At 63.7% G+C, this 115,343-nt stretch carries 97 protein-coding genes, 1 tRNA gene, 1 other RNA gene and 1 pseudogene (1 of these 100 running past the window's edge); 57 read left to right on the top strand and 43 right to left on the bottom strand.

The window, feature by feature from the left end:
* Positions 1-435: the 5' portion of a 2,3-diphosphoglycerate-dependent phosphoglycerate mutase gene (locus VN634_15115; protein HXC52213.1), read on the bottom strand. 183 nt of this gene lie to the left of the window's left edge; the window shows 435 of its 618 coding nt (coding positions 1-435); it begins with the start codon at positions 433-435; its stop codon lies beyond the left edge, outside the window.
* 194 nt (positions 436-629) lie between these two features.
* Here VN634_15115 and VN634_15110 point away from each other — a divergent pair.
* A tRNA-Ala gene (locus tag VN634_15110) sits at positions 630-705 on the top strand.
* A 196-nt stretch (positions 706-901) separates the two neighbouring features.
* Here VN634_15110 and VN634_15105 read toward each other — a convergent pair.
* Entirely contained in the window at positions 902-1,342 is a 441-nt protein-coding gene (locus VN634_15105) for an SRPBCC family protein (GenBank protein HXC52212.1), read from the bottom strand.
* A 62-nt stretch (positions 1,343-1,404) separates the two neighbouring features.
* On the opposite strand from VN634_15105, the gene VN634_15100 reads away from it, so the two are divergent.
* Both VN634_15100 and mtnA read left to right on the top strand, forming a co-directional pair.
* Entirely contained in the window at positions 1,405-2,400 is a 996-nt protein-coding gene (locus tag VN634_15100; GenBank protein ID HXC52211.1) for a hypothetical protein, read from the top strand.
* Positions 2,401-2,419: 19 nt separating this feature from the next.
* On the top strand, positions 2,420-3,637 hold the full coding sequence (mtnA, locus tag VN634_15095; protein ID HXC52210.1) for an S-methyl-5-thioribose-1-phosphate isomerase: 1,218 nt from the start codon (positions 2,420-2,422) through the stop codon (positions 3,635-3,637).
* 19 nt (positions 3,638-3,656) lie between these two features.
* Here the strand turns inward: mtnA and VN634_15090 are convergent, their stop codons facing one another.
* Both VN634_15090 and nagZ read right to left on the bottom strand, forming a co-directional pair.
* Positions 3,657-4,205 (bottom strand): SPOR domain-containing protein, encoded by a 549-nt coding sequence (locus tag VN634_15090; protein HXC52209.1) that lies wholly within the window; start codon positions 4,203-4,205, stop codon positions 3,657-3,659.
* A gap of 130 nt (positions 4,206-4,335) precedes the next feature.
* Positions 4,336-5,418, bottom strand: coding sequence for a beta-N-acetylhexosaminidase (nagZ, locus tag VN634_15085; GenBank protein HXC52208.1), 1,083 nt, complete (start codon positions 5,416-5,418; stop codon positions 4,336-4,338).
* Between the two features lie 244 nt (positions 5,419-5,662).
* On the opposite strand from nagZ, the gene VN634_15080 reads away from it, so the two are divergent.
* The 5 genes from VN634_15080 to smpB all read left to right on the top strand — a co-directional run bounded on the left by VN634_15080 (position 5,663) and on the right by smpB (position 9,315).
* Positions 5,663-6,307: a deoxynucleoside kinase gene (locus VN634_15080; protein HXC52207.1), complete on the top strand. Its 645-nt coding sequence runs from the start codon at positions 5,663-5,665 to the stop codon at positions 6,305-6,307.
* A 190-nt stretch (positions 6,308-6,497) separates the two neighbouring features.
* Positions 6,498-7,358, top strand: a complete 861-nt coding sequence (gene panB, locus VN634_15075; protein HXC52206.1) for a 3-methyl-2-oxobutanoate hydroxymethyltransferase — start codon at positions 6,498-6,500, stop codon at positions 7,356-7,358.
* 14 nt (positions 7,359-7,372) lie between these two features.
* A complete protein-coding gene (gene panC, locus VN634_15070; GenBank protein HXC52205.1) occupies positions 7,373-8,296 on the top strand; it encodes a pantoate--beta-alanine ligase in 924 nt (307 codons plus the stop codon).
* Positions 8,297-8,314: 18 nt separating this feature from the next.
* A complete protein-coding gene (panD, locus tag VN634_15065) occupies positions 8,315-8,728 on the top strand; it encodes an aspartate 1-decarboxylase (protein ID HXC52204.1) in 414 nt (137 codons plus the stop codon).
* A gap of 104 nt (positions 8,729-8,832) precedes the next feature.
* Positions 8,833-9,315, top strand: coding sequence for an SsrA-binding protein SmpB (gene smpB, locus VN634_15060; protein ID HXC52203.1), 483 nt, complete (start codon positions 8,833-8,835; stop codon positions 9,313-9,315).
* Between the two features lie 5 nt (positions 9,316-9,320).
* On the opposite strand, the gene VN634_15055 is transcribed toward smpB, so the two are convergent.
* Both VN634_15055 and VN634_15050 read right to left on the bottom strand, forming a co-directional pair.
* Positions 9,321-11,204 carry a PAS domain S-box protein gene (locus VN634_15055; protein ID HXC52202.1) on the bottom strand — a complete coding sequence of 628 codons (1,884 nt, stop codon included), beginning with the start codon at positions 11,202-11,204 and terminating at the stop codon, positions 9,321-9,323.
* A gap of 113 nt (positions 11,205-11,317) precedes the next feature.
* On the bottom strand, positions 11,318-11,884 hold the full coding sequence (locus VN634_15050; protein HXC52201.1) for a tyrosine-protein phosphatase: 567 nt from the start codon (positions 11,882-11,884) through the stop codon (positions 11,318-11,320).
* A gap of 280 nt (positions 11,885-12,164) precedes the next feature.
* Between VN634_15050 and VN634_15045 the strand changes: the two genes are divergently transcribed.
* The gene (locus VN634_15045) at positions 12,165-13,670 is read left to right on the top strand and encodes an aldehyde dehydrogenase family protein (protein ID HXC52200.1); all 1,506 of its coding nucleotides are present in this window, start codon (positions 12,165-12,167) and stop codon (positions 13,668-13,670) included.
* A 54-nt stretch (positions 13,671-13,724) separates the two neighbouring features.
* Positions 13,725-14,084 (top strand): DUF779 domain-containing protein, encoded by a 360-nt coding sequence (locus tag VN634_15040; protein ID HXC52199.1) that lies wholly within the window; start codon positions 13,725-13,727, stop codon positions 14,082-14,084.
* A gap of 163 nt (positions 14,085-14,247) precedes the next feature.
* Here the strand turns inward: VN634_15040 and VN634_15035 are convergent, their stop codons facing one another.
* The 3 genes from VN634_15035 to VN634_15025 form a co-directional block, all read right to left on the bottom strand.
* Positions 14,248-15,468 carry an amidohydrolase family protein gene (locus VN634_15035; protein ID HXC52198.1) on the bottom strand — a complete coding sequence of 407 codons (1,221 nt, stop codon included), beginning with the start codon at positions 15,466-15,468 and terminating at the stop codon, positions 14,248-14,250.
* A gap of 167 nt (positions 15,469-15,635) precedes the next feature.
* The gene (locus VN634_15030; protein ID HXC52197.1) at positions 15,636-16,706 is read right to left on the bottom strand and encodes a hypothetical protein; all 1,071 of its coding nucleotides are present in this window, start codon (positions 16,704-16,706) and stop codon (positions 15,636-15,638) included.
* A gap of 88 nt (positions 16,707-16,794) precedes the next feature.
* The gene (locus tag VN634_15025; GenBank protein HXC52196.1) at positions 16,795-18,000 is read right to left on the bottom strand and encodes a lytic murein transglycosylase; all 1,206 of its coding nucleotides are present in this window, start codon (positions 17,998-18,000) and stop codon (positions 16,795-16,797) included.
* A gap of 147 nt (positions 18,001-18,147) precedes the next feature.
* On the opposite strand from VN634_15025, the gene ssrA reads away from it, so the two are divergent.
* Positions 18,148-18,505, top strand: a transfer-messenger RNA (tmRNA) gene (ssrA, locus tag VN634_15020).
* A 510-nt stretch (positions 18,506-19,015) separates the two neighbouring features.
* On the top strand, positions 19,016-19,582 hold the full coding sequence (locus tag VN634_15015; protein HXC52195.1) for a hypothetical protein: 567 nt from the start codon (positions 19,016-19,018) through the stop codon (positions 19,580-19,582).
* 36 nt (positions 19,583-19,618) lie between these two features.
* Here the strand turns inward: VN634_15015 and VN634_15010 are convergent, their stop codons facing one another.
* The 5 genes from VN634_15010 to VN634_14990 all read right to left on the bottom strand — a co-directional run bounded on the left by VN634_15010 (position 19,619) and on the right by VN634_14990 (position 25,374).
* Positions 19,619-21,268, bottom strand: a complete 1,650-nt coding sequence (locus VN634_15010) for a hypothetical protein (GenBank protein HXC52194.1) — start codon at positions 21,266-21,268, stop codon at positions 19,619-19,621.
* Positions 21,250-21,960 carry a hypothetical protein gene (locus VN634_15005; GenBank protein ID HXC52193.1) on the bottom strand — a complete coding sequence of 237 codons (711 nt, stop codon included), beginning with the start codon at positions 21,958-21,960 and terminating at the stop codon, positions 21,250-21,252. The genes VN634_15010 and VN634_15005 overlap by 19 nt, the downstream gene beginning before the upstream one ends.
* 377 nt (positions 21,961-22,337) lie before the next feature.
* Entirely contained in the window at positions 22,338-23,636 is a 1,299-nt protein-coding gene (locus tag VN634_15000; GenBank protein HXC52192.1) for a hypothetical protein, read from the bottom strand.
* Between the two features lie 41 nt (positions 23,637-23,677).
* The gene (locus VN634_14995) at positions 23,678-24,280 is read right to left on the bottom strand and encodes a hypothetical protein (GenBank protein ID HXC52191.1); all 603 of its coding nucleotides are present in this window, start codon (positions 24,278-24,280) and stop codon (positions 23,678-23,680) included.
* Positions 24,281-24,687: 407 nt separating this feature from the next.
* Positions 24,688-25,374: a recombinase family protein gene (locus VN634_14990; GenBank protein HXC52190.1), complete on the bottom strand. Its 687-nt coding sequence runs from the start codon at positions 25,372-25,374 to the stop codon at positions 24,688-24,690.
* Positions 25,375-25,529: 155 nt separating this feature from the next.
* Here VN634_14990 and VN634_14985 point away from each other — a divergent pair, with 155 nt between their 5' ends.
* The 11 genes and pseudogenes from VN634_14985 (at position 25,530) to VN634_14935 (ending at position 37,882) form a co-directional block, all read left to right on the top strand.
* On the top strand, positions 25,530-26,984 hold the full coding sequence (locus tag VN634_14985) for an N-6 DNA methylase (GenBank protein ID HXC52189.1): 1,455 nt from the start codon (positions 25,530-25,532) through the stop codon (positions 26,982-26,984).
* On the top strand, positions 26,981-28,138 hold the full coding sequence (locus tag VN634_14980; GenBank protein ID HXC52188.1) for a restriction endonuclease subunit S: 1,158 nt from the start codon (positions 26,981-26,983) through the stop codon (positions 28,136-28,138). Before VN634_14985 ends, VN634_14980 begins: the two co-directional genes overlap by 4 nt.
* Complete coding sequence (locus tag VN634_14975) at positions 28,139-28,765, top strand: hypothetical protein (GenBank protein ID HXC52187.1); 627 nt, start codon at positions 28,139-28,141, stop codon at positions 28,763-28,765.
* The gene (locus VN634_14970) at positions 28,762-31,086 is read left to right on the top strand and encodes a DEAD/DEAH box helicase family protein (GenBank protein ID HXC52186.1); all 2,325 of its coding nucleotides are present in this window, start codon (positions 28,762-28,764) and stop codon (positions 31,084-31,086) included. The genes VN634_14975 and VN634_14970 overlap by 4 nt, the downstream gene beginning before the upstream one ends.
* Positions 31,087-31,139: 53 nt before the next feature.
* On the top strand, positions 31,140-31,841 hold the full coding sequence (locus VN634_14965) for a GIY-YIG nuclease family protein (protein ID HXC52185.1): 702 nt from the start codon (positions 31,140-31,142) through the stop codon (positions 31,839-31,841).
* A 9-nt stretch (positions 31,842-31,850) separates the two neighbouring features.
* Positions 31,851-32,981: a PIN domain-containing protein gene (locus tag VN634_14960; GenBank protein ID HXC52184.1), complete on the top strand. Its 1,131-nt coding sequence runs from the start codon at positions 31,851-31,853 to the stop codon at positions 32,979-32,981.
* 12 nt (positions 32,982-32,993) lie between these two features.
* Positions 32,994-33,599, top strand: a complete 606-nt coding sequence (locus VN634_14955; GenBank protein HXC52183.1) for an RNA-binding domain-containing protein — start codon at positions 32,994-32,996, stop codon at positions 33,597-33,599.
* Complete coding sequence (locus VN634_14950) at positions 33,596-34,285, top strand: hypothetical protein (GenBank protein HXC52182.1); 690 nt, start codon at positions 33,596-33,598, stop codon at positions 34,283-34,285. Before VN634_14955 ends, VN634_14950 begins: the two co-directional genes overlap by 4 nt.
* A 596-nt stretch (positions 34,286-34,881) precedes the next feature.
* Positions 34,882-35,045: pseudogene (locus tag VN634_14945) on the top strand (TIGR00266 family protein).
* 178 nt (positions 35,046-35,223) lie between these two features.
* Positions 35,224-36,183: a hypothetical protein gene (locus VN634_14940; protein HXC52181.1), complete on the top strand. Its 960-nt coding sequence runs from the start codon at positions 35,224-35,226 to the stop codon at positions 36,181-36,183.
* A gap of 898 nt (positions 36,184-37,081) precedes the next feature.
* On the top strand, positions 37,082-37,882 hold the full coding sequence (locus VN634_14935; GenBank protein HXC52180.1) for a TIGR00266 family protein: 801 nt from the start codon (positions 37,082-37,084) through the stop codon (positions 37,880-37,882).
* A gap of 27 nt (positions 37,883-37,909) precedes the next feature.
* Here the strand turns inward: VN634_14935 and VN634_14930 are convergent, their stop codons facing one another.
* Complete coding sequence (locus VN634_14930; GenBank protein HXC52179.1) at positions 37,910-38,788, bottom strand: exodeoxyribonuclease III; 879 nt, start codon at positions 38,786-38,788, stop codon at positions 37,910-37,912.
* Between the two features lie 400 nt (positions 38,789-39,188).
* Here VN634_14930 and VN634_14925 point away from each other — a divergent pair, with 400 nt between their 5' ends.
* The 5 genes from VN634_14925 to VN634_14905 all read left to right on the top strand — a co-directional run bounded on the left by VN634_14925 (position 39,189) and on the right by VN634_14905 (position 46,569).
* Positions 39,189-41,366 carry an Ig-like domain-containing protein gene (locus VN634_14925; protein ID HXC52178.1) on the top strand — a complete coding sequence of 726 codons (2,178 nt, stop codon included), beginning with the start codon at positions 39,189-39,191 and terminating at the stop codon, positions 41,364-41,366.
* 245 nt (positions 41,367-41,611) lie between these two features.
* Positions 41,612-42,208 carry a DUF4142 domain-containing protein gene (locus VN634_14920; protein HXC52177.1) on the top strand — a complete coding sequence of 199 codons (597 nt, stop codon included), beginning with the start codon at positions 41,612-41,614 and terminating at the stop codon, positions 42,206-42,208.
* 131 nt (positions 42,209-42,339) lie between these two features.
* Entirely contained in the window at positions 42,340-42,771 is a 432-nt protein-coding gene (locus VN634_14915; GenBank protein ID HXC52176.1) for a nitroreductase family deazaflavin-dependent oxidoreductase, read from the top strand.
* 180 nt (positions 42,772-42,951) lie between these two features.
* The gene (locus VN634_14910) at positions 42,952-46,167 is read left to right on the top strand and encodes a hypothetical protein (protein ID HXC52175.1); all 3,216 of its coding nucleotides are present in this window, start codon (positions 42,952-42,954) and stop codon (positions 46,165-46,167) included.
* 93 nt (positions 46,168-46,260) lie between these two features.
* Positions 46,261-46,569, top strand: a complete 309-nt coding sequence (locus VN634_14905; GenBank protein ID HXC52174.1) for a hypothetical protein — start codon at positions 46,261-46,263, stop codon at positions 46,567-46,569.
* A 73-nt stretch (positions 46,570-46,642) separates the two neighbouring features.
* On the opposite strand, the gene VN634_14900 is transcribed toward VN634_14905, so the two are convergent.
* Positions 46,643-47,254 carry a glutathione S-transferase family protein gene (locus tag VN634_14900; protein HXC52173.1) on the bottom strand — a complete coding sequence of 204 codons (612 nt, stop codon included), beginning with the start codon at positions 47,252-47,254 and terminating at the stop codon, positions 46,643-46,645.
* Between the two features lie 208 nt (positions 47,255-47,462).
* On the opposite strand from VN634_14900, the gene VN634_14895 reads away from it, so the two are divergent.
* On the top strand, positions 47,463-48,311 hold the full coding sequence (locus tag VN634_14895) for a M24 family metallopeptidase (GenBank protein ID HXC52172.1): 849 nt from the start codon (positions 47,463-47,465) through the stop codon (positions 48,309-48,311).
* Here VN634_14895 and VN634_14890 read toward each other — a convergent pair.
* The gene (locus VN634_14890) at positions 48,308-49,408 is read right to left on the bottom strand and encodes an FAD-dependent oxidoreductase (GenBank protein ID HXC52171.1); all 1,101 of its coding nucleotides are present in this window, start codon (positions 49,406-49,408) and stop codon (positions 48,308-48,310) included. The genes VN634_14895 and VN634_14890 overlap by 4 nt on opposite strands.
* Positions 49,409-49,555: 147 nt before the next feature.
* Here VN634_14890 and VN634_14885 point away from each other — a divergent pair, with 147 nt between their 5' ends.
* Entirely contained in the window at positions 49,556-50,197 is a 642-nt protein-coding gene (locus VN634_14885) for a hemolysin III family protein (GenBank protein ID HXC52170.1), read from the top strand.
* A 57-nt stretch (positions 50,198-50,254) separates the two neighbouring features.
* On the opposite strand, the gene VN634_14880 is transcribed toward VN634_14885, so the two are convergent.
* From VN634_14880 to VN634_14870, 3 genes are all read right to left on the bottom strand, one after another.
* Positions 50,255-50,626 carry a cupin domain-containing protein gene (locus VN634_14880; GenBank protein HXC52169.1) on the bottom strand — a complete coding sequence of 124 codons (372 nt, stop codon included), beginning with the start codon at positions 50,624-50,626 and terminating at the stop codon, positions 50,255-50,257.
* A 143-nt stretch (positions 50,627-50,769) separates the two neighbouring features.
* On the bottom strand, positions 50,770-51,390 hold the full coding sequence (locus tag VN634_14875; GenBank protein ID HXC52168.1) for an alpha/beta fold hydrolase: 621 nt from the start codon (positions 51,388-51,390) through the stop codon (positions 50,770-50,772).
* Complete coding sequence (locus VN634_14870) at positions 51,387-51,551, bottom strand: hypothetical protein (protein ID HXC52167.1); 165 nt, start codon at positions 51,549-51,551, stop codon at positions 51,387-51,389. The genes VN634_14875 and VN634_14870 overlap by 4 nt, the downstream gene beginning before the upstream one ends.
* A gap of 66 nt (positions 51,552-51,617) precedes the next feature.
* On the opposite strand from VN634_14870, the gene VN634_14865 reads away from it, so the two are divergent.
* A complete protein-coding gene (locus tag VN634_14865; GenBank protein HXC52166.1) occupies positions 51,618-52,742 on the top strand; it encodes a hypothetical protein in 1,125 nt (374 codons plus the stop codon).
* A gap of 3 nt (positions 52,743-52,745) precedes the next feature.
* On the opposite strand, the gene VN634_14860 is transcribed toward VN634_14865, so the two are convergent.
* From VN634_14860 to VN634_14845, 4 genes are all read right to left on the bottom strand, one after another.
* Positions 52,746-54,479 carry an amidohydrolase family protein gene (locus VN634_14860; protein HXC52165.1) on the bottom strand — a complete coding sequence of 578 codons (1,734 nt, stop codon included), beginning with the start codon at positions 54,477-54,479 and terminating at the stop codon, positions 52,746-52,748.
* Between the two features lie 67 nt (positions 54,480-54,546).
* Entirely contained in the window at positions 54,547-56,019 is a 1,473-nt protein-coding gene (locus VN634_14855; protein HXC52164.1) for an amidase, read from the bottom strand.
* Positions 56,020-56,095: 76 nt separating this feature from the next.
* Complete coding sequence (locus tag VN634_14850) at positions 56,096-57,157, bottom strand: hypothetical protein (GenBank protein HXC52163.1); 1,062 nt, start codon at positions 57,155-57,157, stop codon at positions 56,096-56,098.
* A 77-nt stretch (positions 57,158-57,234) separates the two neighbouring features.
* Entirely contained in the window at positions 57,235-58,005 is a 771-nt protein-coding gene (locus VN634_14845) for a VOC family protein (protein HXC52162.1), read from the bottom strand.
* Positions 58,006-58,799: 794 nt separating this feature from the next.
* Here VN634_14845 and VN634_14840 point away from each other — a divergent pair.
* Positions 58,800-60,209: a hypothetical protein gene (locus VN634_14840; GenBank protein HXC52161.1), complete on the top strand. Its 1,410-nt coding sequence runs from the start codon at positions 58,800-58,802 to the stop codon at positions 60,207-60,209.
* Between the two features lie 69 nt (positions 60,210-60,278).
* Here the strand turns inward: VN634_14840 and VN634_14835 are convergent, their stop codons facing one another.
* The 10 genes from VN634_14835 to VN634_14790 form a co-directional block, all read right to left on the bottom strand.
* Positions 60,279-61,067 (bottom strand): enoyl-CoA hydratase-related protein, encoded by a 789-nt coding sequence (locus VN634_14835; protein HXC52160.1) that lies wholly within the window; start codon positions 61,065-61,067, stop codon positions 60,279-60,281.
* A 152-nt stretch (positions 61,068-61,219) separates the two neighbouring features.
* Complete coding sequence (locus VN634_14830; GenBank protein ID HXC52159.1) at positions 61,220-63,418, bottom strand: vanadium-dependent haloperoxidase; 2,199 nt, start codon at positions 63,416-63,418, stop codon at positions 61,220-61,222.
* A gap of 160 nt (positions 63,419-63,578) precedes the next feature.
* Positions 63,579-64,280, bottom strand: a complete 702-nt coding sequence (locus VN634_14825; protein HXC52158.1) for a queuosine precursor transporter — start codon at positions 64,278-64,280, stop codon at positions 63,579-63,581.
* A 36-nt stretch (positions 64,281-64,316) separates the two neighbouring features.
* Entirely contained in the window at positions 64,317-65,699 is a 1,383-nt protein-coding gene (locus VN634_14820) for an acetyl-CoA carboxylase biotin carboxylase subunit (GenBank protein HXC52157.1), read from the bottom strand.
* Between the two features lie 293 nt (positions 65,700-65,992).
* Positions 65,993-68,632: a glucans biosynthesis glucosyltransferase MdoH gene (gene mdoH, locus VN634_14815; protein ID HXC52156.1), complete on the bottom strand. Its 2,640-nt coding sequence runs from the start codon at positions 68,630-68,632 to the stop codon at positions 65,993-65,995.
* Positions 68,629-70,188, bottom strand: coding sequence for a glucan biosynthesis protein G (locus tag VN634_14810; GenBank protein HXC52155.1), 1,560 nt, complete (start codon positions 70,186-70,188; stop codon positions 68,629-68,631). The genes mdoH and VN634_14810 overlap by 4 nt, the downstream gene beginning before the upstream one ends.
* 132 nt (positions 70,189-70,320) lie before the next feature.
* Entirely contained in the window at positions 70,321-71,049 is a 729-nt protein-coding gene (locus VN634_14805) for a TerC family protein (protein ID HXC52154.1), read from the bottom strand.
* Positions 71,033-71,758, bottom strand: a complete 726-nt coding sequence (locus VN634_14800; GenBank protein ID HXC52153.1) for a hypothetical protein — start codon at positions 71,756-71,758, stop codon at positions 71,033-71,035. Before VN634_14800 ends, VN634_14805 begins: the two co-directional genes overlap by 17 nt.
* A complete protein-coding gene (locus VN634_14795; protein ID HXC52152.1) occupies positions 71,755-71,880 on the bottom strand; it encodes a hypothetical protein in 126 nt (41 codons plus the stop codon). The genes VN634_14800 and VN634_14795 overlap by 4 nt, the downstream gene beginning before the upstream one ends.
* A gap of 75 nt (positions 71,881-71,955) precedes the next feature.
* The gene (locus tag VN634_14790; GenBank protein HXC52151.1) at positions 71,956-74,283 is read right to left on the bottom strand and encodes a hypothetical protein; all 2,328 of its coding nucleotides are present in this window, start codon (positions 74,281-74,283) and stop codon (positions 71,956-71,958) included.
* Between the two features lie 16 nt (positions 74,284-74,299).
* On the opposite strand from VN634_14790, the gene VN634_14785 reads away from it, so the two are divergent.
* A complete protein-coding gene (locus VN634_14785; protein HXC52150.1) occupies positions 74,300-76,873 on the top strand; it encodes a PBP1A family penicillin-binding protein in 2,574 nt (857 codons plus the stop codon).
* 102 nt (positions 76,874-76,975) lie between these two features.
* On the opposite strand, the gene VN634_14780 is transcribed toward VN634_14785, so the two are convergent.
* The gene (locus VN634_14780) at positions 76,976-77,566 is read right to left on the bottom strand and encodes a cold shock and DUF1294 domain-containing protein (GenBank protein HXC52149.1); all 591 of its coding nucleotides are present in this window, start codon (positions 77,564-77,566) and stop codon (positions 76,976-76,978) included.
* 13 nt (positions 77,567-77,579) lie between these two features.
* Positions 77,580-78,596, bottom strand: coding sequence for a LysR family transcriptional regulator (locus VN634_14775; GenBank protein ID HXC52148.1), 1,017 nt, complete (start codon positions 78,594-78,596; stop codon positions 77,580-77,582).
* A 71-nt stretch (positions 78,597-78,667) separates the two neighbouring features.
* Between VN634_14775 and leuC the strand changes: the two genes are divergently transcribed.
* A complete protein-coding gene (gene leuC / locus VN634_14770; protein HXC52147.1) occupies positions 78,668-80,077 on the top strand; it encodes a 3-isopropylmalate dehydratase large subunit in 1,410 nt (469 codons plus the stop codon).
* Positions 80,078-80,088: 11 nt separating this feature from the next.
* The gene (gene leuD / locus VN634_14765) at positions 80,089-80,691 is read left to right on the top strand and encodes a 3-isopropylmalate dehydratase small subunit (GenBank protein ID HXC52146.1); all 603 of its coding nucleotides are present in this window, start codon (positions 80,089-80,091) and stop codon (positions 80,689-80,691) included.
* A 217-nt stretch (positions 80,692-80,908) separates the two neighbouring features.
* On the opposite strand, the gene VN634_14760 is transcribed toward leuD, so the two are convergent.
* Entirely contained in the window at positions 80,909-81,595 is a 687-nt protein-coding gene (locus tag VN634_14760) for a transposase (protein ID HXC52145.1), read from the bottom strand.
* A gap of 147 nt (positions 81,596-81,742) precedes the next feature.
* On the opposite strand from VN634_14760, the gene VN634_14755 reads away from it, so the two are divergent.
* The 4 genes from VN634_14755 to VN634_14740 all read left to right on the top strand — a co-directional run bounded on the left by VN634_14755 (position 81,743) and on the right by VN634_14740 (position 86,583).
* A complete protein-coding gene (locus VN634_14755) occupies positions 81,743-83,032 on the top strand; it encodes a hypothetical protein (protein HXC52144.1) in 1,290 nt (429 codons plus the stop codon).
* A 104-nt stretch (positions 83,033-83,136) separates the two neighbouring features.
* On the top strand, positions 83,137-83,802 hold the full coding sequence (locus VN634_14750; protein HXC52143.1) for a succinate dehydrogenase cytochrome b subunit: 666 nt from the start codon (positions 83,137-83,139) through the stop codon (positions 83,800-83,802).
* Complete coding sequence (locus tag VN634_14745) at positions 83,799-85,781, top strand: fumarate reductase/succinate dehydrogenase flavoprotein subunit (protein ID HXC52142.1); 1,983 nt, start codon at positions 83,799-83,801, stop codon at positions 85,779-85,781. Before VN634_14750 ends, VN634_14745 begins: the two co-directional genes overlap by 4 nt.
* Positions 85,782-85,839: 58 nt before the next feature.
* A complete protein-coding gene (locus tag VN634_14740) occupies positions 85,840-86,583 on the top strand; it encodes a succinate dehydrogenase/fumarate reductase iron-sulfur subunit (protein ID HXC52141.1) in 744 nt (247 codons plus the stop codon).
* A 60-nt stretch (positions 86,584-86,643) separates the two neighbouring features.
* Here VN634_14740 and VN634_14735 read toward each other — a convergent pair whose 3' ends face one another.
* On the bottom strand, positions 86,644-88,356 hold the full coding sequence (locus VN634_14735; protein ID HXC52140.1) for a hypothetical protein: 1,713 nt from the start codon (positions 88,354-88,356) through the stop codon (positions 86,644-86,646).
* A gap of 30 nt (positions 88,357-88,386) precedes the next feature.
* Entirely contained in the window at positions 88,387-89,157 is a 771-nt protein-coding gene (locus VN634_14730) for a glutathione S-transferase family protein (protein ID HXC52139.1), read from the bottom strand.
* A 248-nt stretch (positions 89,158-89,405) separates the two neighbouring features.
* On the opposite strand from VN634_14730, the gene efp reads away from it, so the two are divergent.
* A complete protein-coding gene (gene efp, locus VN634_14725; GenBank protein HXC52138.1) occupies positions 89,406-89,963 on the top strand; it encodes an elongation factor P in 558 nt (185 codons plus the stop codon).
* A 69-nt stretch (positions 89,964-90,032) separates the two neighbouring features.
* On the opposite strand, the gene VN634_14720 is transcribed toward efp, so the two are convergent.
* Positions 90,033-91,499, bottom strand: coding sequence for an NAD(P)/FAD-dependent oxidoreductase (locus tag VN634_14720; protein HXC52137.1), 1,467 nt, complete (start codon positions 91,497-91,499; stop codon positions 90,033-90,035).
* A gap of 51 nt (positions 91,500-91,550) precedes the next feature.
* On the opposite strand from VN634_14720, the gene VN634_14715 reads away from it, so the two are divergent.
* The 4 genes from VN634_14715 to VN634_14700 all read left to right on the top strand — a co-directional run bounded on the left by VN634_14715 (position 91,551) and on the right by VN634_14700 (position 95,490).
* Positions 91,551-92,588, top strand: coding sequence for a ChaN family lipoprotein (locus VN634_14715; protein ID HXC52136.1), 1,038 nt, complete (start codon positions 91,551-91,553; stop codon positions 92,586-92,588).
* A 118-nt stretch (positions 92,589-92,706) separates the two neighbouring features.
* On the top strand, positions 92,707-93,705 hold the full coding sequence (locus VN634_14710) for a DJ-1/PfpI family protein (protein ID HXC52135.1): 999 nt from the start codon (positions 92,707-92,709) through the stop codon (positions 93,703-93,705).
* Positions 93,680-94,336, top strand: coding sequence for a DJ-1/PfpI family protein (locus VN634_14705; protein ID HXC52134.1), 657 nt, complete (start codon positions 93,680-93,682; stop codon positions 94,334-94,336). The genes VN634_14710 and VN634_14705 overlap by 26 nt, the downstream gene beginning before the upstream one ends.
* Positions 94,337-94,455: 119 nt before the next feature.
* On the top strand, positions 94,456-95,490 hold the full coding sequence (locus VN634_14700) for a hypothetical protein (protein HXC52133.1): 1,035 nt from the start codon (positions 94,456-94,458) through the stop codon (positions 95,488-95,490).
* A 10-nt stretch (positions 95,491-95,500) separates the two neighbouring features.
* Here the strand turns inward: VN634_14700 and VN634_14695 are convergent, their stop codons facing one another.
* On the bottom strand, positions 95,501-96,961 hold the full coding sequence (locus VN634_14695; GenBank protein ID HXC52132.1) for a hypothetical protein: 1,461 nt from the start codon (positions 96,959-96,961) through the stop codon (positions 95,501-95,503).
* Between the two features lie 133 nt (positions 96,962-97,094).
* On the opposite strand from VN634_14695, the gene VN634_14690 reads away from it, so the two are divergent.
* The gene (locus VN634_14690; protein ID HXC52131.1) at positions 97,095-98,294 is read left to right on the top strand and encodes an acyltransferase; all 1,200 of its coding nucleotides are present in this window, start codon (positions 97,095-97,097) and stop codon (positions 98,292-98,294) included.
* A gap of 11 nt (positions 98,295-98,305) precedes the next feature.
* On the opposite strand, the gene pgm is transcribed toward VN634_14690, so the two are convergent.
* Entirely contained in the window at positions 98,306-99,946 is a 1,641-nt protein-coding gene (gene pgm, locus VN634_14685; protein HXC52130.1) for a phosphoglucomutase (alpha-D-glucose-1,6-bisphosphate-dependent), read from the bottom strand.
* A 219-nt stretch (positions 99,947-100,165) separates the two neighbouring features.
* Between pgm and VN634_14680 the strand changes: the two genes are divergently transcribed.
* Complete coding sequence (locus VN634_14680; GenBank protein ID HXC52129.1) at positions 100,166-100,573, top strand: hypothetical protein; 408 nt, start codon at positions 100,166-100,168, stop codon at positions 100,571-100,573.
* A gap of 45 nt (positions 100,574-100,618) precedes the next feature.
* Here the strand turns inward: VN634_14680 and VN634_14675 are convergent, their stop codons facing one another.
* Positions 100,619-102,832, bottom strand: coding sequence for a right-handed parallel beta-helix repeat-containing protein (locus VN634_14675; protein ID HXC52128.1), 2,214 nt, complete (start codon positions 102,830-102,832; stop codon positions 100,619-100,621).
* A 508-nt stretch (positions 102,833-103,340) separates the two neighbouring features.
* Here VN634_14675 and VN634_14670 point away from each other — a divergent pair.
* From VN634_14670 to VN634_14620, 11 genes are all read left to right on the top strand, one after another.
* On the top strand, positions 103,341-104,018 hold the full coding sequence (locus VN634_14670) for a cytochrome c3 family protein (protein HXC52127.1): 678 nt from the start codon (positions 103,341-103,343) through the stop codon (positions 104,016-104,018).
* Between the two features lie 37 nt (positions 104,019-104,055).
* A complete protein-coding gene (locus VN634_14665) occupies positions 104,056-107,073 on the top strand; it encodes a TAT-variant-translocated molybdopterin oxidoreductase (protein ID HXC52126.1) in 3,018 nt (1,005 codons plus the stop codon).
* Positions 107,073-108,467 (top strand): NrfD/PsrC family molybdoenzyme membrane anchor subunit, encoded by a 1,395-nt coding sequence (gene nrfD / locus VN634_14660; protein HXC52125.1) that lies wholly within the window; start codon positions 107,073-107,075, stop codon positions 108,465-108,467. The genes VN634_14665 and nrfD overlap by 1 nt, the downstream gene beginning before the upstream one ends.
* A gap of 1 nt (position 108,468) precedes the next feature.
* Positions 108,469-109,011 carry a DUF3341 domain-containing protein gene (locus tag VN634_14655; GenBank protein ID HXC52124.1) on the top strand — a complete coding sequence of 181 codons (543 nt, stop codon included), beginning with the start codon at positions 108,469-108,471 and terminating at the stop codon, positions 109,009-109,011.
* Positions 109,008-109,685 carry a cytochrome c gene (locus VN634_14650; GenBank protein HXC52123.1) on the top strand — a complete coding sequence of 226 codons (678 nt, stop codon included), beginning with the start codon at positions 109,008-109,010 and terminating at the stop codon, positions 109,683-109,685. The genes VN634_14655 and VN634_14650 overlap by 4 nt, the downstream gene beginning before the upstream one ends.
* Entirely contained in the window at positions 109,678-110,874 is a 1,197-nt protein-coding gene (locus VN634_14645; GenBank protein HXC52122.1) for a hypothetical protein, read from the top strand. Before VN634_14650 ends, VN634_14645 begins: the two co-directional genes overlap by 8 nt.
* The gene (locus tag VN634_14640; protein ID HXC52121.1) at positions 110,871-111,476 is read left to right on the top strand and encodes a hypothetical protein; all 606 of its coding nucleotides are present in this window, start codon (positions 110,871-110,873) and stop codon (positions 111,474-111,476) included. The genes VN634_14645 and VN634_14640 overlap by 4 nt, the downstream gene beginning before the upstream one ends.
* Positions 111,476-112,339 carry an SCO family protein gene (locus tag VN634_14635; protein HXC52120.1) on the top strand — a complete coding sequence of 288 codons (864 nt, stop codon included), beginning with the start codon at positions 111,476-111,478 and terminating at the stop codon, positions 112,337-112,339. The genes VN634_14640 and VN634_14635 overlap by 1 nt, the downstream gene beginning before the upstream one ends.
* Before the next feature lie 5 nt (positions 112,340-112,344).
* Positions 112,345-113,385, top strand: coding sequence for a cytochrome c oxidase subunit II (coxB, locus tag VN634_14630; protein ID HXC52119.1), 1,041 nt, complete (start codon positions 112,345-112,347; stop codon positions 113,383-113,385).
* A 23-nt stretch (positions 113,386-113,408) separates the two neighbouring features.
* Positions 113,409-115,040, top strand: a complete 1,632-nt coding sequence (locus tag VN634_14625; GenBank protein ID HXC52118.1) for a cbb3-type cytochrome c oxidase subunit I — start codon at positions 113,409-113,411, stop codon at positions 115,038-115,040.
* Positions 115,033-115,343, top strand: a 311-nt coding sequence (locus VN634_14620) for a cytochrome c oxidase subunit 3 (GenBank protein HXC52117.1), incomplete at its 3' end; no start/stop codon positions are given. The genes VN634_14625 and VN634_14620, both read left to right, overlap by 8 nt.

Raw genomic sequence — 115,343 nt, 5'->3', positions numbered from 1 at the left:
CTCGGCAAGGATCCGTTTTTCGAAATACGGGAGCGTGCGCGCGGCAGTGTCTTTGAGGCTTTCGCCTTCCGGCGGAGCGATGTCGTAGCTTCGCCGCCAGATGTGGACCTGCTCCTTGCCGTACTTCTCGGCGGTTTCCGCCTTGTTGAGTCCCTGCAGGGAGCCGTAGTGGCGCTCGTTGAGCGCCTTGTCGCGCTCGATCGGAATTCCGTTCGTGCCAAGCCTGTCGAGCACGATGCGAAGCGTTTCCTGCGCGCGCGCAAGATCGGACGTGAACGCGCAATCGAAATGGATGCCGGTTTCTTTCAGCAGCTCGCCGGCGCGGGCCGCTTCGGTGCGGCCGAGCTCGGTCAGTGGAACGTCGACCCACCCGGTGAACCGGTTCTCGAGGTTCCATTGCGATTGACCATGACGGACGAGAGCGAGAGTCGGCACCGGGTACTCCTTGAAAGCAGCTCGTCATCGCAGCAGGCAGCAACGGGCGCTGCATCCGCGATGGGGCGGCTGACTTTATGGCCGAACTGCGCGCCAGTCCACGCCCGGATGTGGGGCAGAGCGTTTAGCGCGAAGCGTCGGAGCGTGGTTGTCCCGTCACCGCGACCCGGCTAATGTCCCGCCGCCGCGCTCGAGGGGACGTAGCTCAGCTGGGAGAGCGCCTGAATGGCATTCAGGAGGTCGACGGTTCGATCCCGTTCGTCTCCACCAACTCTGACAAGCGGCAAAGCGCATGACCGACGCGGTTACGCGCGTTCATGAAAAGACGCCGGCTCCAGAAAGGAGCCGGCGTTTTTCGTTGCGTTCGTTGCTGCAGGTTTGACGCGCAGTCAGTGCGCAGGCTCACAACTTCCGGCACTCCGAGCCTCGGCACGAGTCGTTGCCGACGACCCATGATGGCGCGGTATCACACGCCCGCGCGCGCCTCCGCGGCCTGCTTGAATTCCCGCACCGAGTCGACGATCGCCGTCTGCTCGAAGGCGCGCCGGACCAGGCCGGGCACCCACAGTCCGACGTCGATCGACTGCGTGCAGGTTGCCTCGGTCAGGCCGGGCTCGAGCTCGACAAGCTGGTACTCGCCGTCGATCGCCTTGAGGTCGCCTTCCTTCATTTTCCACGTCAGGCGGCTTGGGCGCTCGCTGTCGTAATCGAGGGTGTACGTGATCGTCTTCAGGATCGCGTCGAGCTCGAAGCGGACGGTCCAGCGGCCGGCGGCATCGTCGGCATTTTCGATCGTGGCCTTGCGGATCACGCGGAACCAGCTCGGATACTCGGCAAAGTCGACGAGCGTCGCGAAACAAAGCTCGATCGGCGCGCGAACGACCTCGGTGTGCGTCTGCGATTCCACCGCGCGGGAAGCTAGGGGGCGGTGCTCGACTTGTCAAAATACGTGTGGCGCTATGCCGCGCCGTGGCCGCGCGCGAAACGATCGTGATCCTCGGCAGCGGCGCGCTCGCACACGACGTCGTCCGCACGCTCGTCGCCGAAGCCGCCGACCGCCGCATCGTCGTCGTCGAAATCAAAAAGGGGACAGGTACAGATTTTTTTCCTGTGAAAAATCAAGGCCTGCCGGCCGCGGTTCCATGTCTCGATCCGTCGTCGCCGGCGTGCGCACGCGAGCTCTGCGATCTTCTGCTCGAGCTGCGTCCCGCCGTGCTTGCACTGACCTGTCTGTCGGAGTCGCCGGTCACGCCGGCGGAGCCGTGGGTTTCGGACATCGCGATCACGACTTCCGTCACGTCTGCACTGACCCGGCTCGTCGAGCTTGGCGGCCAGCCGCCGCATGTCCTGCTTCTTTCGTCGACCGCCGTCTACGGCGTCGCGCCAGCTTCGCCGCTGGTCTTCGACGAGCAGAGCGCGCTGCCGCGCGAGACCGTATTCGCGTCGGCCTGCGCACGCTGGGCGCAGGAGCTCCGCAATTGCGAGCGCAGGATCGTGGCATGGGCAGTCGGAGCCGAGGCTGGCGTCGGAGTGCTTCGCACCGCGAGCGTATTCGGCGGCGCGCAGCGCGCAGGCGCTTCGGCCCGCGCCCCGCTGGCCGGTGCGATGGACAGTCCGCTTGCCGCCATGCTGCGCGCGCGGCTTCCGATCCGCGTGCTCGGCTATGATCCGCCGTGCCAGGTCGTGCACTACGAGGACCTTGTGCGCGCCGTCGCGCTCGCGATCGACCAGCGCTGCGGCGAGGTGCTGAACATCGTCGGACGCTCGGTGATTCCGCTCTCGCGCCTGTTCGCGATGGCCGGGATCGTGGCGCCGGCGGTGCCGGGCCCGATCGCCGACCGCATTGCGCCGTCGGCCACCGACGGCGCCCATCTTCGCTGGAGAACGCTGGCCGACGGGCGACGCGCAACCGCGCTGCTCGGATTCCAGCCGCAGAAAACCCTGGAGGAATGCTTTGGTGGCTAAGTCTCGCGGAGTCGAGCCGATGAGAAAGCCTCGCGGAGTCGAGCCGATCAGCTGGAAAGCCGGGCGCCTGCGCCTGCTCGATCAACGGAAACTTCCGCACAAGGAAACCTGGATCGGGCTTCGCGGCGCTGCCGACACCGCGCGTGCGATTCGCGACATGGTCGTTCGCGGCGCTCCGGCGATCGGAGTGACCGCAGCGTTCGGACTTGCCCTCGAAGCGCGCCGCTTCCGCGCAGGGCGGGTGCTCGAGGATTTCGAGAAGGCCGCGCGGATTCTCAAAGAAGCGCGACCGACGGCGGTCAATCTCGCGTGGGCGATCGAACGCCAGCGTCAGGCGCTCGTCGCGGCGTCCTCCGGCGGAGAAGAACCATCGCCGGCCGCGGCAGCGCGCACGCTGCGCACGACAGCGGAAGACATGTTTGCCGCGGATGTCGCGGCCAATCGCGCAATGGGCGCAGCGGGCGCGCCGCTGCTCAAAGGCGACGTGCTCACGCATTGCAACGCGGGCGCGCTCGCGACCGCCGGATACGGCACTGCCCTCGGCGTCATTCGCGCGTCGTGGGAGAAAGGCCGGCGATTCGGCGTCTACGCCACCGAAACCAGGCCTTTTCTGCAGGGCGCACGCCTTACCTCGTGGGAGCTCGTCAAGCTCGGAATTCCTGTAACGCTGGTGACCGACGGCATGGTCGGCGCGCTGCTCGCGAGCGGCCGCATCGGTGCCATCGTGGTCGGAACCGATCGCACCGCCGCCAACGGCGACGTCGCGAACAAGATCGGCACCTATACGATCGCCGTGCTGGCGAAGCGCCACGGGATTCCGTTCTACGTGGCCGCTCCGACGTCCTCGATCGATCTCGGCTGCGCGACCGGCGCCGACATTCCGATCGAGGAACGCAGCGAGCGCGAAGTGACGCACATCGGCGGCAAACGGATCGCTGCGCGCGGTGTGTCGGTGTTTCATCCGGCGTTCGACGTGACGCCGGCCGAGCTGGTTACGGCGATCTTTACGGAAAGCGGCGTCGTCGAGGGGGATTACAAGCGAGGGCTTGCGCGAGCAGTCGCCGAGGCGCGGGGAATGGCCAGCGCCGCAGGAAAAGCGCTACCGAAAAAAGCACGCGCGCTGAGAACAGCGAAGAGACCAGTGGCCAGCAAAGCCGCCGCGAACAAAGCAGCCGCAAACAAAGCCGTCGCGAAGAAAACAGAGAAGACTGCGTCCGGGAAGTCCGCCCGCCGCTGATGCGACCCGCGTACCCGAATCAGTGCGGCGCCGATTCGCCGACCGGCGCCAGCACCTCGAACGTCGGATAGCCCGCTGCAACCAGGCGCCGCTTGAGATCGTCGAGCGCCGGCCCTCGCGGCAGGCGGCCGACGTTGACGCGATAGATCGGTTCGCCGCCCGACTGGGCTTCGACGACCACGACATCCTGGAACGCCTCGACGAGCGTGTCGTGAAGTGAGACCGCGCTCTTCTGCTGGCGAAACGCTCCGACCTGAAGCGTGCGAAGCGGCCCAACGGGAAGTGCCGGCACTTCTGGCGCGACGGGCGCAACGGCCGCACTCGCATTCGCGGTGGCCGCCGTCGCGGTGCCTTGCTTCGCCGCTTCGCCGGCTGCGGCAGGAGCGGCAGCCGTCGGCGCGCCGGCACCGTCGTTTGCAGGTTCCACCGGAGCGGCAGCTGCGGGCTCGCTGCCCGGCCGCTTCGGCGGCGTGATCGTAACTTCGTAACGCTCCGCGCCGGCGCCGGTCTGTGCGGCGGCGAGCGCTGGAACGAATGCGCAGGCGAATACCGTTGCGGCGATCAACATCCGTGACAGGCAGCGATTTCCGAAAGCACAAGCCGGCTTTCCCGCCGGACGATCGAACGTTCGCACCGCGCGAGCCGGCGCGAAAATCGAGACAGACGGGAAATCGGTGTCCGTCCCCGTTTTCTGCATTTCAGGCAACGACGGCCTCTCCGCGAAGGCGCGACGAAAGCGCGGTATGTGCGGCGGCGCCGATTGCGCCGGCGGTGATCGGGATGCGCGCGAGCCGGCGGCTCTTCGCGAGCAGCTTCTCTCGCCGGCGTGCGGCGTTTGCCGCCGACGCGATCGTGATCTCGCCGCTTTCGAGCGCGTTCGTCAGTGCTTCGTGCGCTTCGTAGATTCGCGACGGAGTCGCGCAGACAAGGCAGCCGTCGCAGCCGGCGACGATCGACATCACCGCCGCGCGGCCGACGCTGTAGTGATCGACGATCGCCTTCATTTCCAGATCGTCGGAAACCACGTAGCCGTCGTAACCGAGCTCGGTGCGCAGCAGATCTTCGATCACGCGGCGGCTGAGCGTTGCCGGAGCTTTCGGGTCGAGCGCATCGCAGATCACGTGCGCGGTCATGATCATCGGCACGCCTTGCGCGATCGCACGCGCGAACGGCCGCAGCTCGAGCGTGCGCAGGCGCTCGAGCGGATGAGTCGCCGCCGGCAGCACCGGAAGCTCCAGGTGCGAGTCCACCGACGTGTCGCCATGGCCGGGAAAGTGCTTGCCGCACGCGAGAATGCCGCCCTCGGCGAGCCCCTGCATATACGGAAGCGCATTGTGGACGACTTCTTCGGGCGTGGTGCCGAACGCGCGGTCGCCGATGATCGGGTTGGCCGGGTTGGTGTGCACGTCGAGCACGGGCGAGAACGTCAGGTTGAAGCCCGCATCGCGAAGCTCGGCCGCGTGCGCATGGGCAACCTCGCGCATCAGGCCCGGGTCGCCGTTGCGGGCCATGACGAGCGACGGCGGAAAGTGCGTGAAGTCTGGCGGCATCCGGTGGACGCGACCACCCTCGTGATCGATCGCGATCAGCATGTCCGGGCGGAATTCCGCGAGGCGGCGGGTCAGGTCTTTCAGCTGGCCGACCGACTGGATGTTGCGCCGGAACAGCACGACGCCGAGCGGATCGACGTGATGGAGAAGAGCCTCGGCCTCCGGGTCGAGCTCCGGGCCGGTCAGGCCGATGATCAGCAGTCGCCCCGCGCCTTCTTCGTCAGTTCCCACAGCACCCTCTTCCACGTCTCCACCTATTGCTGGCCGCAGGCCGCTTTTGCCGGCTGCACGCCGCGTCTGCCGGCCGCACGCCGCGTCTGCCGGCCGCACGCCAGCATCCGGCTCCCTGACGCGACATCTGCGAGCTGCCCGATGCAGCAACCGGCCGAGAATAGCACAGCGACTTGTGCGAAGCCGATATTGCCTAGACTCGCTCTTTTCTGCGTGATACCCGGGCGCGACTGGAAACGAGAGGGTGCCGCAGGAAGCCCGTTACATTGCCGTCGAGGGCGCGATCGGCGTCGGAAAGTCCTCGCTGGCGAGGGCCCTCGCGAAGCATTACGGCGCAAGGCTCGTCGGCGAGCCGGTCGAGGAGAACCCGTTTCTCCCGCGGTTTTACGAGGAGCCCGAGCGCTACGCGCTGACCGCCCAGCTCTCGTTCCTGGTCGAGCGTTACCGCCAGCAGGAAGAGCTGGTCCAGATGGACCTGTTCGAGCACTCGGTGGTCACGGATTACCTGTTCGCGAAGGACCGGATCTTCGCGGGTCTGACGCTGGCGTCAGACGAGCTGTCTCTGTACGAGAGGATTTACGGGCTGCTGGATGCCCGGATCCGCCGGCCGGACCTCGTCGTCTTCCTCGACGCGGAGGTTGAGGTTCTGCTGAGAAGGCTTAAGAAGCGTGACCGGCCGTACGAACGCAAGATCGGCCGGGCTTACATAGAGAAAGTCGCGGAAGCCTACAGGAGGTTCTTCCACGGCTACAGGGAGACCCCGCTTCTCATCGTCAGTTGCTCGGACATCGACTTTGTCGAGAATGGCGGCCATCTGGTCGACCTGGTTCGGGAGATCGGATCGATGGGGCAGGGAACCCAGGTTTACGTACCGCTTGGATCCGTTTGATCGCCACCGGCAATAGCCGGGGCGACTTGCAGGCGAGCCGCTGATCTTCGTCACTGAAGGCCAGGGCAAGCTCAGGACCGAGACGGAGGTCGAAGGTGAAACGGCACGCAAGGCATGGCGCCCGAGCGCCAGTCCGCCCTGAAGCCGCAGCTACCGACACTCCTTCTCGTGAAGAACAGGAGGTCGCACCGTGGCTACGAGCTTCGAAGACTCCAAGGTAACCGTCCCTTCCATCCTGGCCGCCAAGGGCGAGCGCAAGCTCGCGATGGTGACCGCCTACGACTTCACGTTCGCGCGGCTGGCCGATCGCGCGGGCGCCGACCTGCTGCTGGTCGGTGACTCGCTCGCGATGGTCATGCAGGGCGGCGAGAACACGCTCGGCGTGTCGATGGACGAGATGGTCTATCACTCGCGCATGGTCGCGCGCGGCCGCCGCCGGGCGCTCGTCGTCGTCGACATGCCGTTCCTTTCGTACCAGGTCTCGGTGGCCGACGCGGTCGCCAACGCCGGACGGCTCATCAAGGAAGGCGGCGCCGAAGCCGTAAAGCTCGAAGGCGGCGTGCACGTGGCCGACGCGGTTCGCCGGCTTGCCGAGGTCGACATTCCCGTCATGGGACACGTCGGTCTTACGCCGCAATCGGTGCATCGCATGGGCGGACACAAGGTCCAGGGCCGGCGCAGCGGACACGGCGCCGGCGAAAGCGGCCGCCTTCTCGAAGATGCGCAGGCGCTCGAAGACGCGGGAGCTTTCGCGATCGTCGTCGAAGGGGTTCCGTCGGACCTTGCTGCAGAAATCACGGCGGCCGTTTCGATTCCGACCATCGGGATCGGCGCCGGCGCGGGCTGCGACGGCCAGGTTCTCGTGATGCACGACCTGCTCGGCCTCGAAGACCGCATCGCACCGAAGTTCGTCAAGCGCTTCGCCGAGCTCGGTACGCAGGCGACCGAGGCTTTCGCCGAATACGTCCGTGAAGTTCGCGCCGGTGCGTTCCCGACCGAGAAGCATTCGTTCTCGGCGCCGCGCGCCGTCGTGCTCGCAAAGGAAGCGTAGGCAGGAACGGCGCGATGAAGATCGTACGATCCGTTGCCAAGATGCAGGAGCTCAGCCGCCAGGCGCGTGCCGGCGGACTGACTGTCGGTTTCGTGCCGACGATGGGCTACCTGCACGACGGGCACCTTTCGCTGCTCAAGCGGGCACGCGAACTGTCGGATCTGGTCGTCGTATCGATCTTCGTCAATCCGACGCAGTTCAACAATCCGGAAGACTTCGAGAACTATCCGCGCGACGACAAGACCGACGCGGCGCTGCTCGAAGAAGAAGGCGTCGACGTGCTGTTCATGCCGCCGGCGAGCGAAGTCTATCCGGCCGGCGCCGCCACACGCATAAGCGTCGCCGGGCTTTCGGGCGAGCTTTGCGGAAAGTTCCGGCCCGGGCATTTCGAAGGCGTCGCGACCGTGGTCGCTGCGCTGTTCAACATGGTGCTGCCTGACTTCGCGGTGTTCGGCAAAAAGGATTTCCAGCAGCTGCAGGTCATCCGCCGCATGGTGCGCGACCTTCACTTTCCGCTGCGCATCGTCGAAGCGGAAACCGTGCGCGAGCGCGACGGGCTTGCGATGAGCTCGCGCAATGCGCGGCTTTCGGCTGCCGAGCGCGAAGAAGCGCCCGTCATCCATCGTGCGCTCGACGCGGCCTCCGCCCTGTTTGCTGCCGGTGAGCGCGATTCGTCGCGGCTGGTTGCCGAAGCGGCAGGTGTTCTCGCCGGCTGCGCGGCTCTTCGCACCGAATATCTCGAAGTCGTCGATCCGGATGCCATCGCTGCGACGGAAGTTGCCGACGAGCGCTCCGTGATGGCGATTGCCGCGTGGCTCGGCCCCGTGCGGCTCATCGACAACGTGACTCTGGCCGAAGCTCGATTCCCCGTTACCGAACGGTCGTCGACCGGCGCCGGTTCGCATACGCGTTTTGCGAACGGCGCGGCGGCAAACTGAATGGGAGAGGAAGGAACCATGCGCGACAACATGCGAAAGATGATGCGTGGCAAGATCCACCGGGCCACCATCACCGGTGCCGATCTGCATTACGAAGGCAGCGTGACGATCGACTCGGACCTCCTGCGAGGGGCCGGGATCATCGAGAACGAAGCCGTCTCGATCTGGAACGTGAACAACGGCGAGCGCTTCGAGACCTACGCGATCGAAGGCCAGCCGGGTTCCGGCGTCGTCTGCGTCAACGGCGCTGCGGCTCACAAGGTGAACGTCGGCGACCTGATCATCATCGCCGCGTTCGGCTGGATGCCCGAAGAGCAGGCGCTCGCGTGGAAGCCGAACGTTGTCTTCGTCGACGAGAAGAACCGCCCGGTCGACCTCGGCCGCAAGCACGAGATCGGCGGCCAGGCCCTCCTCAAAAAAGTCTGGGGCTGAACGCGCAAAATCGGGGACAGACACCGATTTCGCAAAATCGGTGTCTGTCCCCGATTTCCGTACGTCCCACTTTTCCGCGTGGCGTGCCGTGCTAGCTTCGGCCGATGGCCAAGTCTGCGTCGCGCACCAAGGAGACCGCCGGTCGCGTCGCGGACAACCGTAAGGCGTTCCATAACTATTACATCGAGGAGACGCTCGAGGCGGGCGTCCAGCTGTCGGGCACCGAGGTTCGTTCGGCGCGCGAGGGCGGCGTCAACCTCACCGACTCGTACGTCCGCATCGACAAGGGCGAGGCCTGGCTGATCGGCTCGCGCTTCTCGCCGTATCCGCCCGCCGGACAGAACAACCACGAGCCGGACCGCGAGCGAAAGCTGCTGCTGCACCGCCGGCAGATCGACCGCCTCGCGGGCCGCGTCAAGCTCGAAGGCTACTCGCTGGTGGTGACGAAGATCTACTTCGATGCGGGCGGGCGCCTCAAGGCCGAGGTCGGGCTCGCCAAAGGCAAGAAGCAGCACGACAAGCGCGCGACCGAGCGCGACAAGGATGCCAAACGCGAGATCGCGCGCGCGATGCGGCGCCGCGGGTAGAACCGCTACGAAAGCTTGGCGACGCGTCCGGCTTCGATGAGCTCGGCGGCCATCGTGTGAAGCCTCGCCTCGTCCCGCAGGCCTGGCGCGCCGAGCGTGAACCAGAACGTAGCACCCTTGCCGATCGAGCCTTCGGCCCACGCGTGTCCGCCGTGGTGACGCACGATGCGCGCGACGGTGGCGAGACCGATGCCGGTCCCTTCGAATTCGTCGGTGCGGTGCAGGCGCTCGAACGGACGGAAGAGTTTGGATTTTTGCGCGGCGTCGAATCCGACGCCGTTGTCGCGCACGAAGTAGTCGCCGCCGCCCGTGCGGCCGAATTCGATTCGCGCGTGCGCGCGCGAGCGCGTGAACTTCCACGCGTTGGCGAGAAGGTTCTGCAGCATCACCGACATCATGCCGGCGTCGCCGACCGTCTCCAGGTCGTCGGCGACGATGATTTCGACGTCGCGGCCGGGATCGGCCTCCTGCATCTCCGCGAGAATGGTCCGGGCGATCTCCGACAGATTGATGCGCACGTCGTTGCGCGTCGCGCGTGACAGTCTCGCCAGCGACAGCAGGCCGTCGATCAGGCCTCCCATGCGCACCGACGACGCACGGATGCGCTCGAGATGCTCGACCGACGCCGCACTGAGGCTGCTTCCTTCTTCCTCGAGCACGAGCTCGCTGTAGCCGGCCATCGCACGCAGCGGCGAGCGCAGGTCGTGCGAGACCGAGTAGCTGAACGCTTCGAGCTCGTCGACCGCGCGCTCGAGCTCGGCGGTGCGCGCGCGCACGCGCTCTTCGAGCGCGGTATTGAGGGTGCGGATCTCCTGCTCCGCGTGGCGGATCTCGGTGACGTCGACGGTCGCACCGACCAGCCCTGTGACGTGTCCGTGTTCGTCTTTCTGTGCGTGCGCGGTGGTTCGCACGGTTGCTTCGCGGCCGAGGCGCGCGTCGAACTGCCGGTATTCGACGACGATGCGTCCCTTTCCGCCTGTTCCCGCGGCCATTTCCTCGAGCACCCGCTCGCGGTCCTCGGGTACGATGTAGTTGAAGCCCTCCTCGAGCGACATGTGCAGGCGTCCGTCGGTCGAAGGGCTGGTCAGCCGCGGATCGCCGCTCGTCGAGATCGTGGCTTCACGCAGGTCGATCTCGAACGTGACGACGCCGGCCACGCGCTGCGCTTCCTCGAGACGCCGGTGGCTGCGCTTGAGCTCGGCTTCGATGCGTCGCCGCCGGGTCACGTCGTGGACGATCGTCAGCAGCAGCGGCCGGTCGCGGACGTCGATCGTGTAACTGATCACCTCGACCTGCCGCTGGGTGCCGTCCGGACGGTGGAACGTGTATTCGGCGGGGCCCGGGTCTTCGCCCCTCTGCATCATCGACAGGTTTCGCGCCGCCTGCGCGAGGCCCTCGTCGTCGAGAAAACCGAGCTCGAAGATGTAGCGCCCCTCGGCCGATTCGCGCGAGAGCCCGACGATCTCGGCTGCGGCCAGGTTCATCCGCGCCAGCCGGCCGTCCGACTCGAGCATCACGTAGCCGTCGGGCGCGAACTCGAACACGCGCTTCCAGATCTCTTCGCTCTCGCGGCGCGCGAGCTCGCTTTCCTTTGCTTCGTGAAGGGCGGCGTCGGCCTCTGCCCACAGAACCCGCATCCGCAGCACACCGGTCAGCAGCAAGGTCGAAATCCCGACCGCGATCAGCTCTTCGGTGGGCCTGGTCGGCGCGACGGCGCTTCCCGCGAGGATCCCGCCGAGCGCCACCAGGCGCCGCAGCGCCATCAGCATCAGCGCTGCGGCGAAGACCCACCACGCCGAACGCGTGCGCGCCGTGCGCGGTGCGCGAAGGGCGACGAGCGCGACGACGACCTGAAGGGCCGACGAAAAGACGAGCAGCGCGATGATCATGGACAGCCGCTCCCCCCGGGGCGACCGTTCTTCTTACTCTCCGGTCCGACGACAGGAAAGCGGCAGGTTTTGACGGACGGGTGAGGCCGGACAGGCGCCGGACGGCCGGCTTTTCAGCGCGACTCGCGCCAGCGCAGGACGAACTTTTCCTCGGTCATCGTCTTTGGCGACTTCTGTTTGGCAAACAGCGGGTCGACGGAGCGAAGCTCGCGGATTTTTTCGAGCGCGCTCTTGCCCGTCGCGAGGCCGTGGCGCGCGAGGTAGCAGCCGATGACGACGCCGGTACGCGCGTTGCCGTCCGAGCAGTGCACGAACGTCGGGCTGTCGCGGCCGTCGATTTCGGCGTCGATCGCGTCGAGCACCAGCTCCATGGCCTGCTCGGTCAGCGTGTTGGCGTCTTCGATCGCATAGCGCTCGATCTCGACGACGACTCCGCGCGACTCGCCGATTTTCTCGAGTGCGTCCTCGTACGGGTAGAAGTGTTCGCCCGGTGCGTGCTCGAAGGCTTCTTCCTCCGACATCAGGTTGATGACCGAGCGTACGCCCGCGTCGAGCAGCGCCGTCATGCGCTTCTCGGTCGCGTCGGCGTCCTTGCCGCCGGGATATGCTCCGGCGAGCAGACTACCGGGAATGACCCAGTAGGTACCGGGAAAAGGCGTGGAACTGTGATTGTCGCTCACGGGATTTTCGAGGACGCCCCCGCGTCCGAAAGGGATTGGAACGGGGCCTTTGTTACTTGGCCGCCGAAACCACGTCAAGCCGTCACCGCAGGGAATTGCGGCGCCATCCGGCCGTTTTTTCATACCCCTCCGGCCGGTGCAGGATGCGCGGGCGGGCGGATTTCCGGCCGCCACGGGTCTGTTGATTGCCGAAAAAGGGGAGCGTAAGGTCGCGCGTCCCGTCTGCCCGGCGCGACCACACAAGCGCGACCAGCGCGACCACACAGGAAGGAGGAACGCGATGAAGGAATACGGCCTGTTCATCAACGGTCAATGGGAGTCCGCCAAGGGCGGCAAGACCGCTCCCTCGATCAATCCGGCCACCGAAGAAGCGTGGTGCAACGTCGCGGTCGCCGACCGCGAGGACGCGCAGAAGGCCGTCGCCGCCGCGAAGGCCGCGCACGACAGCGGGGTCTGGCGAAACAAGTCTCCGCAGGAACGCGGCGAAATCATGCAACGCGTGGCCGCCGCGATGTTCGAGCGCCAGGACGAGCTGGCCGCGGCCGAAGTCCAGGACGGCGGCGGCACGATGCGCAAGGCCATGAGCATGGACGTGCCGGGCGCCGCGCAGACGTTCTTCCACTTCGGGTCGTACATCACGGGCGACGAGTACAAGTCGATGCTGCAGGAGGAGTACGACGAGGTCGTTCCGATCCCGAGCAGGAACCTCGTCGTGCGCGAGCCGATCGGAGTGACCGCCGGGATCACGCCGTGGAACTTCCCGATGATCATGGGCGCGTGGAAGATCGCGCCTTCGATCGCGGCCGGCAACTGCTGCGTGATCAAGCCGGCGTCGGTGACGCCCGTTTCGACGCTGCTGCTGGCCGAGATCTGCACGCAGGCCGGGGTTCCGGCCGGCGTCGTCAACGTGATCAGCGGCCCCGGCGGCACGGCGGGCGAAGAGCTCGCGACGCATCCGGATGTGGGCAAGGTCGCGTTCACCGGTTCGACCGAAGTCGGCCGCCGCATCATGCAGCTCGGCGCCGGGACGCTGAAGAAGGTGACGCTCGAGCTCGGCGGCAAGTCGCCGAACATCATCCTGCCCGACGCCAACATCGATACCGCGGCGCTCGGGTCGCTGTTCGCGACGTTCATGCACCAGGGACAGATCTGCGAGTCGGGCACGCGCATTCTCGTGCACGAGAGCGTGCACGACGAGTTCATGGAGAAGATGCTCGCCGGCATGGGCCGCATCAAGATCGGCGACACCATGGATCCGACGACCGGCATGGGACCGCTCGTCAGCAAGTCGCAGCGTGAGACGGTCGAGAAGTACGTGGCGCTCGGCAACGAGCAGGGCGCAAAATGCGTTGCCGGCGGCAAGCGGCCCGAGGCCATGGCCAAGGGCTACTACTACGAGCCGACCGTGTTCGACGACGTCGACAACAAGATGCGCATCGCGCAGGAAGAGATCTTCGGACCGGTCGTCTCGGTGATCCGCTTCAAGGACGAAGACGAAGCGGTGCGCATTGCGAACGACTCGGTCTACGGGCTCGGCGGCGCGGTGTGGTCGGAGAACACGGACCGTGCGATCGCGCTCGCGCGCCGGATCGAGACCGGCACGGTCTGGATCAACGACTATCACATGATCAACCTCCGGTTCCCGTTCGGCGGCTACAAGCAGAGCGGCGTCGGCCGCGAGCTCGGCAAGTGGGGCCTGGCCGAATACCATGAGATGAAGCACATCCACGTCGGCGAAAGCACCGGTCCGGAAGGAAAGTTCTACTTCCAGATGCTGCTGAACTGATTCTCTCGGGCGGGGTGCTGCTTTTTCGGCGGCGCCCCGCTTTTCTTACGGTCCATGACGACAATTCGCATTTCCGCGGCGGCCGCAGAGGTGGTCGCGCGCGTGCGTGCCGAGCGCAGCGGGCCGCTTACGTTCGTGATCGACGGCGGGTGCTGCGAGGGCGCGGCGCCGCATCTCTACGAGGATGCAGTCATCACGTCGGCTGCGCGTCAGGTCGGCGAAGTTTCCGGTGTTCCCGTTTACCTCCAGGCCGCGATGATCGGGCCGTATGCAGATGCCGATGTGGTCATCGACGTTGTCGACGAGCCGCTGTCCGAGGCGATGTCGCTGGAGACCGGGCTCGGCGTTCGATTCGTGCTGCGAGAAGCCGCGGCGGCCGAGGCGGAGGCGCGGGCGGCCGGGCGTTTGGCGTAGGTCGAGTTTGTGGCGGGATCGTTCGCCGCAGCCGATGCGCACGCATTTGCACTCGGCGCGGCGGCGGTGCGATAGACGCGCACGCATCTGGGACTCGCCACGTCGGTGGCACCACGGATGCGCACGCATCTGCCGCGTCAACTTACGCAACGGCGGTCAGTAGTCACATCCCGCGATCGACTGCGACACGTCCGCCCTGGATCACCGCCTGCATTCGATCCGGATTCTCGAGAACGGCGATGTCCTCGAGAGGATCACCGTCGATCACCAGCAGATCGGCGCGCGCGCGTTCCCGGATGACTCCGATCTCACCCGTCGCGCGCAGGATCTCGGCGTTGACGACGGTGGCGGAGCGAATGATGTCGGCGGCGCCGAGCGCGCGCCGGCGAATCGTGAACTCGCGGCTCTGCTGATCGTGCAGCTCTCCGAGAAGATCGGTGCCGAATCCCATCGGCACGCCCGCCGAGCGCGCAATCTCGATCGACTCCAGGCCCGCGGTAAGAACCTCTTTCAGCTTGCGGCTGCTCTCGGCCGGGAGACCAAACGCACTGCCCAGCTCATCGAGCGCGAAATACGTGATCAGCGTCGGCACCAGGTACGCGCTGCGCGACGCCATCAGCTCAGCCGTCGCGCGGTCGATGAGATTACCGTGCTCGATGGTCCGCACTCCGGCTTCGACTGCCCGTCGAATCGCTTCCGGCGTGTAGGCGTGCGCCATCGCATAGGTTCGCCACGACTCGGCCTCTTCGACGATCGCGGTCATCTCTTCACGCGAATACTGAAGGTTCCAGATCGGGTCCGTCGGCGACGCGACGCCGCCCGATGCCATGATCTTAAGCTGCGTGGCGCCGCGGCGAAGCTCTTCGCGCGCTGCCCGGCGCACGGCATCCACGCCATCGACCACGTGCGAGAACGCGCTCGAATGAATGGTGCACGCGCACATTGGCGCGAGGTCGCCGCGCGAGCGGAAATCGCCGTGTCCGCCGGTCTGGCTGAGCACGCGTCCGGAATAATAGATGCGCGGACCGGGAATCAGGCCTTCCGCGACTGCTTCGGCAAGTCCGCGGTCGGCGCCGCCGGCGTCGCGCACCGTCGTGAATCCGCGCGCCAGCATCCGTTCAAGAATGCCCGCCGCCTCCAGCGCCCGAAGCGTCGTCGGCTTGGCCTCGAGTGAAGCGAAATTGATCGTCGTGATGGCGACGTGGACGTGAGCGTCGATCAGGCCCGGCATCAGTACGCGTCCGCGGCCGTCGATCGTGCGAATAGCGTTTCCCGAAAGTGGGCGGTCCGAGATCTCGACGATGCGTTCCGCCTGGATGCGGACGGAACCGTCTCGGTACGCTCCGGTCTCGGTATCGAGGATACGAAAGTCGTTGAGGATCATGCCCGTCACGTGTCCGCTTCATGAAGGCGCGCGGAAGTTCTTGCAAGCGCTTGGGCGGCACGCGACAGAACGGCCTACTGACGGACCGCGGCGGCGCCGATCACGTCAACTGTTTCTCGAAGACGACCACCGCAGCGTGCGCGTACGTGCTCGAAGCGCGCCGCGCGTCAATCGGGAAACGGCTGCGCCGCAGCTGCGAGGCGGCTGCCTTCGAGCAGCGCCTCGAATTCTTCGCCGAGAACCCGGCACGCCGACAGCGCCTGGTTCCAGCGTTTCTGGCGCTCAGCCGTCTTGTGCGTGACGAAGTCGTCGCGATCGGGAACCTTCGCGCCGGGAAGCGTCGCGACGAACTCGGCGGACGGTGCAATGAACACGGTACGTTCGAGAAGCCGGCCGCGCGCCTTGCGCCACGACAGCGGCTTGTCGAACCACCCCGGCACGATGCGATCGAAGAAGTGCGGGTAAAGGATGAGGCCGGGCGGCGCGTCGAAATCCATTGCGAAATGATAGTCGGTGATTCCGCCGTCGAGATAAAAGCCCGGCGGCGCGCCCGGAATGTTTTCAATCGCCGCCATCACGAGCGGAATCGAGCCGCTCGCGAGAGTTGCTTCACGAAGATTGTTCTTGTCGAGCCGGACGTGGCGCGTCGCAACGTCGCGGAAGCCGAACTCGGGCGCATCGCACGAGTGAAAGATCACGCGCTCGAAGAACGCACCGAGAAGGCGCCGCGAGATCGCATTGGCCGTTGCCGCGGCGCCGAGGCCGAGCGCAAGCCGCGGCTTGCCATGCGTCGCCAGCGCACGCCGGCTGCGCACTGCGCCGACGTGCAGTCGCATCGTCGGATGGCGCAGGACTTCTTCGGTGCCGGTCTCGCCGATCATCACGTCGAAGATGCGGCGGCTTACGTCGGTAACTTCGGCAGGAGTCGGCTTGGTTTCGTACGCCTGGCCGACGTACGCCTGTTCGAAGCGCTCGAATGCGGCAAGCGGATTCGTCTGCGCATGACAGGTGTGGCGAAACGCGCCGATCGACGTGCCGAACGCATGAAGCGGCGCCGTGCGGCCGGCGACGAGGCGGCGCGCAATCACGCGATCGAGAGAGGCGAGCACGAGCCACTTCGGCCCTCCCGAAGCTCCGAGAAGCGTCGAGAAAGCGTCGGCGCGAAAACCGTCGCGCTCCAGCGTGGCGAGCGCTTCGCGGCCGGCGCGAACCGTAAGGGCAGGGCCTGTCGGCTTCATCCGGCTTCGAAAGCCTCAATCCGACGGCCAAAGCCAACGCGGTAACTGCGTGCGATGGCGCTGAGCGCCCGGACGAAGGATCCGGGTGTCAGCCCGCGCCCGCCCGAAGCCGCCGCAGCAGATCAGCCGTGGGGTACGCGTCTGCGGGCAGTCCGAGTTTCTTTTGCGCGTCGCGCACGGCGCTGCGCGTCTGAAGGCCGAGCACACCGTCGATCTTGCCGATCTCGTAGCCTCGCTTCGCAAGCTCCGTCTGCAGCGCCTTTGTCTCTTCGAGACTGAGCGACGGAATCTTGCCGGCGACATGCATCTTCGGCTGGCCGTCGATCCGGGTTGCGAGGTAGGCGGCCGTCGTCGCGTACACGAGCGACTGATTCCACTTGAGATAGACGCGCTGGAAGTTCGCGTAGGCAAGGAAGGCCGGTCCATGTCGGCCCATCGGCAGCAGAAGGGATGCCGGCAGATCGTCGCTCGCAAGCGCGCTTCCGTCGGCGCGCGAAACTCCCCAGCGCGCCCACTGCGAGCGCGGATGTTCGATGTCGAGCCCGCTTTCTTCCCACGGAAGCTCGGCCGGCACGCGCACTTCGTCGAGCCACGGCTCGCCGCGGCGCCAGCCGAGCTTGGCCGCATAGTTCGCAGCCGATGCCAGCGCATCGGGCGTGCTGCGGATGAGATTGCGATGACCGTCGCCGTCGTAGTCGACCGCGTAGTCGAAGTAGTGCGTCGGCAGGAATTGAAGCTGGCCGAGCTCGCCCGCGAACGGACCTTTCATCTGATCGAGCGTGAGGTCCCCGCCCTGCAGCAGGCGCAGCGCGGCCAGCAGCTGCTCGCGGAAAAGCGCGGGGCGGCGGCAATCGTGCGCGAGAGTGGTGAGTGCGCGAATCGTCGGGACGTCGCCCATGTTCGAGCCGAAGTCGGTCTCGAGCGCCCAGAACGCGACGATCACGGGCGCCGGCACGCCGAAATCGCGATCGATGCGCGAGAAGGTGGCAGCGTTCTTCTCGATGCGATCCTTGCCCTGTGCGATGCGGTAGCCTTCGGCCATGCGTCCGGCGAACTCGACGAAGCTCTGCGCGAAGACGTGCTGGCCGCGGTCGGCTCGCAGCACCGCGGGATCGATCTTCATCAGTGGAGCGGCGTGCGCGAGCGTCTGGCTGGTGATGCCTTGCGCGAGCGCTTCCTCGCGAAACGCTGCGAGCCAGGCATCGAACGGGCCGCCACATGGGGCAGGTTGGGCGAGCGCAGAGGATGCGAGTGCGCAGACGAGTAGGGCGCTGAGCGCGGAGAAGCGGAGCATTGACGGTGGTTGATGGAGGAGGAGATCGGATTCAACTGCGGGCCGGATCGGTGCGGTGTGCGATTGTGCGGACATTTCGGGTTGCCGCTCCGCCGTATCGGACCTATATTCGCGGCGCTTCGACGATTTCGACGACTTCATCGCCTTGGGGGCGATATGGGTTCGACGAGGGTCATGAAGCAGGAGCTGCACGCCGAGCGCTTTGCCGACTCGTTAATCCGGTAAAAAACAACGTAACTGCGGATAACACCGATTACGCTCTCGCTGCCTAATTAGGCGGCGAGCGTCCTGCCCGGGCACTCCCAATGCGCGGAACAGGGCGTAACAATTTGGGATAGGGATCCGGTGCTTCGCCTTCGGGCGCCGGCTCGAAACAGTAGACGGCTGGTTCGTCGGGAGCCTGTGTCGGGGCGCTCCGCCGAATGAGATAAAATCCGACACTAAGCGTGTAGAGGTTTTTGTGGATTGCTTTCGGACGGGGGTTCGATTCCCCCCGCCTCCACCAACTCCACTCTGTGACGGTTCGTGACAAGAACCGTCACAGTGGGAAAAACAAAGGACTTTTACGCCGTCCGCTGAAAAGCCTCTGTGACAGGGGAAAACGCCTCAAGCCCCTCTACGCCGCATTCTAGTGCAACATCCGGGTGCAACAGGATTCGAGCCCTCAGCCGGGTCGAATGCCCGGAATTCCGGGAGAGTCTCCATCGCCTCCGCCCCGGCCAGCATTCCTGCGTCCGTATACACATTCATCGTCAGTTGGAGGTCGGTGTGGCGGGCGAGCTTCTGGGCTACCCTCGGAGGTATCTTTACCACCGAAAGGATCGTCACGAAGGCCACCCTGAGAGCGTGCCGATCAATCGTTCGGCCTCGCTGGTCCGGTGAGTAATCGATCCCAGCACGCTCGCAATCCCTGCGAAACCTCTCACGGGTCGGGGTGCTCTTGAATACGCGGTCCGAGTCCTATGGCGCTACGTTCCTGAAGAGCACGAGTAACAAAGACGGAGCGGCAGCCCGCATGACGGATTTTGAAAGGTGGCTCTCAGGGCAGCGGCTTGGCGATGCGAAGATGTCTTCGGTCCTCAAAGCTCAGCTAGAGAAATTCCTTTTTGAAGGGCCGCTGAATCCGTTCCCAATACTGGAAGAGATTCGATTGCTAGAGGGAATCGATGAAGAGACGAGTCGGACAGGTCCATCCAGAGAGTTCGCCATCGGTCCTCTGGCGGGGCTCATGTACAAGCACTTCGTCAATGCGAGATTCATTGCGAAGAATGTGCAGAGCCATTGGACGGACAAGAAACTACTTAAGATGATGGGAGGGAAGGTGAGCCAAGCGGGTCCAGTTGACGATGATGCGGAGCGAGCTTGGAAGCTGGCTGGCGAGATAGCGAGGGAATACGTTTTGGGAGCTTACGGGAAACGTGAGAAGTCGCATTCTCTGACCGGTGAATGGCTTATCTACAAGCGCCTTGGATCTACGAACTACTATTTGACTTGCGCTGGGCATGACGAAGATCAGCAAGAGATCCATGGGCGCATTCTGAGGGGCGCAGCCGCTGATTTCCCGGAGCTTGAATTGTCCTGAGGGTCTCACGGTGTGAGACGTGCGAAGCTCCGAAAACTAGAGGAAAGAAGCCGCGTAGCTCTGGCTCAGATCGAGTTCCATGTTGCCAAAGGCTTCCGCCATTCCCCCGGACAATTCGAGATTCGTGGACTCCGAGAGATACTGGTCGAACAGATCGAGAAGTGGGATGGCGTGCTGCACGCTAGCTTCAATGAAGCGTTCGAATGTTTCGGCACCCATAACTGACCAGTTTTTGCTGACTCCATGAAGCGGGAAATCTGAGTCGCGGTCTGCAAGCGCGTTCGCAAGTTCGGCAAACATGAATGGCGCCTCTCCGGTAACTCCAAGCAGTCTGCGGGGATACTTGCGAGCTCTCTCAAGGTCAGAACGGTATTGAGAGTAATCTCCCCGACCCGCCAACACTTGGTCGAGCTTTCCGTCCAGTTTTGTGAGTGCTGACCAGAGGTCGCTATAGTTGCTCTTGATATCCTCGTCCCGCAGTTCGAAGCGGGTGTTTGGCAACATCCTACGAAATTTGATCTCAATGCCGAGAACCATTGGGTGCTCCCCATGGTCGATAATGGTGAGGTCTGGGCCAGCAATGTTCCCCTTGCCAGTCGCCCACTTCTTTTCGGGGATCACTAAAAGTGTTGGAGCGCGAGCCGAAAGCACCCTCCGAAAGTACAATTCAAGGCAGTGCCCTCGAACCCTCTCGTAGGACTCACGGCAGAGTTCATTCAAGGAGAAATGAACAACACTGCTCAGGGCTGCGCAGAACTTGCGTGCGTTCGGAATCACAAAAAAAGCGCCATCGTCCGCCAGCACCACTGGGAACCGATCCAAAGGGGAGAGGCGATGTCCTTCTGGGCCAAGATTGAAATGCGGCAACTCGTATAGCTTGCGTAGATCGTCAATTAGGCCGGAGAAGACTCTTAGAAAGGGTTCCGCTTTACAGGATAGCCCGGCGTTGGTGAGCATCCGTTCGAAGGCTGAGCGGTGAATGGCGAGGTCAGCGACTTGAGCGCCCGCTTGTCCAACGAGTTTGTATAACTGTTCTGCCTGCCATCGTTGCTTCTGGAATGATGGCGGCGTTGGTACATGGGTTAGGAAAGTTTCGCCCACTCTTGTCAGGTAGCTTAGGAGAAGAGTGGCCGCTCGAATCAAATTTGACGGAGACTCGCCCAGCGCCTGCTGAGCAGCCTGCGGGAAAGACTGGGCAACATTCTGGATTTCAGGCGGTAGCTCTTGCCAGTGGTCATGGGGAAGTCGTTCGGTCACGGCTAGAAGCTGGCCGAGTGCGATCCCTTGATTCTGCTGGGGTCGAATCTGAACATATGCGAGCCGAGAGAAATACTTTTGCAGGTCGTAGAGCATTTCCTGTCGTGGCCGATCCGATGAAATCTCGTCAAGCCGATGATCGTCTGAAGCGGTCAAGGCTCCATTGAGAAGTATGGGCAGATCCTTCGGGATGACTGGCTCGTCCTTGTACCATGCCGACCTGCTTCGAATCGCTGCCTCCGCTATCAGCCGAGTCTTCTCGTTGTTCAGGCTTGGGAAGAGTGGGCTGCTAGAGTGTCCCGCGTATTCGAGGGCAGAAAGAAAGGAAGCGGTAGTCAGGGCGCTGCGTAGACTCTTTCTGTTGAGGCGACGAATCGCATCATCGAAGGTCGTGTCAGCCCCTTCGGCAATCATTTGCTCGCCATCCATGTCGCCCACGCCTGAAGGAGACCAACGCCAATTAATGCTACGGTCAAGAGCAGCATCCGATTCGCACTGCGGGTGTTGTCTCCATGTCTTCGTTCGTCGTGTTCAAACTGGGCAAGGGTAATGAGCGCCTTGGGCGCAAGCGAGTAGTTGCCGCCATGGTCTCGGTGCAGATCGCCTCTCTCCACCAAAGCGTCTAGAAGCAAACGGTAGTGTTTCGTTGCTTCGATGTGATCAGGGTGCAGATACGTCCGCATTCCGCCTGAGACATGGGCGACAAGGGAATGCGGCGCGGTCTTGAAGGAAGGCTCAGCATTCGTCAGCTTAACGAACTGACGTAGCAGCGACATCAATTCGAGTCGGATAAGCGGCTTGCGATTGAAGAACGACTGCCGAAGCCTTCCGACCCCTAGCTTGAAAAAATCGTAGCCGGATAGACCTTCGAGTACGTACTGCCGGATGCTGTCGTAGTGGAAAGCATCCAGTCCGTACCAATGCTGAATTTCGACGTGCGAACCGTCAATTGAAGCGTAAGGGACGCAGACCTCGATTGAGTACGTTCCGTTGTCGAGACGTTTGCCAACGACACCCTGATCGCCCGCTTGGTGACACCAGACCTTCAGGTTTTCTTCAGCGACAGTAATCCAGACGGAAAATGAGTTTACGGCTTTCCCTTCCGGTCCGCTTCGCGGCACGGAATCCGTTGCGCACCTTCGAAGAGTGCGTTTGAGAACGAACCGTTTCCAGAAGTGAGACATACTTCAGATGGAACGCAGCAACTGAACAGCGTCGGTAACGTCCTTAGTCGTGTCGAATTGCGGCACTCGTTCTCCAGCGCCTATTCTCTAAGCAGGCCCTGAGCTAGAAAAGCGGGCCTGTGCAGCGGCTATCGAGTAGGCGCTGTAATCCCGGCTCTCTTCTCGAATCGCCCGAATAGCAGAAGGCTTGGATGTTCCCCGATGTGCTTCCGTCCGCAGGTACTACGTGATTAGGAGATAGGACGAGTTTGCGGCTTTCAGGGACGGAGGATGCGATCTCAGCGTCGTCCTTCGTTCTACTTCTGGCCTCATGTTCAGTTGGTAGTTGCAAACCTCTCTTGAAAGTCTGCAATAATGTTCGGTGGAATATCGAGCTTGGTGAGCAGGCGCGACAGTATCGTCAGTTCGAGTAAGCGAGATATTCGACTTAGATCAGGGACCCCAAGCTTTCCTAACAATATCTTCGGCTTCTTGACGTGGGCAATTTCGTCTCGGAGTTGTCCAACCGCTTTTCCGAGGTCCGAGAGTCCAGCGTTTGCGAAGAGCGCAGCGAGCGTATTGCGCATAGGCGCAGAAGCATACGTGACAAGTGCGTACTCGTACTTCTTTTCCTTGTTCCCGGCTTCGTAGCTGATCGATTCCAGCTGCGTGCAATATAGAATTAGTTCCCCGTGGAGATCGTGCAGCGTCCTAAATCCCGTCTTCTGCTGTAAGCTTGTGACGAGCGTCGTATTCGCCGCTGGTCCAGCTACCCACTTTGCAATGATCTGGTCCAACACGATCTTGGAGTTAGTAATCGGCATAGTGTGATTCATCAGGGGGCGTCGGCAAAGCTTCACGGTTCGGGTGTCGAGTCTGATGTAGGGATACACACGAAGGGAAGGGGCAGGTTCGTCTGCGCCGAGCCGTCTGACCTGTATCGTTTCTGGATGGACTGGTCGGTACGTCAGGACAGCAAACAGATCAGCCAAATTTGTCATTTCCCGATAGGCGTCGGCCAGCGACAAGCCCGTATGAAAATTCAGCCGTACACGGTAGGCGAACTCCTTTCGCACCATGGGATGAAAGTCTGGATACTTTTTCTTCAAGCTGCCGAATGCAGCTTTAAATTCCTCCAAGGCCGAATCGTTCTCGCTGTAGAACTCGGTTAGATCGGGAGAAAGGTAATTGAAGATCGCACTGTTGCGAACCTCAATCGAACCGAAGCTTGTATCGACCTTTAGAAGCGGCTCTTGGGAAAACTTCACATCTGACACGAGGCCGTAAGGGTAGAAAAATTCTTGAAGGTTTGTGAGCGTGAACGACAGTTGGTCGAACCGAGCGGTCGGTTCAACGCATTCATCAAGAACCATGAAACGACAACCAATCTTCCCATTGCCGAAAAAGCTGCTGATAGCGTCCCTTCTAAAGTCGGCAAAGAGAGTGCAGTGTTCTCCAGAAGCTAAGTAGCCATGCAGTATTTGCGTTTCGGGTGGTTGGATTTCTGCTCCAATTCCGTATGCGAGTTCCAATCCGCTGTCAGGTGCGTAGTTGAGTTCTCCAAAAAAACGCTTCTCGTAGGCACCGGGAGCAAAGAACTCTCCTAGCCACCGCTTCTCTTCGAAGAGATTCATTTCTGTGATCGGCATAACGCGCTGGGTAAAAGCGTGATGTCTCAGCTCGTGGGCGCGTGAAACCGAGCAGCAGGAGTGTCGCAGCGGAATAGCTCTGCGAGAAACCTGCTGGCTTGGTCGTGGATAAGCCGCGCAATGGCGTCTGTTGTCATAAGCCCGTCAAAGTAGGTGCCATATGCAGCGAATGTCATGTCTACCACGTCGTTGCGGAGTATTTTCGCCTTCGCGTTCTGACGCCCACCTGTTCTCTTTCGCTCGAGTTCGAGGAGAAAGGAGCAGAGCGTCCAGCGAAAGATGAAAGTATTGGGGAGTTCTTCGAAAGGCGGTTTCTGCGTAGTGGCCGGATGCTCCACGAACAGAACCTTTGATATCTGAATGACAACGGTGACCAGCCTATCCAAGAACTCCCACGGCAACGGGCCCCCCGCTCGCAGCTGTTGTAGCTCGGCATAGGAGAAGTCTTTCGAAAAACGTCTGAAGTATTCCTCAGAACTAACCGCAGGCGAGAGCATCGTAGCTAGATGAGCTGATGCGGCGGTGCCGTACTCGAAAATGCTGCGCTGAACTGTAGCGTCGCCATTGCGAGCCAGATCCAAGTAGCGAACAAAACGCTCAAAGCCTCCGCTCGTCTTCGTGTCGATCATGCGGTCAGTAAGACCTGACGGGTTCCCGCTGAGAGCGCACACTCTTGTGGTACCGATTAGAAATAGCACTTGACGGGGGAAGTGCCGTAGCACCTCCATTGAAGCAAGGAACGTTACTAGGGAGTCGCCATTGTGCGCTTCCATCCAAGCATAGTCGGTCAAAACAGCGAAGTTCGCTGGTGATTGCGCAAGAAATTCTCGAAGCTGAGGGCTTCGCAATCGGTTGCTGTCGATAACGAGTTTCACGGATCAGACGGCGAGCGCGAAGACGAAGAACGTTCGGCGCTCCGATACAAGATGCGCTTTGCGATGGTAGGAAGCGAAGCCTGACCACTGCATTGCCGACAACCCGTGCCGTAAGGTGGATGAATGGGGCCGATTGGCGAACGCGGACAATGCGAAAGGATTCAGCGTAGCCGGTCGAGCATCCTAGAGACCTGTACCGGTCCCCACTGCTTGCCAGTGCGAGTTCGGTGCCCGGTCTCATTCAGCCGCTGAGCGATAGCACGAAGAGTGAGACCATCTTTGGCCAGAAGCTGTGCGAGTGTGGCGGCGTAGCGACTTTCCTCAATAGCCTTTGCCTTCATCGCCGTGGCTCCCTTGATCTGAGCGTGACGAGTCAGGTTTCCGGGCGTTCCAAGGCGGACACCACGACGCTTGGCCGCGCCTAAAGCATCTTTGGTGCGAACCGAGATCAGGCGGGCCTCATGTTCCGCTAAAGCTGCGATTATGTGGACGGTCAGCTTGTTGGCATCCGGCATATCCACGGCGACAAAGTCCACCCCAGCCTCCATGAGTTCGGCCACGAAGCGGACGTTTCGAGCGAGACGGTCGATCTTGGCGATAAGAAGAACCGCCTTGCGAGCTTTTGCCTCCCGCAGGGCCTCAGCGAGCTTGGGGCGGGCTTTCTTGCCGGTTCCAGTCTCCGTCTCCACGTACTCCGCTATGACGCTCAGACTGGCTGCCTTGGCGTAAGTGGTGACTGTTGACTGCTGGGCGTCGAGTCCGAGTCCACTCGCCGCCTGCCTCTGCGTTGAGACCCGGAAGTATGCGACCGCTTCTTGGCGATGGGTGAAGGGTCGAGAACTCGTCATTCTCAGGCTTTGTAACAGATCTTAATCGGGCGGTCAAGGACTGTAACGGCCAGAAAGGCACCCAACTGCGGGCATCGACTGCTGGGCGCGTATAGTTTGCCCCGATCTGAGCTTGGCCATCAGCCGGAACGGTCAGCAGAAGTGAAGGGAACACAGTGTTCGAGCAAGCTTTCAAAAACATCGATGACGTTCTCCGAAAGGAGGCCGGATGCACCACGGAACTGGACTATTCGGAGCAGACCTCTTGGCTGCTGTTCCTGAAGTACCTCGATAATCTTGAGCAAGACCGGGCTGACGAAGCCGCTCTGGCCGGAAAGAAGTACAGCTACATTCTCGACAGGCAGTATCGCTGGGATTCTTGGGCTGCACCGAAAGGAAAGGACGGCAAGCTCGACCACAACAAGGCGACGACCGGTGACGACCTAAGAGATTTCGTCAACGGAAAGCTCTTCCCGTATCTCCATGGCTTCAAGCAGAAAGCCACGGGTCCGAATACCATCGAGTATAAGATCGGTGAGATATTCGGGGAGATCAAAAACAAGATCACCAGTGGCTACAACCTCCGGGAGATCATTGACCACATCGATGAGCTTCGCTTCCGTTCCCAAACCGAGAAGCACGAGCTTTCGCACCTCTATGAAGCGAAAATCAAGAATATGGGGAACGCCGGTCGAAACGGCGGCGAGTATTACACCCCACGTCCACTGATCCGGGCGATGGTGAAAGTTGTAGACCCGAAGATTGGGGAGACGATTTATGACGGTGCTGTTGGGTCAGCAGGATTTCTTTGCGAGTCCTTCGAATACCTGAAGCGCAAGGGGAAGCTCACGACCAAGGACGTTACGACCCTCCAGAAGAAGACCTTTTACGGCAAGGAAAAGAAGTCTCTCGCATACGTCATCGCCATCATGAACATGATTCTTCATGGGATTGAGGCACCGAACATCATCCACACGAACACGTTGACCGAGAACCTTGCCGACGTTCAGGAGAAGGATCGCTACGATATCGTACTGGCCAATCCCCCCTTTGGCGGCAATGAACGGAAAGAGGTCCAGCAAAACTTCACCATCAAGACCGGGGAGACAGCTTTCCTGTTCCTCCAACACTTCATCAAGATGATGCGGGCTGGTGGGAGAGGGGCGGTGGTCATCAAGAACACGTTTTTGTCCAACGGCGACAACGCTGCGGTGAGCCTTCGGAAGCTTCTTCTCGATAGCTGCAATCTTCACACTGTTTTGGACTGCCCGGAGAAGACGTTTCAAGGGGCCGGTGTGAAGACCGTGGTCCTATTTTTCGAGAAGGGCCGGTCGACACGGAAGATCTGGTTCTATCAGTTGGAGCCCGGTCGAAGCCTTGGAAAGACGAATCCGCTGAACGACGACGATCTGGCCGAGTTTGTAAAGCTACAGAAGAACTTTACCGATTCACTGAAATCCTGGACGGTTGAGGCCGCAACCATTAACCAGAAGACATTCGATTTGTCTGTGAAGAACCCGAACGGTGGTGAAGTGGTCACGCACCGAAGGCCGAAGGACATTCTTGACGAGATTGCGGCGTTGGATCGGCAGAGTGCGGAAGTGTTGGCGGGGATTAGGGCTCTATTGTGAAAACCGGATGGCCAACGGTTTCAGTCGGTGAAAGCTGCGCCATCAGCAGCGGTGGCACACCTTCACGTAGTAATGCTGCCTTTTGGAATGGCAGTGTCCCGTGGGTTTCAGCCAAAGATCTAAAATCGGACGAGATTCAAGACGCAGAACTTCATATCTCCGAGAAGGCGCTACGTGAGTCTGCGACGAAGATTGCCCCAGAGGGATCTCTTTTAATCCTCGTGCGAGGAATGGGACTGGCCAACGGAGTACCGATTGGCGAGGTCGTTGCACCCGTTGCTTTCAACCAAGACATTCGAGCCATCAAGCCACCGAAGGAGGTAGTTCCTCGGTTTCTACTGCTAGCCCTCCGACACACGCTAGGTAACGGTGGCCGAGAAAGCATCATCAGTTCTGCCGCACACGGTACATTGAAGATTGACGCCGATATGCTGGCAGGGATTCGCTTCCCGGTGCCTTCGCTTGCCGAACAGCAGCGCATCATCGGCATTCTCGACAAAGCTTTCGAGGCTATCGCCACCGCCAAGGCCAGCGCCGAGAAGAACCTTCAAAATGCTCGTGCGGTTTTCGAGAGCTATCGAGAGTCCATGTTCTCGCACGGTAAGCGAAATTGGACGGAAAAGACCCTCGATCACTTGGCAGAGAACCTAGACAGCAAGCGTGTCCCGATCACTAAGGCTGACCGTAAGAGCGGTGAGTATCCATACTACGGGGCGTCCGGCGTAGTCGATTACGTTGATGACTACATCTTCGATGACGACGTTCTACTAGTTTCGGAGGACGGTGCGAATTTGTTGGCAAGGTCGACGCCCATCGCCTTCTCTGTGACGGGCAAGTGTTGGGTAAACAATCACGCACACGTTCTGAAGTTCGATGAGCTTGGGACTCAACATTTTGTCGAGGCTTACCTAGAGAGCATTGTGCTCGATGAATACATCCGGGGTGCGGCCCAGCCCAAGCTAACGCAGGGCGCACTGAACAGTATTCCCATCCCTATGCCGAAGGACATTGAAGAACGGCGTAGAGTTGTTGACGAGTTGAAATCCGTCTCGCAGGAGACAGGCAAACTCGACGCTATCTATGAGCAGAAGATCACCGCTCTTAATAACCTGAAGAAATCTCTCCTTCACCAAGCGTTCTCAGGCCAATTGTAAATGATGCAACTCTCCACAAGTCAGATTGAGGCGCTGGACGAGGCAGAAACGCTCATGGTCTGCTGCGACTTCTGCCCGTACTTGGATCTAAAGGCGCTTCTTCATGATCGCTCTGAAAAGGCCTGCAGGAAGTTTAAGCAACTCTTTACCGGCTACTACGGATTGAATGTCGGTGGGCTTACTTCCGACTTCAAGGACCGCTACTTTCAGATTCTCTTCGATCCTCCTCTCGTTGAACCTACTGCCACACCAGACGTTGCGTCGATACTAGAAGAATTAAGCGAGTTGCCACGTCGCAAAGGAGACAAGGCTCTGCCGTTTTCGTTCGTCTCCAAGCTGGCAAACATCCACAGCGACACCAGTCCGATATTCGACAAGCACGTCCTAGCCTTCAGAAGCGGCAAGCGTCCTTCACGGGATTTGTCGAAGGCTGAACGAATAGGGGTTTTTCTTGACCTTCTGAAGACAATGGCGACGGATTACACGGCTTGGGCCGCACTACCGGAAGTCGCTGGCATACTCAGGCGGCTGAAGGAGCGTGATAGACGGTTGACGGATTGCAGCGAAATTCGTCTTCTCGACTTTCTCGTATGGAAGGCCGGAAAAGTCGCCACTATGAACCGGTGAACGAAGCCGAGACCAGAGCCGAACACGTCGATCCTGCCCTCAAGGAAGCAGGGTGGGGTGTTGTCGAGGGCAGCAGAATTCTCCGAGAATACTGCCTGACTCCCGGTCGAATCGAAGGGCATGGCCGTCGTGCAAAGCCCGGCATTGCCGACTACGTTCTGGTCTACCGCAACCACAAGCTCGCCGTCATCGAAGCCAAGGCATGGGAAAAGCCGCTCACGGAAGGAGTCGGACAGGCCAAAGACTACTCAGGGAAGCTGGCTGTTCGCTTTGCTTACTCAACTAACGGGCAAGGCATCTACGGAATCGACATGAAGAACGGGAAGGAAGGCGACATAACTTCTTACCCGACACCCGTTGAACTCTGGAATCTGACGTTCTCTGAAGCCAATGCATGGAGAGATCTTTTTGCTGCTGTTCCGTTCGAGGACAAAGGCGGATCTCATCCAAGTCGTTACTACCAAGATGTCGCTGTGGAACGAGTCATGGAGGCTATTGCAGAGGACAACCAACGCATCCTCCTGACCCTCGCTACTGGAACCGGGAAGACTTTCATCGCTTTCCAGATAGCTTGGAAGCTCTTCCACAGCCGCTGGAGTCTGACTAGAGAGCCTAGTCGTCGCCCTCGCATTCTGTTTCTGGCTGACCGGAATATCCTCGCCAACCAAGCCTACAACGCATTCTCAGCCTTTCCCGAAGATGCGTTGGTAAGGATTGATCCGGCTGATGTCCGCAAGAAAGGCAAGGTTCCCAAGAACGGCAGTCTGTTCTTCACGATCTTTCAGACGTTCATGAGCGGTCCACCCAAGGACGGCCATCCCTCACCCTACTTCGGAGAGTACCCACCTGACTTCTTCGACTTCATTGTCATTGACGAGTGTCATCGAGGCGGGGCCAACGATGAGAGCAACTGGCGAGACATCCTCGAATACTTCTCACCGGCTGTTCAGCTTGGACTCACGGCGACCCCGAAACGCAAGGATAACATCGATACGTACAAGTATTTCGGAGAGCCGGTCTACATCTACTCGCTGAAAGACGGCATCAACGACGGCTTCCTGACGCCGTTCAAGGTTAAGCAGATCGCTACGACCATCGATGAGTACGTTTTTACGCCTGATGACGACGTTATTGACGGCGATATCGAGGAAGGGAGGCGGTACGTCGAAAGCGACTTCAACAGATCCATCGAAATTCGAGAGCGTGAGGCGAAACGAGTCCAGATCTTCATGGAGCAGATCAATCAGAACGAGAAGACTCTGGTGTTCTGTGCAACTCAGGAACACGCACTGCTGGTCAGAGACCTCATCAATCAGATCAAGACGAGCAAAGATCCGAACTATTGCGTGCGAGTTACGGCGAACGATGGTGCTTTGGGGGACCAGCACCTGAGGGACTTCCAAGACAACGAGAAAACGATCCCGACTATCCTGACGACCTCTCAGAAGCTTTCGACTGGTGTGGATGCTCGGAACGTCAGGAACATCGTCCTGCTTCGACCGATAAACAGCATGATTGAGTTCAAGCAGATAATCGGACGAGGGACGAGGCTCTACGACGGGAAAGACTATTTTACCATTTGGGATTTCGTGAAGGCCCATCACCATTTCAATGACCCGGAGTGGGATGGGGAACCGCTTGAGCCCGAAGAGAAGACGCCGAGGGGCGAGCGGAAGCCACAGGAGCGAGACCCGGAAGTCGAGGAAGAAGGGGCGAAGTACGAGAAGCGGCAGCGAGTGAAGGTCAAGCTGGCTGACGGAAAGGCTCGCAGCATCCAGCACATGATGTGTACGACCTTCTGGCACCCCGATGGCACTCCAATGTCGGCCCACCAGTTCATCGAAATGCTCTTCGGCCAGCTACCAGAATTCTTCAAAGACGAAGACGAGCTTCGAAGGATTTGGAGCGACCCTGAGACCCGAAAGAAGCTGTTGCAGGGGTTGGCAGAAAAGGGGTTCGGGGCCGAGCAGCTTTCGGAGATGCAACGGATCATCGACGCGGAGAGGAGCGACATCTACGATGTTCTTGCCCACGTTGCTTATGCTGTAGCTCCCGTGACGCGTGAGGTCAGGGCCGAGAATGCCAAAGCGCAAATCGATGGGCACTTCACGGACAAGCAGAAGTCATTCCTCGACTTTGTTTTGTCTCACTACGTTTCGGTGGGAGTTGAGGAACTGGAACAGGAGAAGCTGACCCCTCTGCTACGACTGAAGTATGGGGCGATCCATGATGCCTTGACTCACCTTGGTCGCGCTGAAGACGTTGGCAAGATGTTCACTGGGTTTCAGAAATATCTCTACGAACGTCTAGAGGTGTCGTGAGAACTCCCAACACTGGACGGTGCAAGTCTTTTCTCTCAAGGTGCCGCTAAGAGATGAATATCCAATTCGAACCTACTAAGTCGTTTTGTTATCGCTTTGCGCGGTACGAACTGCTCGATGAAATCGCCAAAGAACCCGAAGCGGTCTCTGGCATGGTGTTCAGAATGCTGGATGTGTCGAAGCGGGTTATCGAGCGACATCTAACCCCTCAGCAACTGGCTATGGAGATTCCGGCCGCAAGAGCGGATCGAGTTGAGCCCGTGTATCGCGCTCTAAAGTTCTGGGTCGCATACGAAGCAAAGCACCTAGCCGGGTCGCCTTTTGTATGGTTGGGCAACAAGGGCACGTTTCGTCTCAAGTCTGACGCCGATTTTCAGCAGGAGATTGAGGAAGCCGAACTGGAGATTGAAGATGATGGTGACGATGACGACCAAGTTGTTGAATTCGATGGTTGGATCTACGCCTTCAGCTTTCCGGTTCTTGTGAAGGAAGGCGCAGCCTTTCCAATAAAAGTGGGCAAGACGATCAGCGACGTGGAAGGGCGCGTAAACTACCAATGCAGAAGTAGTGCAGTCTTCGACAATCCGAGGATCTTGGACCGATGGCAGGTCAAGCGAGTCAGTGCGGTGGAGTCGGCCATTCACGCAACGCTCAAGAGCCGTGGCAAGTGGCGAGAGAACGTTCCCGGCACAGAGTGGTTCGACACGACGATCAGCGAAATCGACACCATCGTGAAATTTGTAACCCAGTCATAGGAGCGTAGGTTGCAGGTTGCGCTAGACACTTCGATCCTACGCCAAGATCCGCACCGAAAGGGCGTCGAGTTCGTTACCTTCACGCGCTTGGCGAAAGAAGCTGCATTTGTCGTAACAATTCCGGCAGTGGTGCGAGTAGAGTTTTTGTCGCAGCAGCAGGTGCATTTCGCAGACAAGCTAACTCGTTTACATTCTGCTGCCGGATCGCTCGCAAAGCTGCCAGCGTCGTCACCAGTGGCCGTTCTATGCGCCGGAATAGTGGGAAAGAAGCAACACAACGCCGATGAAGTAGCGAAGGCCGTAACGGATGAGTTTGACGAGTGGCTTAAAGACATCAATGCCTCCGTGCCCTTCGTGCGAGATCACCATGGCGCGGCGGTGATCGAAGCCTACTTCAAGGGCAGTCCGCCATATAAGAAAGCGAAAGACCGAGAGGGATTCCCGGACGCTTTTATTGTCGAGAGTCTACGTGACGTTGCGTTAGCACATGGAGACCTGTCGCTAATCTCGCATGATAAGAAGATGCGGGAGTCATTTGCCGGTAATCCGAAAGTTACCTGCTATGCAACGTTGAAGGAGTTTCTGGGATCGCCCGTTGGCCAAGATCTGATCCAAGAGAGCAATGCACGAATTAACTTCGAGAGATTGGTTCCTTTGCTGGCCGCTAACTCGGGACGGCTCGAAAAATTCCTAGCGACGAAGGTAACAGGGGCACTTCTGGGCGTCGTCAGTTGGTCCAAGGTGGAGAACGAGGAAGCTAATCTGGAGTGGGACTTAGAGCCGGAACCGGGAGAAACGCAGTTCGACTACGATGGTGCGCAGTATTACGGCAACGGAGTCTTTGCGCTGCCTTTTGAGATCAATACTTCAGGTACACTTAGTTACCCGCTCTCTAAGTCCGACTATTATGCGATGCATGATGATGAGACGAAGTTTATCTCGGTCACCGACTTGAACGATCATTATTTTGAGGCCGAGGAAAGCGAGGTCCCGATCAACGTAGAAGGACTTTTGGTAGTAACCCTCGACAAGCAGAAGCTAGCGGTTGAGGATCTCGATGAGTCTGAACTCGTTGCTCTCTTAGAGGCGTCGAATATGTTCATCGATACTGTAATCAGAGCTTGGGTTTCAGAGGACTAGGTAAATTGCCCTATGGACGAGGCTGAGTTCCGGCAGCTTTTGGCGGTTGGTCACGAACTTTCCGGCATTGAGTTTAAGAGCGGTGGATCACGCTCTGAAGCTTCTCTTCTTCCCAAAGTTGCCAAGGCGGCAATGGCGATGGCGAATAGGAGAGGGGGTGGAAAGATCGTTGTGGGCGTTCGAGAACACGGGGAGCGACTGATCGCAGAAGGAATTGCTGCCGCTGATCTGGGATCTTGGCAGTACGACGCAGTTGTCGGAGCCATGGCGAGATATGTCGATCCTCATGTTGAAGTCCGAGTCGAGCGGCTCACAGTTGACACCCTCGATTTTATAGTAGTCCTCGTGGAAGAGTTCCAAGACGTGCCGGTATTATGCAAGCGAGACTATCCCGGTGAGCTTAGGGCCGGTGCTTGTTATGTGCGGCGACGGGGACGAACCGAGACAACCGAGATCCCGAATCACGCGGAAATGAGAGAGCTACTTGACCTCGCAGTGGAGAAGGGCGTGCGACGCTTTCTCCAGATGGCGAGTCGAGCCGGAATTAGCGGCTCCGCTGTTGCGTTACAGACGAACGAGTCTCAGTACGATGAGCAACTGGAAGACTTCGACGCATGAGTGTCGCTGAGAAGATTAGGACTCACGGCTACTGGAGAGTAGTCATTCGACCAAAGCTCTTTGTTCCTGACCGAATTGAGAGCATTTCAGACTTGTTCCCACTCGTTCAGCGGTCGTCAATTCAGATAAGAGGTTGGGATTTTCCGCACATAGATCAACGCCATCCTCCAAAGATAGGTGAGAACTGGGTTCAGCAGGACATCGAGTGGGAGCATCATCTTGAACGCTGGAGAATCTTCCAGAACGGCCAGTTTGCTTATCTGAAGGCTTTCAATCTGGACTGGGCAGAAGACACCGCCAATTGGAGTCCACGACCACCCAAGCCGCCTCGTGATGCGTTGATTGGTATTGGCGACACCATTTATCGTTTTACGGAGATATTTGAGTTCGCTTCAGCCATCTCACTGACAGCGGCAGGGGACGAGCAGATGTTCGTGCAGGTGGGGTGCCATGGAATAGAGGGTCGTGAGTTGTGGGTGGATGGCCATGGTCGAATGCCGCTTTTCCCAGCAAGGCGAACTGACTTGCGGCAGTACGTTAAGGAATCAAGCTTTGATCGCAGCTATCTCGTTGCGGAGAGTAGGCAGATTGGTCTGAAGTGGGCTAGGGAACTGTTTCGGAGATTCGACTGGGACCCCTCGTTGGATCTGCTAGAGGGCGTAATACCTGAGATTCGGCGCAGATAGGTTTTGAGCAGAATCCAGCCTCTTGGTGGTTACCGCAGTCTTGGGGATAGCTGCAAACGCCCCTGCCGCCTCTCCACAGCCATTAGAAAAGTCCGGTGCCTGTCAACCGGCTACTTCGCTTCCGGCAACTACTGCGTCCCCGACGCTAAGGCGCGATTCGCACTTCCGAAAGTCGGGTCGTGTCCATCCGGCTACTTTTCTAGCGGCAACTATTGCGTCGCCCAATCGGATGTCAGCAAGCAGGCGATTCCCCGGAACGGCCCTTGTCCGGGTGGCTATTTCCCAAGCGGCGACTATTGCGTTTCTGACAAATGAACGGCTTGGGAGTCCGCCAATGGACCTAATGAAGCTGGCACGGTTGGGCCGAGGGTGGACGATTCGGAGGGGCTAAGGTGGATAGTCGAGCGTTCACAATCAGTGACGTTCTGTGACAGCCCCAGACTTGCGAAGACGCATTCCAGTGCAACATAGAGTGCAACAACGTCTCCCGTGTGCTACGTAGTCCTTGGTTTCTAAAGGAAATTTGCGGGAGAAGTTGAAACTTGGATTCCCCCCGCCTCCACCATTCCCCGCGCATCGCGGCGTGATTCCACATTGAGGGCTTGTTCTTCGCGACGCTTCGCGGGCCGGGCCGGGTGTGGCTGCAATCGCCTCGGCTCAGCCGCCTGGCTGGGCGTCTCGTGTCGGCGGTGCCGAGGTTCGGCCGGGGTAGTGGCGAAAAAGCTCGGTGCTTGGCGCTCTGGGCCGGATGATCGACGGAGCGTGCTGGGCTGATCCGACGAGCGGCATGAAGCAGGAGCTGTTACGCCGACCGCGCTGTCTGCGCTCACACCGCCTTCGGTCGAGCTGTTCGATCTGCGCGCATCAGTCGTCCCTTCCAACGGCTCTGCCGCTGCGTTATTCCAAGTCGACTTTTTCGTCGGCCGCAGGAGGATCAGATGAACCGAGCGAGCCAGGCCCGCGCACGATCAGGACTGTTCGCGGTGCTGTGCGCGGCATCGATTGCCGCTCCGTCCGCCGCGCTCGCCGAACCGTGTGGCACAGTGGTTGCCGCCGGCGCGACCGTGACGCTCACGGCGAACGTGGGTCCATGTGACGGTACGTTTGGAGACTATGCGATCACCGTAGAGGACGGCGGCACGCTCGATCTTAACGGCAAGACAGTCACGTGCCAGGATCTCGATATGAATTCGGAGATTCCTTCGGCAGGAATCGTGCTTCACGGAAGCCATGATCACGTCATCAACGGCACCGTCGACGGATGCGCGGTCGGTGTGCTGTTTTCCGGAGACGGTTACCACACCGTCGAAACGGTGACTGCCACGAACGGCCATGTTCCCGGTGGCCATGGGTTTGCAGTCGAGTTTACCAGCCCGAAAAACAGAGTGACGTACTGTACTGCCACGAATAACGCAGGGGACGGATTCAACATCGGCAGCGACAGAAATTCCGTCACATCGTCGAGCTCCAACGGCAACGGTGCAGCCGGCTTCAACGTCATCGGCAACAAGAACAGGTTGCTTTTCGTAACGGCCGGCAGCAACGCGACGTCCGGCGTCGACCTCGGCGGCATCAAGAACAAACTGACCTGCAACGCCGCGTCCAACGGGGACGGCGTCGTTGTCAACGGAGAAGGCTGCGGGGTGCGGGATTCGACGATCGCGAACAACGCCGACGACGGTCTCGTGATTGCAGCCTCGGCCAAGGCCTTGGACAACACCGTCAGCTACAACGCCTACGGAATTCGTGTCCAGGCGTCTGCCGCAAAGGTCAAGATCGCGCGCAACGACTCGTCGCTCAACTCCGTACGCGACATGACCGACGAGGTGGCGGGTTGCGGCGATCACAGGTGGACCGAAAATACCTTCGCGACGTCGAACGACGCGTGCATTCATTAGCGCGCGAGTACGCTGTCGCTGCCTAATTACGCAATGAGCGTCCGCCGACACACTCCCGCTGTGTGGAACAGGGCGTAACGATCTAAGATAGAGACGCCTTCTGGCGCCGGCCCGAAACAAACATTCCCCGCGGAATGTCGGGGCAGCTCGGCCATCTGAAAGGGCGTGTCGCGGCGGCAACGCTCTCTCGCGAGGTGACTGTAGCGTGACCATTCGTTCAAGAGCTCCATATCTAGCGACCGCAACCCTGGTAGTTGCATGGATCTGTCAACTGATACTGGCGCAGACACGCGCCACGGTGGATATCAAAGTAAAAGACTACGGACGAAAGGCTGACTATCCGACCTCGCTCGTTCCACATAACGTCACGTTGCGATTTTTCGGACAGCAGAACGAATACCTCGCAACTGCTCGCACCGTTGAAGGTTTCGAGTACATCCAAGCCATCCATCCAAACGCGGAGGTTGGCACGTGCCGACATCTTGAGCGTGCCCCGGAGGCATATTACTCTTGCTTTCGACAGTACCTTCAGTGGTGCGCGCGCTGGGCCCCGCGAGCACGCACCGTCGACGTTGAGATCGGCTCGTGCGTCTTGCGTCAGGTACCGATAAACATCGAAACACAGACCAAGGATACGGGACCGCTGACTTGGCTCGCCACATTACTCCCCAGGTTTTTCCCGCACGCCGGATTCCTCGCCCATCGCGATTTCCGCTTTTCTCTCGAGATCAATAGCCGAACGTGTGCCGTTGAACCACCTCCTAACTGATCCCCACGGAATCCGCGCCCGTCCAATTGCATCCCGCCCGCCGAACGGGCATCTGCTGAGTTACGCGGCGAATCGCCGCCCCGAGCTCGACCTCACTACGGACGCTCACTCAAACAAAGGAAGCACCCCATGCAGAAATCCATGCACGAAATCGATTACAGAATCGTCGGCGACGACATGCAGTTCGTCGAGATCGAGCTCGACCCGATGGAAGCGGTCGTCGCCGAAGCCGGCGGCATGATGTTCATGGACGACGGCATCGAGATGGAGACGATCTTCGGGGACGGGTCGCAGCAGAAGAGCGGACTTCTCGGAGCGCTCGTCGGTGCGGGCAAACGCCTGGTCACCGGCGAGTCGATGTTCATGACGGTCTTCCAGAATCGCGGCGGCGGAAAGAAGAAGGTTGCGTTCGGTGCGCCGTCTCCCGGCAAGATCATTCCGATTCATCTTTCCGAAATCGGTGGAGAAATTTTCGCACAGAAAGATTCGTTCCTGTGCGCGGCGAAAGGCGTCTCGCTCGGCATCGCGTTCGCAAAGAAGCTCGGCACCGGTTTCTTCGGCGGCGAAGGGTTCATCCTCCAGCGCCTGCAGGGAGATGGATACGCATTCGTGCATGCGGGAGGCGCAATTCTCGAAAGAACGCTTGCGCCGGGTGAGCTGCTGCGCGTCGACACGGGCTGCATCGTCGCGTTTCAACCGAGCGTCAACTACGACATTCAGCTCGTTGGCGGGATCAAGACTGCCTTCTTCGGCGGCGAAGGCTTGTTCTTCGCCACGCTGCGCGGGCCGGGTCGCGTGTGGCTGCAATCTCTGCCGCTCAGTCGCATGGCGGGGCGTATCATGGCAGCGGCGCCGAGGATGGGCCGCGGTGGAATGGAGGAAGGCTCGGTGCTGGGCAGTCTCGGGCGGATGATCGACGGAGCATCCTGAGTTTCCGCACGCGCCGGTTCGCAGTCTTCAGCCCGTAGAACGCCGCTTCGCCGCCTTCTCGTCCACGCCGGCCCATCCGGTGTCGATCTTCTTTCCTGCCGCGTCGAGGTCCGCGAACAGCGGCGCGTGATCCGACGGAACCGGCTTTCCTTTGCGCGCCTCGCGATCGATGTCGGCGTCGATGAGCCGCGCGGCCGCCGGTTTGCTCATCATCAGGTGATCGATCCGCATGCCGTAGTTCTTGTGGAAACATCCGGCGCGGTAGTCCCACCACGTGTAGCGGCCGACCTCGCGGTGACGCATGCGGTACGCGTCGGCGAGGCCCCATGCGCAAAGACGTGCGACCGCCTCTCGTTCCGGCGGTGAGACGTGCGTGCCGCCGTTGCACTCCGCCGGATCCCAGACGTCTGTGTCTTCGGGCGCCACGTTGTAATCACCGCCGATGACGAGTGCGTCGGCAGGATTGCAGGATTCCGCGGTCCAGCGCGTGAGGCGGTCGAACCAGACGAGCTTCGCACCGTAGAACGGTGTGCCCACGGCGCGGCCGTTCGGCGCGTAGATGCTGACGACGCGTACGCCTCCACAGGTTGCGGCGATCATGCGCGCTTCGCACAGAGGCTCGTCATCTCCCACGTCGTCAGCCGTTCGCGGCCGGAACGGCTCGCCGAAATTCGTGACGACGTCCGAAAGGCCGACGCGGCTCGCGATCGCGACACCGTTCCAGCGACCTTCGCCGTGATGCGCGAGCTCGTAGCCCGCGGCACGGAACGCCAGCGCGGGCACGTCCGCATCGCCAAGCTTGGTCTCCTGAATGAGGACGACATCCGGCTCTGCGCGCGCAAGCCACCACGTGACCTTCTCGAGCCGCGCCTTCAGCGAATTGACGTTCCAGGTGGCAATGCGCATCGCCGCGCATCCTGCGCGGGTCCGCCTCGCGTTTCCAACCATCCGCCGGGCGAAAAACTCCTTGCTTGCGACGGTACCGGCGCGTGCAACGTGGCTCACCGCCGCCCCAATTTCGTGAGCAACTATCGAGATCCGCGCGAGCCGGCGCCGAGCATGCGGTCAGGCCAACGCGGTAGCCTTGACCGTCCCGCCGCCTTTCCACTAGTCTCGCGCCCAAGGGAGGGACGTCCGGCACGTCTGCTTCGAGGAGAAGCGATGGCGGGCGAGCACTTTCATTGCCGGAGGGCTCCATATGTTCACGCTCTCGTCCCGCCCGCTCGTTCGTCCTTTGTCATTCGGATTTCTGGCGGTTGCGCTGCTGGTCCTGCCTCGACCGGCACGCGCGCTGATGCTCCGGCCCGTGTCGGATCAGATCGGTCAGCAGACGACCGGCCTCGGCCAACCATTCCCATTCCCGCTGCAGGTCATCGCGACGAATGACTCGGGCCAGCCGGTTGCGGGAGCCAGCGTTCACTTCGCGCTCGCGCAGCCGACGAACCCCGCCGCCGCGACGCTGTCCTCGACCGATGTCGTAACCAACAGCAGCGGGGTCGCCTCCGTGACGGCGACCGCCAACAACACCGCAGGCTTGTTCGGCATCTTTGCAACCAATGCCGGTGCGCCCAATCCCGCGATCTTTGCGCTGATGAACCTGCCTGTCGGCTACCGGCCGGGTCAGCAGCTGGCCGATTTCACAGCAGTCGACCAGGCGGGCGTCTCGCGCTCCATCCGCTCCTTTCTCGACGGCGGCACGAGCTACCTGCTGATCGACGTTTGCGCGATGTGGTGTCTGCCGTGCCGCGACGTGCAACAGAATGCGGCGCCGGCCACGGCCGAGCTGGCCGCAAGCGCGCTCAAGCTGCACGTCGTTCCGCTGCTCTGGCAGAACACGCAGGGCGCTCCGACCAATCAAACCAATGCCGCGACGTGGAGAGACACATTCTCGCTGCAGGAGCCCGTGCTTCACGCGAGCGGGAGCAACGCGTCGGCAATGTACAAGTCCAGCCAGCTTTACGTCGGATCGGAGCCCGGCGCAGGCACTCCGACATCGCTCCTGGTGGCGCCGGACGGAACGATCATCGACCGCCTCGTGAGTATCGCGCATCTTACGCAGGACGAGATCGTGCGCCGGGTAGGCGACCATTTCTGGCTTCCGGCCACGCACACGATGGCGGCCTCGCAGGCCGGTTTCAGGGTGGTCGTCGGTACCGCGTCGATGACCGGTACACTTCTGCCCGGCGTCGAGATGTCCGCGGCGCTCGGACGCGCACTCTTCCGCGACGAGGTTCATGCGCGCAGCCTCGCCGACATCCGCGATTCGCTGTCGTTTGAATTCCGCGCTGCCGCGCCGTTGCCGAGCACGGGCGAGCTCTCCGTCACGATCACACCGACGTGGCCCGATGGTCACCCGAGACTGCTCGCCGCGACTGTTCTCGAGGACGCGCGTCCGATCAGCCAGAAGTTCGGCGCGGAGTTCATTCCGCCGCTGGACGGCCCGCTGCCGCCGACCATCGTGCCGCCGGTGCAGATCGGTTTCAGCGGAGGAATCCTAAAGGCCACGTTCGACCTGGCCGGCATGCAGAGCCGCTGGCGCGAGAACGTCCAGAATGCGTTCAACCTCGCGCAGATCACCGCGGAACAGCGCGACGAGCTGATCGCGAACCTGCGCGGATTCACATTCACCGTGCCGTTGACGATCGACGTCGTCGCACCGCCGCCGCCCGTTCTCAAGGCGCTTCCCGCTTCGCCTGCCAACAACAACAATCCGATCGTGCGCGGAGGTGCCGAGGCCGGCTCGAGGATCACGCTCTACAGGACGGCAAACTGCACGGGGACCACGGCCACGTTCACGGAAGCTGTGCTCGAATCGGGCTTCGGATTCGTCGTCGGCGACGACACTACGACGACGCTGAGCGCAACCGCGACCGATGCGTCCGGCAACGTGTCCAAGTGCACGAAGGCGTTGGTGTACATCGAAGACTCGACGCCGCCGGTCGTGGTGCGCCGCAGCGACGTGGTGGTCGAGACCAAGGCGGCGTCGGCTACGGTCGTCTACACCAATCCGGCAGCCGCAGATTCGCTCGACGGCGCGACTGCGGTGACGTGTACGCCGCCGAGCGGCAGCAGCTTTGCGAACGGCTCGAACACGCCCGTGACGTGCACCTCGCAGGATCGCGCGAAGAACACCGGGAGCAACTCGTTCAACATCATCGTCCAGCTGCCGACGACCACCGGTGCGGTGACCAATCCCGGCGACACGACGGTGCCTCTCGGCTCGGTCGCCCACAGCCGGCGGGTACGCGTGTCGGCTGGCGGTTTCGTGCCGGGATCGACGGTGGCGATCCGATTCTTCGACTCCGATGCCGACGAGTTTGCGATCGGGACTGCACCCGTCGGCGACGACGGACGCTTCGATGCGCGGGTGAAGATTCCGCATGAGGCGACCCCGGGGCCAGGAGAGGTGATCGCGCTTGGTCACAGCGCCGGCGACGGCTCCGAGATCGAAAGGATCTGGGCTGTGACCGTCCGCCCGGAGTAAGCAGCCGCCGATCGCCGACCTTTGACGCGAGATCCGTGGGCCGCTTCGAGAGGAAGTCGCTCGCGACCTCGGGCTCGTTCACTCACCCGGGCAGATGGCACGCGGCGGTGGACGCCGTCCGTACCTCGCCTGCGCATTCTTCACGGAATGCGTCCGCTTTCACTTCATCGATTGACCGCGTGGTGCCATCGTCTCGACAAGGCGGGCAGTCCCGCAGTACGTGCGCACTACAACTGGAGGAGATTATGAGAAACACCACCATCGCGGCCATCATCAGTTGCATCGTGTTCGTTGCGGCCGGCACGGCGCAAGCCGAAGGAACCGGACTCGGCCAGATCGGCAAGGATCTCGGGGCGGGCGTAGCGCAGGGACTCAAGGCGGGACTGATCCCGGCGGCCGACAAGGACTTCATGCTCAATGCGGCCAGCGGAGGAATCGCCGAAGTCCAGATGGCGCGCATTGCCCTCGAGAAGTCGATGTCGCCGTCGGTCAAGGAGTTCGCGCAGCACATGATCAACGATCACACCAAGGCCAACGACGAGCTGAGAAGCATCGCAACAGCCAAGGGCGTAACGCTGTCGGACGTGCCGAACGCGAACCACAAGGCGCTGGTCGACAAGATCAGCTCCACACCGGCTCATGACTTCGACAAGACTTACATTCAGGAGTCCGGCATCAACGCGCATCGGGAAATGCAGACGTTGTTCCGTAACGAGTCCACCAGCGGGCTCGATCCGGAAATCAAGGCATTTGCCACCAAGACGCTTCCCACCGTGGAAATGCATCTGAAGGAATCCGAGAGGATCCACGACGACCTCCGCACGGCTCCTGCGACGAAGTAAGACAGCACGAGGTCGTAGCGCTCGAGCACACAAGAAGGCCGCTCCGAGTCACCCCGGAGCGGCCTTCTCCTGTGCGCCGCCTTGCTACCCGCTCCAGTCTTCGCGAGGCTGGGGGAAGAGGAACCGGTCACATGCCGAACGCAAAAGACTACGTCGCCAAACTCATCACAGGCATCCACGAATCCCTCTACCGCCTGACCGGCGGCGGACTCGGCGGAAGAGTAGCCGGCATGCCGGTACTGCTGCTCACCACCACGGGCCGCAAAAGCGGCCAGCCCCGCACGACGCCGCTCACGTACTTCGAGCTCGATGGCAACGTCGTCATCATCGCTTCTTACGGCGGCGACGATCGTCATCCGCAGTGGTACCAGAACCTCGTCCACAATCCGTCGGTCACGATCGAGCGGGGCAGGGGCAAGGAACAGCTGATAGCGCGCACTGCTTCGGCCGAGGAAAAGAAGAAGTGGTGGCCGACGATCACGTCGACGTATTCCGGTTACGCCGGATACCAGCGCCGCACGCAGCGAGACATTCCGGTGGTCGCAATGACGCCGGCGAACTGACGCGTTGAACCACTGTTCAGGGCGTCAGGCCTGCGCGAGACCAGGCCGCCCGGCTCCGCTCTCGACCTGATTCTGCCCGCGCACCCGAATCTCCTCGCCAGACTGCTGCCCAACAGGCAACATCACACCTCCTGCCCGCGCTTCGCTTCGTTGATTCGCCCGTCTTCCGGAGGGAACGACATGTTCGACCAGGCCTTCTCCATCCGCTTCCCGCGGTTCGTCGTCATCATTGCGCTTGCAGGTGCTCTCGCCGCAGCGCCGGACGCGCAGGCCGTCGTCCTCAAGTCGCAACTGCCCTGCCAGAAAGCAGTTTCCAAAGCCGGACGCCTCTACGCGACCACAACGCTCAAGATCAAGGCGGCGTGCGATTTCGACGCCTTCGGCAACCCCGGCACGAACCCGTGCAGCGACCAGAAGGTAACGGATGCCCTGGCGGCGGCAGCAACGAAGCTCGATGAGACGATTACCAAGTCGTGCGGCACGATGACGAGCGAGCAGCTGTCGGAGCCTCGGCCCGCGGGCTTGTCGCTCGCGCCGCTTGCTGCGCTCTTTCCTGCACTTCGAAGCGAGATCGATCGGCTCGTGGACGATCTCATCGATTCGCTTCATACAGCTTCGAGCGCCGGCGGCGGAGCCGCGCCGAGTGACGCAGCCCTGCATTGCCAGTCCGCACTCGACGCGGCGCTGAGAAAAGGGCTGCTGATCTCCTTCAAGAAACTCGGGTCTTCCTGCCAGGACCGCGAAGATGCCGGGAAGACCGTAACCGGCGAAACTTCGCACATCGTCGAAGCCTGCATCGCGCTGACACAGCTCGAGCTCGACGCTGCGTCGACAAAGATCGTCGACAAGGTAGCCGGCTCCTGTGATGCGACCGCGATCGCCGAGCTCGGTGCGTGTCCATCGGTTGCGGCCGACCGTACGGCGGCGAGCGTGAGCGGCTGCCTGCTCCGCGAGGCCAGAGCGGCGGGAGCAGCCGTCGTGATCTCCCTGACGCACCTCGGCGTGTCAGGTCGCGTCATCGGCCGCATCGAGATCAACGTTCCCGGAAGCATGACGGCAAAGGTCGGCGCGTCGAGCGTCCACGCCGTTGTGCGAAACGAGCAGCACCAGATCATCGGGCAGATGGTTTCCGACGCCTACGGACGCATCGACGTCGGAGTGCGCCCGCTCCAGCGTGTGGAGATTTGCCTGAGCCGGGGCGGCGTCATTTCGTGCTCGCCGGAGCTCGTGGATGTCGGGCTGGGGCCGGTCTACTTCGGCGACCGCGCTCTCGATTTCCCGCTCGGCGCAAACGAACAGGTCGTCACCGGCCGCGTCCGGCGGGTAGACGCAAGCCCGTGCTTCGAGGCCTCGACCGTTGCCGACTTTGCGCTTCGCGGCGGCGTGGTCGTCTCTCCGACCGGACAGCCCGCAAGCGGTGAGCGAACGCCGGTGTCTCCTACCGGCGATTTCGTGGTTGCCGTCCCGCTCTCCGGCGCTCAGACGCTTCACGCAGACTGCGGAACCGAAAACGTCTCCGTCGATCTCGGCTCACCGCCGCTTTCGACGAGTCCTGTCATCATCGACACCACGAACGATTTGCCGAGCGGCGGGACCGTGGACATGACCGACGATCAGGGTCAGCCCGTGACGGATCCTTCCACCGTAGATGCCGGTGACGTCGTCACGCTGCACGCATCGTTCACCGACGACGATCCGCTCGAGTACCGCTGGGAGATCACGCGCGGCAACGGAAAGTTCGTGGGCGGTGCGCTCGCCGACGACCGGCGCGCGAGCGGCGCCCAGGTCGACTGGCAGATGGGCAGCGATTCGAACATGCAGCAGGTCAATCTGTGGGCAAGCGATGCGAAGGGCGGCATCGAAACCCTCGTCGCGACGATCGGCCCGATCAACATCGGCCCGATCACCAGTCCGTGCATCGGACCGGTGAAGCTGCAGAAATTCCTGTGCGGGCTCGGCTATACGGCAGGCGTTCCTACGCCGAGCGGCGGCCTGTCGGACTTCCTCAGCTACAAATACCGCAACCCGTCGCGCAACAGCGCCGGCGACGCGTGCCTGTACTACAACCTGGTCGATCCCGACTGCATCGACATGAACTGCGACGGCATCGTCGACGCGGGCACCGATCCGATGGGCAAGTGCAAGCGCATGACGCTCGGCGGCTGGTGGCAGAAGAACGGGTTCAGCACGACCGGTCTCGGGCCCGACGTCGTCAGCGCGTGGTATCTCAACAGCAACGATCTCGGCTTCGGCCGCGAGATGCACTGCCGCGTCACGTCGTGGAGCTCGATCATCGCGGAAAGGCCGATCGAGGCGAGAACCTCATCCCAGAGCCTGGTCGAAGCGCTTCGCTCGGACATCCTCGCATCGCCGCTGGTTGCCGAGTATTCGAAGCTCTTCAACCTCTATCCGTCCACGGTCGCGTGCTACGTCACCAACTACACGACCGACCACTGCTTCAACTATCCGACTAACGATCCGCAGAATGCCGACCTTGCCTACCAGGGGCAGATCAATTTCGTGGCCAATCCGCTCGTCAATCCGCCCAACGCGTACGGCACGGTCGCGATGGAGTTCGGCCCGGTCGAAGGCTTCGGCCAGCTCGGCGCGATCACCAAGTTCTTCGTCTACAACGGACGGACGGCGGCGGGCAAAAGGCTGACGGCGGCGAATCTGGACGGCTGCGGCAACAAGAGCGTTCCCGAGCTGTGCATGAACTGTCACGGCGGCGACTGGCCGGGCGATTCGGGTCAGTCGACGAACGTCGACAACATCGTCGACGGCCTGAACCAGCCAGGTCTCGTGCTTGCCGGCATCGACGCGACCGATACGTCGCCGACCGATGCAGGCTACCTGCTGCGCCAGGACCTCATTTCGAAGCTTACGCGCGAGGAGTCAGGCTTCTCGTCTTTCCTGCCGTTCGATACCGACACGTACAAGTTTCCGGCGGCCGCGTCGCTCGCGTCGCAGGCGGCCGACATCCGCAAGCTCAACCAGATCGTGTTGTATACCAAGCCGGTCGATCCGATCCGCGACCTGATCAAGGGCTGGTACGGCAACAATCTCGTCAGCGGAACATTCACGCCGTGGCGTCCGACCGCATGGGACGACGACATCGGCCAGCCGGGCGACGAATCCGACCTTCACGACGACGTCTACGCGCGCGCATGCCGCGGCTGCCATGCGGCGCACTATTCGTTCAGCTCGTGGAGCTCGTTTCCGTGGTCGGGCCGCCTCTGCGACAACGGTTCTGGTTTTGCCGGCGGATCGCCGACGATGCCGCACGCAAAGCTCACGTACCTGAACCTCTGGAAGGGCGACTTCCCGCAGACGACGACGTTCTCGACGCTCGAGGCGTGGTATCTGGCGACGGAGGCACTTCCGAGCTGCAACTGATCGCGAATGCGCGCGGTTGCTGGCATCGAACAGGCCTGTCGCAGGTCTGCGCGAGAGCGCGGCCATGAAGGCCTTGTGCCAAAGGAAGCCTGAATGCTCGAGTTGCAACCCGTGGTGGTAAGGGACGTCCGGATCCCTTTCATTTCGATGGTCATCCTGATGGTCAAGTGGGCGCTCGCGGCGATTCCCGCGTTGTTCCTGCTGATCCTCGTCGGGACCGCTGCGTCCGGATTGGTCGCCGGTCTGTTCCTGCGGATGCTACCGACGGGTACGGGGATCGTTTCGCCGCTGCCCCGGCGCAGCGTCGTCGATCAGGCGTCGTGCGAGCGCGACTGCAAAGATTCGGGCGGCGCAGCGGACTGCTATGCGGCGTGCGAACGCCTGTACGGCCACACGCCGTAAGACGCCGTGCCCGTGAAGGCACGGCATCCGCCAGGATCGAAATGGCGAAACAGCGCGGCGAGCGCGCAGGTCTTTACGCCGACGCGCTCGGCCTCTTCTGAAAATCCGCGTGCCAGCGCGCCAGGTTCTCGAGCTTCGGATCGAGCTCGACGCCCGCGAAGCCTGCGAATCCGCAGGCTGCGATCAGCGTGCAGTCGGCGATCGTCGGCCGCGAGCCCGCCACGAACGGCTGCGACCCGATGCGCGCGTCGACGACCGCCAGCACCTGCGCAAGCCTTCCGCGCGCGTTCTCGGCTGCATCGGCCGACTGCTTGATGCGCCCCGCAAAGAACGGGCTGGTGTTCTGGAAGATCGTTCCGATCGACGCCATCACGCCGAGCTCGCAGATGCGCTCCGCCTCGCGCGTGCGTGCGCGCTCGACGGGATTGGTGCCGATCATCGGCGGATCCGGGTGCAGCTCTTCGAGATATTCCATGATCGAGAGCGATTCGCTCAGATACGAGCCGTCGTCGAGCTCGAGAACCGGAAGACCCATCATCGGGTTCTTCTTCGCAAACTCGGGCTGGCGGTTCTCTCCGCTCATGAGGTCGACGACCTGGTGCGGAATGGAGATGCCTTTCTCGGCGCAGAACACGCGCAGCTTCCTCGGATTCGGGGCGCCGACGGCGTCGGTGTAGATTTTCATCGGAGATCTCCTCCAGTCGGATTTCGCGGACGTTCCTGCGCCCGGAGCGCAACAGGTCCGGCCACCTAAGACCTCGCACGTCGGACCGATGCAACCGGTGCATTTCGCTACGCTCCTTGACTCTAAGGAAACTCGAACGTAGCAGCCGCGGTGACGGCACGCGCGCAAAGAGGTGGCCGGCTGAGCGAGCCGGCGGAGACAAATCGACATGTGGGTTCAAACCACCGACTTCACGCACGAACAGCTCCAGAAGTTCCGCACGTTGCAGCGCCAGGTCTATGCGACGCTGGTCGAGGTCGCCGATGGCCTGCGCGCCGGCATCACCGAGAAGGAAGCCACGCGGGCTCTGCGCCGCGCGTTCAAGCGTCAGGGCGTCGAGAGCTACTTCCACGTGCCGGTCGCATTGTTCGGCGAGCGCAGCACGTACCCGGGCGATTTCGGCGAGCTCGGCGCGCTTCCGACCGACCGCGTGCTTGCGGACGAGGACGCAGTGATCGTGGACGCGGCGCCGATCTTCGACGGCTACATGATCGACTGTTCCTATGCGGTACCGCGCCCCGCTGCGGACCCTGCGACGTTCGGCGAGGCCGATCGCCTGCTCGAAGCTTGCCGCAAGCACATTCTCGAGCGTGCCACCGGGCGCGCGAACATGCGCGGCGTTGCGCGCGAGATCGACGCGATGATCACGTCGGCCGGATTCGAGAACTGCCACAAGAAGCACATCGGCCGCGTGCTCGCGCACCGCATCACGCGAAGCGCGGGCGGCTGGCTCGGCTCGCAGCGGATCTGGGGCCTTGCGCCGCTGCCGGTCAGTTACTTCTTTGCCTACGGCTTCGTTGCGGCCAATCTCGCGGCGGATTTCACTCCGAACTGGAACAACACGCGCCAGTCGGATTGCCCGCTGCAGCCGGGTCTCTGGGCGGTCGAGCCGCACGTCGCGCGTGGTGCGACCGGTTCGAAGTTCGAAGAGATCCTCGTCGTGACCGAAGAGACCGCCTACTATCTCGACGACAGCCTGCCGCATCATCAGCGGTGGGCGGCCGCGTCCGCGCGTTAGCGGAACTGACGCACGAATCCGCGATCGATCCTGTCCTTGAGACGCCACGCCATCCGTCCGGACACCGCAAGGCCCCACTTCGTCGCAATCGCGCGATCGTCTCCGAGATTCAGCAGCGACAGGAAACTGCGCTGCGGCACGTATTCTTCGAGCGCCGCACCGGCGATCGCCGCACGCAGATTCTTCTCGAGCAGCGGCGCTTCGCGCACCGCGTGCACGCCGGCTTTCGGAACCCACTCGGCTCCGTCGATCGTCGCGCAATCGCCGGCGGCAAACAGCGCTCGCGTTCCCGCAACCGCAAGCGTCGGTGCAACGCTCACGAAGCCATGGCTGTCGTGCGGAAGCGGAGATGCGGCGATCAGCGCGGGAGCGGCCGGCCCGGTCGCCCACACCACGAGATCCGCCTCCACGCGCCGGCCGAAGAGCAGCGCTCCGTCGCCGTCGACTCGCTCGACGTCTGCCGACCGATCGATTGTGATTCCCCGTTTCGACGCCTCGCGCATGACGAGCCGCTGCGCTCGCGAGCCGTAACCGGGAAGCAGCCCGTCTTTTCCGCAGACGAGCGTGATCGCGGCGGAGATGCGCTGCGCTGCGAGCCGCGCCCTCATGACGAACGATACTTCCACACCGGCAGCGCCTCCTCCGACCACGGCGATGCGGAGCCGCGCTTTGCCGAGACCATCGATGCGCCGCTGCACGCGCTCGTCGAAGTCGTCGATCGGCCGGGTCGCGATCGCGTGCTCACGAACGCCGGGAGTATCGAGCCCGCGCACGGCCGAACCGACATCGAGGCTTGCGACGTCGTAGGCAAGCTCGGCCCCAGTCGAAAGCTGGATGACGCGCCGTTCGGGATCGACGCGCTGGGCTGTTTCGATGATGACGGCGGCTCGCGCGCGGCCGGCGAGTGGTCGCACCGCGATGCGGGCATCCTCGATGCGGTAATTTCCGGCAATCACGCCCGGAACCATGCCGGAGTACGTCGAATCCTCGCGTGCGGTGACGATCGTGACGTCGGCGTCCACCGGCGTATCGATCCAGCGCCGAAGCACCAGGACGTGCGTGTGGCCCGCGCCGACCAGGACAAGGCGCTGCCTCATGCCGGCGTCATTCGCATGGGAATCCGGAAATCGGCGGACAGTCCCTTTACGGCGCGGTCCGAACCGGGGTAGATTCCGCGGCCGCCGGCGGTCCGTGCTTCGTCACGCGCGCCGCGAGGACGAGAACGGAAAGGGGATGGGGGAAAAGTGAGCCGGCTTCCCGAGCGCCACCGGCGCGAAGAAATCATCAACTGTGTGACCCACGGCGCGGGGCTCCTCGCGAGCATCGCCGGTGCGATCGCGCTCGTCGGCATGGCCTGGGCCAGCCAGAATCCGCTGCAGGTTCCGAGTGTCGTCATCTACTGCGCCTCGCTGATCCTCGTCTACCTGTCCTCGACGCTCTATCACGCCGCGTCGCATCCGCCGACCAAGAGCCGGCTCCAGGTCTTCGACCACTGCGCGATCTATGTGCTCATTGCGGGCACGTACACTCCGCTCGTGCTGCTGACCCTTGTCGGCAGCACCAGATGGATCATGTTCTCGGTGGTCTGGACGATGGCCATCGCCGGGGTCGTCTTCAAATACTTCTTCACCGGCCGGATGAAGTACCTGTCGATGGCGACCTACATGACGATGAGCTTCGTGGCGATCTTCGCTGCGAGGCCGCTATTGGCCTCGCTGCCGCCGACGACGACCACGCTCGTGCTCGCCGGAGGTGCTTCCTACGTACTCGGGGCCTGCGTGTTCCTGTCGCACCGCCCGTACGCGCATTCGGTCTGGCACCTGTTCGTGATGGGCGGCAGCACCTGCCACTTCTTCGCGATCGTGGCACGCATCGGGATGCCCTGACGTTCCTGGCAGGGAACGCCGGGATTGGCGGCGACAGGCGCCGCCCCGAAAATCCGACTAGTTGGTAGCCATCTCGAGGTCTTCTTCGTCCTCGCTGGCGTTGTCGTAGTGCAGGGCCAGCCAGACGGTCTCCTCTTCAGGAGTCGTCCAGTCGACCCGATGCCGGCAGTGCGCCGGAATCTTCAGCGCGTCGCCGGGCTTGAGCTCGACCACTTCGTCGCCGGTCTGGAAGCGAAGACGCGCCGAGCCCGAGAGCAGCACGACCCACTCGTCGCGGGGCTGGTCCATCCACATTCCTGCCGGCGTGGAGTGTCCGCACGACACGACGCGCTCGAACAGGAAATGGTCGGTCGCCGCAAAAGTCTCGAGCACTTCGGTTTCCGGTTTGGATTCGAAGGGGCGAAGAATGTTCGTAACGGGATGCACCATGCGGCGGCCTCCGCGAAACCTTTGCCAAGTATGCCGCTCATGCGCAAGACCCCTCGCCCCCGCTGTTGAGCGGCTTCTTGGCATCAATCGCAACCGTGCGCTGAACGCCAGTCGCACGTGAAGCCGCCGCGGCAATCGTCCGATCAGCTGTTCGAGAGGAAATCGCTGACAACCCGGGCGACTTCGCCCTCGCGGCCCGCGAAGAAATGATCTGCGCCCGTAAGAATGATCGTTTTCGCTCGATCGTCGCCAGCGGCGAACTGCGAGAGCTTGTGCACGGGGCAGTACGAGTCGCGGTCGCCGGCCACGAGCAGCATCGGCGCTGCAATGGACGCCGTCAGCTCGAAACCCGGCATCGCAATCGGGGGAGATACGGCGGCGACGGCGCATATGCGATCGTCGGTTGCGGCCAGGTTCATCGCGACAAAGCCGCCGAACGAATAGCCGGCAACCGCGATGCGCGAAAGGCCGGTCGCTGCGGCGAGCGCATCGACCGCGGCGCGCGCATCGTCGATCTCGGGAATGCCGCCGCCATGGACGCCGCCGCTCGCGCCGGCGCCGCGAAAATCGAAACGCAGCGTCGAGACGCCGGCGCCGGCAAGCGCTTGCGAGATCGCTACGACGACCGAGCTCTCCATGTCTCCGCCATAAAGAGGATGCGGATGGCAGACGACGCACCCGAGTGCGGCGTTCGGCACCGAGGCAAGCCGTCCGGCGAGATCGATCGCACCACTGCGAAAGCGGATCGAGGTTTCGGCAGTCATCGCCATACGTGCCCCGACGGCTCGCCGGCCGGAGCCTGCAAGTCGCGGATGCGGGCGCCGACGGCGTCGCCGGACAGGGCGTCTTTCGCTGCTGCGTCGTCGAGGCGGGCGACGGGACACATCGGGACGCACAGGCCGCAGTGGATGTCGCTCTCGATCATGCGAGCCGGGTACACTATTGCTGAGATTATCGATAGCGCCGAAAAGCTCTCTACGCAGGCGACCCGATGATCCCGTGCACGCACCGGCCGCCGTGTCCCGGCTGTCCTCGCTACGGCGAGCGCGGGATCGCCGACAGCGCGCTTGCGATCCTTCGCGAGATCGCTGCCGGATCCGGCGCCGCGCTCGATGCGGTCGTCGAAGGAGCGCCGACCGCGTTCCGGGTTCGGGCACGCCTTGCCGTCCGCGGCCGCGCGTCGTCTCCGAAGCTCGGTATCTTCCAGGAAGGATCTCACCGCATCGCCGACATCCCGTCGTGTACAATCCATCATCCGGCGATCAACGACGCGGCACGCGCGATTCGCGCGGCTATTCGCGCCAGCGGCGCGGCTCCGTATGCGGACCGGCCTCATGTCGGCCTTCTGCGGTACGTGCAGATCGTCGTCGAGCGAAGCTCGGGCATGCTCCAGATCGTTCTGGTCGCCAACGATCGCGACGAACAATCGATGCGGCCGATGGCCGGCCAGCTCATCGCAGCGATCGGCCCCCGGATTCAAGGTCTGTGGTGGAACGGGAACGCTGAGCGTACCAACGCGATTTTCGGTGCGGAATGGCGACTGCTGCACGGCAGCGAAGCCGTGCGCGAGACGATCGGCGGCACGGTCGTGTTCTTCCCGGCCGGCGCGTTCGGCCAGAGCAACCTCGACGTCGCCGACCGGATGGTTGCCGACGTGCATTCGCGCGTGCCTGCCGATCGTGTGGTGGCCGAGCTCTACTGCGGCGTCGGTGCGATCGGGCTCGGGCTGGTCGCACGTTCGCGCGAAGTGCGGTTCAACGAGGTCAGCCCGCACGGGTTGCGCGGGCTCGAGCTCGGCCTCGATGCGCTTGGCCGGGACCTGCGAAGAAAAACCAAGGTTGTCGCCGGCGAAGCGGGTGCGGCCATCGGTGTGCTGGCCGGAGCATCGACGGTGATCGTCGATCCGCCGCGCAAGGGGCTCGATGCGGCTCTCGTCGCGCAGCTTCGGGCGAAGCCGCCGCAGCAGCTGCTTTACGTGAGCTGCGATCCGGAGTCTCTGCGCCGCGACGTTGGCGAGCTCGTCAGCGCCGGAAGCCTTCGGCTGCGGCGGCTGACGCCGTACGCGCTGTTCCCGTACACCGAGCACGTCGAGACCATCGCCGAGCTCGAATCCTGACGATCAGGTCATCGTGTCGTGCACGACCTCGCCGCCGAGGACCGTACGCAGGACTTTCGTCGCGGCCAGGTCTTCGGTGGGGCACGTGAGCGTATCGCGGTCGACGACGATGAGATCGGCGTGATTGCCGGGTGCGAGCGACCCGACGCCTTCCCAGCCGAGTGCGCTTGCCGCGTCGCATGTCCACATCCGCAACGCGTCTTCGCGGCCGATCTTCTGCGCCGGTCCGTCGTTGCGCCGGCCGCTGCCCCAGAACTCGTGCGTCTCGGCGAGCGCGATGTGCTCGAAGATGTTCTTCGGTCCCCAGTCGCTTCCGCCCGCGACCGTAAGACCCGCATCGAGAAGCCGCCGCAGCGGAATCAGGTCTTTCCAGACATGCGAGCCGATGCGTTTCTCGAACAGGTCTCCCTTCGCGCACGAGAACGACATGCTGGTCGTGACCACGAAGCCGAGCCCGGCGTAGCGGCGCGCATGATCCTCGGTGCACAGGTAGTTGTGCTGCAGTATCCAGCGGCGGTGCCGGATCGGCACGCGCGCGGCGAGCTCTTCGGCGTTGGCGAGAAAGTCGTCGTGGTCCGCGTAGCCGGCGCCGATGAAGTTGAGCCGTACGTCGTGCGCGGCGCAGAACTCGAGCGCAACACGCTCGCGCGCCGGCGCAACGAACTCACGGCCGCGCGTCAGCTCGCCGTAGGGGCCGATGTACGGCTCTCGCATGCGCAGGAAGCCGGGGTTCAGCGGTCCGCCGCGCGACAGCGTGACGCCGTTGTGGCGCAGCAGATCGTCGGACGTCGACGTCATGTCGCGTGACAGCGTCAGGTTGTCGACGAACTCTTCGTCGCTGATCGGCTTCTGCCACGGCATCGAGTACTGCTCGGCTTCGAGCGACGTCAGCACGCGCATGCGAAGCTGATTCATCTGGCGCAGCGCCTGGAACAGGCCGATCTCCGCCGGACCCATCACGTGGCCTTCGTAGATCGTGGTCACGCCGAGGCGGTGGTAGCTCGCGACGCCGTCGAGCGTCGCTGGAATCGCGATCGACGGGTCGAGCGGCGGCACGCGCATCAGCAGCTCGTCCATGTATGCGTCGCCGGTGTAGTAGATGTTGACCGGCCCGCTCAGCCGTCCGGTCGGATCACCGTTCCTGTCTTTTTCGATCCAGACGTTGCTCTGACGGCTGTCGGTCGCGCGGTCGATGCCGAGCGCACGAAGCGCCGCCGAATTGAACACGCAGATGTTCGGCGTCGTCGGGCCCCACGCCTGCAGCCAGACCGGATGGTCCGGCGCTGCGCGATCGAGCACGTGCCGGTCGGGAAGCACGTGCTCGGCGAGATCGCGCCACGAGCGGCGGATGAAGTAGTGCGGCTCGCCGACGGGCGTCGCCATGATCCACTCGCCGGCCGGCGTCGTGGCGGCGCGTGCGGAGATCCGCTGGACGATGTCGTCGTGCGACGTCGCATCCCACAGGCGCACGAGCGGGTATTCGAGCAGGCTGAAGTGGAAGAGGTGCGGGTGCGTGTCGACGAAGCCCGGAAGCACCGTCGCGCCGTCGAGGTCGATCGTCGTTGCGCCCGAGCCGGCGAGCGCGCGCATGTCGGCGTCGCTTCCGGTCGCGATGATTCGGCCATCCTTTATGACGAGCGCCGTCGTGTCGCCGGCGCCCGGCGCGGATGCATCGCTGCTGCGGGCACCATCCATCGGACGCACGCGCCCGCCCCTGTACAACTGCGTTCCGCTCACGAGATCCTCCAGGGAATCCGGCCCGTCGTGTGTTCGTCGAAAAGCTGACAGTAATGATTTCGCAGGTTTACGAAATTGTACCTGTCCCCATTTTCGGCGCGCGGAAGCCTCCGACGACTTCGGACATCTGTTTTGCGAAATCGATGGTCGTGCGGTCTTCGAGGTACGGGCCGACGATCTGCATGCCGACCGGCATGCCGTCGGCCGCGATGCCGACCGGTGCAGCGGTGGCCGGAAGCAGCGCGCACGTGGCCGGTGCGATCCAGCCGAGCAGGTCGAAATACGGTCTCTTCTTTCCCGCGACGGTGATCGTGCGCAGCGACTGCGGGTCGCTGTGGTCGTGCGCGATCGCCGTGACCGGCGTGACCGGCGTCAGCAGGACGTCGTAGCGCGTGAAGAAATCGGCGAATGCGGCGCGGATCCGTTCGCGCGCTTCGTTGGCGCCGAGCCACGTGCGATGCGAGTCGGTACCGTAGCGCGCCATCAGCGTCGCGGCGTCTTGGGCATCGGCCGGAGCCGAAGCGGCGATGGCTTCCATCATTGCGTACTGCTCGGATGAAAATCCGGCCACCATCACGGGCGCGAGCAGCCGGAAGTATGTGTCATAGACGTCCGCGAGCCGGATTGCCGGCCGCGCATCTTCATCGACGACCACTCCGGCCGAACGCAGCGCTCGCGCCGCGTCCGCGAGCACGCTCTGCACGGCGGGATCGACCGGGAAGGCGTCGTCGTCGGTCCACAGCGCGGCGCGATATTCGGCAAGCCTTCGGCGGCGCGGCGCGGGCAGGTCGAGCTTCCACGCGGTCGCACGATCGGTGGATGCTCCGCCCTGTATGCCGAGCAGCAGATCGAGATCATCGGCGCTTCGCGCCATCGGACCGACCACGGCGAGATCGATCTCCGCGAGCGTGCCCGGCGGGCCAGGAATATGTCCGCGTCCCGGAATGATCCCGTGCGTCGGCTTGTGCCCGTAGACGCCGCACCAGTTGCACGGCGTGCGGATCGAGCCGCCGATGTCGCTGCCGATCTCGAACGACGTGAATCCGGCGGCCAGCGCGGCGGCGCTTCCGCCCGAGGAGCCGCCGGGAACACGTTCGACGTTCCACGGATTGTTGGTCGTGCCGAACAGCGGGTTGTACGACTGGAAGTCGGCGGCGAGCGTCGGCAGGTTGGTCTTGCCGAATACGATCGCGCCGGCCCGAACCGTGCGATCGACGATCACCGCATCGCTTTCGGGAACATGCTTTGCGAACTGGGAGAATCCGGACGTCGTCAGGATGCCGGCGGTCTCGAACGAATCCTTGACCGTGATCGGCAGCCCGTGGAGCGGACCCCAGCTCTCGCCGCGCACGAGGGCGTCGTCGGCTTCGCGCGCACGCTTGCGTGCACGATCGAGATCGAGCGTGACGACGGCGTTCAGGTTGCGGTCGTGCGTGGCGATGCGGGCAGCATAGGCGTCGAGTAGCTCGAGCGATCCGATCTCGCGGCGGCGGATCGCTTCGGCGAGCTGGCCGGCCGAGGCAGTGGTGATGTCGATCATCGCGCGTTCTTAGCGGCAGGTTGACGGTGCCGCAATGGAACGCTCGTTCCGGAGGGAACGGGTGAGCGCCGGGTCGCTACCAGCGGGCGCGCTTTCCGCGCGTATCGATGTGCACGAACGGACCGTGCGACGGGGTCGGACTGTAGATCGCGAGTCCGCCGGCGAACTCCCCCGGCAGCTTCGGGTCGAGCGTGTCCTCGACCAGCTGGTAGAGAATGCGCGCGTCCTCTTTGGTGCTCGCGCCGTCGTGATCGAGGTCGTCCATCTTTCCGTCGCCGTCACGGTCGAGGAACACGTCAGCGGCGTCGCCGTAGGTGTGACGGCTGTAGGTCGTCTCGTTGCCGATGCCGGCGTTGTAGGCAGGCGTCCGGTATCCGCTCATCACGTGGAGGGTTTCGGCAGGAAGGCCGCGGTCGGCGAGCGCTTCCATCAGGTTTTCGAGCTTGACCAGAAGCGCGGTCTGGAGCGCAACGTATTTGGGAAACTGATCGCTGCCTTTGCAGAGGAACTGGCCGAGCCGGAAATGCGGCGACAGCCTGGTGTCGATGTTCTGCGCGGTGACTTCGACGAATCCGACCGGACGGTTGTACGCGGGGTTGCCGTCTTTGGCCTCGGCCTTGTACTCGCCGATCTTGTAACTGCCCACGCTGCCGTTGCCGTCGTACGGCGTCAGCACGAACACCTCGACGACAGCGGTCTTGCTTCCGTCGGCGTTGCGCACGCGGATCTGCTGGCTGCCGCTCTGCGCGGGCGCGGTCCATTTCCACGTCGCAGCTCCGGTTGCTGCGAGCGTACCGGTCGCAGCTTCGGCCGAGAATGCTCCCGCTCCACCGGACGCCGAAAGCTCGAGCGTCTGGTTCGGCATCACGAACGCCGACATCGTCGTCCACGACGTGTCGATTCCATTGATGCGGATCGAGAACGGAACGTGTCCGGCATCGAACGTCGGATTGAGATGCAGCTTTTCACGGCTCGCAATGACGTCGGGCTTGTTGCCCGCATCGCTAGCGACGGAAGGGGCGGGTTGGACAGACTCCGCCGTAGTCGCAGAGCTTCCCGTGGCCGATGACGGCAGTGGAAGGCAGACCCCGACCAGCAGAGCGGCTGCTCCGGTAACACCAACTAAGTTTTTCAGCATAGAAGGCCGGCAAAGTAGCACAGCAGGAGGGTCAATGCGCTGGACTTTCCGGCGCGCGCGCAAAAACAGGCTCTCCCTTAGTCGAGGGAGAAACGATTTCCGGCGACGACAACCGCGCCGTCGTCGTCGATCTCGAGGCCGCGTGCACGCGCCGCGTCGCGAATCGCCGGTGCATCGCGCGTGGACAGCGCAACAGTGCGAATTCCTTCACCGCGGCCGTCGGCGGCTTCGCAGAACGAAATCCAGTTGCCGTCGTCGAGCGCGAGAACGTTCGCTGTACGCGCCGCGTCGAGCTCGAAGATCTGTGCCCATCGCGCACGCAGCCGCTCCGGATCGTCGCTCTGGATTTCGACGCCGCGGATGCCTGTGACGCGCGTCGTCGAGATGTGATCGCGCCAGTCCGGGCCCGCCCAGCGCCAGCTTTCCCACGGGCGCGCCTCGTCAACGGAAACGATCGCGCCGCCGGTGTCGCGCGGATGCAGATGCACGGTCGCGATGTCGTCGAACGCGATCTCCCATGCGACGCGCACGTGCTCGTCGGCGAAGTGGCGCCGGCGGCGCTCGAGGTCGCGCGTCTGGAAGATCACCATGTAGCCGCCGTCGCCTGCATCGGGCCCGGCCATGCCGGGGCGGCGGCGGCGCTCGAGATAACGGCCGGCCGATGTGTCCTCCGCGACGGGAGAAACCACTTCGAGGAACTGCTCGCCGACCGGCATCACACCATTGTGAAGGCCGAAGACGCCGACGCCCGGATCGTGAAACCCGACCTTCAGCGCGAAGACGTCGGTGAGGTCGCCGAGCGCACGATCGAGATCGGCCGCGACCAGCGCAATCTGTCGGATTCGCATTTCATCCTCCGCGGAAGCTGTCCCCGTTGTCTGCGCGCGCGTTGGCCGACGCGACGCGTAGATGGACCTGTTCGCTTTTTATCGGGGGCATGGGTCCCTGTTTCTGGCTTTTTGATCAAACGGGCACTGTTCAGATTGCTGGCGCGTCATCGTCAGCGACTTCAGCCTGAGTGACTCTTCGTCGCATATACGACGCCGGACGATCCTATGGCTTGGTTAGCGTCAAGCGTTGATTCATGCGGCTGGACACCGGCTCGTGTCGATGTCGCTACCGGCGATGGACTTGTTGTTGCGATGCGCAGCACGGCCAGCGCGGTCGTGGTGCACGAGCATTCCGCGGGGAATGTGATGCACGTTACGTCCGATGCGTCAGCGCTCAGAGTGATCGGTGTCTTGAGCACGTGCTCGAGATGGGCGATGGCGACGGGTCCGAAAGGTTTTGTCGGATCATACGCGCGCGGCGTCGGGCTCGGATACGTGCGGCGGCGGGCTTGGATACGCGGCCGGCGGGTTTGAAAAGTTCGTCGAAAAACACGCGCCGAGTTGGACGTGGGTCACGGCCGGCTATGCCACTTTTGTTATTGAAGCGTCGTCACGATGTCGATTTCGCTTGACGCGATATTTCGCCGCTTGAGGTCGCCTATAGCGAAGCGAAACGGAGCGCTCTGCTTTTTTCGCGACTCCGCCCGTATCGCCGCTCAGACCTCGCGCTTTGTCGCGAAAGGCGCATACCTGTGGGTCGTCACGTCCTTGCGGAAAACGACGCCTGGAAAACCCGTGTTACAAGGGTCGTCATGACGACATCCTTCGACATCATTGCAAGACTCTCCGAACAGGAACTGCTCGATCATTTCGAGAACCTCGTCGCTCGCGACCGTCGAACGACCGCGGCGCTCCTCGTCGCGATCGCCGAAATCGACGAGCGCAAGCTGTGGGCCAGGCATGCCTGCTCCTCCATGTTCAGCTTCTGCATGGAGCGTTTCCACATGTCGGAGCAGGTAACTGCCAAGCGGCTCTGGGCTGCGCGCACGGCGCGTCGCTTTCCGGTCGTCCTCGACCTGGTCGCGCGCGGCGAGCTGCATCTGAGCGCGATCCATCTGCTTGCAAGACATCTGACCACCGAGAACCACCTGCGAGTACTCGAGCGCGCCAGGCACAAGAGCTCGCGTGAGGTCGAGCGACTGGTTGCCGAGCTGGCGCCGCGAGCGGATGTGGCGTCGCGTGTTCGGGCGATGCCCGGGCGTCGCGGTGCGGGCGCGGCGAACATTGGGCCGGCGGTGGCGGCGCCAACGTTGGACGGCGGGACTTCGCCGGGTCACGAGGATGCCGGCGGTGCGAACGCTCAGCCGGCGGTCTTGGGCGACGGAGCTTCGCCGGATTGCGAAGAGGCCGGCGGTGCGACCGATCGGCCCGCTTCGACAGAGCGCGAGTCGGTCGGCTGCGCGAGCGATCGGTGCACTTCGACAGACCGCGAGTCGGTCGGTTGTTCGAGTAATCGGCCGGACTCGCCGGACTCCGCGGTCGTCGGCCTCGCGAACGCTCCACGGTCAGCGAAGCCGATCGTTCCGCTCAGCCCGCGTCGTTACAAGATCGAGATCACCATAGACGAAGAAACGCACGACAAGCTCCGGTCGCTGCAGGATCTGCTGGGCCGCTCGGCGACGGGTCGCGACGCGGCCGCGATCATCAGTCGTGCGATCGACGTGCTGCTCGTCCGGACACTCGCGCGCAAGGCAGGCTCGACCGATCGACCGAAATCGACGACGTCTCCGAAAGAAAAATGCACCGATCGACCGGGGTCGACCACGTCGACGAACGCGGAATGCCCCGATCGTCCCGCCGCAACGCCCACCGCCGATACGACGGAATCGCAGCGAGGACAGCGATCGCGCACCATCCCCGCGGCCGTGCGGCGCGAAGTATGGCAACGCGACTCCGGACGTTGCTGCTACGTAGACGGCCGAGGACGTCGCTGCCGCGAAACGGGCAACATCGAGTTCCACCACAAAGCTCCCTTCGCGATGGGCGGACCTCCTACGCCCGGGAACATCGAGCTGCGCTGCGCCGCACACAACCAGTATCAGGCCGACCTCGACTTCGGCCGCGACTTCATGGATGCGAAGCGCGGCAATCTCGCCGATGCGCGAACATTCCCCGCGGAATGTCGTGCCGTCGACCGCCAGGCGATGGCGGCCGCGCCGTGAAGACGTCGTCGGGGATCGCGCTCCGCTCGGGCCCCCGTGCACCCACGCAAGCTCGCGAAGAGCCCTTTTTTATTTCCCTTGGAATTTCGGGGGTCGTTTTTCGAAGAAGGCGGCGAGGCCTTCTTTGGCGTCGGCGGTCGCGCCCATCGAGGCGATGCCGATGGTTTCGAGCTCCATCTGTGTTTCGAGGCCGTGGTCGTAGGTGCCGAGCAGAAGTCGCTTCACGGCGCCGTGCGCACGCGTCGGACCGGCGGCGAGCTCGCGGGCGATCTTTCGCGCTTCGTCGTCGAGGCGCTCGTGCGCGACCACGTACTCGACGAGACCGAGCTCGTGCGCTTCGGTTGCGCCGAGCACGCGGTTGCGAAGCATCAGCTCGCGCGCGCGTCCGATGCCGATTCGACGCGGAAGCACGAACGTGGACGCGCCGTCGGGCACCAGGCCGATGCGTGTATACGCCATCGTGAAGCGCGCGTTCTCGGACGCGATGACGATGTCGGCCGAGCACGCGAGGCTCATGCCTCCGCCGGCGGCTGTTCCGCCGACCGCCGCGATGACCGGCGGGTCCATGCGCGAGAAGCGCGAGATCGCGGTATGCAGTCCCTGCGTGACGCGCTTCAGCAGCGCAGGCAGATCGTCGCCGGCGTCGCGAAAGCTGCGCACGTCGCCGCCCGCACAGAACATCGGGCCTTCGGCGCGAAACAGCACCGCGCGAATCTCGTCCGACTGGTCGCAGACGAGCGCAAGCTCGGCGAGCTCCTGGGAACAGATGAGGTCAATTGCGTTGGCACCTTCGGGCCGCGCGAAAGTGATCTCGGCGACGCCGTCGGCAATCTCGAGGCGGAAACGCTGGTAGTCCATGCGCGACTGCTAGCGGGAAATTCCGGCAATGCGAAGCGTCGGAAATCGCTGCGCGGCTCACGGAAGGCGTTGCGCCGCTCACCGAAGTCGCTGCGCCGCTCGCGCAAATCACTGCGCCGCTCGCGAAGATCGCGGCGCCGCTCCCGGACCGGTTACTGGTCGACCGTGCCGTCCCAGTATTTCTTCGCAAGCGCGGCGGCGTTGCGGCCGATGTCGTAGCCGAGGATGCGCCCGGTGAAGTCGTCGGCACGGATGTGAATGCCGCCGTACAGACGCGACAGTCCGGCTTCGTCGGCGGCGTCCTGATACGTGGCCCACTCCAGTGTCACGTCCGTGGTCGGACCATCTTCGAACGTGAGGAACTGATGGGCCGCCGCATGGAATTCGGCAAGACCGCCCGGGAAGAACGGCGTGCCGGTGATCTGCGTCATTGCTTCGGCGGCCGAGCGGCTGAACGTGCTGTGGCCGGAAAAGTAGCCGGCGAATGCCGGCGTGACGAACGTATCTTTCTGGTACGGCACCCAGTCGATGCCGAGGATCCATCCGACGCCGCCGGTCTCCACGTCGGGATGCTCGGGATTTCCAAGCCATGCTCGGATCGCAATTTCGCCGACGTGCTCGGCCAGATGCGCGTGCCGTCCGCCGGGAGCTGCGCTCTCGCTGGTGATGACTTCGACGACGCCGTCCTCGAGCGGAATGCCGTTCGGATCGTACGACGGTCCGTCCGGATTCGACGATTGTCCGAGTGCGGCCATGTAGCGGATCATCGAGATCGGTCGCGCCGAATCGTAGATGCCCTTGTTTCCCCACGCCGAGATCGCCGCGTCGTGCACCGCGCCGTTGATCGCGAGATACACCTTGACGTCCCACTGGAGGTTGTCGAGGACATCGCCGGTGCCGCCGAGCCTCTTCTCGAAGAGCGGATGATCGGCGACGTAATCGGCGATCACGTTCCAGTGCCCGGGCGGCGTTTCCGAATCGGGACCATCGGCCCAGAACTCCGCCAGCACGCGCGCCCAGTCGGCGCGCTTGACCACCTGCGGCGCGTACGGCTGGCCGGTTGCCGGATTGAGCGGATGACCTGTGCCGTTGTTGGTGCCGAGGTCGCTGTTGCCTTTTGCGCCCGGCGAGATGTCGATCGCCACGCCGTCGGCCGGATCGAGCCGCGAGCTGTATCGCACGACTTCGAGAGCCGAGTTCTTGAACTCCTGATCGCCCTCGCCGCCGAGCTGCGGGGGCGGACCCGGATCGACGGGCACGAGCGCGAAACCTTTGACCTCGCCCCAGTGCGGACAGATGAACGTCTGCTTGGTGATCGGCAGCGGAATGCCGTTCTGTGTAACGGTGAACTTGAGCGACAGCGGCTGCCAGCGGTTCGGATCGACCATCGTCGCGCCGCTGAGGGCCGGGTAGAGCGGTTCGTTGACCGGCACGTAGCCGGAATCGTCGGCGTAGTTGTTCGCTTCGTTGGCACCGTCGCTTGCGCCGTACGCGATGACGGTGGCCGCAATGCGATTTCCGACGGCGGCCGGATTGTCCCCTTCCGTCGATGTGAAGCTACGGTCGAAACCGAGAGCGTCCATCGCGGCGTCGAGATGCGCCTGCGTTGCCACGTGTCCCGGGCCGACGACGAAGCGGTGCGTAAGGATGCGGTACGACGCGTAACTGATCGCAACGCTGCGCGCGGTGTAGACATCCGGGTCGATCTCGGGCTTTTCGGCGAACAGATACGGCGCCGCGCTGGTCTTGTGGTCGTACGCGACCCACGCGTCCCACATCGCGACCGACAGGTGGAAGAGGTTGCGGGCGTGCACGGTGGGCCGCGGGATGTCGAGGCGGATCGCGGCGAGCAGCTGCTCCATCCACAGGCGCGCGGCGCTCGGACAGCGCAGCGCGGACGGCGGCACGGCCTCGACCGCACGTTTGAGCACGACCAGCGCATCGCTCGCGTTGACTCCGTTGATGCCGCCGGTCGCGTCGCAGACCATGGCCGAGCAGCCGTCGTAGTTCTCGACGGCCGCGTTGAGGATCAGCAGCGCATCGCCGGCGCGGACGACACCGTCGCCGGACGCGTCGCCGCACTGGCGGATCGGCTCGAAGTCGGGCGGTATGGGAAGCGTCGTCGTGGTAGTCGCCGCGACCAGAGTCGTCGTCGTGGTTGCATCGGCGAGCGTCGTCGTCGTTGCGGGCTCGACGGTCGTCGTGGTTGCCTCGGTAACGGTCGTCGTCGTCAGCGGGACTCCGGCGATCGAGCGGCCGGGTGACGCAGTGGCTGCAAGCAGGGAGAGGACGACAGCCGCAAGCCCACGGGAGACTGCACGGAGATACGGGCGCCCGGGGCGGGCTGTCACGGATGGCATCCCACCCTTTTATCGGTGAAATCCGCCGAAGTCAGGCCGAAATCCGGGACAGACGCCGATTATCCGAAATCGGTGTCTGTCCCCGATTACCCGAAATCAGTGTCTGTCCCCGATTATTGGTTGCGGTCGGGCACCGAATGAGGAGCGGAGCTCAATCCTGGAGGGAAAACGGTGTGAAGTCGGTCTGGTTGTCGAACCAGTCTTCATTCTCTGCGCGTTTGAGGAAACCGACGATCGCATAGGTGACCGGCGTGTTGATCGCTTCCCATGACACCTTGAGCACGTAGTTGAACGCGATCGCCGACATCATCGTCGCCGGGTCCCACAGTCCCCAGAACGCGACCGGGTAGAAGATCAGGCTGTCGATCGCCTGTCCGGCTGCGGTCGAGCCGATCGTGCGCGTCCACAGGTACTTGCCCTGCGTCCAGACCTTCATCTTCGCGAGCACGAACGAGTTGAGGAAATCGCCGGCCCAGAACGCCAGCATCGAACCGGCAACGATGCGCCACGTGTTGCCGAAGACGGTGTGCAGCGCTGGGTCGATCACCGCATTGTACGGTTCATTGGGATCGGCCGGCATGCCGAGCACGATCTGGCTCATGATCGTCGCGAACAGCATCGCACCGAAGCCGGCCCAGATGACCTTGCGCGCACGCGCGTAGCCGTACACCTCGGTAAGAATGTCGCCGAAGATGTAGCTGATCGGGAAGAACAGATTGCCGGCGCCGAACGAGAATCCCCAGATCCGGCAGACCTTGCCCGGCCCGATGATGTTCGAGCACAGGAGCACGGTGACGAACGCCGCCATCACCAGGTCGTAGTACTTGTAGTGCCGTGGATTCTCGGCCTGCATCTACTGCGACTCTACTTTCGCGCTCTCGCGCTCAATTTACTCTGCGGGCGTCTGCAGGGCGGCTGCGGCCTCGAGGATTTCCGGGAGATGGTCTCCGAGGAAACCGGTCGACACGTTGTTGGTCACGTAGTCGGGGTGGCTGATCAGCGCCTTGAGGAACGGGATGTTGGTCGTCACGCCGTCGACGCGGTATTCGTCGAGCGCGGCGAGCAGGCGACGGCGCGCCGATTCACGATCGCCGGCCCAGACCGACAGCTTCGAGATCATCGAATCGTAGTACAGCGGGATCTGCCATCCGGTACGCACGCCCGAGTCGACGCGGATGCCGAGGCCGCGCGGCTCGACGAGCTGCTCGATCCTGCCCGGCGCCGGGCGGAACCCGGCGGCCGGATCCTCGGCGTAGATTCGCGCTTCGATCGCATGTCCGCGCGCGACCACATCGTCCTGCTTGATCCACATCGGCTCGCCGGCCGCGATGCGGATCTGCGCCTGCACGAGGTCGACGCCGTAGACCCATTCGGTCACCGGATGCTCGACCTGGATGCGGGTATTCATTTCGAGGAAGTAGATGTTGCGGTGCTTGTCGACCAGGAACTCGACGGTGCCGGCGTTGACGTACGCCACGCAGCGGGCCGCCGCAGTTGCCGCAGCGGCTAGGCGCGCCCGCAGCGCCGCGTCGACGTTGGCCGACGGCGCTTCCTCGATGACTTTCTGATGGCGACGCTGCAGCGAGCACTCGCGCTCGCCGAAATGCACGACGTTGCCGTAGCGGTCGGCGAGGATCTGCATCTCGATGTGGCGCGGATACTCGACGTAGCGCTCGATGAACACGCGCCCGTCGCCGAACGCGGACGTTGCCTCGCGGCCGGCGCTCTCGAGCGCTTCGGCGAGCTCGCCGATCTCGCGGACGATGCGCATGCCGCGGCCGCCGCCGCCGGCGGCAGCCTTGACGAGCAGCGGAAAGCCGATGCGGGTTGCCTGGGCCTCGAGCTCCTTGACGTCGCTCGGCGGCGCTTCGATCGCGGGCGTTACCGGAACGCCGACCGTGCGCACGAGCGCACGCGCTTCGGTCTTGTCGCCCATCGCCGCGATCGCCGACGGCGACGGGCCGATCAGCACGATGCCGGCGTCGGAGATCGCGCGCGCGAAATGGGCGTTCTCCGAAAGGAACCCGTAACCGGGGTGTATGGCGTCGGCGCCGACCGAATGCGCTGCCTGGATGATGTTGTCGATGCTCAGGTAGCTTTCGCGGCTCGGCGATTTGCCGACATGGACGGCTTCGTCGCACGCATGGACGTGCGGAGCGTCGGCGTCGGCGTCCGAATAAATGGCGACCGACTTTACGCCGAGCTCACGGCAGGCCTTGGCGACACGGATGGCGATCTCGCCGCGATTGGCGATCAGAACCTTGTGAAACATTCCCCTGCTCCCGCTTGGTTGCGACCGGACTCGTGCAGAAGCAGCCGGCCTGACCCGAAGTCGGCGAATACAATCTCAATTGTCTCCCGAATGCACGCGGAGCCGCAGGCGATGTGCCGCTCGTGCAGACGCCGAGCGACGAGAGCGTTCGCATTACGAGCCGGGCGTCGAGAAGGGTCCAGATGCAAGGCGGATTCCGGCGTAGAGAGGGAGTCGTACTTCCCGTACGTCGACCGAACGAAGCCGGAATCCAACGCAGCAGATGGGCCCTTATCGACGTCCGGCCCCACGAATCAGCCGATGCCCCAGCGCCGGCACGTATCGTCGTCGTCGCAGCGCCAGACGCGTGTGTGAATGTCTTCGATCAGGTCCTGGTCGTTCAGGATGATGTTGCGCGCGCGTCGGTCGGCCGACTCCGGTCCTTTCTCGAGCACGGACTCCATGATGACTCGCCGCTGCTCGCGGATGGCCGCTTTCTTCCTGCGCTTCGGCCCGAGCAGCGAGCGATGCACGGCGTTCATCGCGGGATCGGCGACGGCCATCACGAAACCGTCGGACCAGGCTTCGGGCCGCAGGACCGCGGACGCGCAGGCCGCGGCGATGTTGGCATCGACTTCGTCGAGCTCGCGCGGCGGCTGGACTTCCTCGGGAATCACGAAAAAGCCCATGCGGCGCACCCAGTCGCCGAGCTCGATCTTGCTGACCAGCACCGAAACAGGAATCGAAAGGATGAGCGCGCCGACGACCGGCGTCACCCACCAGAAATACGCGGGGCTGAGCCAGAACAGGAGCCCTGCCCAGATGCACGCGAAGATCGTATCGGCGCCGTGGTGCGTGATCGCTTCGGTCCAGCTGGTCTCGGCGTCCTCGCGCGGAGACGACTTCCATCCGACCGTGCGTCCCATCAGGTTCGTGATGACGAAGCGGGTGTGGAACACCATGCGGATCGGCGCGAACAGGCTCGACAGGATGATCTCGATCGGCACGCTGATCAGCACCCGCGTCGCGCCTCCGAACATCCGCGCCTGGCCGCGAAACAGAATGAGCAGGATGCTCAGCACTTTCGGCAGGAACAGCACGACGCCGGTCACCGCCAGCAGCATGATCGCCCAGTCCGGTCGCCAAACCGGCCACTGCGGGAACAGGCTTCGTCCGTCGGGGAAATAGTGCGTCTCGGCGAGCGCGTGGTGAATCGCTTCGGCGGTGCTCAGCAGCAGGAAGCTGAACCACAGCAGCGCCGAGACGTACGAGAGCGCGCCGTTCAGAAACAGCGCGCGGTGCGCGCCGAAGAGCCCTTCGGTGAACAGCAGGCGCACGTGCTGGAGGTTTCCCTGGCACCAGCGCCGGTCGCGCTTCATCTCTTCGAGCATCGACGACGGCGTCTCTTCGAAGCTTCCGGGCAGATCGTACGCGAGCCAGATCGACCAACCCGCGCGGCCCATCAGCGCGGCTTCGACGAAGTCGTGGCTCAGGATGTCGCCGCCGAGCGGCGGTTTTCCGGGAAGCGGCGGCAGCCCGCAATGCTGCATGAACGGCGCGATGCGGATGATCGTGTTGTGGCCCCAGTACTGACCGTCGCCGAGCTGCCAGTAGTGGAGGCCTGCGGTGAACATCGGCCCGTACGCGCGTCCCGAGAACTGCTGCACGCGGCCGAAGATCGACCGGCGGTAGACGGCGGACGGAGCGGTCTGGATCATGCCGGCGGCCGGATGCGCTTCCATCAGCTGCACCAGGCGTTCGAGGCTCTCGCCGCTCATCACCGAATCGGCGTCGAGCATGATCATGTAGCGGTACTTCCTGCCCCAGCGCCGGCAGAAGTCGGCGACGTTGCCGCTCTTTCTCTTGAGGCGGATCCGGCGGCGCCGGTAGAAGATGCGGCCGAAGCCGCCGGTCTCCCGGCACCAGCGCAGCCACGCTTCTTCCTCGCGGATGCCGGTTTCGGGCGTCGCACTGTCGCTGATCACGAAGAAGTCGAAGCGGTGTCCGCTCGGCGTGCGATCGACCGACTGCTGGATCGCGCGCAGCCCGGCGAACACGCGCTCGACCGGCTCTTCGCAGATCGGCATCACGATGGCCGTGCGCGCGGACTCGTCGATCGGCGCGTACTGCTGCCCCTTCGGCAGATGCATGATCTTGAAGCGCTCTTCGCGCCGAAGCAGCGTGTAGAAACCGTAGAGCGCCGTCCAGAAGCCGATCGAGATCCACGCGAACAGCAGGCCGAAGAACACGACGATGAGCATCTCCATCGTGTTGCCGCCTTTTTCCGGCAGCACGCTCATCATCAGCCAGCTCGCGAGGATGCTCGGCACCAATACCAGCGTGCTCAGGATTCGCCGCCGGCGTGCGGCGCGCCGCGTCCACGGGAGCCAGCGCCGCTGGCGCCGGGCCGAGCCGCCGGGCTTGCTGTCGCCTTCGTCCGCGGCCTCCGGTGTTTCGTGCTCCTCGGGAACCGCTTCGACGTCGGCGCGCGCCTTGGCCACCTGCGGCCGGAAGAAGCGGCGCTCGAGCTTTGCACGCGGCATCGAGCCGCGAAGGATCGGAGGCATCGATGCAACCGGCGCAGACGTCGCGCTGGAATCGCCCGTGCGCCCGGCGGCTGCAGCGACGCGCCACGCCGTGAACGGATCGAGGTCGGCGCACCCGGCCGCCGTCGCGCGCGGGTAACGCTCGACGACGATCTCGCGCATTGCGCGCAGCGCTTCGGAGTACGCATCGCCACCGGCTTCCCAGCTCTCGCGCTCGACGGCGCGCGAGATCGCATCCTGCGCGATCTCTGCGCTCGTCTTCTCGTCGACACCGAGATGCGACAGGTACTCGACCGAGCGCCGGTACGCGCGTCGCCAGTCGTGAAGGAGCCTTTCGGGAGCAGCGGCGAGGGCTTCCGAGACGGCGCGTGTGGCCGAAGGGGATCTGCCCGTCGCGGTCGTCGTCATGGGATCATCGAGTACGACCAGGTCTCGGTCAGCGCGCTGCCGGCCTTGTCGAGATACGCACGGACCTCGATCGGAGCCCTGCCGACGGGCGCGACCTCGAAGCCGAGCCGCCATCCGCCGGTTGCGGGATTCTTGATCACGTACTGCGAGGCGACTTTCGCATTGTCGTCTCCGCTGATGCTGACGACCGCGCGCAGCACGTCGTCGGCGGGAATCTTCTCGAGCTGCTTGCCCTGAAAGTCGACGACGAAGCGCTGGCCTCCGTTCCTCGGGTCGCGCTCGCGGCGCGTTGCGGTCACGCGCCCGGCCGGAGGCCGCAGCGGGTCATCGCCGAACGCATTGATGCGGTACGCGAACGTGAACGGTTCGCTGATCGGCGGCACGTGGTCCGGCACCCAGTAGACGTTGATGTTGTCGTGGATGTCCTTGTCGGTCGGGATCTCGACGATCTCGACGCGGCCCGGCCCCCACTGGCCTTTGGGCGTGATCCAGTCGCTCGGCCGCTTCTCCTGCATGGTCTCGAGATCCTGGTAGTTGTGAAAATCGCGGTCGCGCTGCAGCAGGCCGAACCCTCGCGGGTTGGTCATCTCGTAGCTGTGAACCTGCAGCGTCTCGGGATTGTCGAGCGGCCGCCACAGCCATTCGCCGGTGTCGGAGTACAGCAGGATTCCGTCCGAGTCGTGGACCTCGGGCCGGTAGTTGTCGAAGCATCGCGTCGAGTTCTCGCCGAACAGGAACATGCTCGTCATCGGCGCGATGCCGAGCTTGGCGATTTCCTTGCGCCGGTAAAGACGCGCTTCGACGTCGACGATGGTCTGCGTGCCGGGATAGATCACGAAGCGGTACGCACCGGCGACGCTCGGACTGTCGAGAAGCGCAAAGACCTCGACTTCGGTCGCGCCCTTGGCGGGCCGCACGAGCCAGAATTCCTTGAACCACGGAAACTCTTCGCCCGACGGCGCGGCGGTATCGATCGCGAGGCCGCGCGAGGACAGTCCGAACCCCTGGTCTTTTCCGATCGCGCGGAAATACGTCGCGCCGAGAAAGACGATGACCTCGTCCTTGTAGGCGGGAGCCTTGATCGGATAGTGCAGTCGGAATCCGGCGAAGCCGAGATCCTGCGGCACGCGGCTGCCGATGTCGTTCCTGCCGTAGTCGAAAAGGCCGGGCGAGAACGTGACCGGATGCACGCCGGTCGAATCGACTTCGTTCAGCGTGACGATGCGGTTGTAGTACAGGCCGGGGTGAAAGAACTGCACTTCGAACGGCAGGTCCTTGTCGCGCCACAGCGCGCGCTCGGGCCGGAAACGGATGTCGCGCCACTGGTCGTAGCTCAGCTCCTCGAGCCAGGACGGCACGGTGGCGACGGGATCCTGAAACGGCTGGGAGGCAAGCGAGCTCGCCTTCCTGGCAACGTCGTCGAGGCTGAACGCGCCGGCCGGCGACGCGGCGAGCAGCGGGCAGAGCAGCACCGGCAGGACGGCAAGCGCGGCCGACCGGAACCGTGCGGCGTATGCGGCGGTATTCCGGGAACGCTCCGACCCTCGTCGTGACATCGACTGTTGCATCTCGGTGTGTCGGCTCCTTGATCGGGCCTGCAGCGGGTGTGGCGCGGTTCGCCCGACAGCGCCCGTTGCCACAGCCGCGCGATTATTGAGGAACCGGCCCGGGGTCACAAGGAAACGCACTCAATCGTGGGCCTTGGCGCTGTGGTTCGCGCTGCGGTTGCCGCTGCGGAGATTGAGCGCCTCGACGAATACCGAGAAGCCCATCGCGAAGTAGATGTAGCCTTTCGGGATGTGCTGATCGAAGCCGTCCGCGACGAGCGCCGTGCCGATCAGCAGCAGGAAGCTGAGCGCAAGCATCTTGATGGTCGGGTGACGTTCGACAAATTCCCCGATCGCCCCGGCGAAGACCATCATGAACGCGACCGCCGCGACGACGGCAGTCACCATGACTGCGATCTCGTTGGCCATGCCGACCGCCGTGATCACCGAGTCGAGCGAGAAGACGATGTCGAGAATCAGAATCTGGGCGAGGGTACCGAGGAAGCTCGCGCGTCCGGCGCCGCCGACCATCTTCGGGTCTTCCATCTTGTGATGGATCTCGTAGGTCGACTTTCCGATCAGGAACAGACCGCCGACGATCAGGATCAGGTCGCGCCCCGAGATCTCCGTGACCAGCAGCGTGAAGAGCGGCGCCGTCAGGCTCATCACCCAGCCCAAGGCGAGAAGCAGGCCGATGCGAAGGAACATCGCGAGGCCGAGGCCGATGAAGCGCGCCTTCGCGCGTTCTTCTTCCGGAAGCTTGCCGGCAAGGATCGCAAGGAAGACGACGTTGTCGATGCCGAGCACGATCTCGAGCGACGTCAGCGTCAGAAGCGCGACCCACGATTCGGGTTCAAAGATCCAGTGCATACGGTTTGGGGTTGGCTCGAGGTTCCCGCGTAACGATCGCGGGTTCGATCGCACGATGTCGCGAAAACCGGGACAGGTACAGTTCTCGCGTGCGACTATCGCCAGGGTGGGCAAAAAAGCGGGCCGGTCGCGGCTTTGGTTTGAACGGTGGTGGGAGGTTGGGTACTCGCGGCAGGCGATGTTCGCACGCCCGAGCTTCCCGTCCGCGCCGGTCCCGGCCGGGCTTTTCCTGTGCCTCGCAGTCCCCGTGCTGCTGGCGGCGGCGTCCCCGGCGCTGGCCGCGCGTTCGGATGGAATCGATTCGTCGATCCTCGCTCCCGGTCTGGTGCAGGCCAACGAAGCGATCCTGCGGCTGGAGCGCCTCGTCGACGAAGCCGAAGCGATCGGCACCGCCATGTTTCGCGTGCACAACGAATTCGGCCAGAAGCGCGCGCTGACCAAGGAGCCGCCCGACTGCAAGACCGACTGGCTGCTCGACCTCGGCGCGCGTACGCGCGAGCTCGGGCGGGCCTTTCGCGATGCGGTGCAGAGCGCGCGCGTCCAGGGACGCCGCATCGAAAACCTGACCGTCGAGCCGACCGTGCAGCCGCTGCTCGATCCGGAGACCAGCCACAAGATCAGCACTCTGCTGTCGCGGGTCGACGACCTCGTGCGGCAATATCCGGAAACCTCGTCGTGGCAGGAGCATTACGTCGAGCCGCTGCTTCACGGCTGCGAGCCTGCACTGGTGCCGGCTTCGGGATTTCCCGATCCTGCGCCGGCCGCGCTCGTGACCGAGTCGAGATTCGACTCTCCGCTCGCGCGCAAGCGCGCTCCGCTGATTGCGATCATCGCGTTCGGCGGCGGGTTTCTCTGCCCGGGAGCGGTTCCCGTCGAAGGCGTGATGCTCGTATCCGGCGCGATCTGTTATTCGGACGACGACGCGTGCGGCTGCGAGCCTGCCGACGTCGCACCCGGAACGGTTCTGGGTCCGCCGCCACCGCCGCCGCCCGCGCCGGCACCCGAAGAGGCCGAGGGGGCTTTGCCTGCGACTGGAGCTGCTGCCGGCAAGACGGCCGGTGCAGCGGCAGCGCGCGCCGGCGCCGCAGGAGCAGGCGCAGGTACAGGTGCAACGGCTCGCGGCGCAGACAAATCGGCGCCGGCAGCTGGTCGCGCTCCGGACAAAGCCGCGGCGGGACCTGCGGCGGGTCGCGCTTCCGATGCGCGCGCGGCTGCACCGGCAACCGGTCGCGCTTCCGACAAAGGAGTGCCGGCGCCCACGACCGGTCGCGCTTCCGATGCGCGTGCGGCTTCGCCGGCAAGCGGTCGTGTCCCGGGCAACGGCGCATCTCCGCCTGCAGCGCGCGCTCCGGAAACAGGGGGCTCGGTGCCGGCGGCGCGCGTTCCATTCGGAGAAGTCGCTCCACCTGCAGTACGAGCTCCTGACAGAGGAGCTCCCGCTCCGCCTGCGCGATCCTCGGGCGGAGCAGTGGCGGCGCCGCCTGCACGCGTCCCGGCGAAGTCTATGGAGAGCGGCGTGGCGCCCGCTCCTCCGCCTCCGCGCTCTGTCGATGGCAGAGTCATTCCTGCGCCGCCCGTGCGCGCACCGGAACCGCCAGCCCGGCCTTCGGGCAAACCTGCTTCGCCAGGTCGCGGCGGCGATGACGACGAAGCTCCGTTCTGAGATCCGGAAGCCGATGATCCGGAAGCCTTGGCGGTCGCTCCGGCCACCACGCGCGGTCCCGATACGAACGCCGGATCGGCAAACTGAAGCCGCTCTCGCGCCTGGATCGCCTCCTCGGTGCGTCCGAGCCTCTCGAGCAGATTGACCTCGAGCACGATCGCTTCGGCAAGAAACCGGTCCTCGCGCAGGATCGCCTGCACATCGGCGAGAGCCTGCGTGGGATTGCTCTGTCCGAGCAGCTTCGCGGCCAGCAGCCGCGCATCGGTCTCACCGAGATTCAGCAGCGCAGGCGGTACACTACGCGGTTCTTTCTCGAGTACCGCGCGAATCCGAAGCCGCTGCGCGAGCGAATCGCTTCCGACGAGTGCGGCCTGCCTGGCGGCTTCGTCGAAACGCCCGATCCCGGCACCGATCGCGATCATCATCTGCTTGGCCTCGGCCGATGCGCCGCGCGCCTCGAGCTTCGGGAGAAGCTCGAAAGCTTCCTCGAAGCGGCCGTCGCGCAGGCGAAGGGCGATATGGCGGCGCACCGGCTCGGGATCGTACTCGGCTGCCGTCTCCCATTCGGAGATCAGTTTTTCGTAGTCGGGCCCCGGCCCGATCTTGTCTGCGATGCCGACGCGAAGCCGTGCGATTTCGGGATCGTGGTCGAAGCGGTCGGGAAGCTCGTCGATCACGCCCTGGGCTTCCCTGGCCATGCCGCTTGCTAGGTAGGTTTCGACGCGTGGGATCACGAAACGGCTGTCGTCGGGCCAGCGCGCGTCGAGCTCGTCCCAGGATTTGCGCGCGTCGGCCCACTGGCCTGCGGCTGCAAATGCCGCCGCACTGGCGGCCTGGTAGACGAAGCGATCGGGCGTGTTTTCGCGGGCGCGCTCGAATGCACGGACGGCGACACCCTGGTGCCCGATGTCGAGCGCGCGGCGCGCCATGATGTAGTGCGCCATCGACAGCGAAGGGTCGATCAGCACGACACGCGCGAGCGGATCCTTGCCCGGGATGCCGCGTTCTTCCGGGTTGACCGGATCGACCATCCCGTACCACGACGCCGCGGCGCGCCCGAGCACCAGGACCGCATAGCGATCGTGCGACAGCGGCTTCGACCACGCCTCGACCAGCCCGGCGGGAACCGGAGCGTGGATCTGTCCGGCCGTCCATACGAGCAGCTCGGTGATCGCACCTTCGGGAAGCTCGCGCGGACCCGAAGCCGACGCGCCTTTGCACGGACCGCTCGACGGACACAGGCGCAGCACGATCTGCAGCGCGTCGCGGTCGTAGCCGAACGAGAACTTCGCGGTCCAATGCTTGGATGCGCCGGTCAGCCAGCGGTCGATTCCGGGCGGAGGCCCGTGCTGGTCGTAATGCGGCACGACGCCGCTGAGATCGGCGAGACCCGTTTCGTACAGCGCGACCACGATGCCCGCGACTTCGTGCGCGTAACGGTGCCCCCCGAAATCCTGGATCGGCTCGATGCGGATCTCGGACGCCGCCGGGTAGACGTCCTCCTCCGACGGAGTCCACACATCGTCGAGCGGATTTTTCGGTGCAGGAGTGCCGGATCGGCAACCCGTCACTGCTATAAGAAACAAGATGGCGAACGACGATATCGCGAACGACGAAACCCAGCCGGTGCTGCCCGCAAAGAAGCCGAAGAAGAAGGTACGGCTGAGACGGACGCGCCGCTTCCTGCGAGGGGTGCTACTCATCTGCATGATCGCCGGCGTCGCCGGTGCAGTATGGGGCTCGCGCTGGTTCGATCAAAACGTCCTGTCGACACTTCCCGAAAATCTCGCGCACGTGCAGGCGTACAGGCCGCCGTCGAACTGCGTGATCTACGATGCGGCCGGCACTCCCGTCGACGAATTTTATGTCGAGCGCCGCATCTGGGTTCCGATCAAGGACCTTCCCGACCACATCTGGCAGGCGTTCGTTGCTGCCGAAGACCGCAGGTTTTTTACTCACCGGGGTGTCGACCCCGCCGGCATCCTGCGCGCGCTCGCGAGCAACTATTTCAAAGGCGGCGTGCATCAGGGCGGCTCGACGATCACGCAGCAGATCGTCAAGAATCTTCTCGTCGGAAAAGAGCGAAGCTACATCCGCAAGATGCGCGAAGCCGTGCTCGCGATGCGTCTCGAGCGCGAGCTGACCAAGAAGGAGCTGCTCGAGCTCTACATCAACTACGTCTACCTCGGCTCGGGAAATTACGGAGTTGAAGCCGCTGCCCTCGACTACTTCGGCAAGCCCGCGGCCGAGCTCGATGCCGGCCAGGCGGCGATGCTTGCCGGCCTCGTGCCGGCGCCGACGCGATATTCGCCTCACAAACATCCCGAGAGTGCCCTCGCACGCAGGAGCTACGTGCTCGGCCGCATGGTCGAGGAAGGATACATCACGCTCGGAGACGCTCGCACTTTCGCACAGGAGCCGGTGGTTCTTCCGATCGAGAAACCCACGCGCACCGACGTCGGCCTGGCGTACCTGACCGAAGTCCGTCGCGAGATCCGCCGCCTGTTCGGCAGCGACACTCCGCTGGCCCAGGGTTTCCACGTCTACACGCCGCTCGATCTTACGACGCAGGCCACGGCCGAAACCGCGGTGCGCGATGCGCTGCATGCCGTGGACGATCGGCGCGGGCGACGCGGCGTCGTCGAGCACCTCGGAGGCGAGACGCAGCGCCAGGCGTTTCTCGCGCGCGCTGCCGGGCTCCAGCGCATTGCCTCGCCGGAATCGCTCGATGCCCCGGGCGACCGCGAAACCGAGGAAGCCGCGCTTGCCGCAAAGGCCGAGGAGGCTCGCAAGCTCGCCGAAGCCGCGGCGAAAAAGCCGGGCCAGAACATCAAGAAGGGTGCGGCGAAGCCTGCCGCTCCGCTACCGATACCGGCGATCCCGCCGGTCGCGAGGCCGCGGCCCGACGACTGTTTCGAAGCGATGGTCGGCAAGCGCGGTCTCGACGATCTCCAGGCCGGACCGTTCTCGTTCGCGCTCGTCAAAGGCGATCGCTCGGTGACCGTACGCGGGACCGACGGCAAGAGCCGGCACATGCTGTCGTCGGTTGCCGGCACCGGCGACGTGCTCAAGGTCTGCTTGATCGACGACAAGTCCGTCAGGCTCGATCCCAAGCCGTGGGCAGAAGGCGCTTCGGTCGTGATCGACAACGCGACCGGACGCGTGCGTGCGCTGGTCGGCGGATACCATGACGTGCTCGAAGGCTTCGTGCGCGCCACGCAGGCGCGGCGCCAGCCGGGCAGCAGCTTCAAGCCGTTCGTCTATGCGACCGCGCTCAAGTCCGGAAAGAACCAGCTCGACATCGTGCACGACGCGCCGATCTCGCTGCCGGGCGGCAACGGCAAGATCTGGTCGCCGGCCAACTACGAGGACAAGTATTACGGCAATCTGCCGATGCGCAACGCGCTCGCGAAGAGCCTGAACACCGTCTCGGTGCGCTTCGTGAAGGAGCTCGGTCCGAGGCGCGTGGTCGAAACGGCGCGCGCAATGGGCGTGCGCACGCCGCTTCGTGCCGACATGTCGATCGCGCTCGGCAGCAGCGAAGTGACGCCCATGGATCTCGCGATCGCCTACACGACGATCGCGCGCATGGGCGCGCCGACCGAGCCGGTCATGATCGACTCGATCCGCGACCAGGCGGGAAAGCTTCTCGGCGTGGCCGGCGGCAACGTCGTCGTCGACGGAGAGACGGTCGGAAAGCTTCCGGGTGCGCCGCAGCCGCGCGCGCTTCCGGCCGGAATCGCCTACGAGCTCGCCGACATGATGCGCGAGCCGATCAAGACAGGGACGGCGAAGCGCGCATTCAAGGAAGGCTACGATCGCGCCGGCAAGACCGGCACGACCAACGAATGCGTCGATGCGTGGTTCGTCGGGTTCGACGCCAATCACACCATTGCGGTCTGGGTCGGATCGGACGGTCCGGAAAGCATCGGTCCGAAGGAAACCGGCGGCGTCACTTCGCTGCCGGCGTGGATGAAGATCATGGACAGCCTCGAGCCGACCGTGCCGCCGCGCATCGGGATTCCGGACGAGGCGGTGCTCGTCAAGATCGGCGAGGGCTGGTTCGGATTTCCGCGCGGGCAGATCCCGGCGAAGTATCTCGACCGCGACGCCGCGTCGACGCGGCGCGAGCCGCTGCCGCGGTTTCCTGCGGACGGCTGATCCATCCGCTCGCAGGCTTGCTCGGTCAGATCGCAGGCTTGCTCGATCGGATCGCAGGTTTGCCGGAGTGTGCAGGCAGCCAAACGCGCTGCGAGCGCGCGTTCAGGTGAACAGATACCAGACCACCCACACTGCAACGTGAATCGCGATGATCGCGCACAGCATCGTCAGGTGCTCGCGCTTGCGCGTCAGGTGGCGAAGCATCGCCATTGCGAGCACCGCGCCGGGCCAGCCGCCGACCGCTTCGAGCACATGCAGGCTGGTGCCGGTAATGCGCCAGCGATTGGTCTCGGCCCTTTTCTTGTCGGCGTAGTAGAAGCCGAATGTGACGATGCTCATCACGAGATAGCCGATGATCGGCAGCGCCGGCTCGACCACTCCGGCGAGAAACAGAAAGAAGATCGCGAGCCACAGAAGGCCCACGCCGTATGCGACCTTGACCGTATCGGGCAGCGGCAGCGCCTTGATGCGCACGTTGACGGCCTTGGTCCGGCGCTGTTCGTGCTCGATGTCGTAGTAGACGACATCACCTTCCTTCGGACGCCGGGCCCCGGGCAGGAACCCCGAAATGTGCACGAACACCGTATCGCCGCCGGCTTCCGGAAGGATGAACCCGAAGCCGCGGCCGTCGTTCCACTTCAGAAGGCGTCCGGCCTGTTTCGATGAATCGGCTGTATCTCGTCCCCAGGACATGAAGGCGCAGAAGCTAACGCGGTCGTCTTGTGCGGGAAAGCCGGGAGCCCGCACGCGATCCGGCGGCTGTTTTACCGGCTTTTGCGTTGCGGCGTGCGGTCAGCGCGGCAGCCGGCGAGGTCAACTGCTCGCGAATCGAAATCCCCTGCGCCTTTACCCGCTCGAGAACCGATGCCAGCGCGGGGCCGACGGGAAAGCTCGGGCGCAGCACGAGGCGTACGGCCAGCGGCTCGACGTCGGCGTCGGCGAGGAAGACTTTCTGCGCATCCACGTCGCGTAGCGGCAGCGCCGGAGCGAGTCCGATTCCGCATCCGGTCACGGCGTATGCGACGAGCAGCGAGACGCTGGGCACGTCGATCGTCGATGCAGGATGGATGTCGCTCCTCTCGAGCCATGCGTCGAGGATCGCGCGGCCATGGCTTCCGGGCGACAGCCGAAGCACCGGTTCGGTCGAGAGCCGCTCGGCGACAGGAAGCGACGGATCCCTGCGCGCGGCGATCCAGCGCATCGGTTGCTCGAACAGCAGATGCTCGTCGAGAGCCGGATGCGATGCGGCCGTGCTGACGATCGCCGCGTCGACCTGTCCGAGCTCGAGAAGACGGACCGCATCGGACGAATGCGCAGTCGTGATCGCGACGCGAACCGGCGGCGCGCCGGCCGATCGCGCCACCGGCGAATGAATGTCGCGAAGCACCGGAGCGAGAAGCTCCTTTCCGAGATAATCGCTGACGGCGATGCGCACCGTGGAAACCGGCGCACCCGACATCTGGCCGAGCACCTGGTAGACGGACTCGGCTTCATCGAACAGGCGGGTCGCAGCTCCGAGAAACGCTTCGCCCGCGGCCGTCAGCCGGATTCCGCGTCCGTCGCGCTCGAACAGTGCGACACCGAACTGCGTCTCGATGCGGCGCAGCTGCTGGCTGACGGCCGACGGCGTCTTGAACAGCGCCGCCGCAGCGCGCGCGACCGAGCCGTGTCGCGCAACCGTCAGCGCATCGTGAAGAGCAGGCAGCAGGGAAGCGTCGAACATGAAGCCATTCTTAGCAGACTGCTAAGAATGTTTCATTAGACTAAACGGTCGATCCGGCCGATACTCGCCGGATGGGAAAAAGTCTTTTCAGGAAAGTCTGGGACCGGCACACCGTCCGGCGGCTGCCCGGCGGGGCCGACCAGCTCTTCATCGGCGCCCATCTGATCCACGAGGTCACCAGCCCGCAGGCGTTCGGCATGCTGCGCGATCTCGGCCTCGGCGTGCTGCGGCCCGACCGCACGTTCGCGACCGTCGATCACATCGTGCCGACCGATACCCGGGTGCGCCCGTATGAGGACCCGCTCGCCGAAGGGATGATGGTCGCGCTCGAGAAGGCGTGCGGCGAGTTCGGCATACGCTTCTTCGGACCCGAGACCGGCCACCAGGGCATCGTGCACGTGATCGGTCCGGAGCTCGGCATCACGCAGCCCGGCATGACGATCGCGTGCGGCGACTCGCACACCTCGACGCACGGTGCGTTCGGCGCGATCGCGTTCGGCATCGGCACCACGCAGGTGCGCGACGTGCTCGCAACGCAGACACTCGCGCTGGCGCCGCTCAAGGTCCGCCGCATCGAGATCGACGGCAAGCTCGGTGCCGGCGTCTACGCGAAAGACATCATCCTGCACATCATCCGCACGCTCGGCGTCAACGGCGGAACCGGGTTCGCGTACGAGTTTGCCGGCTCGACGATCGAAGGCCTGTCGATGGAAGAGCGCATGACGGTCTGCAACATGGCGATCGAAGGCGGCGCGCGCGTCGGCTACGTCAACCCCGACGAGAAGACGTTCGCGTTCCTGAAAGGGCGCGAGTTCGTGCCGAAGGGCGATGCGTGGGATCGCGCGGTCGCGTACTGGAAAGAGATCGCATCCGATGCGGACGCGGACTACGACGACGTCGTGCGCATCAGCACGGCCGACATCGCGCCGACCGTGACGTGGGGAATCAATCCGGGCCAGGCGATCGCGGTGACCGAGAACATCCCGAGCGTCGCCGACGCGAAAGACGAGAACGAAGCGGCCGGCATCCGCGAAGCGCTCGAATACATGAAGCTCGACGGCGGAAAGCCGATCCGCGGTGCGAAAGTCGACGTGTGCTTCATCGGCAGCTGCACGAACGGGCGCCTGTCCGACTTTCGCGAGGTCGCGCACTACCTGAAGGGCCGCAAGGTCGCGCCGCACGTGCGCGCGCTCGCGGTGCCGGGCTCACAGGAAGTCGCTCGCGCCGCGATCGCCGAAGGGCTCGACCGCATCTTCACCGAAGCGGGGTTCGAGTGGCGCGAGGCCGGCTGCTCGATGTGCCTCGCGATGAACCCCGACAAGCTCATCGGCGACCAGTTCTGCGCATCGTCGTCGAATCGCAATTTCAAGGGACGCCAGGGCAGCACGACCGGACGCACGGTGCTGATGAGCCCGGTCATGGTGGCGGCCGCAGCCATCGAAGGCTGCGTGGCCGACGCGCGGCAGACGTTCGGGATCTGAGGAGACATTCGATGGCACTGGCAAAGATCACGACCGTCACCGGCCGCGGCGTCTACGTTCCCGGCAACGACATCGACACCGATCGCATCATTCCGGCTGCGTACATGAAATGCGTGACGTTCGACGGGCTCGGCGCGCGGCTGTTCCACGACGTGCGGTTCGACAGGGACGGCAACGCGCTCGCGCATCCGCTGAACGACGCGCGCTTTGCCGGCGCGAGCATTCTCATCTCGAACCAGAACTTCGGCTGCGGGTCGTCGCGCGAGCATGCTCCGCAGGCGATCGCCAAAGCCGGCTTCAAGGCCGTCATCGCCGAGGGCTTCGCGGAGATCTTCTTCGGCAACTCGACGACGCTCGGCCTGCCGTGCGTCGTGCTGACGCCCGCCGATGTCCGCCGGCTTGCCGATCTGGTGGAGTCGGCGCCGCAAACCGCGATCACGATCGACCTCGAAGCCGAGCAGGTGCGCGCCGGCGACCTCGTCCTGCCGCTCGCGATCAAGCCCGCCGCCCGCGAAGCCCTGATGACCGGCCAATGGGACCCGATCGGCCAGCTCCTCGAAGGCAAACCCCAGATCGCCCGCACCGCCGAATCCCTGCCGTACCTGCACTTTTAGAAATCGGGGACAGACACTGATTTCGGGAAATCGGGGACAGACACTGATTTTCTGACCGGCCGCATCGCTGGAGCTGGGGTCTGCGGGACAGAATGATTTTCTGACACGCCCGCGCCCGGCTGGTTCTATATGGCCATCTTCATCGAAATGGATGGGATGACGTGAAAGCCTCCTTCTGCCGGCGGTGGTTCACTGCTCAGGCCGACCGACCACGGGTTCACTTCTTCGGCCGGCCGGCCCGCCCCAACTCGAGGCGAATCCCGAGCGTTGCTGCGGCATCTTCAGTCCATAGAGGATCGCCGTAGGGGAGCCCGCGCTGCACGCACGAACGCATGGACGCCAACTCCGCAGCGGTCTGCGGTTCGTTCAACCAGCGGCTCCAGTCTCGCGGCGATGCAGTCGGGAGCGGCGTCAGTGGAACCGCATTGACATCACAAAGGGCTCCGTCGTCTTTCGCCTGGATGCGAGCGGCGGCACTTGACCACGGCCACGCTTCGGCCGGTTCGATCAGCCCGGCGCGCAGCGGGTTTCGCTCGATGTACCGGCACACTGTGAGCAGGTGATCGTCCGCGAGCACCGGGAAGCTCTTGTACCGAGCCTGGTAAAGATGACCACGACCCTTGGTCAGGTGTCGTTGGTGCCACCGATGCGTATGTCGCGTCGTCACACGCTGGACGAAGCGCGCGAGCTCGCCGTCGGCTCTTGGCCACAAGAGCATGTGCCAGTGCGTGGGCATTGCGCAATAGGCCAGGACTCGCATTTGATCGCGCATGGCCGCTTCGCCAACGATCCCGAGAAAGTCGCGGTAGGATGGGGACGCGTCGAACAGGTTCTCCTTGCCACACCGACGGTTTAGGACGTGAAAGATCCAGCCTCCGGGGGCAATGCGAGGGCCTCTCGGCATGCCGCAGGCTCGCGCGTCAGAAGGAGGTTGCCAATGTCATAGCAGTCAAAATCTGCGTCCGTCATTCATTATGAATTGGGCATCTCCGCTCCGATTTGCGGAAATCAGTGTCTGTCCCCGATTTCCCGTTTCTGTTAGCGTCGCGCCGTGCCGTCCGGGGATGATCTGACCGAGCAGCTCAATCGAAGCTGTCGCTGCGTTGCGGTGGACGCGGCTCGGCTCGCGGGCGCGCTTGAAGAAGGCGCAGCGACGGACGGGCTCTACGCGTCGATCCTTCGCGATCAGCCGCATCTTTTCTCCGAGACCGCGGTGTTCCTGTCGCGGCGTCACTTCGTGCAGATGGAAGCGGTGGTCGCAGCGGTCGAGGAAGTCCACGCGCGGCCGGAGTTTCGCGAGTATGCACTGTCGCTCGCACCTGCGATCGCACGGATCGACCACGGCACCAAGGGCGCGTTCCTCGGTTACGATTTCCATCTCGGTGCCGAAGGGCCGCGGCTGATCGAGATCAACACCAACGCCGGCGGCGCGCTGCTCAACGTCGCGCTGGCGCGCGCGCAGCGCGCATGCTGCCTCGAGGTCGAACAGGCGCTGTCGGCGCCGGGAGCCGGCGAAGGCGCCGAAGCCGAATTCGTCTCGATGTTCCGCCGCGAATGGCGGCTTCAGCGCGGCGATGCGCCGCTCGCCAGCATCGCGATCGTCGACGACGATCCGCCCTCGCAGTACCTGTATCCCGAGTTCCTGATGTTCCGCGAGCTGTTCGGCAAAGCCGGGCTCGACGCCAGAATAGTCGACCCCGGCGAGCTCGCGCACGACGGCCGCACGCTTCGCGCCGGTAACGACGCGATCGATCTCGTCTACAACCGGCTCACCGATTTCTATTTCGAAAAGCCGTCGAGCGCCGCGCTCGGCGCGGCTTATGCGTCAGGAGACGTCGTCGTTACCCCCGGTCCGCGCGCGCACGCGCTCTATGCCGACAAGCGACACCTCGCGATGCTGTCGAACGCGGACGAGCTTCGCGCGATGGGCGTCGCGCAGACGACGATCGCACTGCTCGCCGAAGCGGTGCCGGCGACCGTCGTCGTCGGCAACGACAACCGCGATGCGCTCTGGCAGCAGCGCAAGCGCAACTTCTTCAAGCCCGCCGGCGGCTACGGCAGCAAGGCCGCGTATCGCGGCGACAAGCTGACGCGCGGAGTATGGGAAGAGATGGCAGGACGCAGCTACGTCGCGCAGCACATCGTGCCGCCGAGCGAACGCACCGTCGTCATCGGCGGCGTCGAAGTTCCGCTCAAGCTCGACGTGCGCTGCTACGTGTACGACGGCAAGGTGCAGCTCGTCGCGTCTCGCCTCTATCAGGGGCAGACGACGAACTTCCGGACGATCGGCGGCGGATTCGCCCCGGTCTTCACGGAATCCGCGGCTGCGAGCGCAGCCTGATCCCCAGCATTCCCGCGCACCATTAGCTTTCGCTTGCGAATCCATAAGCCGGCCGCATCGCATGCGTGGCTATTCCTGCTTTTAGGATTACACCGGGAATTGCCATGAAGCGGCTCCTCGCTCTCGTGCGGACGGACATCGGCCGCAAAGCCCTGATGGGCGTCACCGGGCTCCTGCTCATTGCGTTCCTGATCACACACATGCTCGCCAACCTGCTCGTGCTGTTCAACAGGGACGGTTACAACGAGTACAGCCACAAGCTGACCGGCAATCCTCTCATCTATCTCGCCGAGCTCGGTCTGCTGGTGTTCTTCGTCAGCCACTTCGTCTCCGGGATTCTCGTGTGGATGCGCAATCGCGCTGCACGGCCCGACGGTTACACGATGAAGGTTCGCGCCGACCGCACCGGGCGCAAGAGCCTCGCTTCGACGACGATGATCGCAAGCGGCATCGTGATGCTCGTGTTCGTTCCGCTGCACATCGCGACGTTCAAGTACGGCCCGTGGTACACGACTGCCGACGGCCGCATGCGCGACCTCTATCGTCTGGTGATCGAGATCTTTCACAGCCCGCTTTACACGGCGTGGTATCTGATCGCGCTGCCGGTTCTCGGCGCGCACGCATGGCATGGATTCGGAAGCGGCTTCGAGTCTCTCGGTGTCGCATACAGCAGCGAGCTGCGGCGACTCGGCCAGGCGATCGCTGTAGTGCTCACGCTCGGCTTTATGGCGGTGCCCGTCTACGTGCTGCTCGGCGGAGGTGCATCGTGAGCGGCTCCGCGCGTGCGATCCAGAGCGGATCCGTTGGAGCTTCTGAACGCCCGGCGCTGCGCACCGGATCCTTGGACGGCAAGGTTCCGTCCGGCCCCATCGAATCGAAGTGGGACGATTTCAAGGGCCACGCCAATCTGGTCAGCCCCGCCAATCGCAGGAAGTTCAACGTGATCGTCGTCGGCACCGGGCTTGCCGGTGCTTCGGCGGCGGCGAGCCTCGGCGAGCTCGGCTACAACGTGCTCGCGCTGACGATCCTCGACAGCCCCCGCCGCTCGCATTCGATTGCTGCGCAGGGCGGCATCAACGCTGCCAAGAACTACAAGAACGACGGCGACTCGGTCTACCGGCTCTTCTACGACACGATCAAGGGCGGCGACTATCGCGCGCGCGAAGGCAACGTGCATCGTCTCGCCGAAATGAGCGTGCACATCATCGACCAGTGCGTTGCCCAGGGCGTTCCGTTTGCCCGCGAGTACGGCGGCCTGCTCGACAATCGCTCGTTCGGCGGCGCGCAGGTCTCGCGCACGTTCTACGCGCGAGGCCAGACCGGGCAGCAGCTGCTCATCGGCGCCTACAGCGCGATGATGCGCCAGGTCGATGCCGGAACCGTCACGGTGCTGGCGCGCCGCGAGATGCTCGATCTCGTCATGGTGGGCGGCCGTGCTCGCGGGATCGTCGTGCGCAATCTTCTGGACGGCAGCTACGAGAGATATGCGGCCGATGCCGTGCTGCTGTGCACCGGCGGCTACGGAAACGCGTACTACCTTTCGACCAATGCCGGCAACAGCAACGTGACGGCGGCGTGGCGCTGCGCGCGTCGCGGCGCGTACTTCGCCAATCCGAGCTTCACGCAGATCCATCCGACGTGCATTCCCGAAAGCGGCACGCACCAGAGCAAGCTGACGCTGATGTCGGAGAGCCTGCGCAACGACGGCAGGGTATGGGTACCGAAGAAGGCCGGCGACAGCCGCCACCCGCGCGACATTCCCGAAGGCGAGCGCGACTACTACCTCGAGCGGCGCTATCCGGCGTTCGGCAACCTGGTGCCTCGCGACGTGGCGTCGCGCGCATCCAAGGCGGTCTGCGACGAAGGCTTCGGCGTCGGAGCCACCGGCCGATCGGTCTACCTCGACTTCGCCGATGCAATCAAGCGCTGCGGCGAAGACGTCATCCGCGACCGCTACGGCAACCTGTTCGAGATGTACCACCACATCTCGGGCGAGGATCCGTACCAGCAGCCGATGCGCATCTATCCGGCCGTGCACTACACGATGGGAGGGCTGTGGGTGGACTACAGCCTGATGAGCAACCTCGACGGATTGTTCGTGCTCGGCGAAGCCAACTTCTCCGATCACGGCGCCAATCGGCTCGGAGCCAGCGCGCTCATGCAGGGACTTGCCGACGGTTACTTCATCGTGCCGTACACGCTCGCGAACTATCTCGGCGGCGTGAAGCTCGAGAAGGTCTCGACCGACGATGCGGCATTCCGCGAGGCCGAAGCCGCCGTCAGCGAACGCACGACGTCACTTCTGTCCGTCAATGGCGACAAGAGCGTCAAGGAATATCACCGCGCGCTCGGCCGCGTGCTGTGGGATCGCGTCGGCATGGCGCGCAATCGCGCGGGTCTCGAGCAGGCGCTCGCAGAGGTGACGGCGCTTCGCGGCGAGTACCGCGAGAACGTGCGCGTCGTCGGCCCCGGCGACAACGTCAACAAGCAGCTCGAGTACGCGCTGCGGGTCGACGATTACATGGAGTTCGCCGACATGATGGTTCGCGACGCGCTGGGCCGCGAAGAGTCATGCGGCTGCCATTTCCGCGAGGAGTACCAGACCGAGGACGGAGAGTGCCATCGCAACGACGCCGAGTTCGCGTACGTCGCCGCCTGGGAGTTCAAGGGTGCGGGCGCTGCTCCGGACCTCCACAAGGAGCCGCTCGAGTTCAAGAGCATCGAGCTCAAGCAGCGAAGCTACAAATGAGCGGCCGGCAGGCTGCGAGTAGACTGGCGAAGAGATGAGTCCGGAGAAAAAAGAGTCGATGACGGTCAAGGTACGCATCTGGCGCCAGGACTCGCCCAATGCTCCCGGCCGCCTCGTCGATTACACCGTCGACGGCGTCGTGCCCGACATGTCGTTCGTCGAGATGCTCGACGTGCTCAACGAGCAGCTCGTCGCACGCGGCGAGGACACGGTCTCGTTCGATTCGGACTGCCGGGAGGGAATCTGCGGCTCGTGCGGCTGCATGATCAACGGTGTCGCGCACGGCCCGGGCAGCGGCAAGACCGCGTGCCAGCTGTTCATGCGCGTGTTCGCGAGCGGCGAGACGATCACCGTCGAGCCGTTCCGCGCGAAGGCGTTCCCGGTCATCAAGGATCTGGTCGTCGATCGCAGCGCGTTCGACCGCATCATGGCGGCCGGCGGTTACATTTCGGCGGCCACCGGCGCGGCGCGCGACGGCAACGAGATGCTGATCGGCAAGGACGTCGCCGACAAGGCTTTCGAGGCGGCGGCGTGCATCGGTTGCGGCGCGTGCGTGGCGGCCTGCAAGAATGCGGCGGCCATGCTGTTCGTCGGCGCCAAGGTTGCGCATCTTTCATATCTTCCGCAGGGGCAGCCGGAGCGCTCGCGCCGGGTCGTGCGAATGGTCGAGACGATGGAGCACGAAGGCTTCGGCGCATGCTCGAACGAAGGCGAGTGCGAAGCGGTCTGCCCCAAGAACATATCGACGAAGAACATCCAGCTGCTGCAGCGCGAGTTCATTCGCGCGTCGCTCAAGTCGTAGAGAAGATCAAGGCCCGAGGGGTCGCAGCAACGGCAGACGAGCGCAGCCGCTGGCCGCGCTTCAGGGCTCCCGTTCTGCCCAGTTCAGGCGCTGGTCACCGAGCAGGAGATCGGGAATCAGCGGCGCTGTGGGATGCACGTCGCCGCGCCGGAACGCGTCGGCCAGGGCGGGGACGTCTCTTGCCGCCGGGGGAACCCGGAACGCTCCACGGGTCGTCCATGTTCCCGTCTGGTCGCGCTTGAACATGGGCATTTCGTAGAACCATGTCGCCGACGTCGTTGCGACGAGAAGCTCCTCGGTTCCGTCGCCATCCACGTCGAGCAGCAGAGCGCGGCAAGGGTTCTCTGCCGTACAGCTGAGCGACTGCCAGAGAGGCTGGCTCGTCTTGAGGTCTTCGAGAAAGTCCACCGGCACGGGAGGACTGTTGTCTGCCGCGACGAGCGCGCCCGACTCCAGCCATTCCCGCTTGTCCAGCTGCCGCCGGTTCTGAGCGCTGCGAACACGTGCGATCCGCTCGTGCAGCAGCTTCACATCACCGGGCGCACCGTCTCTCTCCAGATCGGCGAGCGCTTCGAAGCCGTTCCTGCCGAGCGAGAACCGCAGCGCGCCGAAGTCGAACTTCTCGATCGGAACTGCGCCGCTCTTCAGACGTCGGAGCTGGTCGTCGACGCTGAGGCGGACGGGGTCGAGGACCGGCAGGTGAAGGGCAATACCGACCGCGACCACGATCGGACACATTGCGATGTTGGCGGTTCGGATCCGCGGCAGCCACGGCTTTCCGCGAACGAGAGCGGCGATCGCGTAGCCCACCGAGTACATGCCGAGCAGCACGATGCCGGCGACGGCGAATACTCGCTCCGGCATGAGGCCGTACTCTGCGATTCGCAACTCGAGCGCGTAGCCCGCCAGCACGACGAAGACCGGCATGACGAGGATCGCGCCTTCGATGACGCGGCAGACGGCCGGCCCGTAGGGCGGGGGATTCGAGCCGTCTTCGTAGACGCCGTTCAGCAGTATGAAGTACACGACACACCACGCGGCGACGAGGCTTGCCGTCGAGTGCGTATCGAGAAGGTGCTGCACTCCCACCACGACGAGCGTCGCGAGAAACGCGACGGTGACGACCGCGACCAGCGGCAGCAGGGTGGTGAGCAGCCGCGACGACAGCGTCCGCAGCGTGACGACGATCGACTCGCTCTCGCGAGCCACCGCAAGCCCGTATCCCAGCGCCGCGCCCGTAAATGGAAACGCGAACCAGCCGTTGCGAAACGTCTCGCGAAACAGATCGATTTCGACGAGGGTGAACAGTTGAGCCCACAGTCCCAGCACGACCCAGAAAAGGACCATGTAGAGGCCGCCCAGGCACGCGATGAAGAAATTGCTCCACGCGCGCTCGTGCAGCCCGGCGTACGGGAACCGGGCGGTGCCGGTTGCAACATAGAGCTGAATGAAAGGGCCGACGATGTAGAGCACGACGATCCCGACGAGAAAGCCGCTCCTGGCAAGGATTTCATCGCCCTCGAAGAGAGCTTTCTCGGGCGGCTGCAGCGATGCGATTCGCCACGCGAGCGCCGCGAAGACCAGGCCGATTGCGGTGCTCGACAGGATCAGCCGGGCCTTTCCGGTTTCGCATCGTGCCATGTGGACGACGACGCCGCTCGTCACGGCGAACGTGACCATTGCGAAAAACCGCATGGCCCAAACCTGGTCGGCCGGCCAGTTGTGCACGAGCAGCCACACCGCCAGGGCATGAAGCGCACCGTGTGCTGCCATGACGAGCCGCTGGGAAGGCTTGCTCCGCATCTACGCGATGACGACCCCGCGCCGCGGCGGCCGATGTTTCCGGTAGATCTCGAGCACCCACTGCATGGCCGGATGCGCCGCCCACTCTGCACAAAGCCGCGAGTATCGCGGCGGACGCGGCTCGGGCTCCTTCATGTCGGGATGCTCGACGAATGCGCCCGGCGCCAGAAGCGCGGCGCATGTCAGGTCCGCCACGCTGAACGTATCGCCGACGAGATAGCCGGTAGCGGCGACTTTGCCGGCGAGGAAATCGAGAAGCTCGTCTACCCGCTCCTTCGAGCGGCGTCCGGTCTCGGGCGTGATGTTCATCGATTTCGTCATCGCCACGCGCACCAGTGGGAACGCGGCGTAGTAGAGCCGCTGCTTCCAGGCCGCTTTTTCCGACGCGAACGTCGCGACCGCGTATCCGGCGTCGTCGATCGTCGTATCGAAGACCGCGCGGCGCAGCTCCGGACCGAGCTCGCGGTCGAACCGGTCGATGAGGGACACCGCCTCGGCCCTCGCGTCCGGATCGGACGGATAGAGCGCCGGCGCCGGAAAGCGCTGCTCGAGGGTCTCGAGGATCGTCGTCGAACCGGAGATGAACCGGCCGTCGATGCCGAGCACCGGAGTCTGGTTCTGGCCCGTCATGCGTCGGATCAAAGGCAGGTGCGGGCCCGGCAGGTAACAGATGCGGACGTGCGGCACGTTCTTGTAGTCGAGCGCCCAGCGCGCCTTTTCGTTGAAGTGCGAATGCGAGAACTGATGCAGCTCGATCGGAGATTCCTGCAACGACTTGCCTCCTGAATGGGACCTGACGGGCGGCCGACTCTAACCCGATCCCTCGCGATCTCGAATCCTTCGGCGGCGATGCACGGTTCGTCGCGTGGTCGCGTCGCCCGACGCGTCGGCCGCGCAAGCGTTTCCGCCAAAAGCCGCGCTCGTGTATGGTCCCGAATCTTTGCCGGGGCCGGAAGCCTCGTAATTTCCCCGGCAACTGCTGTCCAGACGCGAACGCGGTCAGGAAGGAGGGACTACGCATGAACGCGAGCGAAATCCGTCGCGGCATTGTCATCAACTACAACGGTGCGCCGCATCGCGTGCTCGAGTTCCAGCACCGTACGCCGGGCAACCTGCGCGCGTTCGTGCAGGCTCGCATTCGCAACCTTCTGACCGGGCTCGCGACCGAGGTCCGCTTCAGCTCGACCGAATCGGTCGAACGCGTGTCGCTCGAGCAGCACAAGATGCAGTACCTCTACAAAGAGGGCGACGAATACCACTTCATGAACACCGAGGATTACGAGCAGATCACGCTCGATGCCGAAGCCCTCGGCGACAACGTCTACTACCTGATCGACGGCACCGAGATCGAGGTCGAGACCTACGAAGGAAAGCCGATCGGCATCACGCCGGCGCCGATCATCGAGCTGAGAGTCATCGAGACACCGCCCGAAATGCGCGGCGCAACGGCCGCCAACAGCCCGAAACCCGCCACGCTCGAGACGGGCCTCGTCGTCAACGTTCCGGCCTTCGTCAAACAGGGCGAGAAGATCCGCATCGATACGACGACGGGTCAGTATCTGGAGCGCGTGCGCTGAAACCCTGAGGCGCCGAAGCAGCACGGTTCGCGACGCGACCTTTGCAATCGCACGGTCCGGGCGAGGCTGCTACGCGAGATCGAAACTGGTTGGCGTCTTCTCGTCGAGCTGCCAGGCCGTGATCAGCCGGGCGCTGCGACGCCTCCATACGTAGAACCATGCCCACTGCGTCAGCACGAGCACGCGATTTTCGTAGCCGACGAGCGCGAGCAGGTGCACGAACAGCCACGCGAGCCACGCGACGAAGCCCGTCAGCTTGACGAAATTGAGATCGGCGACCGCCTTCGCGCGTCCGATCGTCGCCATCGAGCCGCGGTCGACGTACTCGAACCCGCGAACTTCCTTTCCCGCGAGCTTCGCAACAATCGATTGCGCGGCGTAGTCGCCCTGCTGGATGGCCACCTGCGCGACGCCCGGCAGCGGGCGCTCCAGACCCTCACGGAAACTCGCGGCGTCGCCGATCACGAGAATCTCCGGGTGACCGGCGATCGTCAGATCCTTGTGGACCTCGATCGTGCACTGGCGCGTGAGCACGGCTCCCGATTGTGCCGCGAGATCGGCGGCGAGCTTCGTGCCGCGAACACCGGCGGCCCAGACGATCACGTGCGCGTCGATGCGCTGACTGACCGCGGGCGCGCCGCCCATGCCGGCGTGCTCAACCAGCACTCCGGTTGCATCGAGCGCCTTGACCATCGTCGACGTGCGGACTTCGACGCCCATCTTCGTCAGGTCGCGAAGCGCGGCGCTCGAGAGCTTCTCGTGAAACGCCGCGAGCACGCGCGGTCCGGCATCGACGAGCACCACGCGGATCTCCTCGTGCGCGATGCGCTTGAACTCGGTCGGAAGCGTGTCGGCGGCGATTTCCGAGATCGCGCCGGCCATCTCGACGCCGGTCGGACCGGCGCCGACGATCACGAACGTGAGCAGGCGCCGGCGCTTGACGGGGTCGGAAGTGCGCTCGGCCTCCTCGAAGGCGAGCAGGAGGCGCGAGCGGACTTCGGTCGCGTCCTCGACGGATTTGAGCCCGGGGGCATAGCGCTCCCATTCGTCCTTGCCGAAGTAGTTGCTGACGAGGCCTGCGGCGACGATCAGCGTATCGTACGGTACGCTGTGGTCCGACGACGCCGACATCGCGTCGCCGAGCGCGACGGTTCGAGTTGCGACATCGATCGCGGTGACGTTGCCGAGAAGGACGGTCACGTTCTTCCCTTTGCGCAGGATCTCGCGCAGTGGTGCGGCGACGTCGCCCGGCGAAAGCGAGCCCGTCCCCACCTGGTAGAGGAGAGGCTGGAACAGATGAAAGTTGCGCTTGTCGATCAACGTAACGTGAACGCCGTCCTTGTTGGCGAGCCCGCGCGCGGCAGCCAGCCCGCCGAAACCTCCGCCGATGATCACGACGTGATGCGGCTGCGATGCCGGCGCCGGATTCGCGACGCCGGTCGATTCGGGTTTCTTGATGTCGTCCGCAATCGCGGACTCGTTCGCAACCGGACCCGTAGACGGATCTTTCGCGACACGCAGTGCACTCGAAGTCATCGCTGGAAGGTTGGCACGAGCATTCGCCGCAGGCCATCGACGTTACGCGTCATGATCGCGATCGCAGCCCTGTTCGGGGCGACTTCGTGTTCCACGTCCGCGTCGCAGCGCACGTGGGTTTCGCCGGTTGCCCGCGATCACGTGCTCGTCGGGCAGATTTTCGACGTCGCGCGCGGGCGCATGGTTCCGCGCAAAACGCTCATCGAGGCCGCGATTTCCGCGGATTTCGTTCTGCTCGGCGAGCAGCACGACAACGCCGACCATCATCGCCTGCAGGCCGGGATCATCACGGACCTCGTTGCGTCCGGTCGCAGGCCGGCGGTCGCATTCGAGCAACTCGATCTGGAAAATCAGGCCGCAGTCGATCGCGCGCTTGCGGACTCCGCCGGCGCACCTCCGGCTGCGCAGGCGAGCGCGACCGCCGCCGCGGTGGCGTGGGACAAAAGTGGATGGCCCCGGTTCGATCTGTACCGGCCGATCTTCGAAACCGCGCTCGCCGCGCGACTGCCGATCCTCGCCGCGAACCTCTCGCGCGCAAAGCTCCACGCGATGTTCTCCGATCCGCACGCGCTCGATCCGGCCGATCCAGCGCTGGTTCCGCTGCCGGATGTCGCACGGCATTCGATGGCGGCAGAGGTCGAGGAATCGCACTGCGGCTACGCGCAGCCGGCGATGGTTTCGATGATGATCGAAGCGCAGCGCCGGCGCGATGCGGAAATGGCGGCTGCGCTTGCGCGCGGATTCGAAGCGTCGGCTGCGCGCGTGCGTGGCTACGAAGAGCCGGCTGCGCACGCGAGCGGCACGACGTCACCAGTCGTTCGTCCGGGAGCGGTGCTCGTCTGCGGATTCGCGCACGCACGTAAGGACTCCGGCGTCCCGCTGACGCTGCGTCAGAAGCAGCCCGACCGCCGCATCGTTTCGGTGGCGTTCGTCGAGGTCATGCCCGACGCCACCTCGCCGGCGGATTACGCTGCCGCGTTTCACGCGGCGACCCTTCCGTTCGACTTCGTGCTGTTCACGCCGCGCACCGACGACACGGATCCGTGCGAGAAGTACCGGTCCGAGCTCGAGAAGATGAAGCGCCACTGACGCCCGGGCCGCCACCCGATGGCCGGATCCGAGGGGTCTATGACATTGCGGCCATCCGGCCGGCAGACCATACTCCGGCCCCATGACCCCTCCTGCCATCGAACCCCGGCGAATCGTCATGGCTGCCTTCGACGGCGCCGAAATGATCGACGTCGTCGGTCCCCTCGAAGTCTTCTCGGTGGCTTCGCGCATCCTGGCCTACCGCGGCGAAGGCATGGCGCCGGGCCAGCCCGCATATCGCGTCGAGATCGTCGCCGAGCACTCCGGGCCGCTTCGGATGGAATCCGGTCTGCAGATCCTCGCTGCACGGAGCCTCCGTTCGTTTCGCGGGCCGGTCGACACGGTGATCGTTCCGGGCGGCGACGGAGTCAGCGTCACGATGCATCGCCCGCGCTACATGTCGTGGCTCGAGCGCACCGCGGCGACGTCGCGGCGGGTCGCTTCGGTCTGCACGGGAGCGCGGGTGCTTGCGGCGGCGGGCCTTCTCAAGGGGCGCCGCGCGACGACGCACTGGAGATTCTGCGACGTGCTGGCGGCGGAGAACCCCGACATCCGCATCGAGCCCGATTCGATCTTCGTGCGCGACGAAAACGTGTGGACGTCGGCCGGCGTCACCGCCGGCATGGATCTCGCGCTCGCGATGGTCGAGGAGGATCACGGCCGTCATCTCGCGCTGGCTGCGGCACGCATGATGGTGATCTTCCTCAAGCGGCCGGGCGGCCAGTCGCAGTTCAGCGCGCAGCTTGCGTCGCAGCTCGCCGAGCGCGAGCCGCTTCGCGACCTGCAGACGTGGATCGTCGATCATCCCGACGAGGACCTGCGGGTCGAGCTGCTCGCCCGGCGGGCCGGCATGAGCCCGCGCAACTTTGCGCGCGCGTTCGCGCGCGAAACCGGAATGACGCCTGCACGTTTCGTCGAACAGGTGCGCCTCGGAGCCGCCCGGCGGCGGCTCGAGGACACGACGAGCGGCGTCGACCAGATCGCCGAATCGTGCGGATTCGGCACGGCCGAGACGATGAGGCGCGCGTTCCTGCGCGGCCTCGCCATCAACCCGAGCGCATACCGCGCCCGGTTCCGGACGGAGAGGGAACATGGAAATCACGATTCTGCTGTATGACCGTTTCACTGCGCTCGACTGCATCGGCCCGTACGAGATCATCAGCCGCATTCCCGGCGCACGCCTGCGCTTCATTGCGAAGAACGCGGGGCCGGTCACGACCGACACCGGCATGCTGAGCGTCGTTGCCGAAGCGGCGCTGCGCGACGTATCGAAGCCCGACATCCTGCTGATTCCCGGCGGCCCCGGCGACGAAGCGGCGATCGAGGACGCGGAAACGCTGGACTGGGTCCGCCGCGCACACGAGACGACGAAGTGGACGACGTCGGTCTGCACCGGATCGCTGATCCTCGGTGCGGCCGGAATCCTCAAAGGTCTCGAAGCGACGACCCACTGGTCGCGCGTCGCGAGGCTCGAGTCGTTCGGCGCGCGCTACACGGAGAAGCGCGTCGTGCGTCAGGGAAAAGTCATCACCGGCGCCGGCGTGTCGGCGGGCATCGACATGGGTCTTACGCTGCTCGCCGCCGAATGCGGCGACGACTATGCGAAGGCCATCCAGCTCGCGATCGAGTACGACCCGCAGCCGCCGTTCGACTGCGGCGCGCCGAGCAAGGCCCCGGCGCATCTCGTCGACATGGTGCTCGCCGCGATGGGCGCAAACCGCACCGAAAACGAAGGCGCAGCGGCCTGACGGAATAAAGGGGACAGGTACAATTTCGTAACTCTGCGAAATCGTACCTGTCCTCAAAACTCCCCGCCTGCGCGCGGGCTCGGTTTTCATGCGGGCGGCCCGTGCTATCAGGTCCGCCCATGTCCGCGCCCAGCCGATCCCCGGATGCGACATCCGATCATTCGCTCGCACTCATCGACGAGCAGCTCGCTTCGATTTCAACCCGGGACGAGTGGCTCCGGCTCTGCCGTGAAACCTGGGACCGCGCGCTGTCGAAGCCGATCCGCGACACGATTCGCCCGGACGACATCGCGGCCGGACTGAGATCGGTCGCAACGCCGGAGAGCGTTCGCGACCTTTTTGGCCCGCTGCTTCGAGACCTTCATTCCGACCTCGTCGCACTGCTCAAGAAGGACGAGACCGCGCTCGGCGACTACGTGCCCGAGATGGCGCGCCGTGCGATCGACATGCTGCTCGAGCGTCGCGACCTCATCCCGGAAGCGCTGGTGCGCAAGCTCTTCGAGCAGCAGGCCGTACAGGACGCGATCTACGACACGCTCTACGACGGCCTCACGCAGTTCAACACGTCCGTCAATCCATTCTTCGCCGACTGGGGCCTTCCGTCGTTTCTGAAACGCATGCCGATCGGCGGCAGCGTGATCCTGGCCTCGATGGAAGCGCTGCGCAGCGAGTTCGAGCGCCGCCTCGAGCCGGAGATCCGCAAGTTCCTCGCACCGTTTTCCAAGCGCGCCACCGGCCAGCTCGCCGAGGTCTTCCTCGCGAAGTCGGCCGATCCCAAGTTCATCCAGCTTCGCAAGAATCTGGTGATCTTCCTCTACACGCAGTCGCTCGCCGAGCTGCTGGCACGCGTCGACGCCGCCGCCGCTGCCGATGTCGGTGTTGCGATCGAGGAGATCCTGCTGGCGCTGGTTGCCAATGACCGTCTCGCTGCGAGGATTCGCGACGCCGCGCAGGCATTCGTCGACGAACACGGCGACCAGACGGTGGGCGAATGGCTTGCGAGCATCGGTGCGACCGGCGACGGTCTCGTCGAGCCGTGGGCGGAGCTGCTGTGGCCGGCGGTCGAAAAAACGCTCGCCAGCCCTGCGGCTCGGGAGTTGCTGCGACGGATCGTTGCAGAGCTCGACCAGCCGATCGAAATCAACCGGCGGTGATTCGCCGGGATCACGGCGCCGCGGCAGAAAATCCCAGCAACCGGTCGATGCGCGGATAGCGATCTGCTGCAATGCGGATCGAGAAGTCGAGATCCGGTTCGACGAAGCGGACGTGGTGTCCGCGGACCACGTCCTCGTCGTGCGCCAGCTCGAAAACGGCGACGCTGCCTGGAAAGTCCGACGGCCGCAGCACGAGGCCAATACAGCCTGGGTGCGGATGCTGATTGGTTATCACGACGTCGCCGCCGGGCGGCGCCGAATCGATGCTGTGCTCGACGTCTGCGAGCGTCGAAACGAACCAGCTGCGGCACTCCGGATGCTCGTCGATGCGCCAGTCGGAGCGGAAAGAACCTGTTCCCGCGATGACGAACCATGCTCCGAGAAGCGTCCAGCGCATCGCCTCAGCATGCGGAAGGCGTCGGGTGATCCATTGCAACGCGATGCAGCTGACGACCACCAGCGGTACCAGACCGGCGTAATGGTAACGGAGCGCCATGGCGGCTGAAGCGATCGGATAGTGCTCGAGCCTTATATTCGCGCGACCGACCGCAATGATGCCATACGCGCCTGCAGCAATCGCGAGCAGCGCGAGGATCTGCCGCCGCACGCGGCCCGAGGCGAGCGCGAACGCCGTCGTGACGGCGATCGACCAGCACGTGACGGCGAAAGTAAAATGCTCCGTCGCGGGAAAGCGGAAGCCGGGCAACAGCTGGGCGATGCCGGTCTTGAGCAGATGCCCGGTCATCACCACGATCGGAAGCAACTTGCTGAATCCCTGTTCGTAGATGAGGACCTCTTCCATTCGCAGCGGCTCGAGTGAGCTGCTGATCTGACGGCAGGTCCAGTACAGAGCGAGAACAGCGACGGGAAGCAGCGCGAGGACCCAGCGGCCGCGCCGGTCGGAATACGACGCGGGAGCGACGAGATACGCGGCGACGGGAAAAGCGAGCGCGATTCCGATCCCGACTCCGAAGCACGTGGTGCCGACCAGCAGCAGCGCGGCCCATAACGAAATCCGTCCGGCGGAAGGCGGCCTCTGCTGCTTTTCGAGCCGGAAGAGATCCAGCAGCACGACGAGAAGGATCGTCGTCGCCAATGCGTGGCCGTAGACCGAATACCATCCGATCGTGCCCACGCAGGCCGGCGCGGTCCCGAATGCGGCCGCACCGAGGCATGCGAGCACAGCGTCGTCCGTAGAAGCGCGCACCAGCCGGAAGAGCAGCCACGTATTGAGCAGATGCGTCGCAAGCGCCATCACGTAGTAAGGTACGGGATTGAGTCCGAACGCGTGCCAGCTCAGCCAGAAGACGACGTTGCGCGTGATGTACATGTGGCCGCCGAACAGCGACATGATGAAATGGAAGAAGCTGTGCTCGATGATCTGGATCAGATGAACGAAGTCATCGGAGAAGAACCAGATATTGACGACTGGATAGTAGACGAGGCCCGCAGCACCCACGGCAGCGAGCATCAGCAACCATTCCGTGAACGTCGAACGATGCAACGGCGATGGAGTACGGGGCGGTGTACACACGGTCAAACTGCACCGGGCCTTTACGCAGGTTCCTTTTTCCAGCATTGTCCTCCGGGGCTTGGATCTGCGGATGTTGCCGGACGAAGGATCGGTGGAGCACACGGCCATCGGACTGTCTTCGGACCGTTCGTATGTTCCCGAGCTCGAATCCTTGCGCGGGATCGCGATCGCGCTCGTGTATGCGTTTCACCTCGACGCCTTCGTCGCTCCCGAACAGACCGACCCGCAGCTTCGAGAGGTCCCGCAATGGCTCGCCTTCATCCGCGCCGGCCACACCGGAGTAACTCTGTTCTTCGTGCTGAGCGGCTTCCTGCTTTCGCTGCCGTTTCTGGCGGAGGCCGTTGGAGGCCGACCCGTCAGCGTCGCCCGCTACGCCGGACGCCGCGCATTGCGCATCCTCCCGCTCTATTACGTGGCGGTGGTCGTCGGCACCGTGATGACAGCGACGACCGCCGGCGACCTCTGGCACGCTGTGCCCTATCTCGCTTTCCTGCAGTCGGTCGCCGGATGGACCGAGGACCTGGGTGCGTACAGTGCGGTGTGGTGGAGCCTCGCGACGGAGGTGCAGTTCTACCTGCTGCTGCCGCTCCTTCCTCTGTTCGTCCGCACGCGCGGCGGCAGGATCGCCGCGCTCGGCGTGCTCTCCGCATACGCGGCAGCGTACGTGGGCTATCTGACGTATGCCTGGACCATGCACTCGCTCGCTGGTGAGCTCACGCTCGAGCTCACGGTGTTCGGTCGCGGCTCGGCGTTCCTCGCAGGCATCGCCGTTGCGGCCGTTCATCTCTTTTACGGTCCGCGGCTGGTCTCCATGCTCGGCAACTCCGCGTGGGTTCGCCGCTGGGGTGCAGACCTTGGCGTAGTCGTTCTCGTCGTTTTGCTGGGACGACTGCTGCAATGGAAAGTGTCCACCTTCCATTGGGACGCCGAGGTGCCGCCGTGGCAGTGCTGGCATGTCGCCGAAGCGATTCTGTGGGCCGCGATCCTGGCCGCGGTGCTGATGACGCCGACGCGTGCGAGAACGATGCTTCGAAACCCCGCTCTGCAGTGGCTCGGGATCTGCTCGTACTCGATCTACATGTGGCACGTACCGCTGATCACGACGTTCTTCGACGTCATGACCAGGCTCGGGCTCCGCTGGAATACGGGCTGGAACGCAGTGACGGTCGTGGTCGGGTTCGCAGCGACCGGCCTGTGCCTGTCGATCTCCCACTTTACGTACCGGTTCATCGAAAGGCCGTTTCTGCTCTGGAAATCGCGAATCGCCTGAACAGCCGCCGCTTACGCGAGCGCGGCCGCTACGATTGCCGCCGCTTCCTCCTGGATGCGCTTCAGATGCTCGCCGCCGACGAAACTTTCCGCATAGATCTTGTAGACGTCTTCGGTTCCCGACGGCCGCGCCGCGAACCATCCGCTCTTCGCGGTAACCTTGAGGCCGCCGATCGGCGCGTCGTTGCCTGGCGCACGCGTAAGCCGTGCTTCGATGGGCTCGCCGGCAAGCGTCGTGGCTTTGACCGAGTCCGGCGAGAGCGCGGCGAGTTTCTTTTTTCCTTCCGGTGAAACCGGCGCATCGATGCGCTCGTAGACCGGCGAGCCGAATTTCTGTTCCAGCGCACGGTAGTGCTCGGACGGATCGCGCTCCGTCGTTGCCGTGATCTCCGCCGCGAGCAGATCGAGCAGGATTCCGTCCTTGTCGGTGGTCCACACCGTGCCGTCGCGGCGCAGGAACGAAGCCCCGGCGCTTTCCTCGCCGCCGAAACCGCACGATCCGTCGAGAAGACCCGGCACGAACCACTTGAATCCCACCGGAACCTCGATGAGCCGGCGTCCGAGATCCGCTGCGACGCGGTCGATCATCGAAGACGAGACGAGCGTCTTGCCGATCGCGGTATCGGGCTTCCAGCCCGAGCGGCGCGAAAACAGATACTCGATGGCAACGGCGAGGTAGTGGTTCGGATTCATCAGCCCGCCGCCGGGCGTGACGATGCCGTGGCGGTCCGAGTCGGCGTCGTTGCCGAACGCGATCCGGAAATCGTTCCGGAGTGCGACGAGGTTCGCCATCGCGTAAGGCGACGAACAGTCCATGCGGATCTTGCCGTCCTTGTCGACGGGCATGAACGCGAATGTGGGATCGACGACGCGGTTGACGACTTCGAGGTCGAGGCCGTAGCGCGACGCGATCGGATCCCAGTAGTCGATGTTGGATCCGCCGAGCGGATCGACGCCGATCCGGATCTTCGCCGCGGCGATCGGCTCGAGCTCGAGCACGCTACCGAGATCGCCGACGTACGGCGTGATGTAGTCGTGGCGGTGCACGCACGCCGACGCGAGTGCCCGGCTGAACGGTACGCGCCGCACGCCGGAGAGATTCTCGCGAATCAGCTGGTTGGCGCGGTCTTCGATCCGCCTGGTGATGTCCGTGTCGGCCGGTCCGCCCGACGGCGGGTTGTACTTGAAGCCGCCGTCCTCGGGCGGATTGTGCGACGGCGTGATCACGACGCCGTCGGCCAGGCCGTCTTTACGCCCGCGATTGTGCGACAGAATCGCGTGCGAGATCACGGGCGTCGGCGTTGCGCCGAATCCGTCCTGGATGATGGTCTCGACGCCGTTGGCCGCGAACACCTCGAGCGTCGTGATGAACGCGGGATCCGACAGCGCATGCGTGTCGACGCCGACGTAACACGGGCCGGTCGTATTTTCGCCGGCGCGCAGCTCGCAGACCGCCTGCGCGATCGCAAGGATGTGCGCTTCGTTGAACGAATGGCGCAGCGCCGATCCTCGATGACCCGACGTCCCGAACGCGACGCGATGGGACGGCTCGGCAGGATCAGGCGTCAGTGAGTAATACGAAGCGACGAGCCGCGGAACATGCACGAGGATGTTTCGCGGCGCGGGTTTTCCGGCGAGAGGATCGACGCTCACGAACCGGCGTGTAGCGGGAACCGGCCAGCGTCGCGAGTCGTGCGGGTCGCCAACCTCAATCCCCGTAAAACTCTCGGTCCAGGCGGGACGCCGCCACGCTCCCGGATTCGCTGCGGCTTCAACGGTTGGCGTACGCGTGAGCTGCGAAAGATCCGCCGGTGCGCTCTATCTGGTACGTTCGACTATCTTTCGTGGGTGGCAAGATGGTAAGCCGGTTCCATGAAACATAACACTACGCTGTCGATCTCTTTGTGGGCGCTCGGGCTGCTGGCCATTGCAGCACCGGCTTCGGCGCAGGAGTACAACTGCTACAAGGTCAAAACCGGTGCTTCGTCTGCGATCGTTCCGATTTTCAGCAGCGTGGACTCCGGTTCCTCGACTTCCGGAGTACCGACCGCAACGTGCGAAATCGGCAAGCTGGCGTCCGTCTGCATCCCGGCAGCGATCAACGGCGATGCGGCACATGTCGCAGCCGGCACGACGTGTTGTTTCAAATCGAAGTGCGATCCGAAGACGGCGGGGTCTGCCGTTCACTCGCTCGCTCTCCAGGGTCCAAGCTCTGGTGGACCAACCGAAGTCACGCTCGTCAAGCAGTCGCAGCTTTGTCTGCCGTGCGTCGTGCCCTGAAGGCTGTCCCGCCCGCTAGCGTTGGGTCACGCACCAGGGCACGGCTCAGTCGGTCTTGTCGTCGAAGCGCGTCGGCTCGTCGGTGCGGAACGGCGACGCATAGGTCGCGCCGTAGCACTCGCCGGTCGCGACGTTGCGCAGCTCGGCGGACACCGTCGCCATCGGTCCGAACCCGAGGCTCGAAAGACCAAGCGCGCTGCCCTGGCCCTTGAGCTTGATCTTGCCGCGGCCCGCATCGCCGGCCTTGAAGAGGATCTGCTTGAGGCCGTCAGGCGCGAGGCTCGAGCTCGCGAACTTGAGCGAGCTCGAAGTAAAGGCCCACGATGAGCCGGCAGGCGCGAGTGCGCTCATCAGCAGCGAAGGCGTCACGCCGTCATTGACGAACACGCAGAATGCATAGTCGTCGGTCGCCGTCGGGTCGCCGAGCGTACCGAGGTCGATCGCGTCTCCTTTGCCCCACGCCCACGAAAGGCGGTCGGCCGAAGTTCCTTCGCCGCGCAGCTTCAGACGCGAGCCGCCGGTTGCCGGATCCGGCGTCAGGCACGAGGGCTCGAGCTCGGCCGTGCCTGCACAGACGCCGGCGCCGTTGCACTCGTCACCGAACGTGCAGACCTCACCGTCGTCGCACGACGATCCCGCACTCTCGAACTGGCACGCGGCGTTGCAGCAGTCGCCGGCCGCGAGATTCCCGTCGTCGCAACTTTCACCGAGGGTCGCGATGCCGTTGCCGCATGCTGTGTTCGTGCAGTTGGCGTCGCATCCGTCGCCGCTCGTCGAATTGCCGTCGTCGCATTCCTCGTCGCCTTCGGTCACGTTGTTGCCGCATGCGAGCTCGTCGGCGCCGATTTCGGCCGCGCCTCCGGAAACCCGCGCCGTGCTGTCGATGTCGAGCGTGCCGGCCGCGCCGCCGGCGAGTGCAACCGCTGCGCCGATTGCCGGCGAGCCGGCGCTGACATGCAGGTTTCCGGCAGCCGGGCTCACCAGCATGGGATCGGTGAACAGCGAGCTCGCATCGTTGCCGCTTCCCGCCTTCCACGCCGCGAAGCCGTCGTACGGCGTGGTCTTCCAGACCCAGAACGAACCCGCGGCACCCGCTGTGCTGTAGTAGATGTTGTGATCGATCGTGTTGCCCGAATTCAGCGTGAACTCGTTGGCGATGAACTGGTTCTGCGAATTCGCGTAGATGATATTGTTCTCGATCACGTTGCCCTGCGTGTCGTACTGCATCAGCAGCTCGCCGCCGCCGGAGTGGTCGGTGTCGTTGTCGTAGAGCGTGTTGTGCACGATCCGGCAGTTCTCGGTGCTGCCGCGCTGCTTGTCGTAGCCGCCGATCGACATGCCGATCGTCTGCGAGCGGTAGACGAAATTGCTGCGCACGGTGACGTCGCTCGTCGCCTTGCCTCCATGTTCGCTCGCAAGCTCGATGCCGATGTTGCTGTCGTGCACGATGTTGCGCTCGATCACGATGCGCGCGCCGCCGTCCACGTAAATGCCGTTGGCCGACCGTTCGTTTCCGTAAGACGGATTACCCTGCGAATCGATGTTGTAGACGAGGTTATCGGCGATGACGCCGTCGCGTGCCTGGTCGAGCGCATCGCTGCAGCCGACGCACTCGCCTTCGAACCCGATCGCGACGATGCCGATGTTGTTGTTGTCGTGGACCACGTTGTTCGTGATCGTGAAGTCTTCGACGTTGCCGTTGACGACCATCGACTCGCTCCAGCCGAGGATGCAGTTGCGCACCTCGTTGCCGTCGATGGTCACGTCGTGCAGCGAGCTCGTGCCGCTGGTTCCGTAGACGGCGATGCCGTGGGCCCCGCAGCTCGCGCAGCCGGCGTTCTCGATGTGATGGACCGTGTTGCCGAGCAGCTGGATGTGGTGCGACGTGCCGCGCACCCAGATTCCGGCCGGGAAGTGGCTCGGGTTCGAGGCCGAAAGGTTGGCGATCTCCATGCCGGAGATGGTGATGTACGAGCGGTTCTCGATGTAGACGAGGCCGTCGAGGTCGCTCGTCGCCAGGCCGGTTCCATCAATGACAGGGGTGTTTCCGGCTTTGGCCGCCAGCGTGATCGGATTTCCCGCCGTGCCGCTGGCCGGAAAGCTGACGAATTCATGGTACGTGCCGGTCGAGACTTCGACCGTATCGCCAGGGCCCGCCGCGTTGACCGCAGCCTGGATCGTCGCGAAGCCGGCCGGAACAGAGAGGATCGCCGCCGCGGCCTGCGTGGCCGAAAGGCCGCCAAATCCGGTGAAAAGCATCGCCGAGGCCACCAAAAGCGCGCTGCGGCCCAGAAAAAACCCAGAAAAACCGCGGGGTTCGCGCTTTTCGGCGGAAACGTGGACGCGTCGCGGTTTTCCCGCACTGGCTGTAAAGACCGACATGAAAGATGCCCCCTCGGAACCCGGCGAACCGGCGAATCGGCGTCACCATAGCTGTCCGGCAGCCGGATCAGCCAGCGTGGAAGTGAGCCCGCGGACGACATTCGGTCCGAATCGGGTCCCGACCTGAGCACGCACGCGCCGGGCGCTGCGGGTTTGGCCGACATCCAACCGACGTCTGCGGATCCGAACGAACAATTGTGCGCGAAGCGTTCGACCGGAAAGCGTGAACTCTCTATGGAGGCGCGTTCGCGCTCACCAGCACAGAAGACCGGAAGCCCGATCTCGGAATCAGGTCTGCTGGAATTAGAATCGCTTCAAGAGCTTCGCAGGCAGATTAAGGTAACGTTTTGCGTTACCCCCAACGGTCGGAGATTTTGCGGATCCCATGGCCCAGGTCTTCAAGCCGAGCAGCAATACCTACTTCCGTGTAGTTCTCGCCACCGTTGGCCTGCTGGGCGGCGTCGCCTTCGCGGGGCTCTACGAGTTCAACTCGCTGGAGCTCGTCACGCGCAACCGGGAGGCGCTCGAGCAGCCGGTCCAGTTCAGCCACAAGCACCACAACGGCGAGCTCGGGATCGACTGCCGCTACTGCCACCTGTCGGTCGAGAAATCGACGTTCGCGGGCATCCCGCCGACGCAGGTCTGCATGAACTGCCATTCGCAGATGTGGAAGGACGCGCCGATTCTCGAGCCGGTGCGCTCGAGCTTCCGCACCGGCGAGTCGCTCGAGTGGACGCGCGTCCACGATCTTCCCGATTTCGTCTACTTCAATCACGCGGCCCATCTCGCCAAAGGCGTCGGGTGCGCGAGCTGCCACGGCGACGTCACGAAGATGAACCTGACGTATTCGGTGGCGCCCCTGACGATGGGATGGTGCCTCGACTGTCATCGCAATCCGGCAAGCGCCATCCGTCCGAAAGCCAAGCTGTTCGACACCACGTGGCGGGCCGAGGACGAGCATGACGAGAACGGCGAGAAAATGAGCCAGCAGGAGATCGGAGCGAAGCTGGTCAAAGAATATCACGTCGAGCCGCGCACCGACTGCTCGACGTGTCACCGCTGACAGCCGCTAATCCAGCCATAGGGCCAAAGGGAATACGATGGGTTTCGACCCCACAGCACCCGAGTACGATCTCTCGGAACTTCGCGAGAAGCTGCGCAATCAGACCGGTCGCACGTTCTGGCAGAGCCTCGAGGAAGTGGCCGACACGCAAGAGTTCCGCGACTACCTGCACGCGGAGTTTCCGGCCGCCGTCGATTCGCTGACCTCCAGTCTCGATCGCCGCCAGTTCCTCAAGCTGATGGGCGCATCGCTGGCGATGTCGGGCCTTGCCGCCTGCACCAAGCAGCCGCTCGAGAAGATTCTCCCTTACGTCAAGCAGCCGGAAGAGCTGCTGCCCGGCCAGCCTCTCTACTACGCGACCGCCTATTCGGTCGGCCGCTCGGCATTTCCCGTGCTCGTCGAGAGCCACATGGGAAGGCCGACCAAGATCGAGGGAAACCCCGAGCATCCCGCGAGCCTCGGTAGCACCAACGTGCAGATGCAGGCGAGCGTGCTCGATCTGTATGATCCCGACCGTTCGCAGGCGATCGTGCGCGCAGGCCAGAGCCTGCCGTGGGAGAATTTCGCGAGCGACGTCGCTGCGCTGGTCGAAAAGCAGAAGGCCACGCAGGGTGCGGGGCTTCGTTTCCTGACCGAGCCGTCGATCTCGCCCACGTTCGCCGCGACCATGAAGAAAGTGCTGACGGCGCTTCCGCAGGCGCACTGGCACCAGTGGGAGCCGATCGGCCGCGAGAACGAGCGCGAAGGCTCCGACCTCGCGTTCGGCCGCATCGTCGACGCGCGCTACGACTTCCGCACGGCGGACGTCGTCGTCTCCTTCGACGGCGATTTCCTCGCCGAAGGCGCCGGGCAGATCCGTTACGCGAAGGACTTCATCTCGCGCCGCAAGGTCGACGACAAGTCGCTCAAGATGAACCGGCTTTACGTCGTCGAATCGACGCCGACGGTCACCGGCGGAAAAGCCGACCATCGCCTGCCGCTGTCGCCGTCGCACGTGACGGCGGCGATCCGCATGCTGGCTGCCGAGCTCGGCCTCGACGTCGCACGTCCGAAAGGCTTCGACGCGAACGCGGAGGCCTGGATCAAGGCCGTCGCCAAGGATCTGACCGCGCACAAGGGAACCGGCCTCGTTCTGGCCGGTGCATCGCAGGATCCTGCCGTGCACGCGCTCTGCCACACGATCAACAACAAGCTCGGCAATGCCGGCCGCACGGTGCTCTATACCGAGCCGGCCGAAGAGATGGCTCCCGCTCCGGCCGACGGCCTCGCGGCGCTCGTCACCGAGATGCAGGCCGGCAAGGTCGAGGCGCTCATCATCCTCGGCGGCAATCCGGTGTACGACGCTCCGGCCGATCTCGATTTTGCCGGCGCGCTGACGAAGGTGCCGACGACCGTGCATCTTTCGGCGTACAACGACGAAACCTCGCGCGTCTGTCTCTGGCATCTTCCGGCATCTCACTATCTCGAGAGCTGGGGCGACCTTCGCACGTGGGACGGAACGGTGACGATCCAGCAGCCGCTGATCGAGCCTCTGTATTCCGGACGCACCGCGCTCGAAGTCGTGGGGCTGTTCGCCGGGGAAGCCGGCAAGAGCGACCACGACCGCATCGTCGAGCACTGGAAACAGTCGATGAGCGGCGGCGATTTCGAAACCTTCTGGAACCGGTCCGTGCACGACGGCTTCGTACCGGCCACGCAGCGCGCCGATCTCGGCCTGACTCCGCGCTCGGACCTCGGGACCTACCTCGCACAGCTGCCGGCAGTGACTGTCTCCGACGGACTGGAGATCGCGTTCCGTCCGGATCCGAGCGTCCACGACGGCCGTTTCGCGAACAACGGCTGGCTGCAGGAGCTTCCGCGTCCGTGGTCGCGACTGGTCTGGGACAACGCGGTGCTGGTTGCGCCGTCGCTCGCGTCGAAAATGAATCTGGCCAACGGCGACGTCGTCTCGGTCGGGCTCGGCGCAGCCTCGGTCGACGGGCCGGTATGGATCCTGCCGGGCATGGCGCCGAATACCGTCTCGGTGCAGCTCGGTTACGGACGCGCGCTGGCCGGACACGTCGGCACGGCGGTCGGCTTCAACGCGTACCAGCTGCGCACGTCGAAGAATCCGTGGTCGGCTTCCGGCGTCACGCTGCGCAAGACCGGCAGCGTCGCGTCGCTCGTCACCACGCAGACCCATCACCGCATGGAAGGCCGCGACCTTTTCCGCCAGGACGACATCGAATCGTTCCGCAGGAATCCGGCCGGCGAGCATCACCACCATCCCACCGAATCGATGTACGCCGACTGGCGCTATGACGGTTACGCGTGGGGCATGACGATCGATCTTGCCGCCTGCATCGGCTGCAACACCTGCACGATCGCATGCCAGGCCGAGAACAACATCGCCGTGGTCGGAAAGGCCCAGTGCGAGCGCGGCCGCGAGATGCACTGGATCCGCGTCGACCGTTACTTCGGCGGCGATCTCGAGACCCCGTCGCTGCACAACCAGCCGGTCCCGTGCATGCAGTGCGAGAAGGCCCCGTGCGAAGTGGTCTGTCCGGTCAACGCGACCAACCACAGCAGCGAAGGCCTGAACGACATGGTCTACAACCGCTGCGTCGGCACGCGGTACTGCGCGAACAACTGCCCGTACAAGGTCCGTCGCTTCAACTTCCTGCTGTACACCGACTGGAACACCGAGACGCTCAAGATGCAGCGCAACCCGGACGTGACGGTGCGCAGCCGAGGTGTCATGGAGAAGTGCACGTACTGCGTGCAGCGCATCGCGCTGACGCGCAGCGCCGCACGTCGTGACGGCCGCGCCGTGCGCGACGGCGAGATCGTGCCGGCGTGCGCGCAGGCATGCCCGACCGACGCCATTGTCTTCGGCGACATCAACAACAAGACCTCGCAGGTCTCGCGCCTCAAGGCGAGCCCGCGCAACTACACGCTGCTCGCCGAGCTCGGCACCAAGCCGCGCACGTCGTACCTTGCCGATGTCTTCAATCCGAACCCGGAAATCACAGCGCTCTTTCCTGCGGTCGAAGAAGAAGTACGGAGCCACGCCTGATGTCCACCATGCAGAACAAGGTGCAGGCCAATCAGGTCTCCTGGTCGCCGCCGGTCATCGGAGCCGGCCACGACTTCGAGAGCGTCAACGCCGGCATCGGCGACATCGTCCTCCAGCAGAGGCATCCCGACGGCTGGTGGGTCGGTTTCGGCATCGGATTCCTGCTGCTGAACGTTCTCATGATGGCCGTGACGTGGCTGTTCATGAACGGCACCGGCATCTGGGGCGTCAACAACCCGGTCGGCTGGGCATTCGCGATCATCAACTTCGTCTGGTGGATCGGTATCGGTCACGCCGGAACGCTGATCTCGGCCATCCTTCTGCTGCTCAACCAGGACTGGCGCACGTCGATCAACCGCTTCGCCGAGGCCATGACGATCTTCGCCGTCATGTGCGCCGGAATGTTCCCGGTCATTCACACCGGACGACCGTGGCTCGCATTCTGGCTTTTCCCGTATCCGAACTCGATGGAGCTGTGGCCGAACTTCCGGAGCCCGCTCGTCTGGGACGTCTTCGCGGTTTCGACGTACGCCACGGTCTCGATCCTGTTCTGGTTCGTCGGCCTGGTGCCCGACTTCGCGATGTTCCGCGACCGCGCGAGCAGCAAGGCCATGCAGAAGATCTACGGCGTGCTCGCGCTCGGCTGGCGCGGTTCGACGCTGCACTGGGATCGCTACGAGACGGCGTACCTGCTGCTCGCCGGCCTGTCGACGCCGCTGGTCGTCTCGGTGCACAGCGTCGTGTCGTTCGACTTCGCGATTTCGCTGATCCCGGGCTGGCACGCGACGATCTTCCCGCCGTACTTCGTGGCCGGCGCCGTCTATGCCGGATTCGCGATGGTGCTCACCATCGCGATTCCGCTTCGCGTCGCTTACGACATGAAGGACTTCATCACCGACCGCCACCTCGACCTGATGGCGCGCGTGATGCTCGCGACCGGCCTGTTCGTCGGTTACGGGTACGCCACCGAAGCGTTCATGTCGTGGTACAGCGCCAACTCGTTCGAATCGTTCATGATGACCAACCGCATGGGCGGACCGTCGGGATGGGCGTACTGGCTGCTGATCCTCTGCAACGGCCTCGCGATCCAGCCGCTGTGGCTGAAGAGCGTACGCTCGAGCGCGGTCGCGCTGTTCATCGTCTCGATGTTCGTCAACGTCGGCATGTGGCTCGAGCGTTACGTGATCGTCGTGACGAGCCTGCAGCACGACTACATGCTGTCGGCCTGGGGCATGTACTACCCCACGGTGTGGGACATCATGACGTTCGTCGGCACGATCGGCCTGTTCGTGACGCTGATCTTCCTGTTCATCCGCTTCCTGCCGGTGATCTCGATGTTCGAGATGCGGACTCTCGTCCCCGAATCCGAGCTGAAGGAGGGGGGACATCACTGACATGCACGCACCAACGCACACCATTCACGGCGTGATGGCCGAGTTCGTGACGCCAGACGAGTTCGTCGCGGCGCTGCGCAAGATCCGCGCGGCCGGCTACACGAAGTTCGACGGCTACAGTCCGTTCCCGATCCACGAAGCCAGCCAGGCGGCCGGGCTTCCGCAGAATCCGGTCGCGCTCATGGTACTGATCGGAGGCATCCTCGGCGGCCTCGGCGGATTCGCGCTGGCAACCTGGGTCAGCATGGTCGGCTATCCGGTCAACATCGGCGGCCGCCCGCTGTTCAGCTGGCCGGCGTTCATCCCGCCGGTTTTCGAAACCACGGTCCTGCTGGCTTCGCTCACTGCCGTCTTCGGCATGCTCGCGATCAACGGCCTTCCGCTGCTGTACCATCCGGTCTGGAACGTGCCGGCCTTCGCGCGCGCGTCGCAGGACCGGTTCTTCGTCTGCATCGAAGCGATCGATCCCAAGTTCGATGCTTCCAGCGTCAAGACCTTCCTTGCCGGCCTCGGCTCGGCCTCGGTGTCGGAGGTCGACTCGTGAAGCAGGTTTTCTCTTCGGACCTCCGAGGTCTGCGTCGCGGGCTCGGCCGCTTCGCTCTGGCATTGGTTCTGGCCGCGTCGGCGTCCGCATGCCGCCAGGACATGCATGACGCCGCCAAGTACGAGCCGCTCGAAAAGAGTCCGTTCTTCAAGGACCAGCGCGCGTCGCGGCAGCTCATACCCGGAACGATCGCCCGCGGTCAGCTCAAGGAAGACAAGCTCCTGTTCACCGGCAAGAACGGCGACGCGATCAGCGACACGTTCCCGTTCCCGGTGACGGCCGGCGTGCTCGCGCGCGGCCGCGAACGGTTCAACATCTACTGCACGCCGTGCCACTCGCGCATCGGCGACGGCAACGGAATGATCGCACAGCGCGGCTACAAGCATCCGCCGTCGTTCCACGACGAGCGCCTGCGCGCGATGGTGCCGGGCTACTTCTTCCAGGTCATGACCAACGGATTCGGAGTGATGCCGTCGTATTCGCTTCAGGTTGCGGCCGAGGATCGCTGGGCGATCGCGGCATACATCAAGGCCCTGCAGCTCAGCCATCATGCGAGCGTCCAGGACCTCACGTCCGAGGAGCGCGTGCGGCTCGACACGCCCGAGCCCGAGCCCGCTCCTGCCGAAGGCGCCGAGCACGGCTCCGAGCATGGCAAGGAGGCCCACGGTGAGTGAGTCGAGGTTCACGCGCCAGGAGCTCGACCTGTCGGCGAGCAACGTGCTGCGAAAGATTCAGATGCCCGCGCTCGGCATCGGCGCGATCGGTCTGGTCGCAAGTCTGGTCGGAGCGATGGTTTGGCCGAAGGCGTTCTTTCAGGCGTGGCTCGTCGCGTTCATCTTCTGGCTCGCCAACGCGCTCGGCAGCACCGTGCTGCTGATGATGCAGTACGTGAGCGGCGGCCGCTGGGGCGCCGCGATCCGGCGTCCGGCCGAGGCCGCTGCGATGAACGTGCCGCTGATGGCGCTGTTCTTCATCCCCGTCGTCATCGGGATGAGCCAGATCTACCCGTGGGCCGACCAGGCCCAGGTGCAGGCGAGCGCCGTCCTGCAGTACAAGTCGCAGTACCTCAACCCGACGATGTTCGTCGTGCGGGCGATCATCTACTTTGCCATCTGGATCACGCTGGCTACGCGTCTCACCGCATGGTCGCGCCAGGACGACGTCGAGGGCCGCAGCGCCACGCGCACCGGGCGCGTCAGCGTGCTCAGCCACATCGGCATCATCATCTGGCTGCTGTCGATGTCGCTGGCCGCGATCGACTGGGCGATGTCGATCGAGGTCGTCTGGTTCTCGCACATCTACGGGCTGATGTTTGCCGGCGGCCAGATCCTGACGGCGATGTGCCTGGCGATTCTGATGTCGGCGCGCATTGCCGATCACCGGCCGGTGTCGGTCGTGATCTCGCCGGACCGGTTCCTCGATCTCGGCAAGCTGCTCCTGGCATTCGTGATGATCTGGACCTACTTCCAGCTCTCGCAGTTCCTGATCATGTGGGGAGCCAACCTGCCCGAGGAAATCGGGTGGTACGTGGTCCGCAACCAGAACGGCTGGCACTGGCTCACGCTCTTCCTGTTCATCTTCCACTTCGTCGTGCCGTTCGGGCTGCTGCTGTCGCGTACGCGCAAGCGCAAGCCGATGGCGATCGCAGGCGTGGCCACTCTGCTGTGGTGCATGCGCTACGTGGACGTCTTCTGGTGGATCACGCCGTCGTTCTCGACGACGTTCTTCGTCCATCCGCTGCACCTGACCACGTTCCTGGGAATCGGCGGCGTGTGGATCTGGCGCTACATCGGTAACCTGACCGCGTATCCTGTCATCGCGGTCAACGATCCGGTCGTCGAAGCCGAGCTGGAGCACGCATGAGCGAACACGAGCATTCGACCTCGCACGGCAACGAGACCGTCCGGTACGAACCGACCGACGTCGCGACCAGGCCGGTTGCCCTCTCGGTCCTCGGCCTTGCGATATTCACGATCGTGTTCACGATCGCGGCGAACTACGTCTATTTCGGCCTTGCCGAGCGTGCGAAGGCCACGTCTCCTGCTGCCAATCCGCTTGCCGAGAAGTACGCTGCCAAAGAGCCGCCCGAGCCGCGGCTCCAGCTGCGCCCGAAGGACGATCTTACGCAGCTTCGTGCGGCAGAAGAGAAGAGCCTGTCGACTCTCGCGTGGGTCGACAAGGAAGCCGGCGTCGTCCAGGTGCCGATCGAGCGCGCAATGGAAATGCTGGTCGCCAAGGGCCTGCCGGCACGCCAGGGCGAGGTGCCCGCATCGATGTCGCCGCACGGCCAGGCTCCCGAGCAGCACGCGGAAGCTTCCGGCGCGCCCGACTGGGACGGCGGCTGGAAGATCAGTCGCGATCTTCAGGGCGAAGGCGGGCACGGCGAAGGTCATGCTGCTGGAGGCCACGCCGAAGCTCCGGCTCACGGCAGCGCTGCACACGAAGCGGAGGCGCACGGCCACTGATGTTTTCGCCTGTCGCCAGACGGATTGGAGTTGCGTTCGTCGCGCTCGCTGTTGCGATGCCGGCGTTCGCCGCTCCGATCGCGCCGGCGCCGCTCGGCTCGCTAGACCAGCAGGCCAACGTCACGCCGGGGCCGCTGCAGGGCGTCGGCATCGAGCAGCACCTCGGCCAGAGCCTGCCGCTGGACGCGACGTTCGTCGACGACGAGGGAAAGCAGGTCCGCATCGGCGACTACTTCGGCCCCGACAAGAAACCGGCTGTGCTCGCGATGGCGTACTTCGAATGCCCGATGCTGTGCACGCTGGTGCTCAACGGCATGATCAAGGCGCTGCGGCCGCTCACGTTCAGCGCGGCGAGCGAGTTTGACGTGATCGTCATCAGCATCAATCCGAAGGAAACGCCCGAGCTCGCGCGCCAGAAGAAGGCCGCCTACGTCGAGAACTACGGACGCAAGGGAAGCGAAGGCGGGTTCCATTTCCTGACCGGTGAGGAGGCGCAGATTCGCGCCGTCGCCGACGCCGTCGGCTTTCACTACAAGTTCGTGCCGGCCACCGGCGAGTACGCGCACGCCGCGTCGATCTACGTGCTGACCAGCCTCGGCCAGCTTTCGCGCTATTTCTTCGGCGTCGAATTCTCGAGCCGCGATCTCAAGCTGGCGTTCGTCGAGGCCGCCGACAGCAAGATCGGCGGGCTCGCCGAGCAGCTGATGCTTTACTGCTACCGCTACGATCCGGCCACGGGCAAGTACAGTGCCTCGATCCTGGCGCTGGTCCGTCTCGGTGGCATCGCGACCCTTCTCTCCCTGGCCGGTTTCATCGGCCTCAGCCGATGGCGCGAGACGCATCCTTCCACTTCGAGGAGCTGACCAGAATGTTTTTGCAGTTGTCGCTGTTCCCGCCGCAGGCGTCCACGAACGCCGCCGAAGTGGACCTGATCTACGTGATGATGGTCCTGCTTTGCGGGGCGGTCGCCTTCGCCGTCATCGCCGCGATGATCTACATGGGGATCAAGTACCGGCGCACGCCCGAGAATCTCGTCGGCGCGGATATCCACGGCTCGACCGCGCTGGAGATCGTCTGGTCGATCATCCCGTTCTTCATCGTCATGGGCATCTTCGCGTGGGGAACGAGCCTTTACTTCAAGCTCGAGATTCCTCCGGCCAACTCGATGGAAATCTTCGTGACCGGCAAGCAGTGGATGTGGAAGATCCAGCACATGAACGGCCGGCGCGAGATCAACAACCTGCACGTTCCGATCGGCCGCCCGGTCAAGCTGACGATGGCCTCCGAAGACGTGATCCACAGCTTCTACGTGCCGGCGTTCCGCGTGAAGGCCGACGTGGTCCCGGGCCGCTACGCGACGATGTGGTTCGAGGCGACCCAGACCGGAACGTTCCACCTCTTCTGCGCCGAATACTGCGGCACCGAGCACTCGCGCATGATCGGAAGCGTCACCGTCATGGATGCTGCCGACTACGAAGCATGGCTGACGACCGGCAATCCGTCGCCGGTCGAGATCGCCGCGGGTACCGCCGGTCCGGCGTCGGGCTCGGCGGGCGGCGCATCGGTCGTGCAGGGCGCGGCCGGTGCCGCAGCTTCACCCGTGCAGGCGGGGGCCGCGCTGTTTCAGGAGAAGGCATGCGCGACGTGCCACATCACGACGCCCGGCGGCATCGGTCCGATCCTGGTCGGTGTTCCGGGCAGCGAGGTCGAGCTTGCGTCCGGCGACAAAGTGCTTGCGGATGACGCGTATCTTCGCGAGTCCATCCTGACGCCGCTTGCCAAGGTCGTTAAAGGCTACCCGCCGGCGATGCCGACGTTCGGTGGCCAGCTCACAGAGGAACAGGTCATGTCCTTGATCGCATACATCAAGTCTCTCGGCACTTCGCAGAGCGCGCAGGCTCATCAGTGAGCGCGCTCGGAGAGGGGCATACGATGGAATCGAACGAGCGCCGCGTCACGTACCTGAACGCCGGGCATACGGTCAAAAGCTGGCTGCTGACGGTCGACCACAAGCGCATCTGCATCCTTTACATGATCTCGATCACGGTCATGTTCGTGATCGGCGGCCTGATGGCGTCGGCGATTCGCGCCGAGCTTCTGACCCCGGCCGGCGATCTGCTGTCGTCGGACACGTACAACAAGGCCTTCACGCTGCACGGCATCGTGATGGTGTTCTTCTTCCTGATTCCGTCGATCCCGGCGACGATGGGCAACTTCCTCATTCCGCTGATGATCGGCGCGAAGGACGTCGCCTTTCCGAAGATCAACCTGCTGAGCTGGTACGTCTACCTGACCGGTGCGACGATCGCGCTGGTGGCAACGGCAACGGGCGGTCTCGACACCGGCTGGACGCTCTATACGCCGTACAGCACCGCATACGCGACGACCAACGTCGTGCTGCCGGCAACGGGCATCTTCATTACCGGCTTCTCGTCGATCCTGACGGGCTTCAACTTCATCGTGACGATCCACAAGATGCGCGCGCCGGGCCTGACGTGGTTCCGGCTGCCGCTGTTCATCTGGGCGATGTACGCGACCAGCCTGGTGATGGTGCTCGGCACGCCGGTGGTCGCGATTACCATTTTGATGGCGATCCTCGATCGCTGCGGCTTCGGCATCTTCGATCCGACCGCCGGCGGCGACCCGGTGCTGTTCCAGCATCTCTTCTGGTTCTACTCGCACCCGGCCGTCTACATCATGATCCTGCCGGCCATGGGCGTGATCTCCGAGATCATCCCGGCCTTCACCCGCAAGAAGATCTTCGGGTACGGGTTCATCGCGGCATCGAGCCTCGCGATTGCGATCATCGGCTTCCTGGTCTGGGGGCATCACCTGTTCACGACCACGCAGTCGATGTACGCCGCGGTGGTGTTCTCGGTGCTGACGTTCGCGGTGGCCGTGCCGTCGGCCGTCAAGACGTTCAACTGGGCCGCGACGCTCTACAAGGGCTCGGTGTCGTTCGAATCGCCGATGATCTTCGCACTCGGCTTCATGGGGCTGTTCCTGATCGGCGGCCTGACCGGGCTGTTCCTTGCGATTCTCGGCCTCGACATGCACGTGCAGGACACCTACTTCGTGGTCGCCCACTTCCACTACATCATGGTCGGCGGGGCGGTGATGGGATACATGGCGGGAATGCACTTCTATTGGCCGAAGATTTCCGGCCGCATGTATCCGGATGGCTGGGGAAAGCTGGCGGCATTGATTGTGTTTGTAGGATTCAATCTCACCTTCTTCCCGCAGTTTGTGCTGGGTTATATGGGAATGCCACGGCGGTATTGGGACTACTCGCACTCTCCGGAGTTTCAGGTGCTGAATGTGCTCTCGACCGCGGGTGCAACCATCCTTGCGGTTGGATACCTGCTGCCGATGGTTTATTTCCTGTGGTCTATGCGTTATGGCAAGCCTGCGCCGGCGAATCCGTGGAACGCTTCCGGGCTCGAGTGGATGACGCAATCTCCGCCAACCACTTTCAATTTTGACGAAACACCGCAGGTAACCTGGGAAGCTTACGACTACGAAAACATTCCTGCGCCCGCGCCTGAGGAGGCTTTTGGTGACTGATAGCCACGCCGCCACCGAACATCGTCCTGAGTTGCTGCACCACTTCGCCGACGAAGAGCAGCAGAGGAACTCTGCATCGCTGGGGATGTGGCTTTTCCTGGGTACGGAAATCATGTTCTTTGGCGGGATGTTCCTCGCCTATCTGGTGTACCGGCTGAATTATTTCACTGACTTTGCCGCTGCCAGCAGCAGCATCAAGGTCCCTCTCGGCGCGATCAATACCGCAGTGCTACTGTGCAGCAGTCTTACGGTCGTGATGGCGGTGCGTGCCGCGCAGATGGGCAAGCGCAAGCTGCTCATCTG

It is taken from the genome of Candidatus Limnocylindrales bacterium, from assembly GCA_035571835.1.
Lineage (GTDB): Bacteria > Desulfobacterota > Binatia > UBA1149 > CAITLU01 > DATNBU01.
The sequence above is the reverse complement of the archived record's forward strand: the minus strand, read 5'-3'. Positions and strand labels throughout refer to the sequence as shown.

What these genes read in the sequence shown, in the direction of transcription:
- mtnA (HXC52210.1), top strand. Translation starts at nt 2,420, where the DNA reads ATGAGAAAGCCTCGCGGAGTCGAGCCGATCAGCTGGAAAGCCGGGCGC.
- VN634_15090 (HXC52209.1), bottom strand. Translation starts at nt 4,205, where the DNA reads ATGTTGATCGCCGCAACGGTATTCGCCTGCGCATTCGTTCCAGCGCTC.
- panC (HXC52205.1), top strand. Translation starts at nt 7,373, where the DNA reads ATGAAGATCGTACGATCCGTTGCCAAGATGCAGGAGCTCAGCCGCCAG.
- panD (HXC52204.1), top strand. Translation starts at nt 8,315, where the DNA reads ATGCGCGACAACATGCGAAAGATGATGCGTGGCAAGATCCACCGGGCC.
- smpB (HXC52203.1), top strand. Translation starts at nt 8,833, where the DNA reads ATGGCCAAGTCTGCGTCGCGCACCAAGGAGACCGCCGGTCGCGTCGCG.
- VN634_15055 (HXC52202.1), bottom strand. Translation starts at nt 11,204, where the DNA reads ATGATCATCGCGCTGCTCGTCTTTTCGTCGGCCCTTCAGGTCGTCGTC.
- VN634_15045 (HXC52200.1), top strand. Translation starts at nt 12,165, where the DNA reads ATGAAGGAATACGGCCTGTTCATCAACGGTCAATGGGAGTCCGCCAAG.
- VN634_15040 (HXC52199.1), top strand. Translation starts at nt 13,725, where the DNA reads ATGACGACAATTCGCATTTCCGCGGCGGCCGCAGAGGTGGTCGCGCGC.
- VN634_15035 (HXC52198.1), bottom strand. Translation starts at nt 15,468, where the DNA reads ATGATCCTCAACGACTTTCGTATCCTCGATACCGAGACCGGAGCGTAC.
- VN634_15030 (HXC52197.1), bottom strand. Translation starts at nt 16,706, where the DNA reads ATGAAGCCGACAGGCCCTGCCCTTACGGTTCGCGCCGGCCGCGAAGCG.
- VN634_15025 (HXC52196.1), bottom strand. Translation starts at nt 18,000, where the DNA reads ATGCTCCGCTTCTCCGCGCTCAGCGCCCTACTCGTCTGCGCACTCGCA.
- VN634_15015 (HXC52195.1), top strand. Translation starts at nt 19,016, where the DNA reads ATGACGGATTTTGAAAGGTGGCTCTCAGGGCAGCGGCTTGGCGATGCG.
- VN634_15010 (HXC52194.1), bottom strand. Translation starts at nt 21,268, where the DNA reads ATGGATGGCGAGCAAATGATTGCCGAAGGGGCTGACACGACCTTCGAT.
- VN634_15000 (HXC52192.1), bottom strand. Translation starts at nt 23,636, where the DNA reads ATGAATCTCTTCGAAGAGAAGCGGTGGCTAGGAGAGTTCTTTGCTCCC.
- VN634_14995 (HXC52191.1), bottom strand. Translation starts at nt 24,280, where the DNA reads ATGATCGACACGAAGACGAGCGGAGGCTTTGAGCGTTTTGTTCGCTAC.
- VN634_14990 (HXC52190.1), bottom strand. Translation starts at nt 25,374, where the DNA reads ATGACGAGTTCTCGACCCTTCACCCATCGCCAAGAAGCGGTCGCATAC.
- VN634_14975 (HXC52187.1), top strand. Translation starts at nt 28,139, where the DNA reads ATGATGCAACTCTCCACAAGTCAGATTGAGGCGCTGGACGAGGCAGAA.
- VN634_14965 (HXC52185.1), top strand. Translation starts at nt 31,140, where the DNA reads ATGAATATCCAATTCGAACCTACTAAGTCGTTTTGTTATCGCTTTGCG.
- VN634_14955 (HXC52183.1), top strand. Translation starts at nt 32,994, where the DNA reads ATGGACGAGGCTGAGTTCCGGCAGCTTTTGGCGGTTGGTCACGAACTT.
- VN634_14950 (HXC52182.1), top strand. Translation starts at nt 33,596, where the DNA reads ATGAGTGTCGCTGAGAAGATTAGGACTCACGGCTACTGGAGAGTAGTC.
- VN634_14940 (HXC52181.1), top strand. Translation starts at nt 35,224, where the DNA reads ATGAACCGAGCGAGCCAGGCCCGCGCACGATCAGGACTGTTCGCGGTG.
- VN634_14935 (HXC52180.1), top strand. Translation starts at nt 37,082, where the DNA reads ATGCAGAAATCCATGCACGAAATCGATTACAGAATCGTCGGCGACGAC.
- VN634_14930 (HXC52179.1), bottom strand. Translation starts at nt 38,788, where the DNA reads ATGCGCATTGCCACCTGGAACGTCAATTCGCTGAAGGCGCGGCTCGAG.
- VN634_14920 (HXC52177.1), top strand. Translation starts at nt 41,612, where the DNA reads ATGAGAAACACCACCATCGCGGCCATCATCAGTTGCATCGTGTTCGTT.
- VN634_14915 (HXC52176.1), top strand. Translation starts at nt 42,340, where the DNA reads ATGCCGAACGCAAAAGACTACGTCGCCAAACTCATCACAGGCATCCAC.
- VN634_14910 (HXC52175.1), top strand. Translation starts at nt 42,952, where the DNA reads ATGTTCGACCAGGCCTTCTCCATCCGCTTCCCGCGGTTCGTCGTCATC.
- VN634_14905 (HXC52174.1), top strand. Translation starts at nt 46,261, where the DNA reads ATGCTCGAGTTGCAACCCGTGGTGGTAAGGGACGTCCGGATCCCTTTC.
- VN634_14900 (HXC52173.1), bottom strand. Translation starts at nt 47,254, where the DNA reads ATGAAAATCTACACCGACGCCGTCGGCGCCCCGAATCCGAGGAAGCTG.
- VN634_14895 (HXC52172.1), top strand. Translation starts at nt 47,463, where the DNA reads ATGTGGGTTCAAACCACCGACTTCACGCACGAACAGCTCCAGAAGTTC.
- VN634_14890 (HXC52171.1), bottom strand. Translation starts at nt 49,408, where the DNA reads ATGAGGCAGCGCCTTGTCCTGGTCGGCGCGGGCCACACGCACGTCCTG.
- VN634_14880 (HXC52169.1), bottom strand. Translation starts at nt 50,626, where the DNA reads ATGGTGCATCCCGTTACGAACATTCTTCGCCCCTTCGAATCCAAACCG.
- VN634_14875 (HXC52168.1), bottom strand. Translation starts at nt 51,390, where the DNA reads ATGACTGCCGAAACCTCGATCCGCTTTCGCAGTGGTGCGATCGATCTC.
- VN634_14870 (HXC52167.1), bottom strand. Translation starts at nt 51,551, where the DNA reads ATGATCGAGAGCGACATCCACTGCGGCCTGTGCGTCCCGATGTGTCCC.
- VN634_14865 (HXC52166.1), top strand. Translation starts at nt 51,618, where the DNA reads ATGATCCCGTGCACGCACCGGCCGCCGTGTCCCGGCTGTCCTCGCTAC.
- VN634_14855 (HXC52164.1), bottom strand. Translation starts at nt 56,019, where the DNA reads ATGATCGACATCACCACTGCCTCGGCCGGCCAGCTCGCCGAAGCGATC.
- VN634_14850 (HXC52163.1), bottom strand. Translation starts at nt 57,157, where the DNA reads ATGCTGAAAAACTTAGTTGGTGTTACCGGAGCAGCCGCTCTGCTGGTC.
- VN634_14845 (HXC52162.1), bottom strand. Translation starts at nt 58,005, where the DNA reads ATGCGAATCCGACAGATTGCGCTGGTCGCGGCCGATCTCGATCGTGCG.
- VN634_14840 (HXC52161.1), top strand. Translation starts at nt 58,800, where the DNA reads ATGACGACATCCTTCGACATCATTGCAAGACTCTCCGAACAGGAACTG.
- VN634_14835 (HXC52160.1), bottom strand. Translation starts at nt 61,067, where the DNA reads ATGGACTACCAGCGTTTCCGCCTCGAGATTGCCGACGGCGTCGCCGAG.
- VN634_14825 (HXC52158.1), bottom strand. Translation starts at nt 64,280, where the DNA reads ATGCAGGCCGAGAATCCACGGCACTACAAGTACTACGACCTGGTGATG.
- VN634_14820 (HXC52157.1), bottom strand. Translation starts at nt 65,699, where the DNA reads ATGTTTCACAAGGTTCTGATCGCCAATCGCGGCGAGATCGCCATCCGT.
- mdoH (HXC52156.1), bottom strand. Translation starts at nt 68,632, where the DNA reads ATGACGACGACCGCGACGGGCAGATCCCCTTCGGCCACACGCGCCGTC.
- VN634_14810 (HXC52155.1), bottom strand. Translation starts at nt 70,188, where the DNA reads ATGTCACGACGAGGGTCGGAGCGTTCCCGGAATACCGCCGCATACGCC.
- VN634_14805 (HXC52154.1), bottom strand. Translation starts at nt 71,049, where the DNA reads ATGCACTGGATCTTTGAACCCGAATCGTGGGTCGCGCTTCTGACGCTG.
- VN634_14795 (HXC52152.1), bottom strand. Translation starts at nt 71,880, where the DNA reads ATGATCGCAATCAGCGGAGCGCGCTTGCGCGCGAGCGGAGAGTCGAAT.
- VN634_14785 (HXC52150.1), top strand. Translation starts at nt 74,300, where the DNA reads ATGGCGAACGACGATATCGCGAACGACGAAACCCAGCCGGTGCTGCCC.
- VN634_14780 (HXC52149.1), bottom strand. Translation starts at nt 77,566, where the DNA reads ATGTCCTGGGGACGAGATACAGCCGATTCATCGAAACAGGCCGGACGC.
- VN634_14775 (HXC52148.1), bottom strand. Translation starts at nt 78,596, where the DNA reads ATGTTCGACGCTTCCCTGCTGCCTGCTCTTCACGATGCGCTGACGGTT.
- leuC (HXC52147.1), top strand. Translation starts at nt 78,668, where the DNA reads ATGGGAAAAAGTCTTTTCAGGAAAGTCTGGGACCGGCACACCGTCCGG.
- leuD (HXC52146.1), top strand. Translation starts at nt 80,089, where the DNA reads ATGGCACTGGCAAAGATCACGACCGTCACCGGCCGCGGCGTCTACGTT.
- VN634_14760 (HXC52145.1), bottom strand. Translation starts at nt 81,595, where the DNA reads ATGCCGAGAGGCCCTCGCATTGCCCCCGGAGGCTGGATCTTTCACGTC.
- VN634_14750 (HXC52143.1), top strand. Translation starts at nt 83,137, where the DNA reads ATGAAGCGGCTCCTCGCTCTCGTGCGGACGGACATCGGCCGCAAAGCC.
- VN634_14740 (HXC52141.1), top strand. Translation starts at nt 85,840, where the DNA reads ATGACGGTCAAGGTACGCATCTGGCGCCAGGACTCGCCCAATGCTCCC.
- VN634_14735 (HXC52140.1), bottom strand. Translation starts at nt 88,356, where the DNA reads ATGGCAGCACACGGTGCGCTTCATGCCCTGGCGGTGTGGCTGCTCGTG.
- efp (HXC52138.1), top strand. Translation starts at nt 89,406, where the DNA reads ATGAACGCGAGCGAAATCCGTCGCGGCATTGTCATCAACTACAACGGT.
- VN634_14720 (HXC52137.1), bottom strand. Translation starts at nt 91,499, where the DNA reads ATGACTTCGAGTGCACTGCGTGTCGCGAAAGATCCGTCTACGGGTCCG.
- VN634_14715 (HXC52136.1), top strand. Translation starts at nt 91,551, where the DNA reads ATGATCGCGATCGCAGCCCTGTTCGGGGCGACTTCGTGTTCCACGTCC.
- VN634_14710 (HXC52135.1), top strand. Translation starts at nt 92,707, where the DNA reads ATGGCTGCCTTCGACGGCGCCGAAATGATCGACGTCGTCGGTCCCCTC.
- VN634_14705 (HXC52134.1), top strand. Translation starts at nt 93,680, where the DNA reads ATGGAAATCACGATTCTGCTGTATGACCGTTTCACTGCGCTCGACTGC.
- VN634_14700 (HXC52133.1), top strand. Translation starts at nt 94,456, where the DNA reads ATGTCCGCGCCCAGCCGATCCCCGGATGCGACATCCGATCATTCGCTC.
- VN634_14695 (HXC52132.1), bottom strand. Translation starts at nt 96,961, where the DNA reads ATGCTCGCTGCCGTGGGTGCTGCGGGCCTCGTCTACTATCCAGTCGTC.
- VN634_14690 (HXC52131.1), top strand. Translation starts at nt 97,095, where the DNA reads ATGTTGCCGGACGAAGGATCGGTGGAGCACACGGCCATCGGACTGTCT.
- VN634_14680 (HXC52129.1), top strand. Translation starts at nt 100,166, where the DNA reads ATGAAACATAACACTACGCTGTCGATCTCTTTGTGGGCGCTCGGGCTG.
- VN634_14675 (HXC52128.1), bottom strand. Translation starts at nt 102,832, where the DNA reads ATGCTTTTCACCGGATTTGGCGGCCTTTCGGCCACGCAGGCCGCGGCG.
- VN634_14670 (HXC52127.1), top strand. Translation starts at nt 103,341, where the DNA reads ATGGCCCAGGTCTTCAAGCCGAGCAGCAATACCTACTTCCGTGTAGTT.
- VN634_14665 (HXC52126.1), top strand. Translation starts at nt 104,056, where the DNA reads ATGGGTTTCGACCCCACAGCACCCGAGTACGATCTCTCGGAACTTCGC.
- nrfD (HXC52125.1), top strand. Translation starts at nt 107,073, where the DNA reads ATGTCCACCATGCAGAACAAGGTGCAGGCCAATCAGGTCTCCTGGTCG.
- VN634_14655 (HXC52124.1), top strand. Translation starts at nt 108,469, where the DNA reads ATGCACGCACCAACGCACACCATTCACGGCGTGATGGCCGAGTTCGTG.
- VN634_14640 (HXC52121.1), top strand. Translation starts at nt 110,871, where the DNA reads ATGAGCGAACACGAGCATTCGACCTCGCACGGCAACGAGACCGTCCGG.
- VN634_14635 (HXC52120.1), top strand. Translation starts at nt 111,476, where the DNA reads ATGTTTTCGCCTGTCGCCAGACGGATTGGAGTTGCGTTCGTCGCGCTC.
- coxB (HXC52119.1), top strand. Translation starts at nt 112,345, where the DNA reads ATGTTTTTGCAGTTGTCGCTGTTCCCGCCGCAGGCGTCCACGAACGCC.
- VN634_14625 (HXC52118.1), top strand. Translation starts at nt 113,409, where the DNA reads ATGGAATCGAACGAGCGCCGCGTCACGTACCTGAACGCCGGGCATACG.